At 62.6% G+C, this 110,862-nt stretch carries 117 protein-coding genes, 3 tRNA genes and 2 pseudogenes (2 of these 122 cut by a window edge); 66 read left to right on the top strand and 56 right to left on the bottom strand.

The annotated features are described in order from the left end of the window. The 4 genes and pseudogenes from HCN58_RS12825 to pyk form a co-directional block, all read left to right on the top strand. Positions 1–420 carry the 3' portion of a class I SAM-dependent methyltransferase gene (locus HCN58_RS12825; RefSeq protein WP_171579738.1) on the top strand. It extends 174 nt beyond the left edge of the window, so 420 of the gene's 594 nt are visible here — the last part of the coding sequence; its start codon lies beyond the left edge, outside the window; it ends in the stop codon at positions 418–420. 182 nt (positions 421–602) lie between these two features. Next, positions 603–2,012, top strand: coding sequence for an outer membrane protein (locus tag HCN58_RS12820; protein WP_171579737.1), 1,410 nt, complete (start codon positions 603–605; stop codon positions 2,010–2,012). Between the two features lie 139 nt (positions 2,013–2,151). Then, positions 2,152–2,331, top strand: a pseudogene (locus HCN58_RS35745) (MOFRL family protein); the annotation flags it as partial. 15 nt (positions 2,332–2,346) lie between these two features. Then, the gene (gene pyk / locus HCN58_RS12810) at positions 2,347–3,762 is read left to right on the top strand and encodes a pyruvate kinase (RefSeq protein ID WP_171579736.1); all 1,416 of its coding nucleotides are present in this window, start codon (positions 2,347–2,349) and stop codon (positions 3,760–3,762) included. A 267-nt stretch (positions 3,763–4,029) separates the two neighbouring features. Here the strand turns inward: pyk and HCN58_RS12805 are convergent, their stop codons facing one another. The 3 genes from HCN58_RS12805 to HCN58_RS12795 form a co-directional block, all read right to left on the bottom strand. Then, the gene (locus HCN58_RS12805; RefSeq protein ID WP_171580356.1) at positions 4,030–4,428 is read right to left on the bottom strand and encodes an MAPEG family protein; all 399 of its coding nucleotides are present in this window, start codon (positions 4,426–4,428) and stop codon (positions 4,030–4,032) included. Positions 4,429–4,510: 82 nt separating this feature from the next. Beyond that, positions 4,511–6,316 carry a PHA/PHB synthase family protein gene (locus HCN58_RS12800; protein WP_171580355.1) on the bottom strand — a complete coding sequence of 602 codons (1,806 nt, stop codon included), beginning with the start codon at positions 6,314–6,316 and terminating at the stop codon, positions 4,511–4,513. A gap of 10 nt (positions 6,317–6,326) precedes the next feature. After that, positions 6,327–6,716, bottom strand: a complete 390-nt coding sequence (locus HCN58_RS12795) for a hypothetical protein (RefSeq protein WP_171579583.1) — start codon at positions 6,714–6,716, stop codon at positions 6,327–6,329. On the opposite strand from HCN58_RS12795, the gene HCN58_RS12790 reads away from it, so the two are divergent. From HCN58_RS12790 to HCN58_RS12770, 5 genes are all read left to right on the top strand, one after another. Continuing rightward, positions 6,622–6,915, top strand: coding sequence for a hypothetical protein (locus tag HCN58_RS12790; RefSeq protein ID WP_171579735.1), 294 nt, complete (start codon positions 6,622–6,624; stop codon positions 6,913–6,915). The genes HCN58_RS12795 and HCN58_RS12790 overlap by 95 nt on opposite strands. A gap of 202 nt (positions 6,916–7,117) precedes the next feature. Next, positions 7,118–8,338: an LL-diaminopimelate aminotransferase gene (locus HCN58_RS12785; RefSeq protein WP_171579734.1), complete on the top strand. Its 1,221-nt coding sequence runs from the start codon at positions 7,118–7,120 to the stop codon at positions 8,336–8,338. A gap of 26 nt (positions 8,339–8,364) precedes the next feature. Beyond that, positions 8,365–9,684: a homoserine dehydrogenase gene (locus HCN58_RS12780; protein WP_171579733.1), complete on the top strand. Its 1,320-nt coding sequence runs from the start codon at positions 8,365–8,367 to the stop codon at positions 9,682–9,684. Positions 9,685–9,760: 76 nt separating this feature from the next. Next, complete coding sequence (gene glpX, locus HCN58_RS12775) at positions 9,761–10,759, top strand: class II fructose-bisphosphatase (protein ID WP_171579732.1); 999 nt, start codon at positions 9,761–9,763, stop codon at positions 10,757–10,759. 119 nt (positions 10,760–10,878) lie between these two features. Beyond that, the gene (locus HCN58_RS12770; protein ID WP_171579731.1) at positions 10,879–11,598 is read left to right on the top strand and encodes a haloacid dehalogenase type II; all 720 of its coding nucleotides are present in this window, start codon (positions 10,879–10,881) and stop codon (positions 11,596–11,598) included. 4 nt (positions 11,599–11,602) lie between these two features. On the opposite strand, the gene HCN58_RS12765 is transcribed toward HCN58_RS12770, so the two are convergent. Further along, a complete protein-coding gene (locus tag HCN58_RS12765) occupies positions 11,603–12,697 on the bottom strand; it encodes a methyl-accepting chemotaxis protein (protein ID WP_171580354.1) in 1,095 nt (364 codons plus the stop codon). A 312-nt stretch (positions 12,698–13,009) separates the two neighbouring features. On the opposite strand from HCN58_RS12765, the gene recJ reads away from it, so the two are divergent. Both recJ and HCN58_RS12755 read left to right on the top strand, forming a co-directional pair. Continuing rightward, entirely contained in the window at positions 13,010–14,851 is a 1,842-nt protein-coding gene (recJ, locus tag HCN58_RS12760) for a single-stranded-DNA-specific exonuclease RecJ (RefSeq protein ID WP_171579730.1), read from the top strand. Between the two features lie 32 nt (positions 14,852–14,883). Continuing rightward, positions 14,884–15,693, top strand: a complete 810-nt coding sequence (locus tag HCN58_RS12755; protein WP_171579729.1) for an SDR family NAD(P)-dependent oxidoreductase — start codon at positions 14,884–14,886, stop codon at positions 15,691–15,693. A 39-nt stretch (positions 15,694–15,732) separates the two neighbouring features. Here the strand turns inward: HCN58_RS12755 and HCN58_RS12750 are convergent, their stop codons facing one another. After that, the gene (locus tag HCN58_RS12750; protein ID WP_171580353.1) at positions 15,733–16,629 is read right to left on the bottom strand and encodes a LysR substrate-binding domain-containing protein; all 897 of its coding nucleotides are present in this window, start codon (positions 16,627–16,629) and stop codon (positions 15,733–15,735) included. Between the two features lie 109 nt (positions 16,630–16,738). Here HCN58_RS12750 and HCN58_RS12745 point away from each other — a divergent pair, with 109 nt between their 5' ends. After that, entirely contained in the window at positions 16,739–17,428 is a 690-nt protein-coding gene (locus HCN58_RS12745) for an FMN-dependent NADH-azoreductase (protein WP_171579728.1), read from the top strand. A 55-nt stretch (positions 17,429–17,483) separates the two neighbouring features. Here the strand turns inward: HCN58_RS12745 and HCN58_RS12740 are convergent, their stop codons facing one another. Together HCN58_RS12740 and HCN58_RS12735 are read right to left on the bottom strand one after the other, a co-directional pair. Beyond that, complete coding sequence (locus tag HCN58_RS12740; protein ID WP_171579727.1) at positions 17,484–18,716, bottom strand: lytic murein transglycosylase; 1,233 nt, start codon at positions 18,714–18,716, stop codon at positions 17,484–17,486. A gap of 68 nt (positions 18,717–18,784) precedes the next feature. Continuing rightward, positions 18,785–19,234, bottom strand: coding sequence for a MarR family winged helix-turn-helix transcriptional regulator (locus HCN58_RS12735; RefSeq protein WP_235983594.1), 450 nt, complete (start codon positions 19,232–19,234; stop codon positions 18,785–18,787). 191 nt (positions 19,235–19,425) lie between these two features. Between HCN58_RS12735 and HCN58_RS12730 the strand changes: the two genes are divergently transcribed. The 5 genes from HCN58_RS12730 to HCN58_RS12710 all read left to right on the top strand — a co-directional run bounded on the left by HCN58_RS12730 (position 19,426) and on the right by HCN58_RS12710 (position 23,053). Continuing rightward, entirely contained in the window at positions 19,426–19,905 is a 480-nt protein-coding gene (locus tag HCN58_RS12730; protein ID WP_171579725.1) for a carboxymuconolactone decarboxylase family protein, read from the top strand. Positions 19,906–19,994: 89 nt separating this feature from the next. After that, entirely contained in the window at positions 19,995–20,180 is a 186-nt protein-coding gene (locus HCN58_RS35740; RefSeq protein ID WP_235983593.1) for a VOC family protein, read from the top strand. Beyond that, positions 20,134–20,361, top strand: coding sequence for a VOC family protein (locus tag HCN58_RS37065; RefSeq protein WP_311966821.1), 228 nt, complete (start codon positions 20,134–20,136; stop codon positions 20,359–20,361). Before HCN58_RS35740 ends, HCN58_RS37065 begins: the two co-directional genes overlap by 47 nt. A 106-nt stretch (positions 20,362–20,467) precedes the next feature. Next, positions 20,468–21,193, top strand: a complete 726-nt coding sequence (locus tag HCN58_RS12720) for a cupin domain-containing protein (RefSeq protein WP_171579724.1) — start codon at positions 20,468–20,470, stop codon at positions 21,191–21,193. A 546-nt stretch (positions 21,194–21,739) separates the two neighbouring features. Beyond that, positions 21,740–23,053, top strand: coding sequence for an adenylate/guanylate cyclase domain-containing protein (locus tag HCN58_RS12710; protein WP_171579723.1), 1,314 nt, complete (start codon positions 21,740–21,742; stop codon positions 23,051–23,053). 193 nt (positions 23,054–23,246) lie between these two features. On the opposite strand, the gene HCN58_RS12705 is transcribed toward HCN58_RS12710, so the two are convergent. Beyond that, on the bottom strand, positions 23,247–24,464 hold the full coding sequence (locus HCN58_RS12705; RefSeq protein WP_235983592.1) for an alpha/beta hydrolase: 1,218 nt from the start codon (positions 24,462–24,464) through the stop codon (positions 23,247–23,249). A 136-nt stretch (positions 24,465–24,600) separates the two neighbouring features. Here HCN58_RS12705 and HCN58_RS12700 point away from each other — a divergent pair, with 136 nt between their 5' ends. Continuing rightward, complete coding sequence (locus HCN58_RS12700) at positions 24,601–25,644, top strand: methyltransferase (RefSeq protein WP_171579722.1); 1,044 nt, start codon at positions 24,601–24,603, stop codon at positions 25,642–25,644. A gap of 111 nt (positions 25,645–25,755) precedes the next feature. Here the strand turns inward: HCN58_RS12700 and HCN58_RS12695 are convergent, their stop codons facing one another. Continuing rightward, positions 25,756–27,372: a M23 family metallopeptidase gene (locus HCN58_RS12695; RefSeq protein WP_171579721.1), complete on the bottom strand. Its 1,617-nt coding sequence runs from the start codon at positions 27,370–27,372 to the stop codon at positions 25,756–25,758. A gap of 42 nt (positions 27,373–27,414) precedes the next feature. Beyond that, positions 27,415–27,981: an elongation factor P gene (efp, locus tag HCN58_RS12690; RefSeq protein ID WP_057845040.1), complete on the bottom strand. Its 567-nt coding sequence runs from the start codon at positions 27,979–27,981 to the stop codon at positions 27,415–27,417. Between the two features lie 473 nt (positions 27,982–28,454). Between efp and epmA the strand changes: the two genes are divergently transcribed. Genes epmA through HCN58_RS12670 form a run of 4 tightly spaced genes read left to right on the top strand, consistent with a single transcriptional unit; the run spans position 28,455 to position 31,096 of the window. Next, the gene (epmA, locus tag HCN58_RS12685; protein ID WP_171580351.1) at positions 28,455–29,507 is read left to right on the top strand and encodes an EF-P lysine aminoacylase EpmA; all 1,053 of its coding nucleotides are present in this window, start codon (positions 28,455–28,457) and stop codon (positions 29,505–29,507) included. Then, entirely contained in the window at positions 29,504–30,595 is a 1,092-nt protein-coding gene (locus HCN58_RS12680) for a lysine-2,3-aminomutase-like protein (protein ID WP_171579720.1), read from the top strand. Before epmA ends, HCN58_RS12680 begins: the two co-directional genes overlap by 4 nt. Positions 30,596–30,601: 6 nt before the next feature. Further along, positions 30,602–30,814, top strand: coding sequence for a hypothetical protein (locus HCN58_RS12675; RefSeq protein WP_171579719.1), 213 nt, complete (start codon positions 30,602–30,604; stop codon positions 30,812–30,814). Positions 30,815–30,841: 27 nt separating this feature from the next. Next, complete coding sequence (locus HCN58_RS12670) at positions 30,842–31,096, top strand: hypothetical protein (protein ID WP_171579718.1); 255 nt, start codon at positions 30,842–30,844, stop codon at positions 31,094–31,096. A 119-nt stretch (positions 31,097–31,215) separates the two neighbouring features. Here HCN58_RS12670 and HCN58_RS12665 read toward each other — a convergent pair whose 3' ends face one another. Both HCN58_RS12665 and HCN58_RS12660 read right to left on the bottom strand, forming a co-directional pair. Beyond that, positions 31,216–32,433 carry an MFS transporter gene (locus HCN58_RS12665; RefSeq protein ID WP_311966806.1) on the bottom strand — a complete coding sequence of 406 codons (1,218 nt, stop codon included), beginning with the start codon at positions 32,431–32,433 and terminating at the stop codon, positions 31,216–31,218. A 124-nt stretch (positions 32,434–32,557) separates the two neighbouring features. Continuing rightward, on the bottom strand, positions 32,558–33,460 hold the full coding sequence (locus HCN58_RS12660; RefSeq protein ID WP_171579717.1) for an SDR family oxidoreductase: 903 nt from the start codon (positions 33,458–33,460) through the stop codon (positions 32,558–32,560). Positions 33,461–33,557: 97 nt separating this feature from the next. Here HCN58_RS12660 and HCN58_RS12655 point away from each other — a divergent pair. Beyond that, a pseudogene (locus tag HCN58_RS12655) lies at positions 33,558–34,387 on the top strand (helix-turn-helix transcriptional regulator). Positions 34,388–34,410: 23 nt separating this feature from the next. Here the strand turns inward: HCN58_RS12655 and HCN58_RS12650 are convergent. The 8 genes from HCN58_RS12650 to HCN58_RS12615 all read right to left on the bottom strand — a co-directional run bounded on the left by HCN58_RS12650 (position 34,411) and on the right by HCN58_RS12615 (position 41,902). Continuing rightward, on the bottom strand, positions 34,411–34,743 hold the full coding sequence (locus HCN58_RS12650) for a hypothetical protein (RefSeq protein WP_171579716.1): 333 nt from the start codon (positions 34,741–34,743) through the stop codon (positions 34,411–34,413). A 44-nt stretch (positions 34,744–34,787) separates the two neighbouring features. After that, on the bottom strand, positions 34,788–35,039 hold the full coding sequence (locus tag HCN58_RS12645) for a hypothetical protein (RefSeq protein WP_171579715.1): 252 nt from the start codon (positions 35,037–35,039) through the stop codon (positions 34,788–34,790). 216 nt (positions 35,040–35,255) lie between these two features. After that, entirely contained in the window at positions 35,256–36,344 is a 1,089-nt protein-coding gene (locus HCN58_RS12640) for a 3-deoxy-7-phosphoheptulonate synthase (protein ID WP_171579714.1), read from the bottom strand. A 218-nt stretch (positions 36,345–36,562) separates the two neighbouring features. Next, positions 36,563–37,141 carry an HdeD family acid-resistance protein gene (locus HCN58_RS12635; protein ID WP_235983591.1) on the bottom strand — a complete coding sequence of 193 codons (579 nt, stop codon included), beginning with the start codon at positions 37,139–37,141 and terminating at the stop codon, positions 36,563–36,565. A gap of 112 nt (positions 37,142–37,253) precedes the next feature. Further along, on the bottom strand, positions 37,254–38,291 hold the full coding sequence (locus HCN58_RS12630) for a PrsW family glutamic-type intramembrane protease (protein WP_171579713.1): 1,038 nt from the start codon (positions 38,289–38,291) through the stop codon (positions 37,254–37,256). Positions 38,292–38,401: 110 nt separating this feature from the next. Then, entirely contained in the window at positions 38,402–39,616 is a 1,215-nt protein-coding gene (locus tag HCN58_RS12625) for an MFS transporter (protein ID WP_171579712.1), read from the bottom strand. An 18-nt stretch (positions 39,617–39,634) separates the two neighbouring features. Beyond that, positions 39,635–40,867 carry a Zn-dependent hydrolase gene (locus tag HCN58_RS12620; protein WP_171579711.1) on the bottom strand — a complete coding sequence of 411 codons (1,233 nt, stop codon included), beginning with the start codon at positions 40,865–40,867 and terminating at the stop codon, positions 39,635–39,637. 960 nt (positions 40,868–41,827) lie between these two features. Then, a tRNA-Glu gene (locus HCN58_RS12615) sits at positions 41,828–41,902 on the bottom strand. Positions 41,903–42,144: 242 nt separating this feature from the next. Here HCN58_RS12615 and HCN58_RS12610 point away from each other — a divergent pair. Next, positions 42,145–42,405: a PilZ domain-containing protein gene (locus HCN58_RS12610; protein ID WP_171579710.1), complete on the top strand. Its 261-nt coding sequence runs from the start codon at positions 42,145–42,147 to the stop codon at positions 42,403–42,405. Positions 42,406–42,550: 145 nt separating this feature from the next. Further along, the gene (locus tag HCN58_RS12605) at positions 42,551–42,787 is read left to right on the top strand and encodes a porin (RefSeq protein ID WP_171579709.1); all 237 of its coding nucleotides are present in this window, start codon (positions 42,551–42,553) and stop codon (positions 42,785–42,787) included. A 60-nt stretch (positions 42,788–42,847) separates the two neighbouring features. Here the strand turns inward: HCN58_RS12605 and HCN58_RS12600 are convergent, their stop codons facing one another. Continuing rightward, positions 42,848–43,495, bottom strand: a complete 648-nt coding sequence (locus HCN58_RS12600) for a glutathione S-transferase family protein (protein WP_171579708.1) — start codon at positions 43,493–43,495, stop codon at positions 42,848–42,850. Positions 43,496–43,996: 501 nt separating this feature from the next. Further along, the gene (locus tag HCN58_RS12595) at positions 43,997–44,449 is read right to left on the bottom strand and encodes a VOC family protein (protein ID WP_171579707.1); all 453 of its coding nucleotides are present in this window, start codon (positions 44,447–44,449) and stop codon (positions 43,997–43,999) included. 572 nt (positions 44,450–45,021) lie between these two features. Between HCN58_RS12595 and HCN58_RS36735 the strand changes: the two genes are divergently transcribed. After that, positions 45,022–45,156 carry a hypothetical protein gene (locus HCN58_RS36735; RefSeq protein WP_283814567.1) on the top strand — a complete coding sequence of 45 codons (135 nt, stop codon included), beginning with the start codon at positions 45,022–45,024 and terminating at the stop codon, positions 45,154–45,156. Between the two features lie 218 nt (positions 45,157–45,374). Here the strand turns inward: HCN58_RS36735 and HCN58_RS12585 are convergent, their stop codons facing one another. Continuing rightward, the gene (locus tag HCN58_RS12585; RefSeq protein WP_171579705.1) at positions 45,375–45,533 is read right to left on the bottom strand and encodes a Flp family type IVb pilin; all 159 of its coding nucleotides are present in this window, start codon (positions 45,531–45,533) and stop codon (positions 45,375–45,377) included. A 263-nt stretch (positions 45,534–45,796) separates the two neighbouring features. Between HCN58_RS12585 and HCN58_RS12580 the strand changes: the two genes are divergently transcribed. Further along, positions 45,797–45,952: a hypothetical protein gene (locus tag HCN58_RS12580; RefSeq protein WP_171579704.1), complete on the top strand. Its 156-nt coding sequence runs from the start codon at positions 45,797–45,799 to the stop codon at positions 45,950–45,952. 80 nt (positions 45,953–46,032) lie between these two features. Beyond that, positions 46,033–46,329 carry a putative quinol monooxygenase gene (locus tag HCN58_RS12575; RefSeq protein WP_171579703.1) on the top strand — a complete coding sequence of 99 codons (297 nt, stop codon included), beginning with the start codon at positions 46,033–46,035 and terminating at the stop codon, positions 46,327–46,329. 40 nt (positions 46,330–46,369) lie between these two features. Here HCN58_RS12575 and HCN58_RS12570 read toward each other — a convergent pair whose 3' ends face one another. Further along, positions 46,370–46,600, bottom strand: coding sequence for a hypothetical protein (locus HCN58_RS12570; protein ID WP_171579702.1), 231 nt, complete (start codon positions 46,598–46,600; stop codon positions 46,370–46,372). A 108-nt stretch (positions 46,601–46,708) separates the two neighbouring features. Here HCN58_RS12570 and HCN58_RS12565 point away from each other — a divergent pair, with 108 nt between their 5' ends. Next, the gene (locus HCN58_RS12565; RefSeq protein WP_171579701.1) at positions 46,709–46,894 is read left to right on the top strand and encodes a hypothetical protein; all 186 of its coding nucleotides are present in this window, start codon (positions 46,709–46,711) and stop codon (positions 46,892–46,894) included. 48 nt (positions 46,895–46,942) lie between these two features. Here the strand turns inward: HCN58_RS12565 and HCN58_RS12560 are convergent, their stop codons facing one another. Together HCN58_RS12560 and HCN58_RS12555 are read right to left on the bottom strand one after the other, a co-directional pair. Further along, a complete protein-coding gene (locus tag HCN58_RS12560; protein ID WP_171579700.1) occupies positions 46,943–47,137 on the bottom strand; it encodes a hypothetical protein in 195 nt (64 codons plus the stop codon). 139 nt (positions 47,138–47,276) lie between these two features. Further along, on the bottom strand, positions 47,277–47,423 hold the full coding sequence (locus HCN58_RS12555) for a hypothetical protein (RefSeq protein WP_171579699.1): 147 nt from the start codon (positions 47,421–47,423) through the stop codon (positions 47,277–47,279). A 474-nt stretch (positions 47,424–47,897) separates the two neighbouring features. Here HCN58_RS12555 and HCN58_RS12550 point away from each other — a divergent pair, with 474 nt between their 5' ends. After that, entirely contained in the window at positions 47,898–48,083 is a 186-nt protein-coding gene (locus tag HCN58_RS12550; protein ID WP_171579582.1) for a hypothetical protein, read from the top strand. A gap of 432 nt (positions 48,084–48,515) precedes the next feature. On the opposite strand, the gene HCN58_RS12545 is transcribed toward HCN58_RS12550, so the two are convergent. Then, positions 48,516–48,815, bottom strand: a complete 300-nt coding sequence (locus tag HCN58_RS12545; protein ID WP_171579581.1) for a hypothetical protein — start codon at positions 48,813–48,815, stop codon at positions 48,516–48,518. 38 nt (positions 48,816–48,853) lie between these two features. Here HCN58_RS12545 and HCN58_RS12540 point away from each other — a divergent pair, with 38 nt between their 5' ends. The 7 genes from HCN58_RS12540 to HCN58_RS12510 all read left to right on the top strand — a co-directional run bounded on the left by HCN58_RS12540 (position 48,854) and on the right by HCN58_RS12510 (position 52,724). After that, entirely contained in the window at positions 48,854–49,093 is a 240-nt protein-coding gene (locus HCN58_RS12540) for a hypothetical protein (RefSeq protein ID WP_171579698.1), read from the top strand. Between the two features lie 155 nt (positions 49,094–49,248). Next, the gene (locus HCN58_RS12535) at positions 49,249–50,010 is read left to right on the top strand and encodes an SIR2 family NAD-dependent protein deacylase (RefSeq protein ID WP_171579697.1); all 762 of its coding nucleotides are present in this window, start codon (positions 49,249–49,251) and stop codon (positions 50,008–50,010) included. 197 nt (positions 50,011–50,207) lie between these two features. Further along, a complete protein-coding gene (locus HCN58_RS12530) occupies positions 50,208–50,873 on the top strand; it encodes a cold-shock protein (protein WP_171579696.1) in 666 nt (221 codons plus the stop codon). A gap of 130 nt (positions 50,874–51,003) precedes the next feature. Then, positions 51,004–51,501, top strand: coding sequence for a DUF192 domain-containing protein (locus HCN58_RS12525; protein WP_376701172.1), 498 nt, complete (start codon positions 51,004–51,006; stop codon positions 51,499–51,501). 63 nt (positions 51,502–51,564) lie between these two features. Then, a tRNA-Pro gene (locus HCN58_RS12520) sits at positions 51,565–51,641 on the top strand. Between the two features lie 116 nt (positions 51,642–51,757). Continuing rightward, entirely contained in the window at positions 51,758–52,303 is a 546-nt protein-coding gene (locus HCN58_RS12515; RefSeq protein ID WP_171580347.1) for a CAP domain-containing protein, read from the top strand. Positions 52,304–52,499: 196 nt separating this feature from the next. Then, on the top strand, positions 52,500–52,724 hold the full coding sequence (locus HCN58_RS12510) for a hypothetical protein (protein ID WP_171579580.1): 225 nt from the start codon (positions 52,500–52,502) through the stop codon (positions 52,722–52,724). A 341-nt stretch (positions 52,725–53,065) separates the two neighbouring features. Here HCN58_RS12510 and HCN58_RS12505 read toward each other — a convergent pair whose 3' ends face one another. Genes HCN58_RS12505 through HCN58_RS12485 form a run of 5 tightly spaced genes read right to left on the bottom strand, consistent with a single transcriptional unit; the run spans position 53,066 to position 57,031 of the window. Then, a complete protein-coding gene (locus HCN58_RS12505) occupies positions 53,066–53,833 on the bottom strand; it encodes an ABC transporter permease (protein WP_171579695.1) in 768 nt (255 codons plus the stop codon). After that, positions 53,830–54,594, bottom strand: coding sequence for an ABC transporter permease (locus HCN58_RS12500; RefSeq protein ID WP_171579694.1), 765 nt, complete (start codon positions 54,592–54,594; stop codon positions 53,830–53,832). Before HCN58_RS12500 ends, HCN58_RS12505 begins: the two co-directional genes overlap by 4 nt. Further along, a complete protein-coding gene (locus HCN58_RS12495) occupies positions 54,591–55,394 on the bottom strand; it encodes an ABC transporter ATP-binding protein (RefSeq protein ID WP_171579693.1) in 804 nt (267 codons plus the stop codon). The genes HCN58_RS12500 and HCN58_RS12495 overlap by 4 nt, the downstream gene beginning before the upstream one ends. 3 nt (positions 55,395–55,397) lie before the next feature. Next, complete coding sequence (locus tag HCN58_RS12490; RefSeq protein ID WP_171579692.1) at positions 55,398–56,096, bottom strand: GntR family transcriptional regulator; 699 nt, start codon at positions 56,094–56,096, stop codon at positions 55,398–55,400. Between the two features lie 11 nt (positions 56,097–56,107). Further along, entirely contained in the window at positions 56,108–57,031 is a 924-nt protein-coding gene (locus HCN58_RS12485) for an ABC transporter substrate-binding protein (protein WP_171579691.1), read from the bottom strand. Between the two features lie 88 nt (positions 57,032–57,119). Here HCN58_RS12485 and HCN58_RS12480 point away from each other — a divergent pair, with 88 nt between their 5' ends. The 3 genes from HCN58_RS12480 to HCN58_RS12470 all read left to right on the top strand — a co-directional run bounded on the left by HCN58_RS12480 (position 57,120) and on the right by HCN58_RS12470 (position 60,058). Further along, positions 57,120–58,103, top strand: a complete 984-nt coding sequence (locus HCN58_RS12480) for a fumarylacetoacetate hydrolase family protein (RefSeq protein WP_171579690.1) — start codon at positions 57,120–57,122, stop codon at positions 58,101–58,103. Positions 58,104–58,150: 47 nt separating this feature from the next. Further along, positions 58,151–58,927, top strand: coding sequence for a cyclase family protein (locus tag HCN58_RS12475; RefSeq protein WP_171579689.1), 777 nt, complete (start codon positions 58,151–58,153; stop codon positions 58,925–58,927). Between the two features lie 123 nt (positions 58,928–59,050). Further along, positions 59,051–60,058: an amidohydrolase family protein gene (locus HCN58_RS12470; protein ID WP_210265981.1), complete on the top strand. Its 1,008-nt coding sequence runs from the start codon at positions 59,051–59,053 to the stop codon at positions 60,056–60,058. Between the two features lie 128 nt (positions 60,059–60,186). On the opposite strand, the gene HCN58_RS12465 is transcribed toward HCN58_RS12470, so the two are convergent. Beyond that, positions 60,187–60,468 (bottom strand): hypothetical protein, encoded by a 282-nt coding sequence (locus tag HCN58_RS12465; protein ID WP_171579687.1) that lies wholly within the window; start codon positions 60,466–60,468, stop codon positions 60,187–60,189. Positions 60,469–60,804: 336 nt separating this feature from the next. Here HCN58_RS12465 and HCN58_RS12460 point away from each other — a divergent pair, with 336 nt between their 5' ends. Next, complete coding sequence (locus HCN58_RS12460; protein WP_171579686.1) at positions 60,805–62,622, top strand: carbamoyltransferase family protein; 1,818 nt, start codon at positions 60,805–60,807, stop codon at positions 62,620–62,622. Between the two features lie 25 nt (positions 62,623–62,647). On the opposite strand, the gene HCN58_RS12455 is transcribed toward HCN58_RS12460, so the two are convergent. Further along, the gene (locus HCN58_RS12455) at positions 62,648–63,796 is read right to left on the bottom strand and encodes an OpgC domain-containing protein (protein WP_171579685.1); all 1,149 of its coding nucleotides are present in this window, start codon (positions 63,794–63,796) and stop codon (positions 62,648–62,650) included. Between the two features lie 229 nt (positions 63,797–64,025). Here HCN58_RS12455 and HCN58_RS12450 point away from each other — a divergent pair, with 229 nt between their 5' ends. Continuing rightward, positions 64,026–64,331, top strand: coding sequence for an ETC complex I subunit (locus HCN58_RS12450; protein ID WP_065729490.1), 306 nt, complete (start codon positions 64,026–64,028; stop codon positions 64,329–64,331). 49 nt (positions 64,332–64,380) lie between these two features. On the opposite strand, the gene HCN58_RS12445 is transcribed toward HCN58_RS12450, so the two are convergent. After that, positions 64,381–64,878, bottom strand: a complete 498-nt coding sequence (locus tag HCN58_RS12445; RefSeq protein ID WP_171579684.1) for an Lrp/AsnC family transcriptional regulator — start codon at positions 64,876–64,878, stop codon at positions 64,381–64,383. A gap of 7 nt (positions 64,879–64,885) precedes the next feature. Continuing rightward, the gene (locus HCN58_RS12440) at positions 64,886–65,554 is read right to left on the bottom strand and encodes a TetR/AcrR family transcriptional regulator (RefSeq protein ID WP_171579683.1); all 669 of its coding nucleotides are present in this window, start codon (positions 65,552–65,554) and stop codon (positions 64,886–64,888) included. A gap of 181 nt (positions 65,555–65,735) precedes the next feature. Here HCN58_RS12440 and HCN58_RS12435 point away from each other — a divergent pair, with 181 nt between their 5' ends. From HCN58_RS12435 to HCN58_RS12420, 4 genes are all read left to right on the top strand, one after another. After that, on the top strand, positions 65,736–66,908 hold the full coding sequence (locus tag HCN58_RS12435; RefSeq protein ID WP_171579682.1) for an isovaleryl-CoA dehydrogenase: 1,173 nt from the start codon (positions 65,736–65,738) through the stop codon (positions 66,906–66,908). Positions 66,909–67,010: 102 nt separating this feature from the next. Continuing rightward, positions 67,011–68,615: a carboxyl transferase domain-containing protein gene (locus HCN58_RS12430; protein WP_171579681.1), complete on the top strand. Its 1,605-nt coding sequence runs from the start codon at positions 67,011–67,013 to the stop codon at positions 68,613–68,615. 2 nt (positions 68,616–68,617) lie between these two features. Continuing rightward, entirely contained in the window at positions 68,618–70,627 is a 2,010-nt protein-coding gene (locus HCN58_RS12425) for an acetyl/propionyl/methylcrotonyl-CoA carboxylase subunit alpha (RefSeq protein ID WP_171579680.1), read from the top strand. Then, on the top strand, positions 70,624–71,532 hold the full coding sequence (locus tag HCN58_RS12420) for a hydroxymethylglutaryl-CoA lyase (RefSeq protein ID WP_171579679.1): 909 nt from the start codon (positions 70,624–70,626) through the stop codon (positions 71,530–71,532). Before HCN58_RS12425 ends, HCN58_RS12420 begins: the two co-directional genes overlap by 4 nt. Positions 71,533–71,536: 4 nt before the next feature. Here HCN58_RS12420 and HCN58_RS12415 read toward each other — a convergent pair whose 3' ends face one another. The 4 genes from HCN58_RS12415 to HCN58_RS12400 form a co-directional block, all read right to left on the bottom strand. Then, positions 71,537–72,463 carry a dihydrodipicolinate synthase family protein gene (locus tag HCN58_RS12415; RefSeq protein WP_171579678.1) on the bottom strand — a complete coding sequence of 309 codons (927 nt, stop codon included), beginning with the start codon at positions 72,461–72,463 and terminating at the stop codon, positions 71,537–71,539. Positions 72,464–72,538: 75 nt separating this feature from the next. Continuing rightward, positions 72,539–73,522: a TRAP transporter substrate-binding protein gene (locus HCN58_RS12410; RefSeq protein WP_171579677.1), complete on the bottom strand. Its 984-nt coding sequence runs from the start codon at positions 73,520–73,522 to the stop codon at positions 72,539–72,541. A 26-nt stretch (positions 73,523–73,548) separates the two neighbouring features. Beyond that, positions 73,549–74,814, bottom strand: coding sequence for a TRAP transporter large permease (locus HCN58_RS12405; protein WP_171579676.1), 1,266 nt, complete (start codon positions 74,812–74,814; stop codon positions 73,549–73,551). After that, positions 74,814–75,437, bottom strand: coding sequence for a TRAP transporter small permease (locus HCN58_RS12400; protein ID WP_376701171.1), 624 nt, complete (start codon positions 75,435–75,437; stop codon positions 74,814–74,816). Before HCN58_RS12400 ends, HCN58_RS12405 begins: the two co-directional genes overlap by 1 nt. A 168-nt stretch (positions 75,438–75,605) precedes the next feature. Between HCN58_RS12400 and HCN58_RS12395 the strand changes: the two genes are divergently transcribed. Next, complete coding sequence (locus HCN58_RS12395; RefSeq protein ID WP_171580345.1) at positions 75,606–76,280, top strand: GntR family transcriptional regulator; 675 nt, start codon at positions 75,606–75,608, stop codon at positions 76,278–76,280. A 153-nt stretch (positions 76,281–76,433) separates the two neighbouring features. On the opposite strand, the gene HCN58_RS12390 is transcribed toward HCN58_RS12395, so the two are convergent. Genes HCN58_RS12390 through HCN58_RS12380 form a run of 3 tightly spaced genes read right to left on the bottom strand, consistent with a single transcriptional unit; the run spans position 76,434 to position 79,362 of the window. Beyond that, complete coding sequence (locus HCN58_RS12390) at positions 76,434–77,792, bottom strand: TRAP transporter large permease (protein WP_171579675.1); 1,359 nt, start codon at positions 77,790–77,792, stop codon at positions 76,434–76,436. Then, the gene (locus HCN58_RS12385) at positions 77,789–78,343 is read right to left on the bottom strand and encodes a TRAP transporter small permease (RefSeq protein ID WP_171579674.1); all 555 of its coding nucleotides are present in this window, start codon (positions 78,341–78,343) and stop codon (positions 77,789–77,791) included. The genes HCN58_RS12390 and HCN58_RS12385 overlap by 4 nt, the downstream gene beginning before the upstream one ends. After that, positions 78,340–79,362: a TRAP transporter substrate-binding protein gene (locus tag HCN58_RS12380; RefSeq protein WP_171579673.1), complete on the bottom strand. Its 1,023-nt coding sequence runs from the start codon at positions 79,360–79,362 to the stop codon at positions 78,340–78,342. Before HCN58_RS12380 ends, HCN58_RS12385 begins: the two co-directional genes overlap by 4 nt. Before the next feature lie 400 nt (positions 79,363–79,762). Here HCN58_RS12380 and HCN58_RS12375 point away from each other — a divergent pair, with 400 nt between their 5' ends. Continuing rightward, positions 79,763–80,005: a pentapeptide MXKDX repeat protein gene (locus HCN58_RS12375; RefSeq protein ID WP_171579672.1), complete on the top strand. Its 243-nt coding sequence runs from the start codon at positions 79,763–79,765 to the stop codon at positions 80,003–80,005. A 158-nt stretch (positions 80,006–80,163) separates the two neighbouring features. Here HCN58_RS12375 and HCN58_RS12370 read toward each other — a convergent pair whose 3' ends face one another. Further along, a complete protein-coding gene (locus HCN58_RS12370) occupies positions 80,164–80,517 on the bottom strand; it encodes a DUF6481 family protein (RefSeq protein ID WP_171579671.1) in 354 nt (117 codons plus the stop codon). A gap of 127 nt (positions 80,518–80,644) precedes the next feature. Between HCN58_RS12370 and HCN58_RS12365 the strand changes: the two genes are divergently transcribed. After that, complete coding sequence (locus tag HCN58_RS12365; RefSeq protein WP_171579670.1) at positions 80,645–80,809, top strand: hypothetical protein; 165 nt, start codon at positions 80,645–80,647, stop codon at positions 80,807–80,809. 29 nt (positions 80,810–80,838) lie between these two features. On the opposite strand, the gene HCN58_RS12360 is transcribed toward HCN58_RS12365, so the two are convergent. Beyond that, a complete protein-coding gene (locus tag HCN58_RS12360; RefSeq protein WP_171579669.1) occupies positions 80,839–81,054 on the bottom strand; it encodes a hypothetical protein in 216 nt (71 codons plus the stop codon). Between the two features lie 208 nt (positions 81,055–81,262). Between HCN58_RS12360 and HCN58_RS12355 the strand changes: the two genes are divergently transcribed. The 3 genes from HCN58_RS12355 to HCN58_RS12345 all read left to right on the top strand — a co-directional run bounded on the left by HCN58_RS12355 (position 81,263) and on the right by HCN58_RS12345 (position 83,596). Further along, a complete protein-coding gene (locus HCN58_RS12355) occupies positions 81,263–81,508 on the top strand; it encodes a hypothetical protein (RefSeq protein ID WP_171579668.1) in 246 nt (81 codons plus the stop codon). 44 nt (positions 81,509–81,552) lie between these two features. Continuing rightward, a complete protein-coding gene (locus tag HCN58_RS12350; protein WP_171579667.1) occupies positions 81,553–81,861 on the top strand; it encodes a hypothetical protein in 309 nt (102 codons plus the stop codon). Between the two features lie 1,411 nt (positions 81,862–83,272). Beyond that, positions 83,273–83,596, top strand: coding sequence for an H-NS histone family protein (locus HCN58_RS12345; RefSeq protein WP_311966804.1), 324 nt, complete (start codon positions 83,273–83,275; stop codon positions 83,594–83,596). Positions 83,597–83,788: 192 nt separating this feature from the next. Here the strand turns inward: HCN58_RS12345 and HCN58_RS12340 are convergent, their stop codons facing one another. Both HCN58_RS12340 and HCN58_RS12335 read right to left on the bottom strand, forming a co-directional pair. Further along, on the bottom strand, positions 83,789–84,088 hold the full coding sequence (locus HCN58_RS12340) for a hypothetical protein (protein ID WP_171579666.1): 300 nt from the start codon (positions 84,086–84,088) through the stop codon (positions 83,789–83,791). A 233-nt stretch (positions 84,089–84,321) separates the two neighbouring features. Then, positions 84,322–84,573: a PilZ domain-containing protein gene (locus HCN58_RS12335; RefSeq protein WP_171579665.1), complete on the bottom strand. Its 252-nt coding sequence runs from the start codon at positions 84,571–84,573 to the stop codon at positions 84,322–84,324. Between the two features lie 261 nt (positions 84,574–84,834). Here HCN58_RS12335 and HCN58_RS12330 point away from each other — a divergent pair, with 261 nt between their 5' ends. After that, complete coding sequence (locus tag HCN58_RS12330; RefSeq protein WP_171579664.1) at positions 84,835–85,110, top strand: hypothetical protein; 276 nt, start codon at positions 84,835–84,837, stop codon at positions 85,108–85,110. Between the two features lie 65 nt (positions 85,111–85,175). Here the strand turns inward: HCN58_RS12330 and HCN58_RS12325 are convergent, their stop codons facing one another. The 3 genes from HCN58_RS12325 to HCN58_RS12315 all read right to left on the bottom strand — a co-directional run bounded on the left by HCN58_RS12325 (position 85,176) and on the right by HCN58_RS12315 (position 86,097). Further along, positions 85,176–85,460, bottom strand: coding sequence for a DUF3551 domain-containing protein (locus tag HCN58_RS12325; RefSeq protein WP_171579663.1), 285 nt, complete (start codon positions 85,458–85,460; stop codon positions 85,176–85,178). A 189-nt stretch (positions 85,461–85,649) separates the two neighbouring features. Next, positions 85,650–85,907 (bottom strand): hypothetical protein, encoded by a 258-nt coding sequence (locus HCN58_RS12320; protein ID WP_171579662.1) that lies wholly within the window; start codon positions 85,905–85,907, stop codon positions 85,650–85,652. A gap of 113 nt (positions 85,908–86,020) precedes the next feature. Further along, positions 86,021–86,097 (bottom strand) — tRNA-Arg (locus tag HCN58_RS12315). 308 nt (positions 86,098–86,405) lie between these two features. On the opposite strand from HCN58_RS12315, the gene HCN58_RS12310 reads away from it, so the two are divergent. The 6 genes from HCN58_RS12310 (at position 86,406) to HCN58_RS12285 (ending at position 97,667) form a co-directional block, all read left to right on the top strand. Further along, positions 86,406–91,619, top strand: a complete 5,214-nt coding sequence (locus HCN58_RS12310) for an alpha-2-macroglobulin family protein (RefSeq protein ID WP_171579661.1) — start codon at positions 86,406–86,408, stop codon at positions 91,617–91,619. A 113-nt stretch (positions 91,620–91,732) separates the two neighbouring features. Continuing rightward, positions 91,733–93,847: a penicillin-binding protein 1C gene (pbpC, locus tag HCN58_RS12305; RefSeq protein ID WP_512698831.1), complete on the top strand. Its 2,115-nt coding sequence runs from the start codon at positions 91,733–91,735 to the stop codon at positions 93,845–93,847. Between the two features lie 78 nt (positions 93,848–93,925). Beyond that, positions 93,926–95,668: an ArnT family glycosyltransferase gene (locus tag HCN58_RS12300; RefSeq protein WP_171579659.1), complete on the top strand. Its 1,743-nt coding sequence runs from the start codon at positions 93,926–93,928 to the stop codon at positions 95,666–95,668. Position 95,669: 1 nt separating this feature from the next. Beyond that, positions 95,670–96,515, top strand: a complete 846-nt coding sequence (locus HCN58_RS12295; RefSeq protein WP_171579658.1) for a phosphatase PAP2 family protein — start codon at positions 95,670–95,672, stop codon at positions 96,513–96,515. Between the two features lie 25 nt (positions 96,516–96,540). Further along, complete coding sequence (locus HCN58_RS12290; RefSeq protein WP_171579657.1) at positions 96,541–97,329, top strand: glycosyltransferase family 2 protein; 789 nt, start codon at positions 96,541–96,543, stop codon at positions 97,327–97,329. Further along, complete coding sequence (locus HCN58_RS12285; protein WP_171579656.1) at positions 97,329–97,667, top strand: lipid-A-disaccharide synthase N-terminal domain-containing protein; 339 nt, start codon at positions 97,329–97,331, stop codon at positions 97,665–97,667. The genes HCN58_RS12290 and HCN58_RS12285 overlap by 1 nt, the downstream gene beginning before the upstream one ends. A 3-nt stretch (positions 97,668–97,670) precedes the next feature. Here HCN58_RS12285 and HCN58_RS12280 read toward each other — a convergent pair whose 3' ends face one another. Continuing rightward, on the bottom strand, positions 97,671–99,356 hold the full coding sequence (locus HCN58_RS12280; protein ID WP_171579655.1) for a Na/Pi cotransporter family protein: 1,686 nt from the start codon (positions 99,354–99,356) through the stop codon (positions 97,671–97,673). Positions 99,357–99,624: 268 nt separating this feature from the next. Between HCN58_RS12280 and HCN58_RS37060 the strand changes: the two genes are divergently transcribed. Beyond that, the gene (locus HCN58_RS37060) at positions 99,625–99,873 is read left to right on the top strand and encodes a PilZ domain-containing protein (RefSeq protein WP_171579654.1); all 249 of its coding nucleotides are present in this window, start codon (positions 99,625–99,627) and stop codon (positions 99,871–99,873) included. 169 nt (positions 99,874–100,042) lie between these two features. Further along, complete coding sequence (locus HCN58_RS12270; RefSeq protein ID WP_171579653.1) at positions 100,043–100,870, top strand: tetratricopeptide repeat protein; 828 nt, start codon at positions 100,043–100,045, stop codon at positions 100,868–100,870. A gap of 38 nt (positions 100,871–100,908) precedes the next feature. On the opposite strand, the gene HCN58_RS12265 is transcribed toward HCN58_RS12270, so the two are convergent. The 5 genes from HCN58_RS12265 to HCN58_RS12245 all read right to left on the bottom strand — a co-directional run bounded on the left by HCN58_RS12265 (position 100,909) and on the right by HCN58_RS12245 (position 106,188). Further along, positions 100,909–102,189, bottom strand: coding sequence for a CpaE/TadZ family protein (locus HCN58_RS12265; protein ID WP_171579652.1), 1,281 nt, complete (start codon positions 102,187–102,189; stop codon positions 100,909–100,911). Next, entirely contained in the window at positions 102,186–102,926 is a 741-nt protein-coding gene (locus HCN58_RS12260; RefSeq protein WP_171579651.1) for a CpaD family pilus assembly protein, read from the bottom strand. The genes HCN58_RS12265 and HCN58_RS12260 overlap by 4 nt, the downstream gene beginning before the upstream one ends. Before the next feature lie 40 nt (positions 102,927–102,966). Then, a complete protein-coding gene (locus tag HCN58_RS12255) occupies positions 102,967–104,436 on the bottom strand; it encodes a type II and III secretion system protein family protein (RefSeq protein ID WP_171579650.1) in 1,470 nt (489 codons plus the stop codon). Positions 104,437–104,453: 17 nt separating this feature from the next. Then, positions 104,454–105,251 carry a Flp pilus assembly protein CpaB gene (gene cpaB / locus HCN58_RS12250; RefSeq protein WP_171579649.1) on the bottom strand — a complete coding sequence of 266 codons (798 nt, stop codon included), beginning with the start codon at positions 105,249–105,251 and terminating at the stop codon, positions 104,454–104,456. A gap of 268 nt (positions 105,252–105,519) precedes the next feature. After that, complete coding sequence (locus HCN58_RS12245) at positions 105,520–106,188, bottom strand: GntR family transcriptional regulator (RefSeq protein WP_171579648.1); 669 nt, start codon at positions 106,186–106,188, stop codon at positions 105,520–105,522. A 122-nt stretch (positions 106,189–106,310) separates the two neighbouring features. Between HCN58_RS12245 and HCN58_RS12240 the strand changes: the two genes are divergently transcribed. The 5 genes in view from HCN58_RS12240 to HCN58_RS12220 are tightly spaced (at most 52 nt apart) and all read left to right on the top strand, a layout consistent with a single transcriptional unit that may run on beyond the window. Continuing rightward, positions 106,311–107,111, top strand: a complete 801-nt coding sequence (locus HCN58_RS12240; protein ID WP_171579647.1) for an enoyl-CoA hydratase/isomerase family protein — start codon at positions 106,311–106,313, stop codon at positions 107,109–107,111. An 8-nt stretch (positions 107,112–107,119) separates the two neighbouring features. After that, positions 107,120–108,373, top strand: a complete 1,254-nt coding sequence (locus tag HCN58_RS12235) for a CaiB/BaiF CoA transferase family protein (protein WP_171579646.1) — start codon at positions 107,120–107,122, stop codon at positions 108,371–108,373. A gap of 52 nt (positions 108,374–108,425) precedes the next feature. Next, positions 108,426–109,418, top strand: a complete 993-nt coding sequence (locus tag HCN58_RS12230; RefSeq protein ID WP_171579645.1) for a tripartite tricarboxylate transporter substrate binding protein — start codon at positions 108,426–108,428, stop codon at positions 109,416–109,418. A gap of 11 nt (positions 109,419–109,429) precedes the next feature. Further along, the gene (locus HCN58_RS12225; RefSeq protein ID WP_171579644.1) at positions 109,430–109,912 is read left to right on the top strand and encodes a tripartite tricarboxylate transporter TctB family protein; all 483 of its coding nucleotides are present in this window, start codon (positions 109,430–109,432) and stop codon (positions 109,910–109,912) included. 11 nt (positions 109,913–109,923) lie between these two features. Next, positions 109,924–110,862, top strand: partial view of a tripartite tricarboxylate transporter permease gene (locus tag HCN58_RS12220; RefSeq protein ID WP_171579643.1) — the 5' portion only. Its footprint extends 588 nt past the window's final position; 939 of the gene's 1,527 nt are visible here — the first part of the coding sequence; the start codon lies at positions 109,924–109,926; its stop codon lies off the right edge, out of view.

Here is a 110,862-nt window from a genome sequence, read left to right as displayed (position 1 = left end):
GGGTTCGATGTTCGCGCAACCGACGGGTCGCCGGAAATGGCCGAGGTGGCATCAAAGCGTCTCGGCCGTCCGGTTGAAACGCTGCTGTTCCACGAGCTTGACGAGGTCGACGCGTATGACGCGGTTTGGGCCAATGCCTGTCTGCTGCATGTGCCACGCGAGCAACTTGCGACCGTTCTCTCGCTAATCCGGTGCGCGCTGAGACCGGGCGGCGTGTTCTTTGCGAGTTACAAGGAAGGCGATGCAGCCGGACGCGACGCGCTCGATCGCTACTACAACTATCCCTCGCAGGAGTGGCTGCGGACGACCTATGCCGAGGCGGGGAGCTGGAGCTCGCTGTCGATGGAGCGCGGCGAAGTCAGGGGATTCGACGACAAGATGGCGTCGATGCTGTTTGCCGTCGCTCAAAAAGGCCGCTGAAGATCGTCTGCCATGATATTGGCTGAATGAATATTGCCGCGCTCTCTCCCGAGAGCGAAGCGCCCGGAAGATGTGGCTGCCGGGCTACAGCATTAAGACGCGAATCCAGTAGAAACATTGCCCAAGTGCCGGCAGCTCTCGCGTCTGAAGTTCTGGGAATGCCGGACTGGGAATGCCGTAAAATGAAAAAGTACTTGCTGGCCACCGCGCTCGTTGGCCTGGGATCAGCCCCGACGATCGCCGCAGACCTCGCCGCCCGCCCCTACACCAAAGCTCCAGCGCTGGCAGCCGTCTACGACTGGACCGGCTTTTACATCGGCGTCAATGCCGGCGTCGGTCTGGGGCGCGATCGTCTTCAGCACGACTGGCTCAACACCGGATCGCCTTACTCGTTCTACACGTCGCCGCAGGGAGCATTCGGCGGCGCCCAGATCGGCTACAACTGGCAGACAGCTTCCGTACTCGGCCCGATCGTTCTTGGTGTCGAGGCAGATATTCAGGGCGGCGGCCTGAGCGATGATCGCGCCAATTTTTCACTGTTCGGCATCAACGCCAGCTATCGCCAGAAGCCTGACTGGTTCGGCACCGCGCGCGGGCGCATCGGCATCGCCAATGGTCCGGTGCTGAGCTACGTGACCGCCGGCTACGCGTTTGGAAACGTCAAGACCAACGCGACCGAGACGGTAGCCGGCATCACTACGAGCTTCGCGACCGATCGTACGCAGAGCGGGTGGGTGGTCGGCAGCGGCGTCGAAGCCGCGCTGGGCGGAAACTGGACCGGAAAGATCGAATACCTCTACCTCAATCTCGGCAACAAGACGGACATCTCGACGCTGTTGTTCGCAACCCCGATCAACACCGAAATTCGTGAAAACATCTTTCGTGTCGGTTTGAACTACCGCATCGGCGGCAACACGGCCTATGCGCCGGTCGTGGCGGCCAACTGGGCCGGGTTCTATCTCGGCGGCAATTTCGGGTCCGGCACCGGCCGCGATCGCAGCTCCCTGAGCGTACCGGCGGCGCCAGTTCTTGAGACCTTCAATCTGGCGCCCGACGGGATCAATGGCGGCGTCCAGGCCGGCTACAACTGGCAGGCGGCCAACTGGGTGTTCGGTCTGGAGGCCGATATTCAGGGCAGCACCCAGAAGGACAACAAGACGTGCATTCTCACCTGCACGCCCGGGCTGATGGCGGCGTACGATGCCACGTTGCCCTGGTTCGGCACGGCGCGCGGCCGGCTCGGATATTCGGTCGGATCGACCTTGTTCTATGCGACGGGCGGTCTCGCATACGGCAGCATCAAGACCAAGATCAACACGGCCTCATTCGCTGGGCTGGTGACGCAATCGTTTGAGCACACCAAGACCGGCTGGACCGCCGGCGCGGGCATCGAAACGCCGTTTACGCTGCTGGGCTTGCTGGGCCCGAACTGGACGACCAAAACCGAGTATCTCTACGCGGACCTTGGTTCGACCTCGGACAACTTCATCATCGGTGCTACCCCGGTGACGTCCACCCGCTCAGTAACCGAGCACATCTTCCGCACCGGCATCAACTACCACTTCAATTCGCCGGTTGTTGCGAAGTACTGAGCGCTGTTTCAGAGGCGCCAATGAAAAACCCCGGGAGCCGACCTCCGGGGTTCTTTGCTTTGGATTTGGTTTGCGGAGAGAGCCTTACGCCACCTTGACGATCGCCAGCACGGCTTGCGCCAGGAAGCCGACGGTAAGGGCCAGTGTGCAGCCGGATACGCTTGAGCGCGCCCGGGCCGGGAACCTTGAACCCCGGGCTTTCGTTGCCGCTCATGACAGCTATAGTTTCTGCGCCGCGATCGGCGATCCCGTTCGTACCGGTCCGACTGACACCAACGTCAACGATATCAGGACGATTCTAATCACCAAGGGCGGCTGAGAGGCCGAATAGACCATGCGACGCAATCGCAGAGCGAAAATTGTTGCCACCGTCGGTCCGGCGAGCGGATCACCAGAAATGCTGGAAGCGCTCTTCCTTGCGGGCGTCGACACATTTCGGTTGAACTTCAGTCATGGTACGCACGACGATCATGCCAAGGTTCACGCGGCCATACGCGCGCTGGAACTTAAGGTCGGCCGGCCGATCGGCATCCTGCAGGATTTGCAGGGGCCGAAAATCCGGGTCGGAACCATCAGCGATGGAAAGATCGCCGTCGCCAGCGGAGAGCACGTCCGTTTTGTTCTGTCCGGCTCTGACGGTGACAGGATGTCGATCCCGCTGCCCCATCCCGAGATTTTCGACGCAGTCGCCCCGGGCGATGATCTGCTGATTGACGATGGACGGGTTCGTGTTCGCGTGACGGGGCTGACTGCCGATTCAATTGATGCGAAAATCATCATTGGCGGCGTCATCTCTAACCGCAAAGGAGTGAACGTCCCCACCGCCGTTTTGAGCCTGTCCCCGCTAACCGAGAAAGATCGCGCCGATCTCGAATTCGGCCTCGAACTAGGCGTTGATTGGGTGGCCCTTTCGTTTGTTCAGAAACCCGGGGATGTCATCGAGGCTCGCGGGCTCATAGGTAATCGTGCCGGGATCATGACGAAGGTCGAAAAGCCCGCAGCCCTCGAACACATCGATGACATCGTCCGCCTCTCCGACGCGGTCATGGTTGCCCGCGGCGATCTGGGCGTGGAGATTCCGCACGAAGATGTGCCCGGTCGCCAAAAGGAGTTGATCAGGTCCTGCCGTCTGATCGGAAAGCCGGTGATCGTCGCAACCCAGATGCTCGACTCGATGGTTGCGGCACCCACGCCAACGCGAGCCGAAGCCTCTGATGTCGCTACGGCGATCTATGATGGCGCCGACGCGGTAATGCTTTCTGCGGAATCCGCGACCGGTCAATATCCCTGCGAGGCGGTCGCCATGATGAGCCGCATTATCGAGAGCACCGAGCGGCACAAGATGTATCATTCGATCATCAACGCCTCGCAGCCGGGCGAGGAAGAGACCGCGCCTCACGCCGTTGCCGCCGCTGCCGCCGATCTCGCCGAGGCCATTGATGCCGCAGCCATCGTCGCCTTCACCTCGAGCGGGACGACGGCGGCCCGCATTGCCCGCAAACGACCGAAGGTTTCGATTCTCGCCGTGACCCCGGACCAAAGAGTGTCGCGGCAGCTTTGCCTCTTGTGGGGTGCTCATAGCGTCCTGTCCAAGGACGTCAATACATACGAGGAAATGGTTGATCGCGCGACACAGAGGGCGCTCAGCGAAGACTTTGCGCAGCAGGCAGATTCCATCGTGGTGGTAGCCGGCGTTCCGTTTGGCGAAGCAGGCACCACAAACAATCTTCGCGTAGTTCAGATTAGCTAGGCGACGCTGACTTCCGAGTTTGGCACTTGGCGGACGAGCTCTGAGGCATGGTGCGATCGTCCCAAGCTTTCGCCAGCGACTGAGCGCGATCGACGAGGGACAAGATTATTTCTTCCGGCAATCCGTGGAACTCAAGAAAGTCCTTGTTGGATTACATATTTCTCGCCCTAGGGACGCCCATAGCCAAATCCGGAATCTCAAGATTGCGGAGTCGACCATTAGCGCCCGGATGACGCTCCAAGCAGATAGATGCTCGGGGGAGTTGCCTCAGACCACCCTGAAGATCGCGAGCGCCAGCACGGCTTGCGCCAGGAAGCCGACGGTGAAGGCGAGCGAGCGGAACACCGGGAGGCCGAGTGTGTAGACGATCAGGTGGGCGATGCGGGCCCAGAAATAGACGGCGCAGGCCAGCACGGTCCATCTGTCGGAATAATCGATGGCGTTCAGGATCAGTACCAGCGGCGCGAAGACGATCAAATTTTCGACCGCGTTGTCATGGGCGAACATCAGCCGGTTGGCCCAATCCGCCTGCGGCTTGTCGTTGCGCGAGGGATTGGCCATGGCACCGGAGAAGCCGCGCACCTGACAACGGTTGACGATGTAGGGGATCCACATCAGCCCGGTCAAAATCACGGTCAGAGTCAGCCAGAACAATTCACGCGTGATTGGTTGCGTCATCGGTTTCCCCTCAAACGATTTCGATTCCCGGCACGGGATATCAGGTTATACCCAACCGCCCGCGGCCGCGCTACGCGCGGACCTTGACGTAACTGCCGGGTGCGTCCTCGATCGGCGGCATCTCTTCGGAACCGACGGCGCGCGCTGGCACGCGTTCGGGATCGATGCCCTCCAGCCATTGCAGCCAGTCGGGCCACCACGAACCCTTGTGCTCGGTGGCGTTCTTCATCCAGTCGGCGAGCGTGACGTCCTTGACGTTGTCGTTGGTCCAGTACTGGTACTTGCCCGCCGCCGGCGGGTTGACCACGCCGGCGATATGGCCGGAGCCGGACAGCACATACCTGACCGGCCCGCCGAAGAATTGCGAACCGTAGAGCACCGAATCCGCCGGCGCGATATGGTCCTCCCGCGTCGCAAGATTGTAGACGGGCACCTTGACCTTCGACAGGTCGAGCAGGGTGTTATCGAGCACCATGCTGCCCGAGGACAGCCGGTTCTCCAGATAGCAGTTGCGCAAGTAATAGGAATGGTTGGCCGCCGGCATCCGCGTGGCGTCGGAATTCCAATGCAGGAGGTCGAACGAGGAGGGCTGCTGTCCCTTCAGGTAGTTGCTGACGACATACGACCAGATCAAATCGTTGGAGCGCAACATGTTGAAGGCCATCGCCATCTTGCTGCCTTCGAGAACGCCCCTTTCTTCCATCTCGCGCTCCAGTGTCGAGATCTGGTCTTCGTCGACGAAAACGAGCAAATCGCCGGCATGGGTGAAGTCGACCTGCGCCGCAAAGAACGTCGCCGAGGTGACGCGCTGGCGCCGCTTCTCGGCAAGCCAGGCCAGCGTCGACGCCAGCAGGGTGCCGCCGACGCAGTAGCCGGCGGTGTGGACTTTCATCTCGCCCGACACCTTTTCGATGACGTCCATCGCGGTCAGCGGGCCTTCTTTCATGTAGTCGTCGAAGGTCTTCTTGCCGAGTTCCTTGTCCGGATTGACCCAGGAGATCACGAACACGGTGATGCCCTGATCGACGCACCATTTGATGTAGGATTTCTCCGGCTTGAGATCGAGAATGTAGAACTTGTTGATCCAGGGCGGCACGATCAGGAGCGGCGTGCGCAACACCGTCTCCGTGGTCGGGGTATACTGGATGAGCTGCATCAGCTCGTTCTGGAAGATCACCTTGCCCGGAGTCGTCGCCATGTTGACGCCGACGACGAGATTGGACGGGTCGGACTGACGAATGCGCAGCGTGCCGCGTCCGGCCTCGATGTCTTCCGCCAGCATCTTCATGCCGCGAACGAGGTTGTCGCCGTTCGACGCCAGCGTCTCGCGCAGCACTTCCGGATTGGTGAGCACGAAATTCGACGGCGAGATTGCGTTGGTGATCTGCTGGACGTAGAACTCGGCCTTCTTGCGCGTGTGCGGATCGACGCCTTCGGCGTTCTTCACCAGTTCTTGCGCCCATTGCGCGGTGAGCAGATAGAGCTGCAGCACGAAATCGAAGAACTGATTCGATTTCCACTCCGGATCCTTAAAGCGCTTGTCGCGCGGCGACGGCTCGATCGCAGGCTTGGCCTGTTCGCCGGCCATGCGGCGCATCGCGCAGCCCCAGAGATCGAGATAGGCCATCGCCATCTTCGTCTGCAGCTGCTCGGCGCGTTCCCTGTCCGTCAGCCAGTATTCCGCCACCTTGGTGAAGGTCTTGACCATCTCGCCGATTTCGCTGGGCGGCTTGTCCATCACCTCGCCGGTCTCGCGCGGCTTGAGATAGGCCGCGAGCGCCTGGCCGCTCGTTTCCATCGCCCTGGCGATGTTCATGGCAAAGGCTTCGGCGTTGAACGTTTTCGAAGCCTGGGTTTCGGTGTTGACGTCACTCATATCAAGCACACTATAACTTCATTTCGGGTTCGTCATCGCGCGGATCGTCGGCGACGGGTTTGGAGTTAACCCCTGCTGCACTGCGATAAAGTTTCTGTGTTTCGACACATTGAAGCCGCATCCGACACATTGAGGCCGCACCTGTCGAATTTGCTCTTTGGGCTTTAATCGTTTCGGGCGACAATGGTTTGAACGGTTCTAGCGAAATCAACGCCGCGGGACGATTTGGCGTTGCAAGGCTCGTACCAGCGCATCGATGTCGTCGCGATGCGCGTGCGGTGCGGTAGTTGGGGATTTCCGGACGGATGCCGGTCAATCGGACGATAAGGCGGTGGTCGATTGCCGCGCTGTTAGCGTCGGCATTAGCGCTCGGCGGCTGCTCGACCCAGATCGCGGACATGCCAAGCCTCGGCCTGCCGGCGGACGCGCCCGAGCGTCCGAAGGAAGCCGGCGGCTATCTCCCGGTTCACGACCTGCCACCGGACCGCACCGAGGAGGCGATGAAGCCGGCCGAGCTGGCCAAAATTCAGGCAGAGCTGACGGCCGCGCGAGACCGGCAGGCGACCGCCGCTACCCCGCCAAAACCGGCCAAGAAGTGACCTAATAACTGGCGCTGCCGGGCTCCCGTGGTAAAAGAACTCAATTCAACCGCATTGCGGGTCAGGAAGCCTAGAGACCTCGCGCCTGAATTCGCCCCAAATCCTTGATTGGGCACGATTTTTGGAACGAAGCCGATCGGGTTTCGTAGCGCGCGCAGGTTCCGTCCGATTCTGTCCTGCCGGTTGTCGGAGCAAGGGTCCCATGGAAGATTTCTATCGCATTCGCCGCCTGCCGCCTTACGTGTTCGAGAAGGTCAATCAGGCCAAGGCGGCCGCGCGCAATGCCGGGGCCGACATCATCGACATGGGCATGGGCAATCCGGACTTGCCGACGCCGCCCCATGTGCTCGAGAAGCTGAAGGAGACGCTGGGCAAGCCGCGGACCGATCGCTACTCGGCCTCGCGCGGCATCAACGGCCTGCGCAAGGCGCAAGCCGCCTATTACGGACGGCGGTTCGGCGTAAAGCTCAATCCGGATACCCAGATCGTCGCGACGCTGGGTTCGAAGGAGGGCTTTGCCAATGTGGCGCAGGCGATTACCGCGCCCGGCGACGTCGTGCTGTGCCCCAATCCGAGCTATCCGATCCATGCCTTCGGGTTCCTGATGGCGGGCGGCGTGATCCGGTCGGTGCCTTCGGAGCCGACGCCGCAGTTTTTCGAGGCGGTGGAGCGCGCGATCATTCATTCGATCCCGAAGCCGATCGCGCTGATCGTCTGCTATCCCTCGAACCCGACCGCCTATGTCGCCGAGCTCGATTTCTACAAGGATCTGGTCGCGTTCGCGAAGAAGCACGAGATCTTCATCCTTTCGGATCTGGCTTACGCCGAGGTCTATTTCGACGACAGCAATCCGCCGCCCTCGGTGCTGCAGGTGCCGGGCGCAATCGACGTCACCGTCGAATTCACCTCGATGTCGAAGACGTTCTCGATGGCGGGCTGGCGCATGGGCTTTGCGGTCGGCAACGAGCGGATCATTGCCGCGCTGGCGCGGGTGAAATCCTACCTCGACTACGGCGCGTTCACGCCCATTCAAGTCGCCGCCACCGCCGCGCTGAACGGGCCTGACGATTGCATCAAGGAGATGCGCGACACCTACCGCAGGCGCCGCGACGCACTGGTCGAATCGTTCGGCCGGGCGGGCTGGGAGATTCCGCCGCCGCAGGCCTCGATGTTCGCCTGGGCGCCGCTGCCGAAGGCGTTCGAGGGCGTCGGCAGCATGCAGTTCGCGACCCTGATGGTGGAGAAATCCGGTGTGGTGGTTTCGCCCGGCGTCGCCTTCGGCGAGCATGGCGAGGGCTTTGTTCGCATCGCCATGGTGGAAAACGAGCAACGTATCCGCCAGGCGGCGCGCGGGGTACGCCGCTTCCTTGAAAGCGGCATTGAAACGTTGCACAACGTGGTTCCTCTCGCCAATCGGCGCTAATTCCTTTTTTGCAGGTTCTCTCATTCATGGTCGCACCCCTGAGAGTGGGTATCGCGGGGCTCGGCACTGTTGGTGCTGAAGTCGTCCGCCTCATCGAAGAGCAGTCGCGGGCGCTTGCTGAGCGCAGCGGGCGCGGCGTGCGCGTCGTTGCCGTTACCGCGCGCTCAAAAACAAAAAAGCGTTCGCTCGACCTGCGCGGTATCGACTGGGCCAAAAGCCCGCTGGCGCTGGCCACCGATCCCAGCGTCGATTGCTTCGTCGAACTGATGGGCGGCTCCGGCGAGCCGGCGCTGTCGGCGATCGAGGCTGCGCTGAAGGCCGGCAAGTCGGTGGTAACCGCCAACAAGGCGCTGATCGCCAAGCACGGGTTGCGCTTGGCCAAGGCCGCGGAGAAGCACGGCGGCGCGTTCAACTACGAGGCGGCCGTCGGCGCTGCCATTCCTGTCATCAAGACCCTGCGCGAAGGACTTGCCGGCACCGGCGTCAACCGCGTCTACGGCATCCTCAACGGCACCTGCAATTACATCCTGACTCGAATGGAGCAGGAAGGCCTGTCGTTTGCCGAATGCCTGAAGGATGCGCAGCGGCTCGGCTATGCCGAAGCCAATCCGTCCTTCGACATCGACGGCCATGACACGGCCCAGAAGCTTGCGATCCTGGCGAGTCTTGCCTTCGGCACCAAGGTGGCACAGAGCGCGGTGTATGTCGAAGGCATCTCCTCGATCGCGCCGGAAGATCTGCGCGCGGCTGAAGAACTGGGCTACCGCGTCAAACTGCTGGGCGTCGCGGTGCGCACCAGCAAGGGCATCGAGCAGCGCGTGCATCCGACCATGGTGCCAAAATCGTCCTCGATCGCGCAGGTGATGGGCGTCACTAATGCCGTGACTGTCGATGGCGAGGGCATTCCCCCGATCACGCTGGTGGGACCCGGCGCTGGCGGGGCTGCGACGGCGTCCGCGGTAGTTGCCGACATCGCCGACGTGGCGCGCGGCATTCGCGCCAAGCCGTTCGGGCGCCCGGTGGAGCGGCTGCGCGACACCACCAAGGCGCCGATGGAGCGGCATGAGGGCGGCTACTACATCCGCCTGATGGCTCGCGACCTCGCCGGCACCGCCGCCACCATCGCCACCCGCCTCGCCGAACAGAAGATTTCGCTGGAATCGATCGTGCAGCGACATCCCGAAGGTGTCGACGCGAACGGCGCGGCTAAAAAAGCCGCACCGGTTCCAGTCATCCTGATCACCTACGCAACGTCCGAGGACGCGGTCTATCGCGCGCTGGAGGCGGTGCAGCGCGACAAGGTGATCAGCGGCCGGCCACAGGTGATACGAATCGAGAAAAACTAGCGCGCGATTTGCATGGGTTGCGCGTGATACGATTGATTACGGGCCGGGGGCCCGTGCAGGTTTAAGGAGTAAGCCGATGTCGACCCATATTTCCGTTCCGCCGCAATTATTGCTCGAGCGCATCCTCACTCTCGAGATCGTGCGGGTGACGGAACGTGCAGCCGTTTCGGCCGCGCGGCTGCGCGGCCACGGCCAGGAGAAAGCAGCGGACCAGGCCGCTGTGGACGCGATGCGGCGCGAACTCAACAAGCTGCCGATCGAAGGCACGATCGTGATCGGCGAGGGCGAACGCGACGAGGCGCCGATGCTGTTCATCGGCGAGAAGGTCGGGCTGAATGCCGGTCCCCAGGTCGATATCGCCGTTGACCCGCTGGAAGGCACCACGCTCTGCGCCAAGAACATGCCAGGCGCGATCGCGACCATGGCGATGGCTGACGGCGGCACGCTGCTGCATGCGCCCGACGTCTATATGCAAAAGCTCGCGGTCGGCCCCGGCTTCGCCAAGGGCGTGGTCGAGCTCGACGCGTCGCCTGCCGACAATGTCCGCCGGCTCGCGAAAGCCAAGGGCGTCGAGGCTGCCGCAATCACGGTGCTGGTGCTCGACCGCCCGCGCCACGCCGATATCATCGCCGGCGTCCGCTCGACCGGCGCCGCGGTGCGGCTGATCACCGACGGCGACGTAGCCGGCGTCATTCATTGCGCCGATCCCGATAACACCGGCGTCGACATGTATATCGGCACCGGCGGCGCGCCGGAGGGCGTGCTGGCGGCGGCAGCGCTGCGCTGCATCGGCGGCCAGATGCAGTGCCGGCTGATCCTCGACAGCGAGGAGAAGCGCGAGCGCGCGCACAAGATGGGCGTGACCGATCCGAAGATGATCTACGGCATCGAGGACATGGTGCGGGGCGACTGCCTGTTTGCGGCCACCGGCGTCACCACGGGTTCGCTGCTTACGGGCGTCAAATTCCGCAAGGACGTCATCGAGACCGAAACCGTAGTGATGCGCTCGGTGACCGGCACGGTGCGCACCATCAAGGCCGAGCACCGGCAGCTGGATAAGTTTCATCTGGATTGAGCTGTCATTCCGGGGTGCGAAGCGAACCCGGAATCTCGAGATTCTCAGGTGCGCAATTGCGCACCATAGTTCGATGCTGTGCATCGCCCCGGAATGACGGATAAAGGGAGGGCGTGACGATGTCCGACGTTTCCGCAGTGAAAGCGCTGGTGTTCGACGTGTTCGGCACCGTAGTCGACTGGCGCACCAGCCTCATCAATGATTTCACCGAATGGTCGAAAACCTCCGGCATCAGGGCCGACTGGACCGCTTTGGTCGACGGCTGGCGCGCGGTCTACATGGCCTCGATGGACGAGGTGCGCAAACATCCCGAGCGCGGCTATCAGATTCTGGACACGCTGCACCGGCGCTCGCTGGAAAAGCTGGTCGCGCAATTCGCGATCAAAGGCCTGCGGGACGCCGATCTGCATTACCTGACGATGGGCTGGCATCGCCTGCATCCGTGGCCCGACAGCGTCCCCGGGCTGACGCGGCTGAAGACGAAATACATCATCTCGCCGCTCTCCAACGGCAACGTCGCGCTGTTGACCAACATGGCAAAGTTCGCCGGCCTGCCGTGGGACCTCATCATGTCGGCGGAATTGTTCGAGCACTACAAGCCCGATCCCGAAACCTATCTCGGCGCTGCCAAATTGCTCTGCCTGCCGCCGGAGCAGGTGATGATGGTCGCCGCCCACAACAACGATCTGAAAGCCGCGCAGAAGAATGGTCTCAAGACTGCCTTCGTCGCACGTCCGACCGAATACGGGCCGCACCAGAAATATGATTTCGAGGCCAAGGGTGATTGGGACATCGTGGCCAAGGATTTTGCCGGCATCGCCGATCGGCTGGGGTGCTAAGGGGCTATCCGGCACCGGCCTGGATCACACCGAACCAGCCAAGACCCCTGTAGGTCTCGTACCCCGGTGTGGCGTGGAATGCGACCATCGTTCCGGAGCGGTCCTGATGGAAGCCGGAGCGTCGCCCTTCCAAAGGAAGCGAGACGCGTTCGGTGAGCAGGCCCTGGCCGTCAGACGCGGCGATCACCCGGAAATTCGAATCGACCAGCAGCACGCGCGCCTTGTCGGCCGCGCCGACGCGGACGCCCTGGACGATGGCCCGGGCTTGCGGTTCCCAGTCGAAATGGATCGCCAGCACGCCGGTCGGTTTGCCGAGTGCCTTGCCACCTTCGCGGACGCTGGCGCAATACGTCACGACCTGGGCGTTGCCGAGCAAGGGCTGGCATTCGACGTCGCCGACGGCGTAGTCGTCGCCGGAGCGCAAGGCTCGCGCTGCGCGGAACCACTTGGTCTGCGCTACATTCTGGCCCACGACGCCAAAGCGATCGGCGCGGCCGTTGGCCAGCACATTGCCGTCGACATCGCAGAGCCAGAGATCGAGATAGACGGTATAGGCGCCGAGGATCACCGCCATCCGTTCCGACACATGGTTGACGGCCGCAGCCTGCGGCGCGGCTGCGCAATCGACGACGGCGGAATCGGTCGCCCACCAGCGTACGTCGCAAGTGCGCTCATAGAGATTGCGGTCGATCAGCTCGATGGCACTGAGCGACAGGTCGACCATGCGCTCGCCGCGCGAGCGGTCGGCCATCTGCGCGATCGAATTCATCAGATTGCCGGTCCGGTTGGTGAGCTGGCTTTCGAGCTCGCGGGCAATGGTCTCGACTTGCTGGCCGACATTGCGGACTTCCTGCGCCACCACGGCAAAGCCCGCTCCTTGCGCGCCGGCGCGCGAGCTCTCGATCAGCGCGTTCAGCGCCAGCATCTTCATCTGGTTGGTGATCTTCTGGATCGACTTGGTCTTCTCGCAGGCGACCTGGTTGACCTCGGCGGTTAATCTCGCGATCAGCGCGGAAACGTCGGATTCGTCCTCGGCGCGCGCTGAATTGGCCGGCTGTTTTGCGATCGTTGCGGTTTGGGAGCGAAGCGCGGCGGACATTGGCGGGAATTCCTCAGTCTTTGTGCGGATGTCGATCTTCTGCGGATCGGCGAGACTCAACGAGAGCATGTTCGACTCATTTGTCGGGGATCATGGCTAATGATTGGTTTAAGTTCCGCAGCGTTGCGGGTAGTTTTACCGGGACAAGTTGCACGTTCTTTGTGCAAGTCGCTTTTGTCGGCATAGCCGGGGCCGCGTCTCCGGAGGCTGTGCCGGCGTTGCCGCACCTGATTCGTTTGCTGTGACAACCCCGCCGCCGCCCCCGTTTGCGTTTGCCGACAGCCCGCTTTGCCCCTATCTCTCGAAGGCATCATGGTCCTCCCCGCATCCGCGCTTCCCGTTGAACTGCCGCCGGCGTTTCTCGGCGTGGCGCGTTCGGCGACCGGCAAATTGTGGCGTGACCGGCTCGATGCGCGAGGGGCGGCGCGGGCGCTGGCGATCACGCAGCGGTACCAGTTGCCAGAGATGCTGGCGCGCGTGCTGGCGGGCCGCGATGTCGGGATCGATGAGGTCGAGGACTTCCTAGATCCGACCATCCGCAAACTGATGCCCGATCCACACACCGTGACGGCGATGGAGACGGCGGCCAAACGCATCGCGGAAGCGGCGATGCGCGGGGAAAAGGTCGCGATCTTCGGCGACTACGACGTCGATGGCGCGACGTCGGCGGCGCTGCTGGCCTGGCATCTGCGCCATTGCGGGCTCGACCCGCTGATCCACATTCCGGACCGTATCTTTGAAGGCTATGGCCCCAATGTTGAGGCGGTGCGCGCGCTGGCAGCCAGAGGCGCAACGCTGCTGGTCACGGTCGATTGCGGTACCACCAGCATCGAGCCGCTGGCGGAAGCGCGAAAGCTCGGCATGTCCGTCGTCGTGATCGATCATCACCAGACCGGCGAGGAGTTGCCCGAGGTTGACGCGCTGGTGAACCCGAATCGGCCGGACGATCTCTCCGGGCTTGGCCATCTGGCTGCGGTCGGTCTGGTTCTCATCACGCTCGTCGCGGTGAACCGCGAATTGCGCGGCCGCGGCTTCTGGAGCGCCGAACGGCCGGAGCCGGACCTTTTGGGCATGCTGCATCACGTGGCGCTCGGCACAGTGGCTGACGTCGCGCCGCTGATGGGGCTCAACCGCGCCTTCGTCGCCAAGGGCCTGATCGCGATGCGCCGCCGCGACCATATCGGGCATACCGCGCTGATGGACGTGGCGCGGCTGAACGGCCCGCCGGAAGCCTGGCACCTCGGCTTCATGCTGGGGCCGCGCATCAATGCGGGCGGGCGGATCGGGCGGGCGGATCTTGGCGTGCGGCTGTTGCTGGAGGGTGACGTTTCGGAAGCCGCGCGGATCGCGGCCGAGCTCGACCGGCTGAACAGCGAGCGGCGCGTCATCGAGCAGGCGGCAGAGGCGCAGGCCGAGGCCGAGGCGCTGGCCTCGCTCGGGCTTGAGGACAAGGGCGCTGTCATCGTGACCGCTGCCGAAGGCTGGCATCCCGGCATCGTCGGCCTGGTCGCCTCGCGGCTGAAGGAGAAGTTTGCGCGTCCAGCCTTTGCCATTGCGCTGGAGCCCGGCGGCATCGGCACTGGCTCGGGCCGCTCGATTTCAGGCGTCGACCTCGGCAAGGCGGTGCGGCGGGCGGTGAAGGAGCGGCTTTTGATGAAGGGCGGCGGCCATGCCATGGCTGCCGGCGTGACGCTGCGCAAAGAGAAGCTCGCGGAGTTTCGCGCCTTCATGGAAAGTGCGCTGGCCGAGGACGTCGCCAATTCCCGTCACGAGAACGAGTTGTTCATCGATGGCGCCGTCAGCGCGCGCAGCGTGACCGTCGAGTTCGCCAATACGCTGAACCGCGCCGGTCCGTTCGGCGCAGCCAATCCGGAGCCGGTCATCGCGCTGCCGGCGCATCAGCTCGTCTATGCCGACGAAGTCGGCCAGGCGCATCTGCGCGTGCGCTTCAAGTCCGGCGACGGCGCCATCGTCAACGGCATCGCATTCCGCGCGGTCGGACAGAAGCTAGGAGACGCGCTGACGCAGAACCGCGGCCAGCTTTTGCACGTCGCTGCAACACTCGCGGTCGACCGCTTCCAGGGTTCGGAACGGGTGCAGTTGCGCGTGCTCGATGTCGCGGTGCCGGATCCGGGACCGGCCGTGATCAGGTGATCAATACAATCAACAAAGAAACGGGAGAAGAAATGGCAGGGCAGGTTCAGGGCAAGGTCGCATTGGTGACGGGCGGCGCATCCGGCATTGGCGAAGCGGTTTGTGAATTGTTGGCGCGCGAGGGCGCCTCCGTCGCCGTGACCGATGTCGACGACCACAAGGGCCCCGAGGTCGTCGTGCGGATCAAGAAGGCGGGCGGGGAGGCGAGTTTTTGGCATCACGACGTCACCAGCGAGGAGCGCTGGATCGAAGTCGTGGCCGAAATCATGAAGCGCTACGGCCAGCTCGACGTGCTGGTCTCGAACGCCGGCATCGGCATTTCAGTGCCGTCGATCACCGAGATGACGCTAGCCGACTGGCGGCGGCAGACCGCGATCAATCTCGACGGAGTGTTTCTTTCGGTAAAGCATTGCCTGCCGCTGATGCGCAAGACCGGCGGCGGCTCCATCGTCATGATGTCGTCGCTGGCAGGCCTGCGCGGTGCTGCCGGTCTTTCTGGCTATTGCGCGACCAAGGGCGGCGTGCGGCTGTTCGCCAAGGCGATCGCGATGGAGTGCGCGACGTTCGGCGATGGCATCCGCGTCAACTCCGTGCATCCCGGCATTATCGACACGCCGATCTGGGGCAAGATCCCGGCGGGAGCCACAGGCAGCGGACAGAACGCGCCGATCGATCCCGAGGAGCGCGCCAAAATGGCAACGCCGCTCGGCCGCGCCGGGCACGCCGAAGAGATCGCGCAGGGCGTGTTGTATCTGGCGTCCGATGCCTCGCGCTACGTGACCGGGACCGAGCTCGTCATCGACGGGGGCATGAATGCGGGTGGGGTTGCGCGACCCGCATAAAACGCGGGCAGCAGTGATTGACTGCGCCACGCGAGTTCATCAGCGGGGAGATGAGCTTTGGGCGAATTGCGCGCGCAACCAGGCTTGCGTTGCTTCGATCGGTTCAGTCAGAGGTCTCCGGGAGCCGCGCACAAGATGCAGGGTGAAGCCTTCGATTTCCGGGCCGAATGGCACGACCAGCGTTTTAGTCGCCAGTTCCGCCGACACCAGCAGCAGACTGTGCAACGCGACCCCGGTGCCGGCGACGGCGGCCTGGATCGCATGGGTCTCATCGCTGAAGCGGAGCCCGGCCCGTGAATCGATACCGTCCATGCCGGCGATCTTCAGCCAGCGCCGCCAGGTCGGATTGCCGCTATCGCTGCGGCGCCAGTCAAAATGCAGCAAGGTCGCAGAGTGCAGATCGGCCGGCTTCTTCAGACCAAGACGCGGACTTGCCACTGGCGCAAAACGATCGATGGCCAACGGTTCGGCGCTCAGACCGGGATACGGGCCAGGGCCATAGCGCAACGCGAGGTCCGCGACACCCGAATTAAGGTCCACGACCTCCAGGGTCGCCAGCAGCGTGAGATCGATGTCAGGTCTTGCGTTGTGAAAGCCCGCGATGCGCGGCACCAGCCACTTGGCGGTGAACGCGGGAGTGGCCGAAAGTGTCACCGTCGCACGGCGCTGCCTGCGGCTCAATCCTTCGATGACACGTGCGAAGGAGTCGAATCCGTCGCGCAGAACCGGCAGCAAGACTTGCCCTTCCGCGGTCAGCAGGACCTGACGCGTCCGCCGCTCGAACAGCGTCACGCCGATCACCTCTTCCAACTGCCGCACCTGATGGCTGATGGCGGTCGGCGTCACGTGCAGCTCCTGGGCCGCACGTTTGAAACTCAGATGCCGCGCGGCGGCTTCGAACGCCCGCAGTCCGGACAGCGGTGGAAGACGTCTCATCGGCGAGCCTAATAGATGAACGTAGTTCATCCATGTGATGAGCAATTTGTGTTTGTCAATGCAGTTGGCCCGCTCCATCTAATCGAACAAAGGTGAAAGGAGATATGCCATGAACTTGCTACGGATCGACGCCAGTGCGCGACCTGACCGATCGGACCGGGTCCCTCGCGGGTCGCACACGCGCCGCCTCACCCAACGCTTCGTGCAGCGTTGGCTGCAATACCGGCCGAATGACCTTGTGAGCGATCGGGACGTCGGCCAATCACCACCGCACCCCGTCACCGAAAAATGGATCGGTGCGGCCTTCACCAAACCTGAGCTGCGCGAGCCGTGGATGAATGATGTGCTGGCGGAAAGCGACGCATTGGTCGATGAACTCATCGCTGCAGATTTGATCGTGGCTGGCGTGCCGATGTACAACTTTGGAATGCCGGCGCAGTTCAAGGCGTATGTCGACAATGTCGTGCGGGTCGGTCGCACTTTCGGCTTTGACCGTGCCCGGCCAGACGATCCTTATTCGCAGCTACTGGCTGGCAACGGTAAACGTCTCATCATGCTCAGTTCGCGGGGTGATTACGGCTACGATCCGGGCGGCCGGATCTCGCACATCAACCATGTCGAAGGGTCGGTGCGCGACGTGTTTGGCTTCCTCGGCGTCACCGACTTCCACAGCATCGCCATTGAATATGACGAGTTCGGGGATGAACGCTTGAAGGCGTCGATCGCTGCCGCCGAACGCGCAGTGGATGATCTTGTGGATCGGTTAGCGAAGGAAGCCGAACCGCTGGAGGCAGCTTGACTGCAGATTCGATGGAGAGGACGCGGCCGAACCGCGCAAGGTTGAGGCTGCGTCGCTATCCGCCCTGCCTCAACCGCGCCAGCACCTTCAGTCCGCCGTAGCCGTCGGCGGGCAGTAGCCCCATCTTGGTCTGATAATCCTTCACCGCCTTCATGGTGTCGTTGCCGACGCGGCCGTCGGTGCCGCCCGTATCGAAGCCGGCTTTCGTCAGCCGTATCTGCAACTCCTGCACTTCGGCGAGCGTCAGCGCGCGCTCCGAGCCGGGGAAGGGCTGGATGAAGGGCGGCGCGCCCAGGATGCGGTCGCCGAGATGGCAGATCGCGAGCGCGTAGTTCATCGACGGGTTATAGCTCTTCACCGAATAGAAGTTGGGGCCCAACAGGAACGCCGGTCCGCCGGCGACCGGCACCCACATCTGCGCCGATGCGCCTGGCTGCGGGAATGGTTTGCCGTCGGCGCGCGTGACGCCGGCGCTGGCCCATGCCGCATAGGTCCGGCTGCCGCTCGCAGATCCTCCTGAGCTGCGGACCTCATAGCCCCAATGCTCGCCGCGGTGATACTTGCCGCGGTTGAGCAGAAAGCGCGCGCTGGAGCCGAGCGCATCGTCGGGCTTGCCGAACGGCGAGACGCGGCCGTCCTTGTCGTAGTCCATGCCGACATTGAGCCAGACTTCCGGCATCCACTGCGTGTGCCCCATCGCGCCGGCCCAGGATCCCCGCATTTCCTCCGGCGTGCCCCAGCCGCGATCGACGATCTTGAGCGCGTTGATCAGTTCGGTTTCCCAATAGGCCCGGCGGCGCGGCTCGTTCCAGGCAAGCGCAGCTAGCGCCGGAAAGATCGGGCGCATATGGTTCTGCTGCACCAGCGGATCGCCATAGGCGGACTCGACGCCCCACAGCGCCAGCAGCGTGCCGCGCTCAACGCCAAAATCCTGCTCGATCCGCGCGAACAGCGCCTCATGCTTCTTCAAGGCTTCGCGACCGTTGATGATGCGCCAGTCCGAGACGCGGCGGTTGATGTATTGCCAGATCTGCTCGTGGAATTCCGGCTGCTTCTGCATCTGCCGGAACACGGTCATGTCGGGCTCGATGCGGCCCATCACCCGCGTCCAGGTCGCGTCCGAAATGCCTTTTGCCAGTGCGCGCCCGCGGAAATTGTCGCGCCATTGGTCGAAGCCGGGCGGCGCCGCCAACGTGGGAAGTCTCGTCGCGAGCAGAGCGCCGGCACTGAGGCCGCCTTGCAGCACGGCGCGGCGGGTTGGGGCTTTCCGGGAATCAGGCTGTTTCATGCCCTACAGTCTAGCGGCGCGGCGGACCTGAGCCAAAAGCCATGACGCCGCGGGAACCGGCGTTTCCTTCACAAATCCGCGGCGATTCTGGCCAGCCAGCGGCGGATCAGGCGCTCGGCGCCGGCGGAGAGCCCGGCCGCCAGCCGCCGCTCGATCACTTGTGCGTGCCGACGGCATTTGTCGAGCAGGGCCGCGCCGCGCCGCGTCACTGTCCACTGCAGCACCCGGCCATGGATCGGGTGCGGGGTCTTCCTGATGGCGCCCTCGCGTTCCAGATTGCGTATGATGACGCCTGTGGTCTGTGGCGTCAGCATCGCTACCCGCGCAAGCTCCGCGCCGGATAGGCCGGGATAGGCCCGCAGCATAGTCAGGACGACGAATTGCGGCGAGGTGACACCGAGTTCGGCCAGCGACCGCTCCATCGCCAGCCGCGTCGCGGCCTGGGCCTGGCGCAAGAGATAGGCGAGGTAGCCCCGTTCACCGCGCTTGCCCTCGCCGGGAGGCGGCGGCCGCAGCATCAATGGCGCGGGATTATCCGCAGATTTTTGCCGCGACCGTCCGCGAGTTTTTCCGGCGGCCGGCTTTTGCCTTGCCTGTAGATTGTTCGTCGACGCCTTTCGCAATCGCGCTGCCGTGCTGTCTGGTGTCTTGCGCGACATATCAGTGCTCTTATAATAAATCAGAACACTGATAACATGAGGCACGAAAGATGTCACACGCCCGCAAAGAGTACAGAGATTTCATGTCGCTGACGCCGGACGCCTACGAGGCCGTGCTGGCGCTCGGCCGGATCGCGGGTAAGGCGGGCATGGACAAGCAGTTGCTCGAGCTGATCAAGCTGCGCGCATCCCAGATCAACGGCTGCGCGTTCTGCGTGCAGTATCATATCCTGGAGGGCGAGAAGCTCGGCGTGCCCACCGACAAGCTCAATCTGGTGGTGGTCTGGCGCGAGGCGCCGCAGTTTTCCGCGCGCGAGCGTGCGGCGCTGGCATGGACGGAAGCGCTGACCTTGCTCGCAGACGGCGTCAGCGACGAGGTCTATGCGCAGGCGAGTGCGGAATTCTCCGAGAAGGAGCTCGCCTATCTCACTTCGGCTGTGGCGTCCATCAATGCCTGGAACAGGTTCGGCGCCGCGTTTCGCTGGACGCCGCCGGCGCGGAAGCAGGCGGTCGGCGCGGCCGCTTCGTAGGACGAGGGTGCGAACTCATAAAACAGGACGGCGCGGAGGGCGCTTCGATGTCCGCCATACCCTCAACAGCAGCGCGAAAGCAGACATCCATGATCGAGGGGATCAGCGTGGTCACACTGGGCACCCTCGAAATGCGACGAACTGTCCGGTTCTACCGCGCGCTAGGGTTCGAGGTCCTGCATGGCGGCGAGGAGTCGTCATTCACAAGCTTTCGAGCCGGGATGAGCTATCTCAACCTCATCGCCCAACCTGCCGAGCGGCGCTGGTCCTGGTGAGGGCGGAATCTTCTATGTAAGCGATGTCGATGAATTCTATGCAAAAGCCCTGACGACGGGCCTCAAGCCTTCGACCGCGCCCGGCGATGCCGAATGGGGCGAACGCTTCTTTCATCTCACTGATCCGGATGGTCATGAATTGAGTTTCGCGCGGCCTTTGCTTCCGGCTAGAGTCCAATAGCGGTTCGAAGCGGCCGGCCATTCCCTGAGGCGCCGGGAGGGCGTATGGTACTCCGATTGTCCGCTGACCCTGGGAAGCAATCATGCAGTTCAGAACAATCGGACTGTTGCTGCTCGGCGCGGTGGCGCTTCCCGCCTCCGGGACAGCACAAACCACGCCCGCTCCAACGGCAATTATCCGAACAGTCGTCGCGGCAACCAAACTGGCGAGCGTAACGGACGTGCCGCTCTATTTCAAAGCGCTGAGCGTCACTCTTCAACCCGACGCGATGAGCGCCATCTCGGCGGCCGACGGCATCCTCTACCAGATGTCAGGTACGACCCAGGTCGCACTCGATGGTGGAGCCAAAAGGCTCAACGCCGGTGAGGGGCTGTTTGTCGCCCGCGGAAAGATCGCGGTGCTTAGGGCAGGCGCCAATGGGCCATCTACTTTCCTCCACTTCTTGCTCGCTCCCGCCGCAGAGCTGGATCGGCCTGCCGAAGCGGCACCTGCGGCCGTGACAGAATTATATCGCTCAGCGAATCCAATCCCCGATCTGAAGCCAGGTGGTTATGATCTCAATCTCACGCGGGTCACATTTCCGGCAGCGATGCCCTCCAACCCGCCGCACCATCGGTCAGGCGCGGCTCTATACTTCATCATCTCGGGCACCGGGGCCAACACGGTCGACGGTAAGACAGAGGCCAAGGGACCTGGTTCCTTGATCTACGAACCATATGCCCTCGTGCACCAATGGGGAAACCCAGGCAACGAGCCCTTGATATTCCTGGCCTTCAACATCAATCCGGAAGGTGTCGCAGCCGTACTTCCGGGCGCACCAGCAAAGAATTAATAGCGACTTTGTTCAGGAAGTTGGGGGCTTTCTGAGACAGAAAGGCCATCACCCTACATCAGCTTCGGCTGGGGCTATGCTACGGTCTCTCTGAGGACCGAGAAAATTCAAAGGATGACAACGAACGGTCGCACCGTCACCGTGTTCGGCGGAACCGGCTTTCTCGGCCGCCGCATGCGCTTGCCGGCGTCTACGGCGTTGTAAATGCGGTTAGCCTTGAGCACGGACAGGAGACTTTTCATTCCGTTTACGTCGATTCTGTCCAACGGGCAGCGGCTCAAGCGCACCGTACCGGAGTCGATCGGCTAATTGAAGATGCCCGGATTCGGTGAACTTGGGATTTCGCCGCACTCGGTCGAGACCAAACTCCAGGAGATGCTGTCAAATTGCGGATGAGGAGGCTCCGCCGTCGTGACATGATTCTCGAAATTGCCCGTTCTTGACCGATGCCCGCTCCGAGCAAAGAAAAAAGCTTGTCTCCCGACGTTTTTTGCTAAGGTTCTGCTGGAACTCTTGTCGCAACGTAATCGCAATCCGCGGACTACCATGCAGCCCGTGACGCAATACGCCAAAAGCGGCGACATCCACATCGCGTACCAGGCGTTCGGCGAAGGTCCGATCAATGTCGTCATGGTTCCCGGGTTCGTATCGAACCTGGAGAATTATTGGGACGAGCCCGACTTCGCCCGCTTCCTAACTCACCTGGCAAGCTACGCCCGCGTTGCGATCTTTGATAAGCGCGGGACGGGCATGTCGGATCGGGCAACTGAGCTTCCCGGCCTCGACCAGCGCATGGACGATCTTCGGGCCGTCATGGATGCCGCCGGGATGGAAAACGCGGCGCTCCTCGGGATTTCGGAAGGCGCACCGCTATCCGTCATGTTCGCTGCAACCTACCCCGAACGGTGCCGCGCTCTGGTACTCTACGGCAGCTTTTCGCGGTTTTCCTATTGGTTTCCCACCGAGGAGGCCCTGGAAGCTTTCTTCAGCTACGTAAGTCAGGCATGGGGCACGGGCAGCAGCTTGCAGAAATTCGCGCCGTCGCGTGCGAATGATGCGGCTTTTCGAAACTGGTGGGCACGAACCGAGCGGCTGGGAGCCAGCCCCGCCGCCGTAGTCGCCTTGATGCGCATGAACAGCCAGATCGAAATCAGCGGCATTCTTCCGGCCGTGCGCGTGCCGACGCTGGTGATTCACCGGACCGGAGATAAGGTGGTCAACGTGGAGGGCGGACGCGAAGTCGCGGCCCGAATTCCTGGCGCTCGCTTCGTTGAGATTCCCGGCGAAGACCACTTTTTCTATGTGGGTGAGAACGCCGGTCAGATCTCCAGTGCAATCGAGGAGTTCTTGACGGGTTCGCAGGCACCCGTTGCAATCGATCGCGTGCTTGCAACAGTGCTCTTCACCGACATCGTCGGCTCAACCGAGAAAGCTGCTGAGATCGGCGATCAACGATGGCGCGATTTGCTCGACAAACATCATGCTACGGTCAGACGAAACCTCGCACGATTTCGAGGCCACGAGGTCAAAACGACTGGCGACGGCTTTCTTGCCACCTTCGATGGTCCCGCTCGTGCGGTACGCTGCGCACACGCATTAACCGAAGAAATGAAGCCACTCGGGATCGAGATTCGTGCCGGCCTACATACGGGCGAATGCGAAATGATTGGCGATGATGTAGGCGGTATCGCCGTTCACATCGGCGCGCGAGTTGCTGCGCTTGCTGATTCAAGCGAAGTCTTGGTTTCGACCACCGTCAAGGATCTTGTCGCTGGCTCCGGGTTACGTTTCAGCGACCGAGGTGTTAAATCGCTCAAGGGTGTTCCCGGCGAATGGCGCATATTCAAAGCCGAGCCTTGATGAAACCTAACCAACACTTGCCAATTCCGCTGTGGGTCAGCAAGCGACGATCCGACCGCTCAGCTCGTCGGGTCCGGTTCTCCTCCGAGAGCGGCCTTGCGGCGGCTCATAGGAAGTTCGGCTGAGGGCCCAACAGCGGACGTCGCTCGCGCGGGCATCTACGTCAGGCGCAAGGGAGCCAGTCACGCTATGGTCATACGTGCTGCTTTACGAAATTCTTGAGTTCGCTGGAAAACCTAGGCGTTCCGGCGTCCTGTTCAAGCAGGAAGTGGTTTCTGCCCGGCAAAGCGACGAAGCGCGAATTCGGGATTCCAGCGGCGATTTCGCGTCCCAAGGCAATTGGAACGCGGACGTCGCCGCGGACATGCATTACCAAAGTCGGGGCCTTGACCAAAGGCAGCAGACGCCGGACGTCAAACTCGGCTACGCTATCCAGATAGCGCACGGCGCAATCTGAAGAAGCACTCAACCGCTGCAGTTCATTGAATGCATCAGCCTGCTCGCGCGTTGCGGTCGGCATCATCTGGGACGTAAACATCTGACGGAACGTTGGATCATCCGAGCCCCAGCCCAATTTCATCAGAGTTCTCGTCGCCGCCAGACGTTCGCGATCCGCAGCCGTGTTGTTGGGTCTCTTGTTGAGGCCGACGGCGTATCCGCCATAAAGGATCAAACATGAAACCCGATCCGGATTTCTTGCCGCATAGGCGATCGAGACGGAGACGCTTTGCGAAATTCCGAGCACCGGAAAGCGATCAAGACGAGCGGCATCGACGACGGTCTCCATATCGCTGACCCATGCGTCGAAGGACATCTCGCTGGCATCCCAGTCCGATAGCCCATTGCCACGCGCGTCATAACGAACCAGCGAGTAGTCTTTTGCGAGATCGAGAAGTCGATGGCGGTTAATCGGCAGTTCCCAGTCGTACTCGAGATGGCTCATCCAATGCGCCGATTGCAGGATTGGCGGTCCCGAACCGACCGTTGCGTAGGCAAGGCGGACGCCGTCCCGCGCTCTGCAATAGCGAACCTGCTGATTGAGATTGGCGTCCGCCAGGAAGTCATGCTGCCGAAATGACGGCGTCGTATCGGCGGACCGTTCCTCTGGCTCGACGTCCCCAACAAACCGTACGCCTTTCCGCAACACGGTGCGAATCAGCCGTTGTTGATCGCCGTCATCGCCAATGGCGCGGCGTGCCGCATTGATCCGACTGATCAAAGTGGATTCGGAAACGATCCGGCCATTCCAGACGGCGTTGAGTAGGTCGTCCTTACTCACCACGCGATCGCGGTTCTCGATCAGGTAGACAAGAAGATCGAATACCTGTGGCTGCACGGCGACGGCTTCGCTACCGCGGTGGAGCTCGCGGCGTTCGATATCCAACACACATTGTTCGAAATGGAGGCGCATGCTGCCGCCGATTGCTCAATCCCTCCAACTTTGGCGATATATCAATGGAAAGTACATAGAAAATCAATGCGGCGTACATGCCGCACTTGCAGATCACGACTAGGCTTGCGCCCATTCCGTCACCTGGAGATGCGTCATGAACCAGCCGATTCAGTCGAACGCCCGCACGCCGAATGACACCGTAACACCTGACGCCATCCTGCAGCTCGGCTTTGCGTTTTGGGGATCGAAGACGCTTCTGAGCGCGGTCGAGCTTGGGCTGTTCACACTCCTCGCCGATGGACCGCTAACCGTGGAAGCGGTGACCGCCCGATTGTCGTTGCATCCGCGCAGCGTGCGCGACTTCCTCGATGCGCTGGTCGCGCTGGGTCAGCTCGAACGCAAGGAAAATCTGTACGCAAACACAGCTGCCGCCGCGGTATTCCTCGACCGGCGCAAGCCGACCTATGTCGGTGGCATCCTGGAAATGGCGAACGCCCGGCTCTATCCGTTCTGGGGCGCGCTGACCGAAGGCTTGCGTAGCGGCGCCCCTCAAAACGAGACCAAGGAAGGCCGCGACCTGTTCGACGAGATCTATCGTGACCCAGCGATTCTAAGCGAGTTTCTCAAGGCGATGAGCGGCCTAAGCCTTGGTGCCGCGAACGCGATTGCCGGGAGATTTCCCTGGGCTGACTACAAGAGCTTTGCCGACATCGGTACCGCGCAGGGCGCACTTCCTGTCACGCTTTCACGCGCGCACCCGCATCTTGGCGGAATCGGCTTCGACCTGCCGGTGGTGCGAGCGCACTTCGAGGCCTATGTGGCTCAATATGGACTAGCGGAGCGGCTTTCGTTCCGCGCAGGCGACTTCTTTGCCGACCCGCTGCCGGCCGCCGACGTGCTAATCATGGGCCGCATCCTGCATGACTGGGGCCTGGACAAGAAGCGGATGCTGATCCGCAAGGCCTACGAGGCGCTGCCCTTTGGTGGGGCGTTGATCATCTATGACAGCGTCATCGACGACGAGCGCCGACGGAACGTGTTCGGCCTGTTGATGAGCCTGAACATGCTGATCGAGACGCGCGAGGGATTCGATTTCACCGGCGCAGATTGCATGGCCTGGTTTAAGGAAGCGGGCTTTGTCGAAACCCGCGTCGAACCGCTGGTGGGTCCGGATTCGATGGTCATCGGTATCAAGTAAGGCGTAATGCGGAACGGCTGCTCCGGGTCAAAACCGGCGATGCTCTGATCGGACAGAAGGTGTCTGCTTAGTCCCCAAAGGCCGACATCTGCCTCATTATGAGTGCACGCCCTAATTTTCGCTGCCTTCCCGCGCACTGTGACGCAGCGCATCCTCCGGCAGCGCGTGCGCTACGGCGGCGGCAGTGGGCGGATCGGTGCCGATCTCGCGGCCGCGGCTGCGGATCAGCCGTTCGTAGGACGCGATGAGCGTGGTGTAGGGGTTGACCCAGATCCAGCCGTCGCGCGTGAACACCTGTACGTCGAAGTGGAGGTGGTACGACGTGCCGTTGGGGAAATCGAGATAGTTGGAGACCACGCCGATTTTCTCGCCCTCGGCGACCCGGCGCCCGTTGAGGATGCTGTCCGTATCCATGGCTGACGGATTCATGTGCATGTAGCGGAAGCGGATGTGCTCCTTGCTGGTGTTGATCTGCAGCGTTGCCGCCTGTTGCTTTAAGGAACGGATGACGACGCCGTCGCGGACGGCGACGACGGCCTGTTTCCTCGGCTGGCAGGCGTTGTCGGCGCCGCTGTTCGGCGGGCAGGGCGCGGGGCGGATGTCCTGCCCCTGGTGACCGAAGCCGGCCGAGCATTGCCAGACCTGGAAACTGCGGGCTTCGCAAAAATTGTCCCGCCACGGATAGCCGTCTTGAGAGGTGCCCTGATAGCCGCCTTGGCGTTCGCCGGATTTGCGCGTGCCGTACTGCTGCGAACTGACGAGGGCCGGGGCTTTCTCCAGCGGAAAGCGGATCTGCGAATAGACCGCGAGGTCGGCATGACCGCCGCGCTTGCGCGCGCCGCTACGGGCGATGATGTCGCCGCTCGGGCGATAGGTGAAATCTGGAGAGGCCGCCGTCGGCCGTTCGACAACCTCGAAGGAAATGTCGAATGATGGCCGCGCCGGCTGGCCTCCGGCGATGCGCAGCGCGTTCAGGAAGCGCTCTGCAATCGGGTAAGCCTCGCGGCAGGCCAGCCGCCGCGCCCGCGGCGCCGAATCGAGGCACTGGATCGACACCACATAGGGAACGCCGAAACGGGTGAAGGCGTAGCGCACATAGCCTTCGCGAATGAAGCGGCGCATGTCCGGAAATTGCGCCGCCAGCGCCTTGACCGGCTCGCCCTTGCCGCCGAGGGGATCGGCGAGATCGTAGACGAGGATCGAGCCCGTGATCTGCACCTCGACAGGCCGGGCGAAGGTTCGCGACGGCAGGCCATCACCGGCGCCGGGATCCAGCGAAAACACCGCGTCGTAGCCGGAGGGTCCGGCATGGAACAGATCGACCGGGCGGAAATCGGCCTGATGGCGCGATAGCGGCGGATGGCGCGTGCCGCTGGCCTCGGCTTCGAGATAGGCCGCGGTATCGAACGGCAACAGCACCGGCACCGGACTGCGGCCGATTCCGGCGAACATCGCCGAATTGATCGCGTTCAACTGCACCAGCGCGGGCGTCGCGCGCGGATCCCATGCCGGCACCCGCCGCTGGCCTGCGAAGGTGAAGCGCGGCGCGATCGCCGGCCGGGAATTGATCTCGCTGCGAAGCTGATCCAGAACGGCGCGCCATTCGACGCGAGCGGCCGAAACCGATGGCGTTCTAAACTCATTGGCGGAAACGCCTGAAATCCCGGCGGGGAGCAAACAAAAGGCTGCCAGCCCACGCGAAAGCAAGCTGACAGCCTTGGTACCCAATGCATCGCCCCCCGGCGTATGCCCGTAGCCTATGGCGCGGCCTTAATCCTTTGCGCGCTCGACGTAGGAGCCGTCCTCGGTCATCACCACGATCCGTGTTCCCGTTCCGATATGCGGCGGCACCGAGGTACGCACGCCGTTGGAGAGGATAGCAGGCTTGTAGGAGGAAGACGCGGTCTGCCCCTTGGTGACCGGCTCGGTCTCCACAACTTCCAGCGTTGCGCGCTGCGGCAACTGGATGGCGACCGGATTCAGGTCGTGCATCGAGAGCTTCACCGTCATGTTTTCCTGCAAGTAGGGCGCGGACGAGCCCACGATCTCCTTCGAGACCTGGACCTGGTCATAGGTCTCGGCGTTCATGAAGTGAAAGCCGTCGGCATCCTCGTAGAGGTAGTTGAAATTGCGATCCTCGACGGTCGCCTTCTCGACCTGGTCAGTCGTCTTGTAGCGCTCCGACACCTTCACGCCGTCGCCAATGCGGCGCATTTCGATCTGGCTGACCGGAGTTCCCTTGCCGGGATGGATGTTTTCGGCTGACAGCACGACATAGAGCTTGCCGTCCTGCTCGATGACGTTGCCCTTGCGAATAGAACTGGCGATGACTTTCAAAGCGGTTTTCCCGAATTTCTGGCCTCTAGCCCCTCCGGACATGGTGTCCGCAGGGCCAATCAGGCGGTTTCGGGCTGCAACATACTGATTTTGCCCGTCGATGCCAGCGTTTTACGGCCGTTCTGGTGGGCTGCTTGAAGCCGTAAGGAGCCGGATTTCGCCGTGTGATCTGGCGCCTCTAGCAACTAATTTCACGATGTGGCCGATCGATGCTGTTGGCTTTGAAAGCAATGTCTTAAGCGGTTCGCGGACGCCCGTAGCTCCAGCGGGGCTGCATCGACGTCGATCGGGCGAATGGACAAGAAGAGCGTCTTTCGACATGAAATGACTGAGCTAGGGCCGGACCTTGCCGCTTCCTCTGGCTCGTCTTGCCGGCCGGAAAGAAAGTCGAACAATATCAATGGTATTTGCCGATTCCCTGAACGCCTTGATTGGCTCCGCGGAGATGCTCGGTGTATTCGGAACCGCCTGTGATGGTTGACAACGGCCAGCCCTCGCCATGGTGGTCGGCCACGCGGCACGCCGATCGAAAGCCGTTCCTGATGGCGCGAAGCGCGATCACGAGGGCAGTCCGAACCTGGTTCGACGAGCAGGGTTTTACCGAAGTGGAAACAGGTATCCTGCAGGTCTCGCCGGGCAATGAGACGCATCTGCATGCCCCACGTACTGAAATCATCGGCCACGATGGCACGCGCGCGACGCGCTATTTGCGGACGTCGCCGGAGTTCGCCGCCAAGAAACTGCTTGCCGCCGGTGAAGCCAAAATATTCGAATTCGCGCGTGTGTTCCGCGACCGCGAGCGCGGCGATCTGCATCTGCCCGAATTCACAATGCTGGAATGGTACCGCGCTGGTGCAAGCTATGACGCTGTTATGGCCGACACCGTTGTCGTGATCGCCCATGCGGCGCAGGCGACCGGAATCGGCCAATTTTCGTTCCGGGGCAGAACGGCCGACCCCTTTGCCGAACCGGAACTGTTGACCGTAGCGACAGCGTTCGGGCGCTTTGCGGGAATCGATCTCCTGGCCACGATCAGCAATGGCGAAGGTGATCGCGCGGCGCTTGCGGCGGTGGCAAGACCGCGGGTGCGGATCACGGATGACGACACCTGGTCGGACATTTTCAGCAAGGTGCTGGTCGAGCATGTCGAACCTCAACTGGGGCAGGAGCGTTTGACTGTGTTGTTCGAATATCCGGCGCCGGAGGCCGCCCTGGCGCGCGCGAAGGCGGCCGATCCGCGCGTGGCCGAACGTTTTGAGGTCTATGCGTGCGGCGTCGAACTCGCCAACGGCTTTGGTGAATTGACCGATGCCGCCGAACAGCGCCGCCGTTTCGCCGCTGATATGGACGAGAAGGAGCGGCGCTACGGCGAGCGCTATCCGCTGGATGAGGATTTTCTCGCAGCGGTAGCCGCGATGCCGCCATCGAGCGGCGTCGCGCTCGGTTTCGACCGGCTGGTGATGCTGGCAAGCGGCGCGCTGCGGGTGGATCAGGTGGTGTGGACGCCACCGGCAGGAGAGACATGAACAGGATTGATTCGAAATTTTTGGCAACGCTGCGGCAGCCCGCCGAGCTCATCGAGCGCGGGTTCGCGAAGAAGGCCGATCTCGCCGACCTCGACCGGGTCGCCGCGCGGTATGCCATTGCCGTGACGCCTGACATTGCCAGCCTGATCGACACGGAAAATCCGGACGATCCGATCGCGCGGCAATTCATCCCGAGCGTGCTCGAACTGGTGAACGCGCCGGGTGAAAATCCCGATCCGATCGGCGACGATGCGCATTCGCCTGTTGCCGGCATCGTCCACCGCTATCCCGATCGCGTGCTGTTCAAGCTGGTGCATGTCTGCGCCGTGTATTGCCGCTTCTGCTTCCGCCGCGAGATGGTCGGCCCGGGCAAGGCAACGGCGCTATCAGAGGCCGCCTATTGCGACGCGTTGAATTATATCCGAGAGCACAACGAAATCTGGGAAGTCATCCTGACCGGCGGCGACCCGCTGATGCTGTCGCCGCGGCGGCTGTCCGAGATCATGGCGGACCTCGCCGCCATCGATCACGTCAGGATCGTTCGCATCCACACCCGCGTGCCGGTGGCGGCGCCAGCGCGACTCGATGGCGACATGGTCAGGGCGTTGAAAGTTGAGGGCGCAACGACCTGGATCGCCATTCACGCTAATCATCCGCGCGAATTCTCGGGCGAGGCCCGCGCCGCCTGCGCGCGGCTGGCCGACGCCGGCATTCCGCTGGTGAGCCAGACGGTGCTGCTCCGCGGCGTCAACGACGATGCCGCCACGCTGCAAGCGCTGATGCGGGCCTTTGTCGAAAATCGGATCAAGCCCTATTACCTGCATCACGGCGATCTTGCGCCAGGGACCGCGCATCTGCGCACCACCATTGCAGAGGGACGGGAACTGATGCGCAACTTGCGCGGCCGAGTCTCCGGCCTGTGCCAGCCGGAATATGTGCTCGATATTCCCGGTGGTCATGGAAAGGCGCCGATTGGGCCGAATTATTTGTCGCATGCAAATTCGCAGGGATATGAACTATCCTCGGACGCGCGGTATCGTATCGTTGACTATTGCGGCGACGTTCACCTCTATCCGCCAGAGGCGTGACCTGCGATGGCGGAGGATGGCGAGGAGAAACGGGAGCCGCCGGAAGATGAGGGCCATCGCGGAATCGAGAACGCCGTGCTGCTCGGCTTCTTCGTGGTGCTGGTAGCCGTCGGAATCTGGTTGCTTGCCACCATGGCCGATGTACGAAAGGCGCAGGACTGCGCCGCCCAGGGACGCCGCAATTGCGCAACGATCGACGTGCCGGAACGGACACGATAAATGAATCTAAAAGGCGGGAGAATCAGGATGCAAAAAACAATCTTATCAGTCGCGCTGATGGTCCTGATCGGCATGCCTGCTGCGTTCGCGCAGGGCGGGACGTCGACAACGCCAAAGAATAGCCCGAGTGCCGGAGGGATTCCGGAGGCGCCGGTCGGACACCGTCAGCCCCGCCGCGGCGAAGTGCCCAGCGAAAAGAACCTGAGCGATCCGAACGATCCGCTGAGCAAGGAAAACGCAGCGCTCGACCGCAAGATCAAGAGCATCTGCCGCGGCTGCTAGAACTCAATTTGATCCGTCACCTCAGGAATATGCGCACTTGCGCATGTTCCGCAGAAGCGCGCTCTTGCGCGCGTCTCGAAGGGCGACGGCCACCAGCGGGACAGTGCGGGTCCGGCGTCTCAGCCATGCTTCGCCGCGCGGCGATGCAGGACCAATAGAAAAGCTAACAGCGCGACGGCCGACAGGCCGAGCGACCAGTGAATGCCGATTGCTGCACCGAGGAGGCCCACGGTGATGCCGCTGAAGGCCCGCATGCCGAGCCCGGCCATGTTGAACAGGCCGACGACCCGGCCGCGGATGTCGGTCGGGGCATTTATCTGGACCAGAGTCTGCGCCATCGTGTTGAACGACAGCTCGAAAAACCCGGCGGCAAACAGCAATACGATCGCAAGCGTGTAAATCCCAGCGGAAGCGAACGCGAGCAGGGACAGACTCCATAGAATGGCAAGGACGATGGCTGTGCGCGGCGTTACCTTGAGCCGTCCCCACGCTTCCAGCGCGATGCCCGCCAGCAGCGCGCCGGCGGCGTCAGCGGCCAGCAGCACGCTGTAGGCGACGCCAGGGTCGCCGTGCCCGAGGTCGCCCGCGAACCCCGGCATCTGGGCGTGGTATGCGTTTCCGATCATGAAGGAGGTCAGCGCGGCGAGCAGCGTCATCGAAGTCAGGACGCGCCGCGTCGCGATGTCGCGGATGGTCTGCACGATATCGGCAAGCCCGCGGACGGGGATGCGCCGGGGGGCTGCGTCCTTGCTCCTGGTCGGCGCCCAAAACAGCCAGAGCAGCATCGGCAGATAGAACACCGTGTTGAGAATGATGCCATGGGATGAACCGAGCGCGAGCATGATGACGCCGCCCACGGCCGGACCGACGAGAATGCCCAGATAGCGCGCCGTCGCGTTCATCCGCACCGCGCTCGGCAGATCGGCAGGACCGACGATGTCGTAGAGCAGCAATTGGTTCGGCGTCTGCCACAGTACGCCGGCGCAGCCGTGGATGACCAGAAGCAGCATCGCGTGCCACATCTCAAGCGTGTCGGTAATGAAGAAAACGCCCCATCCCGCTGACGCCACGATGAAGAGCAGCATCCCGCATTGAATGATGCGGCGCGGATCGAACCGGTCGGCCAGTCCGCCCACGGCGACGGAAAAAAACAGGAAGGGAAGCCAGTGCGACAGCACCGCAAAACCTGCGAGCGCCGGCGAATGGAATTTCTGGAACACCACCCAATAGCTGATCACATGCTCGATATTGTCGGCCATCATTGCCAGCACGTAGGCAATGAACTGCGCGCGATAGGGCCGAGACTTCATGGCTGCGAACGAGCTGGATGCAGCCACGGGTTTCGTCAAAGGTTCTGAACTCAATGGATCACCTGGGTAAGACTGGGCGGGGTCCGCGAGGCCGATGCCGGCGCCGCGGCATCCGGAGTCTGCTCGCGGATATACGCTTGTTGTCGGGCGCTCAAGACGCCGGGGCAGCATTGGCTCCGAAATAGCTGGCCTGATCGAAATCCGCGAGCAGTCCCGGCTGCTCCGGTTTCCATCCCAGCGCCGATCTCGTCCGCACGCTCGAGCTCGGGACGTCCATACTCGCAAACCTGACGAACCAGCCGAAATGCCCGGTTGCCTCTTCAGGAGATTTGGAGACGACCGGCACGCCGAGCCTGCGGCCGATCACCTCGGCGATCGCCTTGAACGCGACGCCCTCCTCGGCGACGGCGTGATAGGGGCCGCTCTCGACGCCCTGTTCGAGCGCAAGCCGATAGAGGCGGGCGGCATCGAGCCGATGCACCGCGGGCCAGCGGTTTTGTCCATCACCGACATACGCCGCGACGCCTTTCTCTCGTGCGAGGCCGATCAGATGCGGGACGAAGCCGTGATCGCCGGTGCCGTGGGTCGACGGCGCAAGACGCACCGCTGATACCCGCACGCCGCGCGCCGCAACGGCAGCGGCCGCCGCCTCGGAGGCGCGCGGGGAATTCGGATCGGGCCGATCGGCCTCGGTCGCGATCCGGCCCGGCGCGAGTGACCCAAATCCCGAGGTGACGAGCATCGGCCGCGCGGATCCCTCGAGGACGGCGCCCATCGCCTCGACCGCACGTCTGTCTTCCGCGCTATGCTCCGCGAATCTCGTGAAGTCATGGTTGAACGCCGTATGGATGACGGAGTCCGCCTGGCGTGCGCCGTCGCGAAGGCTTTCCAGATCCTCCAGCGAGCCGCGATGCACCTCGGCGCCGACAGCCGCGAGCGTCTCCGCTGCGGTACCGGAGCGGGCGAGGCCCAGCACCTCATGGCCCGAATTGATCAGTTCGCTGACGATGGCCGAGCCGACGAAGCCGGTCGCGCCAGTGACGAATATGCGCATGCGAGTCTCCAATGTTTGTTCGGAGACCGGTATCGGCTAAGCTTTCATCCTGTTAAAGTAGTGACGTTATCATGGTATAACGACCAACAGGATCGGCATGTCTGTCGAGATCGACAATTTGCTCGGGACTTACCTGAAGGATCGCCGCACCCGGCTCGATCCGGCCGCCTTCGGTTTTGCGGCGGGGCGCAGACGGACGCCGGGGCTGCGCCGGGAGGAGGTCGCCCACCGCGCCAATATCAGCCCGACCTGGTACACGTGGCTGGAGCAGGGGCGGGGCGGCGCTCCCTCGGCGGACGTGTTGAACCGGATCGCCGGTGCGCTGATGCTGACCGACATCGAGCGCGAACATCTGTTTTTTTCGGGCTCGGCCGTCCGCCCGAGGTCCGCTACAAGGCCGCCGAGGGCGTCACGCCGCGTTTGCAACGTCTGCTTGATGCGTTCGAGACCAGTCCCGCCCTGATCAAGACCGCCACGTGGGAAGTCGTCGCCTGGAATCGCGCCGCCGCTGCGGTTCTGACCGACTATGGCGCGCTCCCTCCGGGCCAGCGCAACATCCTTCGCCTGATATTCTGCGACCCGCGCGTCCGGGCCGCGCAATATGATTGGGAAAGCATCGCCCGTTTCGTGGTCGGCGCGTTCAGGGTGGATGCAGCGCGCGCCGACGCCGTCTCCGAAGTCGGCCAGCTCGTGGACGAGCTCTGCAGGCTTAGCCCCGAGTTCGAAGCGCTATGGCGCGACAATGACGTTCACGTTCACGGCGGCGGCGTCAAGCGCCTGCGGCATCCGATCCTGGGAGCCATCATGCTGGAATATTCTGCGTTTGCCGTCGATGGCCGACCCGATCTCGGCATGATCGTCTACAATCCGGTCCTGCGTTCAGATGCCGACCGGATCCGGTCACTGCTGGCATCGCAGCAAGTATGAGCATGCATCGTCAGCCGCAGGTGTCAGTAATCGAGATCCGACAGGAACGTGGTGTTCACGATTTCAAACTCGGACTCCGACCAATCCTTCATCAATCGCGCACGCGCCAGACGATGCGCTTCAGCGTCTGAAGTGGTGCATTTCACCGCGTGATGATCGATGCCCGAAATCTCGAGCAGCGTGTCGAAGCTTGCCTGCCGATCCTCGCGATTCTCGATTTCGGCAAAGTAGATCGTATGGTCGAAGTTTCCCATTGCCCAGCAAAATTGAACGGGAGTTTGCGCAACGTCGGCAATTGCCAAATTCGGAGCAATCAGCACTGCAATCAAGATCAATCGAATGATCGGTTTAATCATCACACTATTCCAAAAATGTCATTTGAGTTGCTGGTCCGAGGCCGCTACGGCTTGGTAACAGGCTTGGCCGCTGCCGCAGCGTCGATCGATGCTGGTGAGCCTTTCAAGCGTGCCATCTGAACTTCATTCGATGCTCTGAGATCGCGCACGGGGCCATTTGCAAGAATGAGGCCAACCGCGACGATGATCGCGGCCAAATAGGATAAGCATAAGCCACCAGTCCACCGACGGTAGGTACGCAGGTCGTTCGCACTCAGCTTGCTCGGAAATTGCTGGTAGCCAGGAAATTGCTTCATCGAAACCTCGTTCGAAATAGAAGCCCCGGCAAAGCAATATTCCCAAGTGCGATTTCGTACGTGTGAAGTACGCCACAGGCCCGTCGATTTTTTGCCAAGCGCAGCTTTGACTGCGTTGCACGAGTGTGCACGCGTCGAATCGCATTGCAGCTTCAATAAAGAGTTGGGGCAGGGCGCGCCGACCGGCGCCCTGCCTGCCATCTTCGGACCCGAGCGCTAGGCCGAGCGCTCCTCCCGGAAACCGCAGGATTGCACGTTCCGGCGCGTCGCCACGGCATCAGCCAGCATGTTCAGCGCCGACACTGTCGTCTCCCAGTCGATGCAGCCATCGGTGATGCTCTGCCCATAGATCAGCGGCTTGCCCGGGACCACGTCCTGGCGGCCGGCGACCAGGTTACTCTCGATCATAACGCCGGTGATGCGCTGCTCGCCATCCGAGATCTGGCGTGCGATGTCGGCGACCACCAGCGGCTGGTTCTCCGGTTTCTTGTTGCTGTTGGCGTGGCTGGTGTCGATCATGATCCGCGCGGCCACACCGGCACGGGCAAGTTCGACGCAAGCGGCATCGACGCTTTCCCGGTCGTAGTTCGGCTTGTTGCCCCCGCGCAGGATGACGTGGCAGTCCTCGTTGCCGGTGGTTGCCGCAATCGCCGAGCGCCCGCCCTTGGTGACGGCCATGAAATGGTGCGGATGCGAGGCCGACTTCACGGCATCCGCTGCGATGCGGACATTGCCGTCGGTGCCGTTCTTGAAGCCGACCGGGCAGGAGAGACCGGAAGCGAGCTCGCGATGGATCTGGCTCTCGGTCGTCCGCGCGCCGATCGCCGCCCATGCCATCAGGTCGGCAATGTATTGCGGCGTCGTCATGTCGAGGAATTCGGTCCCGGCCGGCAGGCCGAGATTGTTCACCGCCGACAGCACGTTGCGGGCGAGCCTCAGGCCCCTGTTGATGTCGAACGAGCCGTCGAGATTGGGGTCGTTGATCAGCCCCTTCCATCCAACCGTGGTGCGCGGCTTTTCGAAATAGACACGCATCACGATTTCGAGGCGGTCGGCGAGTTTTTCGCGCAGAGCGGCGAGCCGCTCGGCGTACGTCACGGCGGCGACGGGGTCGTGCACCGAGCAGGGGCCGACAACGACCAGCAGGCGGTCGTCGGTGCCGTGCAGGATGGCGTGGATGGCATTGCGTGCCGCCATCACCACGCGTGTCGCGGTCAAGGTGCGCGGTATCTCGCCCATCACCTCCTGCGGCGTACTCAGCTCTTTCAGTTCGCTAATTCGAAGGTCGTCAGTGGTGCTCAACACGGCTGTGGCTCCTGTTTAGGAAACCTGCCGGCCAACAAAAAAGCCGCCAGGTTTGGCGGCTGTTCGGACTTCTTGCTTCAATTCGTCAGATTGAGCGCGATCCTCCCACCGCCAGCGAGCTGTCGTAGCTAAAATACCAAAAGTTGCTGGCGGCGATCATGATCATGGCGGGCTCTATAGCGCACCTGCCGGGCCTTGTCATCCCATAATCGGCGGCGTCAGGATTTGCGCGCGGCGAGCGCCACGCCGACCAGCGAGGCGCCGCCGAGCACGAGGTTGATTCCGACCAGGAGGCCGATCGCCCATTCCGCCGAACCCGGCAGGCCGGCGATGATGATGAACGCGATCAGGAGGTCCATCACGCCCGAGATCAGCAGCCAGGACCAGCGCTCCGACAATTCGCGGCGGTGCTCCAGCGCGTACATGATGGTGACGACGCCCTCGGCCAGAAAATAAGCGCCGACCACGATGGTGAGTGTGAGGATGCCCTGCACCGGCCGCGCCAGCAAAATCGCGCCGGCGAGGACGGCCAGCGCCGCCGAAAACAGCGACCACCAGAAGCCCGGCATCTGCCGCGCCCAATAGGTGACGAACAGCCCGGCGATGCCGCTGATCAGGAACATCCAGCCGAGGAAGATCGTGACGGCGAGGCTGGCCAGCGGCGGCACGATCATGGCTGCCAGGCCGAGCAGGGCGAGCACGATGCCTTCGAACAGGAAGGCCTTCCAGTGCGCCTTCACCGCGGCATTCATTTCGGACTGCAGTTTGCCGATGTCCGGAGGAATATCTTGGGTCATTGGAAACTCCCGATGCCTGCCGCGCCGAAGGAGAGCCCAATATAGCCCGCGCGCCGCTTGCGGGTGAAATTTGTTTTGCAGCCTTTTGAGATCAACGACGGGAGAGTGACGTTCAGCCCGGCTCGGGCGCGGAAGAAAATCCCTCCGAGGAAGTTCTGATGCGGTTGCGGCCGAACACATAGACCGCCGACGTCGCCAGCAGCAACGCCAAGCCTACCAGAATGGAGGTCATGCCGAGCGGAATGAGAAGCAGCGACGCGTTGCGCTCGGGATTGACGAACCAGTGATGGAGCGAGGTCAGCACGAAAGCCGCGCCGGCGAAGCCAGCACCACTTCCTACGAGCAACAGGGCCCACATCTGCCGCAATTGGCTCAACCGCTCACGCGCGATCTCGGTGCGCGGCGCATGGTGGCGGCCGACGCGCCGCACCAGCCGTATGGCAAATCCGATCGAACTGAAGCCGATCAGGAGGCTGGCTGCCCCCAGCAGCATTCTCGTGGTGGACCCTAGATCGGGATGTTTCTGCAATGTCAGCAGCGGAAAATCGAATGCCGCATGCAACGCAACCGGCGCGAACAGCGCCAGACACCAGCTTGAGATCCGTGCCCAGTCGCGATGATGGCGATGTGCACCCAGCGCCGTACCCGCGCGCGCGATTGCAATATAACCGCCCGCAATGATGCCGAGCGCGCCGTGAAACGGCACCGTCAGCACGCTGCGCAAGGCCGCCAGCGATCGCCACATATCGGCGTGCTGCACGAGATAAGCGAGATTTTCGTACGCCGCGAAGCCGAGGCCGGCGGCCGCGCCGTAGACCACGGTATCCATCGGGTCTGCAAATGTCCGCCGCCGCACCGACACCGTAATGATCACCAGGACCTTCACGATCTCTTCCGGCGCGGCGACCCCGAAGATCGAACGCAGTCCCTGCGTCATCCAAGGGTTTCCTGGCACCGCGAGAATCGCAGCAAACGGAGCGCGCGCAATTCCCAACAGCGAAATGCTGGCGGCTCCGAGGACGAAAGCGAGCCATACCCGCGTAGGCGGGCCGGGACGCTCGTCCGCGGCAATGACGAGCCAGAGCACCAGCAACGCCGGCGCGATCGCGGCAACGCCGATCGATGTAGGGAGAGCCTGAAGCAACAGCATCGCGGGAGATTACCTCATGCCAGCGTAAATGGCCGCAAACTCAACCGTTTGCAAGAAAGTTAGACGCGACTCCTTGTCACCAAGGGAACCGGCTACATCCGGCGCGGGAGTCAGGCAGCGCTCCGTTCGCCGATCTTGCCCGATACCATCAGCAATCCCGCCAGCGCGACCAGCGCGAAGCCGGCGCCGGCCAGGAACGTCCCCTGCGGCCCCGTGATATCCCAGAGCGCGCCGGCAACGATGCTGGCCGCGAGCATCGCGACGCCGCCGAGCAGGTTGAAAAATCCGTAAGCCGTGCCGCGCAACTCGGCCGGTGCGGTATCCGCAACGAGCGCGGCCAGCAACCCCTGCGTCAGTCCCATGTGCAGGCCCCAGAGAACGACGCCCAGCGCAACACCGCCCACCGACGGCAGCAATGCCAACACGATATCAGCCGCGACCAGCAACAGAATGCCGCCTGCCAGCACGGCCGTGCGGTTCATGCGATCCGAGATGACGCCGGCGGGGTAGGCCGCGAGGGCATAGACGATATTCATGGCCACCAGCACGGCGGGCACGAGCGCGATCGGCACCCCGACATTCTGGGCGCGCAGAATGAGGAAGGCCTCGCTGAAGCGCGCCAGCGTGAACACGCTCGCGACCGCCACCACCCACCAATAGGCGACTCCGAGGTTTTTGATCTCGGCCAGGCTGATCGGATTGCGCACGGTGCGCAGCGCCTTTGGCCGCTCCGGCTCACGTACGGCGAAAACGATCAGCGCCAGCGCCAGGAAGGCGGGAACTACCGCAAACCAGAACACCGCCTTGAAACTGTCCGATGTCCACCACATCAGCGCGATAGCGAGCAGGGGGCCGACGAATGCGCCGACCGTATCGAGCGATTGGCGCAGCCCGAAGCTTGCGCCGCGCAGATCGGCCGGCGAGAGATCTGCCACCAGCGCATCACGCGGGGCGCCGCGAATGCCCTTGCCGATCCGGTCGACGAACCGCGCGGCCACCAGCCAGCCGACGGTTGGCGCCAGCGGAAACACCGGCTTGGTCAAGGCTGCGAGACCGTAGCCGGCGGCAGCCAACCATTTGCGTTTGCCGAGCCAGTCCGAGAGCGCGCCGGAGAATATTTTTGTGATGGAGGCGGTTGCCTCGGCGATGCCTTCGATGACGCCGACCGTCACCATCGATGCACCGAGCACGGAGACCAAATAGATCGGCAGCAGGGCGTGGATCATCTCAGACGAGATGTCCATCAGCATCGAGACGAAGCCCAGCACCCATACGCTGGCCGGAATATCCCTGATCGAATAGGCCGGCTTGGTTTCAGCAACCATGTCGCATCTCATGCCGCCTCATCGCGCCAACAGCCGCCGGCACGCTTCGACAAAGACTTCGGCGCCCGCCACGATATCCGCGTCGGCGGTGTTCTCCGTCCAGTGATGCGAGATGCCGCCGATCGAGGGCACGAACAGCATGCCGGCCGGCATGACGGTTGAGAGAATCTGGGCGTCGTGACCGGCGCCGCTCGGCATCCGGAGTGATTTGCCGTCGGCAAACGCTGCGCTGGCAGCCTCGATGGCACGCTGGAACGCGGCATCCATCCGCGCGGGCGTTCCGGTGCGGATGCGCTCCACCGCGACGGCGCAGCGGCCGTTGGCTTCGGCCTCTGCGGCCATGCTGTGGAGGAGCTCCTCCAGCCGCGCAATCACGGCAGGATCATCGTCGCGAATCTGGAACAGCATTTCCGCAACTCCGGGAATGATGCTGGGTGCACCGGGATCGAGCGTGATGCGGCCGGTGGTCCACACCGTGCGCGGGCCGCAGGCGGCGGGAAAACGATCGTCGATATCGACGCAAAATCTGGCGAGCGCGAGGCCTGCGTCCCGGCGAACGGCCATTCGCGTGGTGCCGGCGTGGTTTTGTTCCCCGGTGAAGGTGATGCGGTATTGCCAGATTCCGACGATGGACGTGACGATCCCAATTTTGAGGCCGCTGCTTTCGAGCGTCTCGCCCTGTTCGATATGGGCTTCCAGATATCCGATATGCCGCCCTTGCTCGCACCTCGCGCGGGCACGGCCGGACAGGCCGGCATCACGCAACGCGTCACGCATGCTCCTGTCATTGTTGCGGTCACGCGCCGCGTCGATATCGGCTTCGGTGACGCCGCCGACGTAGGACCGGCTGCCAAGGAAGTGTCCGAAATGGCCTTCCTCGTCGCACCACGCCGCGACTTCGACGGCGCCGTTTACATTCGAGTCGGGATTGATGACGCGGGCGGCTTCGAGCGCATAGACCACGCCGAGCGGACCATCGAGCCAGCCTGCGTGGTTCTGGCTTTCGAGATGCGACCCCGCCAGCAGCTTCGGCCCGTCTTTCGCGCTGGTGCCGAGAACATTGCCGATGCCGTCGATCTCGCCCGCGAGGCCGGCCTCGGGAAGCCGCTGCACGAGCCACGCCAGGGAGCGCAGATGCGGTTCTGAGAAAGTCGGCTTGTGAACGCCGGTCTTGTAGGCGCCGATGGCGCGCAGTGCGTTGAGATCGGCGAGGACGCGGTCGCCATCGATGCTCGAGTGATTGTCAGCCATGGATTTACGTGTCGCCGTTCCGTAGTTCTCCGGAGGAGAACAAAGTTCCTGATGTTGCCTGAGTAGAACAAAGTTCCGGGAACGTTGCCAGCCGCCTTCTATCCCGCGGCCAGCACTGCAAATCCGATGACAGCAAGCCATGCCACGATGACGAGTGCCGCCACTGCACCGGCCGTTATCTTTGCCTTCTCCTTTAACGTGTAATCGCGCATTCTGTCCGCAGAAGCTGTGAGAGCATCGAGACGTCTTTTTCCGAGAGCCGCCGACTACGATATCATGGCTGCGGCAATCGTCGCGCTGGCCGTTTCGACTGTCCGGCCGGGGCGCTTCCTGCAAATCCGGCGCGCCCATCAATTTGACTGGTCGTATTTAATGCAGTCCCGGATAAAGCATTTTGCTGATCTGCGCGCGCGGCTTACTTGCCGCGCGGCCATGCGACGTGCGGCCGTTTGCGTATCGCGGACCGGCTCGCCGAGTGAACACTTGCACCCCGTTCAAAGGGTGTCGGGCAAATCCAGATTTGAGTTGCATGAAAGTAAGCTTGCGGTGAAGCGCAACGCCGATTGGGCTTTGGCGCCCAACCGGTCATGCGCGCAAGGGTCACCCAGGTCTTTTTTACTAGAGCCAAACTCGCGCATTGATACAGAACATCGATTGGCCACTGATCGCGCCGTTTCGCGTTTTCGGATTTCCCTGCGCAGGATGATCCGCAAAGCTCGGGAAGAGCTCCGTCAGGTATCTGGCGGAAAGTAGCACCGCAACGTAAAGCGGAGCGCGAGATAAAGTGCGACACAAGTTGTGATTGCAATAGCGGCCGTATCCATTTCCCTGTTCCTCAATTACTTGACGCGCCACAGTCCGTTTGCGGGAACCTGCGGACGATGGAACCTGAGCGGTGAAAATGGTTGCCTTAAGCCTTGAACGTGGTCGGCTTGGGCCTTGAATTTGTTGCCAACGTGATGGCGCTCCCTAGCGGAATCGAACCGCTCTCTCCACCGTGAAAGGGTGGCGTCCTAACCGATAGACGAAGGGAGCAAAACAACCGGAAAATCAACGCGTTATGCGCTTGATGGGCCTGTTGGCCGCCGGCCGGCCATGTTTGGTGGAGGCGACGACGGGCGAACGTATAGTGGCGTTTGGGCGGGTGGGCAAGCCGCTCGAAAAAGCGTTCTGCGACCGCTTTTGGTCAGCGCCTCGGCCGAACGATGAGACATACCATGCCGAGCAACGGATTTTAAAGCCGCACGATGTAGGGCTGTCTCGGGGGAATTTTCGACATGGCATTACTATCAAGCAAGAAGCGCGACACGCGCAAATCACTGAGTCAGCCCGGGTGGATTACGCTCGAAGGCGGTTTTGCCGCGCGCCGATGCGTGGTGCAGGATATGTCCACAACGGGTGCGAAGGTCACGATCGACGATCCCAACACGCTGCCGGCGAAATTGCGGCTGGCGTTTTCGCGCGACGCCAGGACCGGGCGCCGTTGCGAGGTGGTCTGGCGCCGCGGCAAATCGGTCGGCATCAAGTTCGTCCGCTAACGCGTTTTCTCGCCAAGTGGAGGCCCGTTCGCGGCAAGAAAACGCGTGAATCAGAATCTGGAGCCTGTTCCGATTCGATCGGAACGGGCTCTAGTCTGGCACTGACGGCTGAAGGACGATAAAAGGCGGGATGCGAAAATCCCTCATGGCGATGATTGTTGTCGTGCTGTCTGCGGTTGCCGCGCTCGCGGAGCAACCCCGTCCCAAGAAGTCCGACCAGGTCGCAGCACCGGGCACGTTGCTTCCGCTGAAGCGCGGAAGCTCGGCCAATGGATGCGCGGAGTACGGCGCCGGCTTCGTCAAGATCGAAGGCACCCATACCTGCATGAAAATCGGCGGGGCGGTAAGCTTGGGCGCCGGCGTGTCCTCCGGCTCGCGCTGACCAGGATTGCACTTCCGTCGTGTGGCGGGCTAGCCCGGGCATGACGAGATCCTAAAGCAACTATGTCATCGGCGGCGCGATGAACTGCACGAAGCCGGGGCGGGCGGCGAACTCCGAAAACCAGCGTTCGAGGTTCGGCAGTTTCGGTTTTGTCACGCCTTCAACGCCGAACCAGCGCCGGGCAAAGGCGCCGAGCGCGATGTCGGCGATCGTGAACTGATCGCCTTCGATGAAGCGCCGCGTCGCCAGTTGCGCCTCAACGATCCGCCACACTGCGGCTTCCGCGTCGACGTCGTTCTGGATCGCGACCATGTCGCGCTTTTCGGCGGGCGTGCGCACCAGCGCCCAGAACACCGGCCGGTCGACCGGCTGCAGAGTCGAGAGCGTCCAGTCTAGCCAGCGATCGACGCCGGCGCGCGCTTTCGGCGGCGAGGGGTAGATCGGCGAGCGCTCACCATAGGCCATGCAGAGGTAACGCATCACGGAATTGGATTCCCACAGCACGTAGTCGCCATCGACCAGTGTGGGGACGCGGCCATTTGGATTCATCACCAGATAGGCTGCCTCGTTATTCTTGCCGAACTGCATGCCGGCATCGATGCGCTCATAGGCGAGATCGAGTTCGGTAAGGCACCACAGCACTTTTTGCACGTTGACCGAATTGGCCCGGCCCCAGATGGTGAGTTGTTGTTTGTTGTTGTCGGCCACGCGCGTTGCTCCCGCTGATTTTCCGATTGGCCGTTAATAGCCGAAGATCGGCGAAAAAGCGCGCTTCTGCGCGGGCTCGAGCCCAATAAAGAACAGGCTCCGCCGCAGTGCGACAGAGCCGGATTCTCGCGTCATGCGGCGCGTCGGCCGATCAGTGGCCGAGAAACAACCACAGCAGAATGATCACCGGAATAGGCACGCCAAGCAACCACAGCAGAATTCCTCGTCCCATCGTCTCCTCCTCGAAATGCATTGGAGGAGAAAACGCGCCGTTCGGGAGCTTGTTCCTGCGCAGAAAACAACCCGATCGCGGGAACGTTTTGTGATTTCGGAATTTTCGGGAGCGACAACCCTCGCGCACTTCGGCGTTGAGATCGTCGGAATGGCGGCTGTGCGTCAGCCGCCATTCGCTTTCACTTGTCCGGTCAGGAAATCGCGCGTCCGCTCTGTCACGAGGCGATAGCTCGGATGACGGACGTGCACGACAAAATTGTACCAGGCCTACCAGTGGCCGGTGTTCGGCATCGAGGCCCACGGCTCGGCGGGCGGCTTCGGTTCGCCCTTCTGCAACAGCTCGATCGAATGCAAATCGGGCGAGCGCACGAAAGCCATGTTGCCGTCGCGCGGCGGGCGGTTGATGGTGATGCCGGCCTTCATCAGGCGGTCGCAGGTCGCGTAGATGTCGTCGACCTCGTAGGCGAGGTGGCCGAAATAGCGGTCCTCGCCGTATTTCTCCTCGTCCCAATTATATGTGAGCTCGACCAGCGGCGCTCCGCGGTTCTGGGGAGCGGCCTTGAATAGACCCTCATCCTCGGGCGCGCACAGGAACACCAGCGTGAACCGGCCCTTATCGTTGTCGACCCGGCGGACTTCCTTCAGCCCCAGCGCGTCCCGGTAAAACTTCATCGCGGTATCGAGATTGCGCACGCGCAGCATGGTGTGGAGATAGCGCATTTTTTGTCCTCCTGAGAACGTTCAGAAATTTTGTTGGGTCTGGGCGGTTCGGGCGGAAAATAGCAGCAAAGTGGATCAGAGGTCACCGAGAACATGCGGATAAAGAAGGGTTCGTTCTGCAGCCGTTCGCATTTTCCGCCGTTTGCGATCCCGATGGCCAGCGCGTGCCTCAGAAGGCGATCGTACAGATGGATTCCCTTTCCATCGCGGAACTCGCTGACCGGACACCGCATGAATGCTCTTCTCACCGAAAGGGTCACAGCCCGTTAGAGACGTTCAGGCGAATCCAAAAGATTGCGAGTGCTCGTTGCTCAGCCGAGTAAGAAAAGCGAACCGCAAGCCGGCGCAAAGCGTCGAGCGAAGTACCGCGACGGCACCAACGAATGGTCAGGCTGCGGGACGATGCCCGCTTGGACGAAGCTCAAGGGCGATGCACTGGAGAGCTTCCAGCTCGCCTAACCAAACGTGCTCGTGAACTCATTCCCTCTCTCTTCCTTCTCGTCGACCAGTTGCGAATCTGGGTTCCGAGGAACGAAACCGCTACGCCGGTCTTGAATCAGGAGAGGTGTTGCATGAAAAAAGAACTAGCTGATGAGAATGCGGCGCGGGAAGGTTTGCCTACAACATCCGAACGAAAGCTCGGGACGGTGACCGCTGGCGTCATTGCTCTCGTTATCGTTGGAACAGCAATTTATTGGATGGCGTAGCCATGGTGCGCGAAGGTCCCGCTCAACCGGCTCCCTACCCAGCCGAAAAGGCGCGGGGAGGCAAGATTGTCCTGAACACTCCCGCTCGGCGGGCGATATTCTTGGCGGGTTTTTTCGGCGCTGCCGCGTTGGTCCTTGTTCTGGCTTTCGTTCGCTGACGCGTTTCATCTGGCCGTCCAGGCGGTTGCGACCCCAAGCGCCTGAACAATCCTGCGGTCCTAGCGGGTCAACGCGGGAATAAGACTCTCAAATAGCGCCCCGAGCCTTTCTCCGGTCATTCCGACGGCGGCAATGATGGCCAGGGCGATAAACCCAGCGATGAGGCTGTACTCGATTGCGGTGGCGCCGCCCTCGTCGCGCAAAAACTTGCCAAACATTCTTTCTCTCTCGAACTTTGATCAAAGGATGGCGTGGCACGCTCAAGTTGCTATCAAGAAAACCAAAAGCGTAAAATTGCGAGCTTGTTGAAGCGGCGGCGCCGGGCGGACGGAGTGACTTCATCGCGTTAGTCGCGGCTCGTGTCGTCGCGGCTTTGTTGTCGGCTCTCCCTGGCGACCCGGAACGCCGCATCAGCAGCGTGATGCCCTACACATACGTGATTGGCTCCTCCGTCCATCGTGGCACCAACGGAGGATCGACCATGTACCTGCTCTATAGCGTGCTCATTCTTGCGATGATTTTCTTTTTCGTACTCCCGATCACGGACGCCAGGACGGCTCGGATGAAATTGTCGGTGGTGAGCAGCCTCGGCGTATTGCTGGCGGTATCGGTTGTCGTGCCGCGCCTGATGCATTAACGAAGGATACGCCTGCCTCGCCGCGCAACGGCCGGCGTCCTGAAGGGCGGCCGGTTGGCTGACACGAACAGGGGGCCAGCATGATTATTGTAACTGGCAGTATTTTGGCGCGCGAGGATTCTTTCGAAGACGTGCTCCGTTCGTGCCTGGAGCATGTCGAGCGCTCGCGCAAGGAGCCGGGCTGCATTTCGCATGGCGTGCATGTCGACTGCCGGAACCCGATGCGGCTGTTCTTCTTCGAGCAATGGGCCGATGAGGCGGCGCTGCGCACCCATTTTGCCGTCGAAGGCTCGAAGGCATTCGTAAAATCGCTCAAGTGCCGGATTGGCGAAACCCCCGGAATGAAGCTCTATCGCGCCGAGGCGATACTGCGATAAGGCGCCGCCGCCCTACCCGGAAGGCCGTCGCGACGAATGCCTAGAGCAGGGGATTGTGCAACCAGTCGCCGGGCAAGAGCCGGTTGCCAAGCCATCCGAGAGCGGCCGCTGCGGCAAAGAAGACGAGTACCGTCGGGATCAGTTGGTCGACGGCAAAGGCCGTTGCAAGCAGCGGGCCGGCCAGATGCGCCGTCGGTCCCGCAATGCCAATCGCGATGCAGAACAGCAGGGCTTGAACGGTCCAGATCATCATGTCGCGAAACAGCGTCATGGAGAAGCGGTAGCGCAGCCTCCGCGATGCGGATGTGACCGCTCGCACAGTTCGTTCAGCGACGATCGCTAGCCTTTGCGCATCCGCGTTCTTCCTGGGAGGCTTAAGGTGCTGGCATGGGTCTTACTGGTCGCAAATATGCCGACCATCGTGTGTACGATTTGCTCTGCCTTCCTCGCTTACACGGAACGGCCGCAGTGGGTCTGGTTCGCAGGCTTGGCCGTGCTCGCCGGCATCGGCAGCCTGCTGACGCTCGGCGTCGTGCACGCACAACAGCTCGCATGGCGAGCGTGAGGGAGTGCCGGACGCAGTCCAGCCCTCGCGCGCAAGATTCCCCTCAGGTCAGGCCTTGACGTCTACCAGCGACGGTTCTTCGGTCTGTAAATCGGCCAGGGCCGCTTCGATGGCGAGTGCCTTGGCATGATCGACGGCCCTTAGATCCTGATTGATCGTATGCGGCGGCGCCTTGGCGCCCTGATCGACGACGAGCTGAATTCTGGCTTGTGTCACTTCAACCGGAATGGGGTAAATGACCATGGGTACAACCCTCCTGACCAGAACTTGTCAGGTCCATGTTTACGTCTTGTAAAGAGGTTCGGTTAACGGCGGGGCGCTACAGCGCAAAGAGGTAAACAGAAGCTTAAAACCTCTATCCCGCGCGCCCCGCGCGATTACGCTAGTACGTTTGTTCCAGCCGCTCGGCGTAGAGGCGGAATTCCTCGGCCATCTCGATCAGTTTCTTCGAAGCTTCCGGATCCTTGGCGGCTTCGGCGAGCCGTCGCGCTTTGTCGGATTGTTCTCGATAGTGGTCGGCCTGGGTCATCGCAGCACCATTTTAGATAGGTACGGGCTGCGCCAAAAAGGTTCGACGCCGATAGGCGAGGTAACAGTATCTTAAGAAGGCGATCGTGCCGGAAACGCACCCCCTGTTCGTTCCTGGGGAACAAAAGGAGTCTTGCTCCATTACGGCGCGATCGATGCCCGATTGCTCCCGCTTCATCTCGGCAGTGCCCGGCCGTTCGGCCAGATCGCGCCAACGCGGACGGGCTGCGTGCCGTTTGCGGATACTGGGCATCGCTGTGCAGCGCGACCGGAGAAGACGCCTGAATGCGTGCGTGCCTACGACTGCGAGGATTAACTTCGCCGATCCGGACGGGCCGAAGTGCAAGCGCCCGCGCGGCCGCCCGCTCAAGGATTCTTTCGAAAGCGCGGATAACCCTATTCAGTTAGGTTAAAACCCAAATCGCGTTGTGTGTATCCAGCATTGCGATAGGGAAAGGCCTCAGGAAAACAGGCCATGGTCCCTTCGTTTCACAACGCGGACGAACCGACCCACCGACGCGTCATGGTGGTGGGCCTGCTGTTTTGCCTCGCCTTTGTCGTCGTCAGCTTTTCATTGCGACCGCAGAGTGAGAGCGGGCATGCGCTGGTCAAGGCCGATCGGCTCGTTCGCACTGCGGGTGAACCACACAAGGCGAACTAGCGCCTGGCCAGAAGGCACTCAACGGTCCGGCAATTTTTCGCCCGGCGATTTGTGATAGGTCGCGATGGCGATAAAGCCGGCATAGCCGATCAAATTGATCAGAATTTCCATCCACACGGGCATGAGACACCTTCCCGGTAGTGAAACACCGAACGGATCGTATTCGTTCCGCGCAATTCGATGGTCAGGTCAGCCGCATCGCATAGTTCGCAATGCGTGCGTGCAGACAAGCCGGCAAACGAAACCCCGCCTACATCTGAAGATCTAGACGGGGTCTTTCGTGCTTTCACCTCTCGCAAGGTTGCTGCACTTCATAGAAAAAACGTCGGCGCACTGGCTTCGTTCCTGCCGCTGTGGATTTCTCGTGGGTTCCGCGCTGTATTCCGTCGGCGATAGCGAAAAGTTCGGGGCCGTTCTTTTGCCGGTTCCACTTCAACGCCAGAGCGTGGGTCGGCTGGATCCATTCAGCGCGTTGGCTAGAGTCGTCTCGTAATATTCTTCGCGCTCGCGTTCGAACTTCTGCTGGGTTTCCCTGAAGCTCGCGACGCGTGCTGCGATTTCGGCACGATCACGCGCGAGTCTTTGTTCCTTCTCCGTCATCGCCCGTCCGTTTGTTGATTCGCGCCCGCCATATTGGCGCGCGCGAATGGGGCGTGAATGGGGACGCGTTGTGATCGCGTGCCGCTTGAAGCGAAGGCGGTGGATAAGGTGTGGCGCATTCTTGTCGCTCATGCGGGTTCCCGTTAGCGAAAGACAAACTGGAGGTTCCAATGGCAAAGATCGATCTGGATTCATTAAGCATCGAAGAACTCGCAGGCCTGCGCGATCACGCCACCGACAAGTTGTTTGAGAAAGTCGCTGCGCGCCGCGCCGAACTCGAAGCGGAACTGGAAAAGTTGGCCCAATACGGCAAGCCACCGATGAAGAAAACGGAAAGCGCACCAGCGCCGAAGGCGAAGAAGTCAGAGGAAGCCAAGGAGCCGAAAGAAACGGTGGCCAAGGCAGCATGACGCGGCGGCGTGACAAGGCGGCGCGGTTTAAGCCGGCTTGATGAGGCCGCGTTGACGAACGTGCGTGCGGCGCCGCCGGCCAGGGCGCATCGATCTGGCAATCTGAACGGCCGTGCTATAATCCGCGCGGCCCAACCATTCGGAAATTATCAGCGGTGATCGCCAAGGATTTGCGCAGCGGCGTCGAGCAGCTCGGCAACATGATCGCCGAAGCCGCATGCATCGTTCCCTTTACAGGAGCCGGCATTTCCACCGAATGCGGCATTCCGGATTTCCGCTCGCCGGGCGGCTTGTGGACGCGCAACCGCCCGATCGCATTCGACGAGTTCGTTGCAAGCGCCGACGCACGGGCCGAGGCCTGGCGGCGACGCTTTGCAATGGAGGCAACCTTTGCAGCGGCCAAGCCTGGCCGCGGGCATCGCGCGCTGGCCTCGCTCTATAAGGCCGGCAAGACGCCGGCGATCATTACCCAGAACATCGACAATTTGCATCAGGCGTCAGGCTTCAGGGCCGACGACGTGGTTGAACTGCACGGCAACACGACTTACGCCCGCTGCATCGGCTGCGGGCATGCCTATGATCTTCCTTGGGTAAAGGCTCGCTTCGAGGAAGCCGGCAGCGCCCCCGACTGCACCATCTGCGACGAACCGGTAAAGACAGCCACGATCTCGTTCGGACAGGCGATGCCGGAAGACGCGATGCGCCGCGCCACCGAGCTGGCTCAGCATTGCGACCTGTTCCTGGCAATCGGATCGTCGCTAGTTGTCTGGCCCGCCGCAGGTTTTCCGCTGATGGCCAAGAACTCCGGCGCCAAACTCGTCATCATCAATAACGAGCCCACGGAACAGGATGACGTGGCTGATCTTGTCATCCGTCACGACATCGGAGAAGCGCTCGGACCGTTTGTAGGCAATTGATGTCCAATTGATTCGCGGCTGTGCAAGCCTGTTCATAGTTGCAGGCTGATTTGTTTTTTTAGCTATGCGCCACAATCGGGAGTGTTATCTTTGATTCGAGAGATTCGCGCTGCGTTATCATGATGGTCATGGTAGGGCGCGTGTTCCGGTCCGCTACGGCGACAGTGGACCGCATTTGAAGTGTGAGGTCCGGGGTCATGGGGTCGGACGAATTTGGGTCCAAGAAGCTCGGGGGGCCGCCGACAGGCGGGACAGGGCAGAACAGGCTTGGACCAGGTGAATACACAACCGGCGCGCAGCGCGATCCGGCGATGGATGCGCTGTCGGGGCTCGGCGATGCCGCGGCCAACCTTGTCGAAATATCGGGCATCATCAAATGGTTCGATGCTTCGAAGGGTTACGGTTTCATCGTGCCGGACAATGGCTGGCCCGATGTACTGCTGCACGTTACCGTGCTCAGGCGCGACGGTTACCAGACCGCCTATGAAGGCGCCCGGCTGGTGGTTGAATGCGTGCAGCGCGCCAAGGGCTATCAGGCATTCCGGATCGTCTCGATGGACGAGTCCACCGCGATCCATCCGGCGCAGATGCTGCCGCCTCGGACCCATGTCAGCGTCACGCCGACCAGCGGTCTGGAGCGGGCCCAGGTCAAATGGTTCAACCGGCTGCGCGGTTTCGGCTTCCTGACCTGCGGCGAGGGCACGCCGGACATTTTCGTCCACATGGAAACGCTGCGCCGCTTCGGCATGACCGAACTGCGGCCGGGCCAGTACGTGCTGGTGCGCTTCGGGCCCGGATCCAAGGGCATGATGGCGGCCGAAATCCATCCCGAAACCGGCCCATCGGCGCTGTCGTCGCATTGATCCTGCCGTACCACTGACGCAAATTTGAGCCGGCCGCCGCGCCTCAGCGCGGCGGCCTCTGGCATTTGCCGCAATCCTCAGGTTAGGGTTCCCGGCAATTTCTACTGAGATATCCGGCGTGAGTGCTTTGATGAATTTCGCTTTGATGGTTGCGCGGCTTCGCATCCCGGGCCGCCTGGTGGCGCCGCTCGCCGCTGCGTCTGCTGTGCTCCTGATCCTCTGCGCCAATCCTGCCGCGCGGGCCGCGAGCGTTCAGCCGCTCGAGATCGCGACCAAGTCAGGCGTACGCGTGTTCCTGGTCGAGATGGCGACCACGGAGGAGGAGAAGACCCAAGGGCTGATGTACCGGAAAGAACTCCCCGACGGCAAAGGCATGCTGTTCGATTTCTCGCCGGAGCAGCAGATCTCGATGTGGATGAAGAACACCTACATCTCGCTCGACATGATCTTTATCCGCGCCGACGGCCGCATCCTGCGTATTGCGGAGAATACCGAGCCGCTTTCCACGAAGATCATCTCTTCGGGCGGGCTCGCCAAGGGTGTGCTGGAAGTGATTGCCGGCACGGCGCAAAAATATGGCATTCAGCCGGGCGACCGGGTGGCGCACCCGCTCTTCAACAAGCGCTGACCCGGTTTCCATCGCCTTGATGGCTACGGTTTTAGCGTGTATCGAGCATCTCCAGCGTCAGATCGGGGTATAGCGCAGCCTGGTAGCGCGGCAGTTTTGGGTACTGCAGGTCGTTGGTTCGAATCCAGCTGCCCCGACCAATAAAATCAATGGCTTGCTGCAGCCTTTTCGATTGAATCCTCCCAGCACAGGCGGGAAGGGCAGGGAACTATTTGTGGTTGGCAGGAAGACAGTCATTCCGGCGCGGCAGGCCCTTCTGCTGGGACTGGTAATTTGTTTTGCCGCCACAGCCGCGAGCCGGACGGCCGCGGCCAATCCCGCGCAGCTGATTTCGGACTTTCGGCTAAAACACGGGGAGAAGCGCGTAACACTGGATGGGACGCTCACGCGCATTGCACATGATCAAGCCCAGGCGATGGCGGCAAAGGACAAACTGGATCACGATGTCCTTGGCCGTTTCAATACGCGTGTCAGCCCGGCGGGCGCAGGCCGCGCAGCAGAGAACATTGCGTACGGCTACGACAGTTTTCCCAAAACCCTCGACCAGTGGATCAATTCGTCAGGGCACCGGAAAAACCTCCTGTTGCCCGGCGCGACGCGCGTAGGTGTTGCCAGCGTGAAAAGCGCGACGACCGGTCGTACGTACTGGGCCATGGTAATCGCAGGCGACTATGAGCGTCCCAAGCCGCCGAAGAGTTCGCCAAAGAGTTCGCCGAAGGATTCAAAGCAGGCCAACGCTGCGAAGCCCAAATCGCGCGCAGCCGAGGCCTGCCGACTGAAAATTCTCAGCCTCTGCTTCTAGGAACTAAACTGGTCGCCTTCCGTCGCGCGCTCAATGATGGTTGGTCAGAGGCGTGAGGGATTGCCATCAATAACACCAGGCGCGCGAGCAACCAGTTCGATGTTGCGTTTCGAGTGATGTGAGACTCCGCAGCCATTTTGCGACTTGCAATTTCGTTCTCCTTATGTTCTCTTCGGTCGTTGTTCGGAGGTGACCAATGGATGTCGAGAAGCAAAGGGAAATTATCCGGCTCTGGAATCGCATGCGTCGGGTCGAAGGCCCGCTCGCGGAGGAAATCCGCATTCAGATCCTTGAGTGCTTTGCGCAGCCGGACTTGCCGAGCGATCGCATGAACGAGCGGCGCGCGGTGCTGGGTCGCATGCCGGTTCGGACCGCGCAACTGCACCGCATTGGCGAACGCAGCAACAACGCAACGCTCTGACGGCTTTCGCATTCCGACGAGGTTGATTCGGCGACCGTCAAGATTGACGAAATCGATCCGCGGTGCATGCTGCGTGCATGTTGTCGCGTGTGCGCAATCATTTTCGAGATGCGAAGTTCGCCCGCATGAGTAGCGGGACGTATTGCATCATTCGCGATCTCGGGCTGGTCAAGGGCGGCAAGGGGATGCGGCACCATGAGGTGCTCGTCACCTTCAGTCTCCGAGCGTTGTGGCGCTCAATCGGTCGGGGTTGGCGGCGCCTTATGACGGCGTCAAAGAAGCCGGAGGTTTCGGTTCGGCCTGTCGCAGATACGTAGCCGCAACTGTTCGGCTGCCGGCGATCACCGTTGCGCCGCTTGCCACGCCAATAGCCGATGCTCCGCCAGCGACATCGCCACCGAGGTCACGTAACCGGTGACGCCAAGCAGGATGACACCGGCGAACAGGTCGGCCGAGCGGAACGCGCGAGCGGACAGCAGAACCCAATGGCCAAGCCCGTCGAGGCCGGCCAGGATTTCGCACACGACCGACAGGATCAGCGCCACGGTCAGGCTGAGGCGCATGCCGGCGAGGATGTCGGGGCTGGCGGAGGGCAGCGCAATCTTGAAGATCACAGCGAGGCGTGACATCTGCAGCGACCGCGCGACCTCGTAGAGCCGCGGCTCGACCGCCGCAAAACCGTGGATGGTCGCCAGCATGATTGGCCAGATCGCACCGAAGGCGATCACGAACAGCGCCATCGCCTGCGTCAGCCCAAGCATGGCGATGGCCACCGGAATGATTGCCGAGACCGGCAGCGGCCGCAAAAACTCCAGCGACGGCGCGACATAGGTCCGCATCATCCGCGATGATCCAATGATCGCGCCGATCGCGATGCCGGCAATGGAGGCGGCGAGCCAGCCATAGGCCATGTGTTCGAGCGTGCCGGCGAGCTTGCTCCAGAGATCGCCGGAGGAAAACCCGCGCACCAGCGCAGTCCAGGCCCGGTCCGGTCCCGGCAGGAACACCGGCGAGACCAGGTTCAAATTGGCGATCAGTTGCCATAGCGCGACGAAGCCAGCCGCAATCGCAAAGCTCGCCATGCGCCAGAGGAGAGCCGCGCGGTTCATGTGCCGTCTCCGCTCACGGCGGCGCGGCCGAACAGGCGGTTCTGGGCGACGACCATGAGGACGTTCAGCGCATAACCGATGGCGCCGATCCAGACCAGATAGGCCAGCATCAGGTCGGGGCGCAGCGCCTGCTGCGCCAGCATGATGCCGGCGCCGAGGCCGAGCGGGTTGATCGCGATTTCGACCGTCACGGCGACGATCAGCGCGATGCCCGCCGACAGGCGGAAGGCGACGAAGATCCGCGGCAGCGCCGCCGGGATGATGATCTTCCAGACACGCTGTGCCGGCGGCAGCCGCAGCGCACGCGCTACCTCCAACAGCCGCGGCTCGATGCTACGCACGGCCGCGCGGGAGAGGATCAGGACCGGCCAGACGCAGGCGAACGCCACGATCACGATTTCCATGCGGTAGCCGAAGCCGAGCGCGATCAGCGCGATCGGCAACAGCGCGATCGAGGGGATCGGCCGGATCGCCTCGACGGTCACTTCCATCAGGCGATCGAGCGTATCCGAAATCCCGAACGCAATGCCGAGGGCAAGGCCGATGATGGTGCCGATCGTAAGCCCCGCGACAGCTGAAAACAGCGTATCGCGCGTGGCCGCCAGGATCGAGCGATCGGCGAAGGCGCCGAACAGCGCCATCACGATCTCGCTCGGCGGCGCGAGGCTGTCACTCTGCAGATGGATTGCGCGTGCCCAGACTTCGAACGCCACTAGTACGGCGAGCGGCAGCACGAGCGCCTTGGCGGAACTGGCCCTCACTGCTCGGTGGCCTTGATGAAATCGAACAATTGCCGCCGCAGCCGTAGGAATTCCGGATGCTCCCGGGTCGACAATTGATCGCGCGGCCGCGGCAGGTTGACCGCCAATTCGATGCCGATCCGTCCGGGATGCGGCAACAGGCCGATTACGCGATCACCGAGATAGATGGCTTCCTCGAGGTCGTGAGTCACGAAGATCACAGTGGCGCCGCTCGCCGCCACCAGCGACAACACCTCGTCCTGCAAACCCTGCCGCGTCATGGCGTCCAGCGCGCCGAACGGCTCGTCCATTAGCAGCGTCTTCGGTTCTTGCGCCAGGCAACGGGCGATCTGCAGGCGTTGCTGCATGCCACCGGACATTTCGGACGGGTACTTGCCGGCATGGCCGGGCAGGCCGACGGTACGCAACAGTTCCTCGATGCGGGCAAGGCGCTCGGCCGACGGCATGCCGCCCGCTTCCAGCGCCAGCGAGACGTTGCCCGCCGCCGTGCGCCACGGCAGCAGCGCCTTGCCGTAGTCCTGGAACACGATCGCAATCTCGCGGCGCGGCTCGCGCATCCGCTGGCCGTCGAAATTCACCTTGCCGCTGGTCGGCTGGTAGAGACCGGCCGCCAGACGCAGCGCTGTGGTCTTGCCGCAGCCGGAGGCGCCGATGATGCAGAGGAATTCGCCGGGACGCACGCCAAGGCTCAGATTCTCGATGATGGTTTTGCCGCCGAGTTGCAGCGTGACCGCCTCAAAGCTGACTTGCGGTGCGGGTGTGCCAGGGACGACGTCGAGGCGTTTTGCGGCGCTTGCCATGGTTCAGCTCTCGCTGCCGGGAGGATAGACGAAATTGAGCGTCGAGCGCAGATGCGCTTCCAGCATGGCCTGGGAGCCGGGAATATCGCGTGCGATCACCCGATCGGCGAGCAACTGGTGCGCGCGGACGAACTTCTTGCCGCTGTCGAAGGAGCGCATCATTACGCGGCGGTAGCGATAGGCCTGGTCGTAGAGATCGGAATGGGCTGCGAGCAGGCGTTTTGAGCTGCACGCCGCCAATAGCGCGGTATGAAAGCCCTTGTGCAGGCGGTCGAAATCCTCCGCACCTTCGCGGAATTCATCGCCGGTACGCTCGATGTGCCGGCGCATCTGGTGCAGCGCGCTGACGATGCCGGCCTCCCACACGTCGTCGCCATGGATGATGGCGAGCCTGATGGCTTCGACCTCGACCGCCGTGCGCATGCAGGTGATATCGAGCAGATCCTCGCGGCTGATGTCAGCGACGCGAAAGCCGCGCTGCCCAATGCCGACGATCAGCCCGCGTGACATCAGCCGTGACAGGCCCTCGCGCAGCGGCGTCGCGCCGATCTCGTAGCGCTGCACGAGGTCGACGATGCCGAGCCGCGATCCCGGCGCCAGATGGCCAGCCAGGATGTCCTGCTCGACCAGCATGGCCGCGCGCTCGCTCAAGGTGGCGGCCTCGGTCACCGGTCGGTTCAGTTGGTGTTCGGAAGCAGGCATCGCGCTAATAGTTATTTCAGGACCAGCTTCGATGTGTCGAGTTTGGATTGCAGCATCTTCTGCGACGACATCACCTCGATCCACCAGGAGAGCTGCTCGGGCTTCAACGCCGGTTCGGAACGGTTCGGCGGCGTCGCCTTGACCAGTTCGATCGGCTGCTTGGTGAACTTGGCAATCGAATTCGAGGCTTTTTCGCGGTCGTTGTTGACGATGACGGCAGATTCAGCGAGCGCTTCGCGGAATTTCTTGACTGCCGCGGCGTTCTTTTCCGCCCATTCGCGCGAAGCGGCATAAAAGATGATTGGATCGGTGCGCGCCAGTTCGACCGCATAGCGCGCGCCGACCGAACCAAGGCCGGCATTGGTCATCCGAGTCACCAGCGGCTCAGCGGTCAGCACGGCGTCGACGCCGCCGGACTTAATGATATCAGCCATCGTCGGAAAGGTAACTTCGACGAAATTAACGCTCTTGGGATCGACGCCTTTTTCCACCAGCCATTTCACGAACAGCACGTGCAGGAAGGCGTTCAGCCCGGGCGCGCCGACTTTCTTTCCGACAAAGTCCTTCGGCTCCTTGATGGTGATGCCGTTGCGAACGAAGGCGGTGATGTTGCCGTTCGACACCGGGCTCATGACGGTCGCGCCGGCGATGGCGACGAGATCGAGCCCACCGTCGACGGCCTGTAAAAACACCGTCGAGGTCGGCCCGCCGATCTGGATCGAGTTCGACAGGATCGCCGCCGGGATGTTCGAGTTGATGCCGATCGGCGTCATCTCGACCTCGAGCCCGTGCTTTTTGAAAATGCCCTCGTCGATCGCGATCATTGCCGAGGCGCAGTCCGAAGTCGCCGTGCAGCCGACCTGGATTTTGGCTTGCGCAAAGGCGGTGCCGGTCAGCGCCACGCTGACCGCAAGGGCGGCAACGACCTTTTTCACGGTGTTCTCCCCACTCACATTTTTCTCTCTTGTTTATCGATATTTTTTTTGATCATATATTTCAGCAGAAGACAAGGGGGTGCATCCAGTGAAACTCGCGACATTCAAATCCCGCGGTCAGGAAAAGATCGGAATCGTGCATGGGGGCGATACGCTTCTGTTCGATCTCGCAGCCGCTGCTAACGGCAGCGGGGGCGCCAATCCGGCCTTCGCATCGATGCTGGCATTGATCGACGCCGGCGACGCCGCCCTCGAACAGGCGGCGAGGGTGTTCGACAAGCACGGCAAGGACGAAAGCTTGTCCGTCAAGACCGAGATGGCCGAGGTACTTGCGCCGATCCCGGAGCCGCGGCAGATGCGGGACGGCATGTCGTTCCCGCTGCATATCCTGCAGGCCCCGCGCGGGCAGCTCAAGCTCGCCGCGCGCGCCAAAGGCGACATGGCCGAGCTGGCGCGGATCGAGGCCGAGCCGCTCGGCGAACTGCCGGAGGTCTATCGCAAGCAGCCGATCTACTACATCACCAACCGCTTCAGCGTCCGCGGCACCAACACCACGGTGAAATGGCCGCGCTACAGCCAGGTAATGGATTACGAGCTGGAATTCGGCATCATCACAAAGAACAAGGGCGCCAACATCTCCGCCGCCAAAGCCAAAGACCACATCTTCGGCTATACGATCTTCAACGACTTTTCGGCGCGCGATGCCCAGCGCATTGAAATGGAAGGGCGGCTAGGGCCGGCGAAAGGCAAGAGCTTTGACGGCGGCAACGTGATGGGTCCGTGGATCGTCACCCCGGACGAAATCGGCGATCCCTACAAATTGAAGATGGAAGTGCGCGTCAATGGCAGGATGCGCTCGCAAGGGGTGACCGACGGAATGCTGTTTTCGTTCGAGGAGATCATCGCCCATGTCACCAAGGACGAGACCCTGATGCCCGGTGAGTTCATCGGATCCGGCACTGTCGGTAACGGCTGCGGACTCGAACTCGGCTGGTATCTCGAACACGGCGATACCATCGAGCTCGAAGTCGAAAAGATCGGCATTTTGAAGAACCGGGTCGAGCGGCAGTAGCCTCGCGCGACCACGTCAACAAGAAGAACATCAAGTGAGGAAACGCCATGGCGCGCAGATTGATCGACATTTCCGTCCCCCTGCAAAACGACGTGCCGGCCGATCCGCCCGGCAACCACCCGACCATCCAGTATATCGATCACCAGCAGGGCCTGCCGCGCATGCTGCAGTTCTTTGAGGGCTTGAAGGCGGAAGATCTGCCCGATGGCCAGGGCTGGGCGGTGGAGCAGGTATCGCTCTCGACCCACAACGGCACGCATCTGGATGCGCCCTGGCATTTCCATCCCACCATGAATCGCGGCGAGCGTTCCTGGACCATCGATGAGGTGCCGCTGGAATGGTGTTTTCAGCCGGGCGTGAAACTCGACTTCCGGCATTTGCCGGACGGCTATGTCGCCACCGCCAAAGATGTTGAGGCGGAGCTCAAGCGTATCGGGCACACACTGTCGCCGCTGGAGATCGTGGTGGTGAATACCAGCGCGGGCGAAAAATACGGGCGGCAGGACTACGTCACCTCCGGCTGCGGCATGGGCTACGAGGCGACGATGTATCTGTTGGAGCGCGGCGTGCGGCTGACCGGCATCGACGGCTGGAGCTGGGATGCGCCGTTCGTCTACACGGCGAAGAAGTATGCCGAGACCAAGGACGCCAGTTTAATCTGGGAAGGCCACAAGGCCGGCCGTCACATCGGCTATTGCCACCTCGAGAAATTGCACAATCTGGAGCAACTGCCGTCGACGGGCTTCATGGTATCGTGCTTCCCGGTGAAGATTGAGCGCGCATCCGCAGGCTGGACCCGCGCGGTCGCCATTCTCGACGGCTGAAGCACGCGACAACAAAAAAGACGGAGAGAATGAATGGCGGATTTGCGGACGGCCCCGCTGCGGGGATGTTTCTGCTGTGGTCAATCGAGTTCGTCGTTCGCCGCGCCAACCCGGCGCAGTTTCATGCTCGGTGCCGGCGCGCTGGCGCTCACAACCGCGGTCGGTGGCGGCCGGGCAGGGGCACAAACCGCCGACGCAAAGCCATTCCGGATCGACGTTCACCATCATCTGTCGCCGCCGACCTACGTGACCGCGTCGAACGACAGCGGCTTCGGCGATCCCTTGATGAAGAGTTGGAGCATCGAAAAATCGCTCGCAGATATGGACAAGGCCGGTATCGCTACCGCGATGCTGTCGGTCACGACGCCCGCGGTCAATTTCACCAAGGGTGATACGGCACGAAGGCTCTGCCGCGAGTCGAACGAATATGCCGCAAAGCTGATCGCGGATCATCCGGGGCGGTTCGGCAATTTCGCGATGCTGCCGCTCACCGACACGGAAGTCAGCCTGCGTGAGCTCGCCTATGCGCTCGACACGCTCAAGGCCGACGGCATCGCGTTGATGACGAGCTACGGCGACAAGTGGCTCGGCGATCCGCTGTTCTTGCCGGTCATGGAGGAGCTCAATCGCCGCAAGGCGCTGGTCTACACCCATCCCACCGCGGCCAATTGCTGCGTGAACCTAGCGCCGACGCAGCCGCCCGTCATGATCGAATTCGGCACCGACACGACGCGCACGATCGCTGACATCGTGTTCTCCGGCAACGCGCGGCGCTTTCCCGACATCCGATGGATCTTCTCGCATGCCGGCGGGACCATGCCATTCTTGATCGAGCGCTTCGTCCGCCATCCGCTGCTGGTGCCGAAGGTCAAGGATACCGTGCCTGACGGCACGCTCACGGAGCTGAAACGTTTCTTCTACGATACTGCCCAGACGTCCAATCGAAGCGCGATGTCGGCGCTGGCGGCGATCATCCCGCCCTCGCAGATCGTGTTCGGCACGGATTTCCCCTACCGGACCGGTATCGATCATGTCAGGGGATTGCGCGAGGCGGGCGTGTTCACCGACGAGCAGATAGCGGCGATCGACCGCGGCAATGCGCTCAAGCTGATCCCAAGACTGGCTAGCTAGATCGGAAGCAGGCGAGGCAGTTCGTCGTGGGACGTACCGACTCGCCAAAAGAAAAAGGCGCGCCGGTTTTCCGGCACGCCCAAACATCGTCCTCGATCGTGTCTCTTGTGACGGCGATCGAGCCTAGATCACCACCTGCAGACGCGAACGCCGTAGGGGTTCCACCAGCAGCGCGGGCCCGGCCGAACGACAACGGGACCGCCATAGAAACCATAGCCGCGACCGCGGCCCCAGCCTCTGCCATAGCCTCGCCCACCATAGAAGCCGCGGCCATAACCTCTGCCGCCGCGGTACGCCTGCGCCGGCGATGTCGTCGCGCCTACCAGAACAGCAGACGTGCTGACGAAGTAGACGAAGAACAAAGCCAAGGCTGCGAGGCAGCGGGTCAGGACATTGTAGCGTTTAGCCATTCGAGGATCTCCCGGTCACTTCCGAACATCTGAACTTCGGCGCTATCTCACTTAGACGCTTGAGCAAGCCATCGGTTCAGATGCGCTAAGACAATATTTTCACTAAGGTTCTTTCGGGCTGTGAGGACTTTATTGAGAAGGGAAGGTAAGGTCAAGTTACAGTCAAGTCTGCTGAGGATTTCTGCGTTGTGCCGTTCATCTTCCTGAATGCTTCATGAATACTGATGATTGTGCACCGCAGAATTCGAAAGAAGCTGCGGCAAGCCACGCCAGCAACTTGATGTCGACACGATCTCCATTTCTCAGCGCAAGATGATCCTCTCCTGACGAGTACCCATGTCCAAAAAACACACTTATGTCCTCGGCCTGAACACCTATGACCATGATGTCAGCGCCTGCCTGTTGCGCGACGGCGCCATCGCGTTTGCGATTGCCAAGGAGCGGATCACGCGGGCCAAGCACGCCTCGGGCTTCTACAAGGAAGTGATCGATTATTGTCTCGAAGCCGAAGGCATTACGCTCGATGACGTCGATCTGGTGGTGCGTAATTGCTACATCCTGCCGGTCCCGGAAATGGAAGAGCGGCTGGTCTATTTCGACGCGCCAGGCTTCCTGCCGGAATTCGAGCGCGACGCGGCAGCCAAGCATCCGCTTTATCTGAGGCATTCGGACAAGGTGGTCACGATCTCCCATCACCTCGCGCACGCCTACAGCGCGTTCGCGGTGTCGCCGTTTGAGGACGGCGTCGTGATGATCGTCGATGGTGTCGGCAGCTACCGGTCCGACGTCATGGAATCCTTCCCCGCGGGCGACACGGCAACGCCGCTCGCACGCGAATCGGAGAGTTACTACAAGTTCAGCGGCACGACGCTGGAATGCCTAAAAAAGGTCTGGATGGAGCCGGACCGCGGCTTCCTCAGCGACGAATTCTACACCATGCCCGGGCTCGGCGCGCTCTACAGCCGCGCCTCGACTTATATCTTCGGCGACTGGAACAAATGCGGCGAGCTGATGGGATTGGCGCCCTATGGCCGCCGCGATCAATTCAAGCATCTGCTCGAACTGACCGACGACGGCAAGCTGCAGGTGCCGCACTGGAACGCTGCCGACTTCAAGCAACCTTACGTCTTCGACGTCGCCGGCAATTGGGAAAAGCACCCCGCGATGCGGCATTGGGAAGACCTGGCCTGGCGCACGCAGGACGACACCGAAAATGTGCTGCTCGCCCGCGCCCGCTGGTTGCGCGAAACCACCGGCGCGACGAATCTGTGCATGGCCGGCGGCGTTGCACTGAATTGCGTGGCCAATGGGCGCCTCGCCCGCGAGGCCGGCTTCGAGAACGTCTGGATCCAGCCCGCGGCCGGCGATGACGGCATTGCAATCGGCTGCGCCTATTACGGCTGGCTCGAAATCCTGAAGCAACGCCGCGCCTTCGTCATGGACCACGCCTATGTCGGCAGGCGTTACAGCGACCAGGATGCGGCCAAGGAGTTGCGGAAATTTCTGGTGCGGATCCAGGTCGATACCATCAGAAGCGACAATGTCTGCCGCGACACCGCCAAACTGCTCGCCGACCAGAAGGTGATCGGCTGGTTTCAGGACCGCTCGGAATTCGGGCCGCGCGCGCTCGGCAACCGCAGCCTGCTGGCCGATCCACGCAAGCCCGGGATGAAGGACATCTTGAACAGCCGGGTCAAACACAGGCAGGCGTTCCGGCCATTCGCGCCGATCGTGCTGGCCGAGCGCATGAAGGAAATTTTTGAAGGTGAGGAGGACTCGCCCTTCATGCTGATCGCCAAGCCGGTTCGTCCCGAATGGCGGGACAGGATTCCGGCGATCGTGCATGTCGACGGCACGGCTCGTGTCCAGACTGTGCGCGAAGAAACCAACCCGATGCTTTATCGCTTGCTGAAGGAATTCGAGGCGCTGACCGGCGTTCCCGTGCTGATCAACACCTCATTCAACATCAAGGGCGAACCAATCGTTGAAACGCCGCAGGATGCCGTGAACTGCTTTTTGACCACCGGCGTCGATCACCTGGTCATCCACGACACGATCGTGTCGAAGAACGCGATGCACAAGGTGGTCGCGCCGCTGGTCAATATCTACACCGACGTGCGGACGCTGGTGGCTTCGACTGCGCAACCGGCCTGATCGTTTGTTTCGGACCGAAAGCCGCTCAGGCGGCTTTCGGCGCCGGCGGCGTCTTCAGCGGCTTGTCCTGCCGCTTCGACCAGGAAATGTAATAGGCCACGATGGTCATGATCGCGATGCCGGTCACGCTGACGAAGATCTGCGCGAACAGCGAGCCTGAGCTCATCGACAGTTCGAAATGGCCGACGAACGACAGGAACACGCCGACGCAGAACACGGCGAGCGACTGCTGGCCGCAGACCACCAGCGGATCGAAGATCCTCCACTCCAGCCCCGGCCATTCCTTCGGCACGAAACGGATCACCAGGATCACGATCGCCACGAAATGCAGGAAGCGGTAGGGCGCGAGGTTGGTCTTGTCGTTCGGGTTGAACATCGAATACAGCCAATGCGGGAACATCTCGCCGAAGGTCGGAAACCGGCCGGCCATAGTCATGACCAGCGCCAGGATCAGGTAGCCGATGCACAGATACAGCGTGACCGGCGCGTTGATGATGGCGAGGTTCTTGCGGGCACCGCCGAGCGCGCACCACGCGCCGAACACGAACAGCACCTGCCAGCAGAACGGGTTGAAGTACCAGGTGCCCTGCGGGTAGGCCGGCAGGTTCCAGCCGGTTTGACGGGACACCAACCACAGCACGATCGCGGCCAGCATGGTCCAGTTGGGCTGGCGCAGCATGATCCACAACACCGGCGGGAACAGGCCCATCAGCACGATGTAGAGCGGCAGCACGTCCAGATTGACCGGCTTGAACTTCAGGAACAGTCCCTGCCGCAGCGTTTCGGTTGCGTTATCGATCAGGCCGACGACGTTGAAGTCATTGACCAGCTCCGAGTCGCCAAAGCGCAATGCAAGATAACTGATCGAGGCGATATAGATCACGAACAGGATGATATGGGCGACATAGAGCTGCCAGACGCGCTTGGTCAGCCGCGTGGCGCCGACGATGAAACCGCGCTCCAGCATCATCCGGGCGTAGACGAAGGAGGCGGTATAGCCGGAAATGAAAACGAACAGGTCAGCGGCGTCGGAAAACCCGTAATTGCGGGTGGTGATCCAGTTCACGATATTGTCGGGGATATGGTCCAGATAGATCGCCCAATTCGCGACCCCGCGAAACAGGTCGAGCCGGAGGTCGCGTCCTTTGTCTGGCAGGGTGGCGTTGATTTTCATGGGCGCCGCTTCGTGATGCTTTCGGGGAGATCGCGCCGCAGGACAGGGTCCCGGGCGCTGGATAGCCCTAGATTGTCACAGTACGGCATAATGACTATACCGGTACGAAAATGGTACATCCGGGTTTCTGGAATCACCGATCAAATTCCTGAAAGGTGTCTCTATACTATCCCGACCGTTTCCACCAAACGCTTCCATGTCGCATACCGCTTGAGGACCCGACCATCCAATGACCGCCCGCATTTTCAAGCCTGCCAAAAACGCGATGCAATCGGGAAGGGCCAAGACCCAGGAATGGCAGCTCGATTACGAGCCCGAGCAGCCCCGGGCGATCGAGCCCCTGATGGGCTGGACCTCGTCCTCCGACATGAAGCAGCAGCTCACCTTACGGTTCGACACCAAGGAAGACGCGATCGCCTATTGCGAGCGCAAGGGCATTGCCTATCAGGTGATTGAGCCCAAGGATTCGGCGCGCCGGCCGGCCGCTTACGCCGATAATTTCGCCTTCAAGCGCGTCGAGCCCTGGACTCATTAGGAGCCTGGCAGGCCCGCTTTGCAGCCGCGCGAGGCGTTGCGGGCGAGGGCTATTGTGCCGGGTCAGATGCCGAGGGATCGCCGGGTAGCGGCAGCGGCTCATCCTTGGCGACGCCAAGCACCGGGAAGGTCCTGATGTTGCGGACCTCGGGCATCGCTGAAAATTGCAGAAGCTGCTGGTGCATGCCCTCGACGTTTCGCGCCACGCATTTGAGCAGATAGTCGGCGTCGCCCGAAATGCGCCAGCTCTGCTGGACCAGCGGTATTGCCGCGATCGATTTTTCGAACGCCTGCAACGTCGCCTGAGCCTGGCTCTGCAACTGAATCAATACATAGGAAATAACCTCGTAACCCAGCAGCTTTTCGTCGAGCGTGGCTCTGATAGCGCTGACATAGCCGCGCTCGCGCAACGACCGAACGCGCCGCCGGCACGGAGGCTCCGAGAGGCCAACCCTGTCAGCCAGTTCATTGTTGCGGATGCGGCCATCCCTCTGCAACTCGGACAGGATTTTCAGGTCGAATTCATCAAGGGATTGACGTTCCGTCATCGGCACCTCATCCGCCCTCCGGCTTGTCGCGAGCCGTGACGTCAGGGGAGGGCGCACGCCTGGTTCGCGCCCGCTCAGGCGTCGCGCCCGGGGCGACGCCCGATAGCACCAGCTTCTCATGGGCGGCGACGATCGCCTCCTTGGTGAGCCTCCCGCCGGGCCGATACCAGGCCGTGAGGCCGGTCAGGAGCGACAGGATCGCAAAGGTCGCCACCTGGATGTCCACGACTTCGAATTCGCCTTCGGCCACGCCCTGGCTGAGAATTTCCGCCAGCCGCCGCTCATAGGCGCCGCGCAGCGCCACGATCGCCTCGTAGTTCTTCGGCTCCAGGCTTCGCAGCTCGGAATTGGCGATGAAGACCTCGCGCTTCCTGGTCATGTGGTAGCTGACGTGAAACGCGACGAAGGCACGGAGCTTGTCGGCCGGCTGTTGCTTCCCCTGCAGGGCACGATCGAGCTGGCGCAACAGCTCGTTGATGTGGTCCCGTACCAGCACGAACAGCAATTCCTGCTTGGTCGAGATGTGGTTGTAGAGCGAGCCCGACTGTATCCCGACTTCAGCCGCAAGCTGGCGCAGGCTCATCGCCGCGTAACCGTGCTCGAAGATCAGGCGCAGCCCGGCCTTGCGGATCGCCTCCATCGTGCTGGGGCCGTGTGAGCCGATCGTTCGCGCCATTGAGCCTCATGGATGTGGGGCGTTCATCGCCGCGGAAACGAGCAAGCGATCGTATAATTGTGACACGAAAAGATAGTAATTTCAATCGCGTGCTGCACTCATTTGCGCCGTAACAGGTTCCGCTTGCGATGCTGTTAAAAAAACGTATGATCGTTTAATTCCAAAGACATCGGGGGAAATGATGGCCTCAAACAGGGCGCTGCTTCTCAACTTCGATCTTGGCGAAACCGCGGACGCAATTCGCGAGACGGTACACTCATTCTCGCAAAACGAGATCGCGCCGCGCGCGGCCGAAATCGATCGCAGCAATCAGTTTCCGCGCGACCTCTGGCCGAAGATCGGCGCGCTCGGCCTGCACGGCATCACGGTGGAAGAGGAATATGGCGGCGCCGGGCTCGGCTATCTCGAGCACTGCATCGCACTGGAAGAAATCTCGCGGGCGTCAGCCTCCGTCGGCCTGTCCTATGGCGCGCATTCCAACCTCTGCGTCAACCAGATCCGCCGTAACGGCAATGAGGCGCAGAAACGGAAGTATTTGCCCAAGCTGATCTCGGGCGAGCATGTCGGCTCGCTGGCGATGTCGGAGCCGGGCGCCGGCAGCGACGTGGTCTCAATGAAAACCCGCGCTGACAAAAAGGGCGACCGCTTTGTGCTGAACGGCAACAAGATGTGGATCACCAACGGCCCCGTGGCCGACACGCTGGTGGTCTACGCCAGGACCGACGCCAATGCTGGCCCGCGCGGCATCACCGCCTTCCTCATCGAAAAGGGCATGAAGGGATTTTCCACCGCGCAGAAACTCGACAAGCTCGGCATGCGCGGCTCCGATACCTGCGAACTGCTGTTCGAGGATTGCGAAGTTCCCGAAGAGAATGTGCTGAGCGAGGTCGGCCGCGGCGTCAACGTGCTCATGAGCGGCCTCGACTATGAGCGCGCGGTGCTGGCGGCCGGCCCGATCGGCATCATGCAGGCCTGCATGGACGTGGTGTTGCCCTACGTACACGAGCGCAAGCAGTTCGGCGAGCCGATCGGCTCCTTTCAACTGGTGCAGGGCAAGATCGCCGACATGTACACCACGATGAACGCGTCACGGGCCTATGTCTACGCGGTTGCAAAAGCCTGCGATCGCGGGGAGACCACGCGGGAGGATGCGGCCGGTGCGATTCTCTATGCCGCCGAGAAGGCGACGCAGTGCGCGCTCGACGCGATCCAGTTGCTCGGCGGCAACGGCTATATCAACGACTACCCGACCGGGCGTCTCTTGCGCGACGCCAAACTCTATGAAATCGGCGCCGGCACCAGCGAAATCCGCCGGATGCTGATCGGACGGGAGCTGTTCGAAAAGACCGCCTGAACTTCACATTCGGCCGAAGATGGTACAGGCTGTCGCGTCCCCTTCGAAGGCGCAGTTCCGACCATCTCAACGGCTCCTGAGCACCCAAAGAAAACGCCGATCATGCCGCTTCATTCCACCATCGATCCCGCATCCCAAGAGTTCGCCCGCAATGCCGACGTGATGGGTAGTCTCGTGGCCGAACTGCGCGAGAAGCTGAAGGTGGTCTCCGGCGGCGGCGGCGAGGCGTCGCGCAAGCGGCATACCTCGCGCGGCAAGATGCTGGCGCGCGAACGCGTCGATCTGCTGGTCGATCCCGGCACCGCCTTTCTCGAATTGTCACCGCTCGCCGCCAACGGCCTCTACGGCGGCGATGTCCATTCCGCCAGCGTCATTACCGGGGTGGGACGCATTTCGGGCCGCGAATGCGTCATCGTCGCCAACGACGCAACCATTAAGGGCGGCACGTATTACCCAATGACCGTGAAGAAGCATCTGCGCGCGCAAGACATCGCGCGGCAGAACAATCTGCCCTGCGTCTATATGGTCGATTCCGGCGGTGCTTTCCTGCCGATGCAGGACGAGATCTTTCCGGACGAGCGGCATTTCGGCCGCATCTTCTACAACCAGGCGCAGATGTCTTCCCAGGGCATTCCGCAGATCGCAATCGTAATGGGCTCGTGCACCGCAGGCGGGGCCTATGTGCCGGCGATGTCGGACGAGAGCATCATCGTGCGCAACCAGGGCACCATCTTCCTCGGCGGACCGCCGCTGGTGAAGGCGGCGACAGGCGAGGTGGTTTCCGCCGAGGAGCTGGGCGGCGCCGACGTGCACTCCCGCCACTCCGGCGTCACCGACCACTATGCACAGAATGATGCCCATGCGATCGGGATCGCCCGGCGCATCGTCGCCACGCTGAAGCAGCCGACGCGCGCGGTGCTGAACATGCGCGAGCCGCGGGAGCCGCTGTTTCCCGCCGAGGACATTTACGGCGTCGTCTCCGCCGACGGCAGAAAACCGTTCGACGTGCACGATATCATCGCGCGGATCGTCGACGGCTCGGAGTTTGACGAATTCAAGAAGCTCTACGGCACGACGCTGATTTGCGGTTTTGCGCACATCTGGGGCTATCCGGTCGGGATCATCGCCAACAATGGCATCCTGTTCAGCGAGAGCTCGCTTAAAGGTGCGCACTTCATCGAGCTGTGCTGCCAGCGCAACATCCCGCTGGTGTTCCTGCAGAACATCACCGGCTTCATGGTCGGCAAGAAATACGAGGCCGGCGGTATCGCGCGCGATGGCGCCAAGCTGGTGACGGCGGTCGCCACCGCTGGCGTGCCGAAATTCACGGTGGTGATCGGCGGCTCCTATGGCGCGGGCAATTACGGCATGTGCGGGCGCTCGTACTCTCCGCGTTTTCTCTGGCTGTGGCCAAATGCCCGCATCTCGGTGATGGGGGGCGAGCAGGCTTCGATGGTGCTGAGCCAGGTCCGTCGCGACAATATCGAGGCCAAGGGCGAGACCTGGTCGGCGGAAGAGGAAGAGAAATTCCGCGCGCCGATCCGTGCTCAGTATGAAAGCCAGGGCAATCCGTATTATGCCACCGCGCGGCTGTGGGACGACGGCGTCATCGATCCTGCCGACACGCGGCTGGTGCTCGGCCTTGGCTTGTCGGCGGCGGCCAATGCGCCAATCGAACCCACGAAGTTTGGCCTGTTCAGGATGTGACGATGGACCGCTCGAAACTTTACCGGCGCTTTCGCACCCTCCTGATCGCCAACCGCGGCGAGATCGCCTGCCGTGTGATCCGCTCCGCGCGTGCCATGGGGCTGCGCACCGTCGCCGTCTATTCCGAGGCCGACCGCGACGCCATGCATGTCGCCATGGCCGATGAGGCCGTGCTGCTCGGACCGGCGCGGGCGCGCGACAGCTATCTCAATATCGACCGCGTGATCGAATCCGCGCGCCAGACCGGCGCCGAGGCCGTGCATCCCGGCTACGGTTTTCTGTCTGAAAATGCCGAATTCGCGCAGGCCTGTCTGAATGCCGGGCTGGTGTTCGTCGGGCCTACCGCCGAGATGATGACGGCGATGGGCTCAAAGTCCGGCTCGAAAGCGCTGATGGAAAAGGCTGGCGTGCCGCTGGTATCAGGCTATCACGGCGAGTCCCAGGACGAGGCGATACTTGCAAAAGCCGCTGATGCGATCGGTTTTCCCGTGCTGGTGAAAGCGTCCGCCGGCGGCGGCGGGCGCGGCATGCGCGTGGTCAATTCGGCCGGCGAGCTTGCGGCGGCGATCGTCAGCGCCAAGCGCGAGGCCAAGGCGGCGTTCGGCGACGATCGCATGCTAATCGAAAAATTCGTGCAAAACCCCCGACACATCGAGGTGCAGATCGTCGGCGACAGCCATGGCAATCTGCTCTCGCTCTGGGAGCGCGAATGCACGCTGCAGCGGCGGCACCAGAAGGTGATCGAGGAGGCGCCGTCACCGACGCTCGACGCCAAGCAACGCGAAGCAGTCTGCGCCGCCGCGCGCAAGGCAGCGGCCGCCGTGAACTATGTCGGCGCCGGCACCATCGAATTCGTTTCCGACGGCAAAGAAGTGTTCTTCATCGAAATGAACACCCGCCTGCAGGTCGAACATCCCGTGACCGAGCTCATTACCGGCGTCGATCTCGTCGAATGGCAGTTACGGGTCGCGTTCGGGGAAAAGCTGCCGCTGGCGCAGGATGAAATCAAGCTGAACGGCCACGCCATCGAGGCGCGGGTTTATGCCGAAAATCCGCAGAAGAATTTTATGCCCTCGGTCGGCCGGATCAGGACCTGGCGTACGCCCCACGCCGTCGACGGCCTGCGCATCGACGCCGGTTATCGCGACGGCGATGCGGTGTCGCCTTACTACGATGCCATGCTAGCAAAAGTGATCGCTTGGGCGCCGACCCGGCAGGCGGCGATCGAGCGGCTCAACCGCGGGCTGGAAGAGACTGACATCCGAGGCATCGTCACCAACATACCGTTCCTGTCGGCGCTGGTGACACATCCGAGCGTTCGCGCCAACACCATCGACACCGGCTTCATCGAGCGCGAGTTGAAGAAGCTGACGGAATCCGCCGGGCCAGCAGGGGATCTCGAGCTTTGCGCCGCGGTAGCGGCGATCGTTGTCGATGAGCAGAACGTCGCGCGCAAGGAAGCGCATTCGCCCTGGCAGACGTTCGGCTGGATGCCGGTTGGCGAGCGGAAGCGGGTGTTCTCGTTCCGTCAGGGGCAGGGCGGCGAACACAAGGTGACGCTGCACTATGGCGACGGTCCGTCGAAACTGACCATCGGCAAGCATGAGTTCGTTTTTACGACCTCGCCCATTGATGTCGGTAGCTTTGACCTGACGATCGACGGCGTAAAATCGCGCGTCACGGCCGTGATCGAAGGCCATGAGCTTTATTTGCGCACCCGGAACGGCCGCTTTGACCTGCATTGGGTCGATCCGTTCGGCGGCGAGACCGAGGAGCTGGTTGGCGAGGACAAGATCGTAGCGCCGCTGCCGGGGACCGTGGTGGCGCTGCTGGCCGAGGAAGGCGCGACGCTGGAGAAGGGCGCGGCGATCCTGACGCTGGAAGTCATGAAGATGGAGCAGACCCTGCGCGCGCCCTTTGCGGGCGTGTTGACGAAAATCAGGTGCAAGGTCGGCGATATCGTCGGCGAAGGCGTCGAGCTCGCCGAAATCGAACCGGCGGCGGCATCATGAGCGACCGCGTCCACATTGTCGAGGTCGGCCCGCGCGACGGGCTGCAGAACGAGAAAACCCCGATCAGCGTCGCCGACCGGATCGCCTTCATCGAGGCGTTGATCGGCGCCGGGCTCAAGGCGGTGGAAGTCGGCGCGTTCGTCTCGCCCAAGGCGATTCCGCAGATGGTGGGCTCGGCCGAAGTGCTGCAAAGTGTCAGCCACCATATGGATTGCGAACTGCCGGTGCTGGTACCCAACGAGAAGGGATACGAGGCTTCGCAGGCAGCGGGCGCCAGGCTGATTGCCGTGTTCGCCGCCGCGTCGGAAAGCTTTTCGCGCGCCAATATCAATTGCTCCATCGCGGAATCGATCGAGCGATTCAAGCCGGTGCTGGCCCGCGCCAAGGCGGATGGCGTCCGGGTGCGCGGCTACATCTCCACCGTGCTCGGCTGCCCCTATGAGGGCGAGATCAAGCCGCAGGCGGTCGTCGACGTCGCAAAAATGCTGTGGGATCTCGGCTGCTACGAAATCTCGCTCGGCGACACTATCGGCGTCGGCACGCCGCTGAAAGCGCGGCAGCTTCTGCGCGCAGTTGCCGGCCACGTCCCGAGGGCCAATCTGGCCATGCATTTCCACGACACCTATGGGCAGGCGCTCGCCAATCTCTATGCCGGGATGGAGGAAGGCTGCCGCGTGATCGATTCCGCCGCCGGCGGCCTCGGCGGCTGTCCCTACGCCCCCGGCGCGACGGGTAACGTCGCGACAGAGGATGTGGTCTACATGCTCGAGGGCATGGGGATCGCAACCGGCGTCGACATATCCAAGCTGGTCGCGGCGACAAATGTCGTCAGTGGGCTGATCGGGCGTCCGCCGGTCAGCCGCGTGGCGGCAGCGTTGAACGCGAAGGCGCGGGCAGGGAAGTAGCCGCTTACGCGGCTTTCAGTCCGACATTCGGGAGCACCGGCCGGTTATTCAACGCTTTCGCCATCATGGTCTCGATCTCTGCCTTCTCATGCGGCAGCAGCGCCAACCGCGGCGGACGCGTCAACGCGGTACCGCGGCCCATGATGTGCTCGCAAAGCTTGATGCACTGGACGAGGTCCGGGCGCGCATCGAGGTGCAACAGCGGCATGAACCATTCGTAGAGCGGCATCGCCTCGGCATAGCGTCCCGCCTTGGCAAGGCGGAACAAGGTCTCGCCCTCACGCGGGAAGGCATTCGACATGCCCGACACCCAGCCGACTGCGCCCATCGCGACGCTCTCGACGATGACATCGTCAAGGCCGGCGAACAGCACGAAGCGATCGCCGACCATGTTGCGGGTGTCGATGAAGCGCCGCGTGTCGCCGGAGGAATCCTTGAAGCAGACGACGGTTTCGACATCGGCGAGGCTCGCGAGAATGTGCGGCGTCACGTCGTTCTTGTAGATCGGCGGATTGTTGTAGAGCATCACCGGCAGATCGGTCGCGCTGGCGACGGCGCGGAAATGTGCGGCGGTCTCGTGCGGCTTGGAGGAATAGACCAGCGCGGGCATCACCATGACGCCATCGATGCCGACGCGCGCCGCTTCCTTGGCGGTCTCGACGGCAAAGTCGGTGGTGAACTCGGCGATGCCGCACAGCACGGGCACGCGACCCGCTGCAACGGATTTCGCGGCTTCCATGATCGCGACCTTTTCCTTGCGCTCCAGCGAGGTGTTCTCGCCGACCGACCCGCAAACGATCAATCCGGAAACGCCGTCGCGGATCAGGCCGTCCATGACTTTTGCGGTCGCATCGATATTGAGCGACAGATCGTCATTGAACTGCGTGGTGACGGCCGGGAAGACGCCTTCCCAGGAAATGCGTGGGCTCATTGTTTGGCTCCAATTGGAATTGTTCCGGCGGATTGGCGCATCCGCGGGCTTTGCATGAAGGCGATAGGCGTGGGATCAGAGCGTCGCGCCGACTTTTCGCAGCTCGGCAAGAACAGGGGCCTTGGGCAGCCAGATCTTGTCGAATTCGGCGATGACCGCTTCGGTATCCCCGGCCGGGACCTGGCGAATCGGGATCGGCGCGCTCTTGAAGTTCTCGATCAGCTTGGGCTCATTGCCGGCCAGTTCGTCGATCTGCGCATCGAGCGTGGATCTAACGGTCTTGGTGATCAGCTCCCGGTCGGCCGCCGGCAGCGACTGCCAGACGCGGCCGGAGACGACGGCTGCCATCGGCATGAAGACGGCATTCATCTGCAGGATGACTTTTGACACTTTGTCAAAGCGCTGGTTCCAGGAGAATTCCAGGTCCGCCTCAAGGCCGTCGACCTGGCCGTTCGCCATCGCATCAAACACCTGGGGCGTCGGGATCGGCGTCGGTGCCGCGCCGAGCGACGAATAGAAATCGCGGTAAACCGGCGTCGGGTTGATGCGCAGCTTCATGCCCTTGATATCGGCGAGCGACGTCAGGTCCTTCGACGAGAAGATGGCGCGCATGCCGGTGATGCCCCAGCCGAGGCCGATCGTTCCGGTTTCCTGCGGCAGTACGTCGAACAGCTTGATCGCGGCGGGATGGCGGACGAATTTGGCGACCGACGGCGTCGAACGCACGATGTAGGGCGCATTGATCGCCGCGATATGCGGCACGCGCGAGCCGAGCTCGGCGGCCTGGATGAAGCCCATGTCGAGCGCGCCGGACTGCAATTGCTGCATCATCGCCGGCTCGTTGCCGAGCTGGCCGGAGTGAAACACCGTCATGGTCAGGCGGCCGTTGGTGGCGGCCTTGAGATCGTCGCCGAGTTTTAGCGCTGCCTTGTTCCAGGAATGACCATTGGGCGTGATCAGGCCGAGGCGGAATTCCTTGGCTTGCGCCAGCGCCAGCGACGGCGCGAACAGCGGCACGGTGGCGCTGGCGGCAAGGAAGCGGCGACGTGAAAGTGACATGGCGAGGCTCCTTTAAGGGTTTGGATCTACTTGATGAGGACGAGCGAGAGGAAGGGATAGAGCGAGAGCAGCACCAGCAGGATGCAGGAGACGCCGAACAGCGGCAGCGTCACCATGAACATCTTGCCTGGCTTGGCGCCGGTGACGGCTGCGGCAACGAAGAAGCAAAGACCGACCGGAGGTGAGAGCAATCCGAGCACCAGGTTGATCACCAGGACCACGCCGAACTGGCGCGGGTCGATATGATAGATCTCGGTCGCGACCGGCAGCAGGATCGGCACCGTCATGATCAGGCCGGGAATGCCGTCGATCACCGTGCCGATCACCAGCAGGATCACGTTACAAAGCAGCATGAAGCTGACGGGATCCTTGGCGACGGACTGGATCCAGCCTGCGGTCTCCTGCGGCACCTTGCCGAAGATCAGCACCCAGGAGAACACGGCCGCCGCGGCGACCAGGAACAACACGATGGCCGAATAGATTCCAGCGCGCAGCATCATCTGCGGGAGCTGCGAAAACCTGAACTCCTTGGTCCAGAATTTTCCGACCAGCGCCGCGGCTACCGCGCCGACGGCCGCGGATTCCGTCGCGTTGGCGAGCCCGCCCAAAATGCTGCCGACGATCACGATTGGAATCAGCAGGGTCGGCGATGTCCGCAGGATCGTCGCCACCCGCTGCCGCGGCGTCTGATAATCGGCCTTGGGATAATTGTAGACATATCCCATCAGCGCGATGACGACGCAGAACATCACCGTCAGAATGACACCCGGCACGATGCCGGCAATCAGCATGTCGCTGACCGAGACCTGCGCCAATACGCTGTAGACGACGAACATTACCGAGGGCGGGATGATCGGCCCGAGCATGCCGCCATAGGCAGTCAGTCCGGCCGCAAAGGTCTTGTCGTAGCCCTTCTTCTCCATCTCGGGCACCATGATCTGGGCCATGATGGCGACCTGGGCGGTCGCAGATCCCAGGATAGAGGAGATGAACATGTTGGCGAGGATGTTGACGTAGGCGAGCCCACCCTTCAGCGAACCGACAAAGGCCATTGCCATATCGACGATGCGCCGGGTGATGCCGCCGCCATTCATGATCTCGCCGATCAGGATGAACAGCGGGATGGCAATCAGGCCATAGCTGTCGACACCGCCGAAGAGTTGCAGCGGGTAGGACTGGAACAGCACCGGATTTCCCGATGCGATGATGTAGACGAACCCGGCAAGGCAGAGGCAAAGACCGATCGGCACGCCGACCAGCATGATCGCGATGAAGGCAGCTGACGTGATCACTAGTTGACCCCGTCGAGTTCGGAGAGCTGAAAACCTTTCGGCGGCGTCCGCCGCACCAGTTCGAGATCTTCGAGCAGGTTTGCCAAACCATGGACGGTCATGGAGACCGCGAAGATCGGCAGCGTCAGATAGAGCACCCAGGTCGGCCAGTTCAGCGTCTGAGTGCGTTCGGTGTAGAGGAAATTGAATGTTTCGGCAGCGAGCTTACGCGCATCGAAGCCGGCGCGGGCGAGCCCGATCGGATCCATCCAGAGAAAGCAGGTGATGATCAGGGCGACGCCGAACACGACGACCATGCCCGTGGCAATGATCTTCGCGAACTTCTGATGTCGCGCCGAGAGACGCTCGGTCAGCATCGCGACAGCAAAATCGAGCCGCAGCCGCGTCATCGCGGAGGCGCCGATGAAGGTCAGCCAGACCACGCAATAGACGGCGGATTCATCGATCCAGTAGATCGGGAAATGCGAATAGCGGGTGACGACGTTCACCAGGATGAGCGCCGTTAGCAGATACATCAGCCCCATCAAGGCGATGCGCTCGAAAGCGAGCAGGAGGCTCGAAGCCCTAATAACGATCCGCCGGGCGCTGAACGCCGGCATGTCCGCAATCGCCTGCTCGATCATAAAGAGCCCCGCTGCCCGTCAAGATTTCTCGTGCCATTCGAAATTGTATAATTTATACAATCTTGTCAAATGGAGATTGTGGTCGCTCAGCTTTTGCTGGGGCAGGACCATGTCAACGTGCGAAACAGGGCCGCCCGATGGGAAAGGCTGGCCATGACGGAAGATCAAATGAAAGTCCCGCTGAAGCACCGAACGCTGTCGGCTGCGATCGTCGATCAGCTCAGGCAGTCGATTCTCGACGGGACTTATCCGGCCGGCTCCCAACTGCGGCAGGATGCGCTGGGCGAGGCATACGGCGTCAGCCGGATTCCCGTGCGCGAAGCGCTGTTTCAGCTCGAGGCGGAGGGGCTGGTGCGTATCGTCCCGCAAAAGGGCGCGATCGTCTCCGAGCTGTCGCTAGACGAAATCAACGACGTATTCGATCTCCGAGGGATCATGGAGCCGCGACTGTTGGCGCAGTCGGCGCCGCATTTTTCGCAAAAGGATTTTGCCGGGCTGGACGACATTCAGAAGCGCTTTGAAAAGGCGATCAAGGCGCGCAACGTCAGCGAATGGGGGCAGCTCAATGCCGACTTCCATATGGCGCTCTACGTTCACGCCCGACAGCCGCGTACCAAGGCGATCGTCGTGGCGCTCTTGCAGACCAGCGACCGCTACACGCGCCTGCAGCTCTCGAATACCAAAGCGATGGGCACAGCCGAAAAGGAACACGCCCATTTGATCGCGTTGTGCCGGGCGAAAGAGATCGAGAAGGCCTGCCGTTTTCTGGAGCAGCATATCGAGGCAGTGCGGACGGATTTATTGCAGGTGGTGGGCGCAGGGACGATTGCGGGCGGGCGGTGAAGCGAGTAGCGGACCCACCACGTCATTGCGAGCCAACGGGTCGCGCGAATGCGCGCCCGATGATAGGGTCCACGAAGCAATCCATCCCTCCACACGCGAGGAGAGATGGATTGCTTCGTCGCTTGTGCTCCTCGCAATGACGGGTGAGAGAGCCTACCGCCCCCCGTCCGGGCCCATCACCAGATCCGGCAGCCAGGTCGAAATCCCCGGGAAGAAGCACAGCAGCAGCACCGCCAGCATCATCAGCAGCACGAAGGGCAGCGTGCCCCAGATCACCTCGCTCAGGGGAACGTCGGGCGCGACGTTGCGGATGACGAAGATGTTCAATCCGACCGGCGGGTGGATCAGGCCCATCTCCATCACGATGGTCATGACCACGCCGAACCAGATGATGTCGAAATTGGCGGCGCGCAGCGGCGGCAGGATGATCGGCGCGGTCATCAGGATGATCGACACCGGCGGCAGGAAGAAGCCGAGCACCACCACCATCAAGAGGATCGCGGCCAGCAATTCCCAGCGCGGCAGATGCATGGCGACGATGGATTCCGCTGCCGATTGCGAGATGTGCAAATAGCTCATCACATATGAATAGAGCAGCGACATGCCGATGATCATCATCAGCATGGTGGATTCGCGGATGGTGGATTTCAGGATCGGCGACAGGTCGCTCGGCCGCCATACGCTGTAGATCACCGCGATCAGTACCAGCGCCAACAGGCCGCCGAGGCCGGCAGTTTCCGAGGGTGTCGCGTAGCCGCCATACAGCGCGATCATCACGCCGGTGAGCAGCAGCACGAACGGGATCACCCGCGGCAGCATGGTGAAACGCTCGGCCATGGTGAATTCGTCCCGGTGCAGGATCGCGGATTCCGTTCCGGTCTTCTCGTAGAGCGCCTGCGCCGCAGCGAATTCCTTGCGGAAGCGCAGCACCGCATAGATGCCGAACAGGGTCACCAGCAGCAGTCCCGGCCCGATGCCGGCGAGGAACAGCCGTCCCAGCGATTTCTCCGCGGCGACCGCGAACAGGATCATGGTGATCGAGGGCGGCAGCAGAATGCCGAGCGTGCCGCCGGCGGCGATGATGCCTGCGGCAAAGCCGCCGGAATAGCCGCGCTTGCGCATCTCGGGAATGCCGGCCGAACCGATCGCCGAGCAGGTCGCCGGCGAGGAGCCAGCCATCGCCGCAAACAGCGCGCAGGCGAACACGTTGGCGACGCCGAGCCCGCCCGGCACGCGATGCAGCCAGGCATGCAGCGCCGAATAGAGGTCCTGACCGGCGCGGGATTTGCCGATCGCGGCTCCCTTGAGGATGAACAGCGGAATCGACAACAGCGTGATCGAGGCCATTTCCTCGTAGACGTTCTGCGTCACGGTATCGAGGGAGGCCGTCGGCATGTAGATCGCCATGAAGACGACGGCGACGGCGCCCAGCGCAAAGGCAATGGGCATGCCGGAAAACATCGCGAATAAGGTCGCCAAACCGTAACTGATACCAATTCCGAGAACGCTCATCGACGTGAAGCACCAGCAAAGGGAATAATGATCTGCAACAGGATCTGCAGGCACAACAGCGTCATGCCGAGCGCCATCAGCACGTAGGGGATCGCCAGCGGGGGCGACCACATCGAGTTCGACACCTGCCCGTCGACGTAAGCCTCATGCGCCAGCGTCCAGGATTTCCAGGCAAAGAAGGCGCAGAACAACAGGCTTGCGACATCGACCAGCCACAGCCGGATGCGATTGGCGAATGGCGACATCAGTCCGACAAAGGCTTCGATGCCGATATGGCCGCGCTGGCCCTGCACATAGGCCGCGGTCATGAAGGTGGCACCGACGAGCAGAAATACCGCGGCCTCGTCCTGCCAATAGTTGGGGCTGTGGAACAGGGCGCGGCCGAGCACGCTGTAACTGAGGATCACGCAGGCCGCGATCAGCGCGAGCGCGGCAAAGACCACAATGACGCTGTTGCACAGCGCCACTACCTGGCCGAGCGCCGCCACGAGCGGGTTGCCCGTGGCGGCCTTGGAATGGTCCTGTTGATCCGGAAGCGGACCATGCATCATGCGGCAACGTCGCTGGCAAGCTTCAGCAGATTGGCCGACATTGCCGTCTTGGCGCTGTAGTCCTTCCAGGCGGTGTCGCGCGCAATGTCACGCCACTTGCCGACGGTTGCGACATCGAGCTTGCTGACCTTGGCGCCAGCCTTCTCATAGACCTTGGCGACCTCGACATCGTCGTCCTGCGCGCCCTTGCGGCCGAATGCTTCCAGCTCGCTGCCGACGGAGAGGATGATGTCCTGCTGTTTCTTCGGCAATTTGTCGAAGATCGCCTTCGACATCATCAAGGGCTCCAGCATGAACCAGTAGGAAGCGCCGGCGCCCGAGGTTAGCGATTTTGCGACCTCCTCGAGGCGGAACGAGATCAGGCTGGTAGAGGAGGTGATGCCGGCGTCGCAGGCGCCGGTCTGCATCGCGGCGTAGATTTCGTTGGATGGCACCGACAGCACGGCGGCGCCCGCGGTCTGCAGCACCATGTCCATTTCGCGCGAGCCGCCGCGCACCTTCAACCCCTTGGCGTCTTCCGGGGCGACGATCGGCTTGGAACGGCTGGCGACGCCGCCGGCCTGCCAGATCCAGGTCAGCAGGATGATGCCCTTGTCGGCGAGGAAATCGGTCAGCGCCTTGCCGACCGGTTCCTTCTTCCAACGCAATCCTTGGTCGTAGGTCGCAACCAGGCCGGGCATCAGGCCGATATTGGTCTCGGGCAATTCGCCGCCGGCATAGGGCATCGGATAGAGGCTGATATCGAGCGCGCCCTTGCGCATCGCCGAGAACTGCGCATTGGTCTTGATCAACGAGGAGTTCGGATAGATTTCGGCGGCGATCTCGCCGCCGCTGCGCTTGGCGACTTCAGCGGCGAACATGCGGCACAGCCGGTCCCGGAAGTCACCCTTCTCGATGGTGCCGCCCGGGAACTGGTGCGAGATCTTCAACGTGGTGGCGGCATGGGCGGTACCGGTGCCGAAACGAAGCACGGCGGGCGCGGCAAGCGCGGATGCGATGACATGGCGGCGTGTGAGCATGGTTTCTCCCCTGCAAACGGTTCTTGGATCGGCGATCCGGACCGGCTTGAGCCCATATTAGCCGGTCTTCATCCGAAGTTGCTCTAGTCTGATAGTTCGAGGCTGTGTGATAGGTCTAGGCGATGCGCGACGGCAAGCACTGATTTCAGCCCTCAGACCAAAGCCTGATACCGCTGGCAGCGCCCGCCCGGGAGCAGCCGTTCGCAGAAGACTCCGTCAATAATACGTCCAACTTTGGCACTCGCGGAGCGTTAGCTGCCTTGAATTTGCCCGCTTCAACTAACCGTGAGAATTGCAGAACTTTGGGGCGTGGCCGGTAACAAACCCGGTCGCGCCCTCGTCGTTGGGGAAGCGGCAAACGTCGCGTTCGAGAAGCCAACCCAAACCAAGGACCCATCCCATGGCTACCACCACGACCCGTATCGGCCTCGGCCTTTCTGCCGCTCTTGTTTCGCTTGGCCTCGCGTTCGCGCCGGCCGCCCTCGCTCAGGACAAAATGGGCAAGGACGACAGCATGAAGAAGGAATCCATGTCCAAGGACGCCATGAAGAAAGAGGACGGGATGATGAAGAAGGACGGCATGAAGCATGACGGTATGATGAAAGACGGCATGAAAAAAGACGACGCCATGAAGAAGAACTGAGCCAGCCGCACCGTCATTCCGGGATGGTCAAGGACCAGACCTCAGGGGGCGCAATTGCGCACCGGGAATCTCGGGATTCCGGGTCTGGTGCTGACGCACCAGCCCGGGATGACGGGGGCTGCGCTATCGGCAGCAAGAAACGGCGATGCGCGTCGTGCCTACTTCTTCTTGCCCTTGGTCTTGCGCGCGGCGTAACGGGCGTCGCGCTTGGCCTTTTGCTCAGCCTCCACCGCCGCCAGCCTGGCTTCCTCTTCTTCCTTCTCGCGGGCGATTCTGGCCGCCTCCGCCGCGGCGGCCTCGGCCTCGCGACGTTTCTGTTCGGCTTTTTCGGCTTCCTTGGCCTCTCTCGCCTTGGCGCGGGCGGCGGCGATGGCCTCGCGCTCGGCCTGACGGCGCTTCACCTCGGGATCGTCGGGTCCCGGCTGCGCGCGAAACTTGTTCAGGCTGTTCTGCCGCGCCTGCATCGCGGCCTTCTGGCGGTCCGCGAAGTTCGGCTCCTTGAATCCACTCATAAAATAGGCCTTGTCGCTTTCATTCTTGGGGTTGGGCGCGCCACGCGCGCGGAATGGCGCCTAGGTAAGTGAAGCCGGGGCAAATTGCCAGCGTCGAAAGGGGGGCGGCAGAGCAGGGGAGACTTGCGTGAACAGCAAATGGCCCAAACTGACGCCGATGAGCGGGATTACATCAGGCTGGCTGCTCTACGAGATGGCAACGGCGACCGCAGCCCCTGGCCGGGCGCTCGCGATCTTGCAATATGGCCTGCTTGCCCCTGCGCGCTTATCGGTCTGGTCGGCTCGCTGGTGATGCTCGCTTCGCAAAGTGAACGCACGACCCTAGAAGTTATCGCGGCGCCCACCAGGTCCGAGAACGCGTGCGACCGTCATCGCCGTCATCGCGACCCGGTCTGCGATTAGCTGCGCGTCAAGTTTTTCGCGGGCTTTCTCTCTGATGATGATCTCGATCAGTTCGAGCCGCTTGGTCTCGTCAACTGCTTCCGCCAGCAATTGCTTGTACCTGTTGTAGTCGTAGCCCGCTTCCTGCTTGTCCATCGCACGTCCCGCACACGCGCTCACCCCGAACGGGCAATGTCGATCAAGGATTGCGCGCACGCAACGGGTTTGCGCGAGTTATACCCATTCCTGACGCCGACCTGGCGCTGATCGGGGCCCCATTAAAAACCTTTATACTGTGAAGCCGTTCACACGAACGGGGGCGGGGCGATCCTATCTTCCGGGCTTCCCAACAGGAGCGACCGCCATGCCCCAGAATTGTTGGACCCGCAAAAACCTCGCCCTCGCCGCCGCCGTCGCCGCGCTGGCCTTCATAGGCTTCGTCGTGATCGGCGTGTCTTATCCCGAGCCGGCCGCCAGCGCCGCCCTCGGTCCGGACTGGCAGTGCAGTCGACTGGCATTCCTCTTCACGACCTGCAGCCGGGTCAAGCATAGCCAGTCCACGCCCGTCCTCCTCGCCAAAATCCCGGTGTGCGGACGGCTGCGGACGTAATAGGATCAGGCTGGAAACGGAGCAGGCCAGAACTGGGGTTTGCCATGCAAAAGCTGTCTCGTCTTGTGCTGGCCGCGTCGGCGGCTGCTCTCGTGCTCCTGCCGCTGCCGCCCGTCGCGCTCGCGCAGGACGCGCCGGGTGGCGGCACCGCCACCACGGCGACGTCGCCTACCGCCGCGCCGGAAACCGCCGCGGCTGAAAAGGAGAAGGCGGCGCCGAAGAAAAGGAAACCGGCCAAGATGACCCGGCAGCAGGAGATCGACCGATCGATAGACCGCGGCACGGTGCCGGCGCGTTACCGAAGCTCGGTGCCGAAGGAGTATCATCAGTATATTCCGTTCGATAAGCGGTAGCGGCGGACGCGGCGGCTGAACGGAGGCGTGGCGGCTCGCGCGGCAAGTTGCCTGCTTGGCGCTTCAAGATGCGCTTTCTTGATCTCGCGGCGATGTGCGCGCAGCAACGCGCCAGCATGAGCGTTTCATCTCCACCGTACTCGTACGGATTGGCCGAGTATGTAACGGCGATCTATAACGCCGTCGCTTGCAGCGGGGGCAGGGCGTTCGTTCATCACGACGGCGCTACCACTGGAGGCCACGAGGCCCGGACTCCTAGGCACTCCGGGCCTCGTCTACTCCTGACCGCAAACACTCGAGCCGTTGATGGCTGTCGCCGGCGGCCTTGCAGTGTTCCTAGGCCTCTTCCTGAACGTGGATTTGCCGTTTCTAGCCGTCTCGGAAGATTGACCTTCTGGTCGTTCACCCACCAATCTGTCCGGAGCGCTTAACCCAGCAAGCGGTAGATAATGGTGGTCGATGCGCCGGCCAGGCAGAACGCCAGCGCCATACAAACCAGCGCTTCGTCGCGATCGAATTCGGGTGGTGGCGGACTCAAGGGTCCCTCGCGCTCGGCCGTTTCAAATTCATAGACAGGGGAAACGCGTCGAAGGCGTTACATTTCCTCACGTGAGGTTATCTGGTCTTGGCCCCGTTTTGCGTCGTTTCGTTCCTGGGAGCTCAAACGCTGATGCGCGCAATCTGCGCTTTCGGCAAAATCGTTATAAGTCAAGGGCTTTTTAAAGTTCCCTTAAGCCATAAATGAGTTCCTATTCAGGCCGCACCGCCGCGCGGCCCGAATAGCCGGGTGCCGCTCCTATCACCTACCCCAGGGAGACGAGCGCTCGGCTATTATGGGGCGCCCAATCGGGTGCAACAAAAGTCACAGATAATCCCCGCTGGCGCTCCGAGAATTGCGGCATTTCCGTCCTCGATATCGGCACCGATCGTGGATCCAACGCGCACGAAGCCGCTGCTCGCGGAAGTGGTCCGCAAGGACTTGCTATTCTACCCGCCGACGCAGACGCGGCGTGGCCCGGGTTAAGCGGGATCGCGCCGAGCTGAAACCCGAATGCTGTCGCCGCGAGATTTCCAGGTTTGCGCTTTGCTTCACTGCTGCAACGAGCGTGCAACAGACTTGCGCGGACCAAACGCGCAAAAGCGCCCGTCGAAGCAGTTGCGATTAGGGGAACCGTCAACGAGAGACCATTTGTTTCACATCACCGCGGGCTCTGCGCCTGAATCGATCAGAAGTTGCGAAATTGCGAAAGAAAACTCGGTGCAACCTAAGGTAGATTCCGTTACGGTTGTATTGTGTAATGATACCAACCGCGGGGAACTTTTCGGTCTGAAGGAGGGTCTGAATCGGCCTTATTCTGCTCATGTTTTGCTTCCAACGATGACAACCATCTAATCATGATTGGGGACGGTCGTGAACCGGAATGACTTCAAATCAATGTCCACGGATGAGCTGTGGGCACTCCATGAAGAAGTAGCCGCCAGGCTTGCAACGACTCTGCTTGCGCAGAAACGCCTTCTTGAAGATCGCCTGAAGCAGCTCAAGGGCGTCGTCGAAGCTGAGCGCACGAAATCATCGACAGGGCGGCGCCCATATCCAACGGTCGTTCCGAAATTCCGGAATCCCGATCGGCCGTCCGAGACGTGGGCAGGACGAGGGAAGACGCCTCGCTGGCTCGCTGCAAAACTGAAGTCCGGCAAGCGGATCGATGATTTCCGAATCAGACGGGTAGCGTAGGCTGCCTTGCAGCCATTCGGCGGCGGCGTGCCTTGCATTTCGGCCAATCCACCGTTGGTTTCCTAATCGACTGCGGAAGTCGCTCCGATCCGCTGCGTGCGCGTATTGTTATTGTTCGATTGGGAGCTGCCGAGCTTGAAGCGCCTCTCCGGCACCCTCTGCGGGATGCCCATCTCGGCTCAGATGCTGGCGTCACGGTCTCCCTTCAGCTTTACTTTCTCTCAGCTTGCCTTGGCGCGGACCCTGGGCCGCCGCATCGAGCGTCGTTTCGATACTCGTCTCCAAGGCTCTGACAATTCCCATGCGCGCGAACAGCATGGGTCCACGATCTTCGGCGGCATCAATAAGCATCTGTATGGCAAGCCGCCATTCCTGACGGTCACGTTCGGGCTGAGGAAGGGTCCTGATGTAGTCGGCGGCGTCCCGCAGCGTTTGCGCTGGCGGTCCTTTCGGGAGCGGCACAGGCTGAGCGAACGGACGATCCCAGGACATGTTCGAACTCCGTCACAGATGCGAAGGCGGACGCACCCGGCGTTCGACTTACGTTCCGGCGGAACTGAAGCAGGGATTCGACGCGGAACCTCGTTGTTAGTTCCATTCTCCAAGACTGTTTTGCTCGCTGCGAAAGCCCGCTTCACCGGCCCGCTCGGGGGCTATGCAGGATGTGCCTTGTCCACGCGTATCCGCTGGAACCGCTCCGGGATGGGCGCCGGGTCGCAAATCGATCAGTTTTGAAACGCAACACCGACGAAATCGCCTTGCCGCCAGATCACGCGGCATTCGCGAACATTATGAAAATTGTCGAAAGTCAATTCGAAATTCAGGGGCAGTAGATTGAGGTCGTGGAGTTCAATTCCGGCCCCGGAATTCGTGACATCCTGAACGCGGCAGGTGAATACACCGCGCTGCGCGTCAAAGAACAGGAGCGCGTTTTTCGAAATCGTCGTCCTTCCGACAGATCGGCGTTCGAATTCCATCTGAGCCACCAACGGTTCACGCAGCCCCGGCAACAGAGGCTACCGCATTGTCCCGGGGCGGCAATCAAGTTCGGTCTTTTTCGTAAACAATCAATTTTAATGATCGCGCAAAGTCGCGTTCTGCGGGCGGAATTGTCGTCCGTCAGGACTATTGCAGTTGCTACTTCAACACAGTGCCGGCTGTTCCTCTTGCGGAACTCGCCATCGGACTTGATGCCTCGGCAAAAGCCATGCCCTCTCTCATGTGCAGAGGGGAATCACATGAGCTTACGTTGGATATGCGTGCTGGCACTGTGTCTCGGAATACCAAGCGCCGGATTTGCGGGTGAACAATCCGGTGTTTTGCGTCGAATTTCATGCCCTGTGGTGCGCTACTACGTAGCGCAATACAGTGCGTCCGCGGCAGAGCAGTGGGCGCGCAGCAAGGGCGCGAGCGACGCCGAGATTGCGGCCGCGCGGCGCTGCCTGCACCCCGACGTGACGCGGACCGCCAAAACTCCATCGAGGCCGCTCGCGCTCGGCAGCTACGGCTGGTGAATAGCGGGGCGGGCCGATTGAGGTGAGGGGCACGCCGAGGCCGTGCCGTCGAGGCGAACCAATTCTCAATAGGGCTGGTACCGCTTCTGGCGCTTGCCGCGCCCGGCATTCGGCCCGCCATAGTATGGATTAACGACGCATTGCGCGGAGCGGCCCGATGCCGACGCCTGACACTGCGCCATCGTTCGATAGTGGCACTCGAAATAGTAGTCCACGAAGCCTTGGTAGACCTGCAGACAAACGGGGTAGCTCGGATCGTAGGTCTGGGCTCGGCCGGACGCGGGCAGGGCGATCGTCGCGGCCCAAATCGTCAGCGCTGTTGCCGTGGCAGATGCTTGCGGCAGCTTCATTCCGTTGTCCTCCCAGACTTCCTCGCAAAATTTCCGCTATCGGGCGGTTGTCGCGGTCCTCGCCGTAACGACAGAACACCAGCGCGCGGAGCTTATTCCAAGGTAGCAAATAGCCCGCATGTGCCAACGGGTCGCGCATTCGCGATCCGTTGATTCATCCGGCGACCCTTGCCACGAGCCCCCCGCCGTTCAGACTTCCCAGTCTTCGAATCCATACTCGCGATAGATGACGGCGCGATCGGCGTGGGGGTTCAGCCGGCACTTGGCCTGGGCGAGATGCAGGTTGATGGTCCCGGGCTGACAATTGGCCGCCAGGAGTTTCCGGATATCATCCATCTGCTGGCGCGACTGCTGCGTCGGCTCGAGCTGCTCGAGTGCGACCAGCGCCGTCGCCAGCGCTTCCGTGACGACCCATTCGTCGTGGCCGGTGATTCCCTTTTTTGGCATGACGTCCGCATCCTTTGTCAGGGCAACGGAAGCGATTGTTGGCCGGCATCATAGGCTCAAGTCTCAGCCGAAACGAGAATGAAGTCGAAATTGCGGAAAGCGCGCAGTGGCAGTGGCGATCCCAGCAGGATTCGAACCTGCAACCCACGGAGTAGAAATCCGTTACTCTATCCAGTTGAGCTATGGGACCGTCCGGGCGGTATCCGCCTTAAGCCTTTCTAGCACTGCCAATATGAAAAATCCGCCTTCCCGCCAAGACGGTCGAACCGATTTCCTCAAGTTCGCGACAAAGCCAGACGGCGGGCTATCTCATATGGTCCGCCCTGACACACATGCCCGCCCCCTTTGGCCGTCCGCTACGGGACGGCCGGGACCGTTTGGACTGCTAGCGCCATGCATGCGACCGTTTCGCAAGCCTTTGCCACCGCCATCAGTCCGTCACCTTTTCGCGCCTTTTTTGGTCGTTACGCGGCATCTGTCCGCGGCAAGGAGCCCATCATGATCGGTTTGGTTCGCGCCACAGTGATTTGCGCCACGCTGGCGCTTGGCCTGACGGCGGCAGGGGCCGCCGACAAGGCCTTCAAGCGCGACGAGCTGGCCGATTCGGCCGTCAAACTCGAGGCCCAGATCAAGAGCGAGGCGGGGCCGGTCGCGAAATCCTCCGCGACGCTGCGCAACGACGCCGACGCCGCCTTCAAGCGCGCCGACTTCCGGGTGGGCCTGCAGATCCTCGGCCAGATCGCTGCCACCACGCCGGAAGACAGCGCCAACTGGCTGCGGCTCGCCAAAACTATCTTCCAGATCCGCGCCGCCAGCTCCAGCGAGCAGACCTTCCTGTACGAGCGCGCCTCGACCGCGGCCTACATCGCCTATCAGCGCGCCGGCAACCAGGCCGAGGAGGCCGATGCGCTGGCCGTGCTTGGCCGTGCCATGTCCGAGCGCAAGCTGTGGCGTCCGGCGCTGGATAGCTTGCGGCTGTCGCTTGACATGCGCGAGGTTGCCGAGGTTCGCGGACAGTATGAGAAGATGCGGGATCAGCACGGCTTCCGGCTGCTCGATTATACCGTCGATTCCGATGGCGCCTCGCCGCGAGCCTGTTTCCAGTTCTCCGAAGACTTGGCCAAGCGGATCGATTTCGCGCCGTTCGTGGCGCTGGCCGGCACCGATAAGCCGGCGCTGACCAGCGAAGGCAAGCAGCTCTGCGTCGACGGGCTGAAGCACGGCGAGCGTTACAACATCAATCTGCGCGCCGGCCTGCCGTCCACGGTGAAGGAGAGCCTGCCGAAATCGGCCGAGTTCAATATCTATGTCCGCGATCGCAAGCCATTCGTGCGCTTCACCGGCCGCGCCTACGTGCTGCCGCGTACCGGCCAGCGCGGCATTCCGCTGGTCAGCGTCAATACGCCGTCGGTGAACGTCAACGTGTTCCGGATCGGCGATCGTAACTTGATCAACACGGTGGTCGACAGCGATTTTCAGAAGACGCTGTCCAGTTACCAGCTCTCGGATTTGGGCAACGAGCGCGGCGTAAAAGTCTGGTCCGGCGAACTTACCACCGCCTCCACGCTAAACCAGGACGTCGTGACGGCTTTCCCGGTCGACCAGGCGCTCGGCGACCTGCAGCCTGGAGTCTATGTGATGACGGCGGCGGCCAAGGGGCCCGGCAGCGGCGGCGACGATGACGGCTCGCTGGCGACGCAGTGGTTCATCGTCTCCGACATGGGGCTGACGGCGTTTTCCGGCAATGACGGCATCCACGTCTTCGTCAACTCGTTGGCTTCGACCGAAGCCGTATCGAAGGCCGAGGTGCGGCTGGTCGCGCGCAACAACGAGATCCTTGCCACGCGCAAGACCGACGATGCCGGCCACGTGCTGTTCGAGGCGGGGCTCGCGCGCGGCGAGGGCGGGCTTTCGCCGGCACTGCTGACGGTGACGAGCGAAAAGGCGGACTACGCCTTCCTCAGCCTGAAGACCAACGCCTTCGACCTCACCGACCGCGGCGTGTCGGGGCGGGTGGTGCCTCCTGGTGCCGACGCCTTCGTTTATGCCGAGCGCGGCGTCTACCGGTCGAACGAGACGGTCTATCTGACCGCGCTGCTCCGCGACGGGCAGGGGAATGCCATGCCCGGCGGGCCGCTGACGCTGGTGATCGAGCGGCCGGACGGCGTCGAATTCCGCCGAGCCCAGCTCCCCGACCAGGGCGCGGGCGGGCGATCGATGGCTGTGCCGTTGAATTCGGCGGTCCCGACCGGCACCTGGCGGGTGCGGGCGTTTACCGATCCCAAGGGCTCGTCGGTGGGCGAGACCACTTTCATGGTCGAAGATTACGTCCCCGAGCGGATCGAATTCGACGTCTCGGCCAAGGAGAAGTTCATAAAAGCTGAGTCTCCAGTTGAACTTAAGGTCGCCGGCAAATTCCTCTACGGCGCGCCGGCCTCGGGCCTGCAGCTCGAAGGCGACATACTGGTCGCCCCCGCTGCCTCCGGGCGGCCCGGCTATCCCGGCTACCAGTTCGGCGTGGCGGATGAGGAAACCGCCTCCAACGAACGGACCCCGATCGAGAACCTGCCCGAGGCCGACGCCAATGGTGTGGCGACCTTCCCGGTGTCGCTCGCCAAGGCGCCGACCTCGACGCGGCCGCAGGAGGCGCAGATCTTCATCCGCATGGTGGAGACCGGCGGCCGCGCGGTCGAGCGCAAACTGGTGCTCCCCGTCGCGCCGCAAGCGGCGCTGATCGGCATCAAGCCGCTGTTCGGCGACAAGAGCGTCGCCGAGGGTGACAAGGCCGAGTTCGACGTCGTGTTCGTCAGCCCGGACGGCAAGCAGCTTTCGCGAGACGGCCTGCGCTACGAACTCCTGAAGATGGAGACGCGATATCAGTGGTACCGGCAGAACTCCTCCTGGGAATATGAGCCGGTCAAGTCGACCAAGCGCGTCGCCGATGGCGACCTGACACTCACCGCCGACAAGGCGGCGCGGGTATCGGTCTCGCCGGAGCCCGGCCGCTACCGCCTCGACGTCAAGTCGACCGAGGCGGATGGCCCGGTCACCTCGGTGCAGTTCGACGTCGGCTGGTATTCCGACGGCAGCGCCGATGCGCCGGACCTTCTGGAAACCTCGATCGACAAGCCGGAATACGCTTCCGGCGATACCATGGTGGTGTCGGTTAACGCCCGCACGGCGGGCAACCTGACCGTCAACGTACTCGGCGATCGCCTGCTGACGACGCAAACCGTCGAGGTCAAGCAAGGCACCCAGCAAGTCAAACTGACCGTCGGCAAGGACTGGGGCACCGGCGCCTATGTGCTGGCGACGCTGCGCCGTCCGCTGGATGCCGCGGCGCTGCGGATGCCCGGACGGGCGATCGGCCTGAAGTGGTTTGGCATCGACAAGAAGACGCGCACGCTTGCCGTCAATCTGTCGCCGCCGCCGCTGGTTCGGCCCGGCACCAGCTTAAAGATCCCGGTCAAACTCGGCGGGCTCAATCCCGGCGAGGACGCCAAGATCGTCGTCGCGGCGGTCGATGTAGGCATTCTTAACCTGACCAACTACAAGCCGCCGGCACCCGACGACTATTATCTCGGCCAACGCCGCCTGACGGCTGAAATCCGCGACCTCTACGGCCAGTTGATCGACGGCATGCAGGGTTCGCGGGGCCAGATCAGGACCGGCGGCGATTCCGCCGGCGCCGAACTGCAGGGCTCGCCGCCCACGCAGAAGCCGCTCGCGCTTTATTCCGGCATCGTCACGGTCGGGCCGGACGGCACCGCCGAAATCAGTTTTGACATTCCGGAATTCGCCGGGACCGCGCGGGTGATGGCGGTGGCGTGGACTGCGACCAAGCTCGGCCGCGCCGCCACCGACGTCACCGTCCGCGATCCCGTGGTGCTGACGGCGACGCTGCCGCGCTTCCTGCTCAATGGCGACAAGGGCACGATGAGTTTCGACCTCGACAATGTCGAGGGCGCGCCCGGCGACTACAGCATCAGCGTCAAGACGTCGGGCCCGGTAAAGGTGACGGGTAATCCGACGACCACCGTGAAACTCGCGGCGAAGCAGCGGACCTCGATGTCGCTGGCACTCGATGCCGGCGGCGCCGGAACCGCCAATCTCGACGTCGACATCAAGGGGCCGAATGGCCTGACGCTGGCGCGGCACTATGCGCTCGACGTCAAGGCGGCGACGCAGGTGTTGGCGCGGCGCTCGATCCGGACGCTGGCGAAAGGCGAGAGCCTGACGCTGACCTCGGACATGTTCTCCGACCTGGTGTCGGGCACCGGAAGCGTGTCGCTGTCGGTCAGCCTGTCGACCGCGCTCGATGCTGCGACCATTTTAAAGGCGCTGGATCGCTATCCGCATGGTTGTTCCGAACAGATCACGAGCCGCGCAATGCCGCTACTCTATGTCAACGACCTCGCGGCCGGCGCGCACCTGGCGATGGATACCGCGGTCGACCAGCGCATCAAAGACGCGATCGAAAGGCTCCTGGCCCGCCAGGGCTCTAACGGCTCGTTCGGCCTGTGGTCGGCCGGTGGCGACGACGCCTGGCTCGACGCCTACGTGACCGACTTCCTGACGCGAGCCCGCGAAAAGGGTTTTGCGGTGCCGGACGTGCTGTTCAAGAACGCGCTCGAGCGCATCCGTAACTCCGTGGTCAATGCCAACGAGCCGGAAAAGGACGGCGGCCGCGATCTGGCCTACGGCCTCTACGTGCTCGCGCGCAATGGCGCAGCCCCTATCGGCGACCTGCGCTATCTCGCCGACACCAAGCTGAACCATCTCGCGACGTCGATGGCGAAATCACAGCTCGCGGCGGCACTGGCCCTGGTCGGCGACAAGGTGCGGGCAGAGCGGGTCTATGGCGCGGCGCTCGATGCGCTGGCGCCAAAGCCCGTGATCGAGTTCGGCCGCGTCGATTACGGCTCGGCGTTGCGCGATGCGGCGGCGCTGGTCTCGCTTGCGAGCGAAGGCAACGCGCCGCGGGCGACGCTGACGCAGGCTGTCGCACGAGTCGAAGCGGCGCGGGGGCTTACGCCCTACACCTCGACGCAGGAGAATGCGTGGATGGTGCTGGCCGCGCGTGCGCTGTCAAAGGAAACGCTGGCGCTCGATATCGATGGATCGCCGGTCACGGCCGCCGTCTATCGCAGCTACAAGGCGGAGGCGATGGCCGGCAAGCCGGTCAAGATCACCAACACCGGCGATGCGCCGGTGCAGGCGGTGGTCTCGGTCTCGGGCTCGCCGGTTACGCCGGAGCCTGCGGCTTCCAACGGCTTCAAGATCGAGCGCAATTATTTCACGCTCGACGGCAAGCCCGCCGACGTCACCAAGGCCAAGCAGAACGATCGTTTTGCGGTGGTGCTGAAGATCACCGAAGCCAAGCCGGAACACGGGCACATCATGGTGGCCGATTATCTCCCCGCAGGCCTCGAGATCGATAACCCCCGCCTGGTGTCGTCGGGTGACAGCGGCACGCTGGACTGGATCGAGGACGGCGAGGAGCCGGAGCACACCGAGTTCCGCGATGACCGTTTCACCGCGGCGATCGACCGTGCCAGCGACGACCAGTCGGTGTTCACGGTGGCCTACATCGTGCGCGCGGTCTCGCCCGGCAAATACGTGCTGCCGCAGGCCTATGTCGAGGACATGTACAATCCCTCGCGCTACGGCCGCACCGGCACCGGCTCGGTGGAGGTGCGTCCGGCGAAATGAGTGAGGAGCCGCGCCAGCAACAGTCTTCGTCATGGCCGGGCAGAAGGCGCGAAGCGCCGTCTTCGCGCCAGATGTCCCGGCCATCCACCTCCTTTGCATCGGCACAGGAAGACGTGGCTGCCCGGGATAAGCCCGGGCATGACGGTAGTATCGGCCGCCGCCGCTTTTTCCGGATCGCGGTGGCTCTGGCCTTCGTGCTCATCGTACTCACTACCGCGTTCTCAGCCTGGGTCGTCTCGCTCGGGCCGTTGCCGCTGGAAGAGGCACGAAGGATCTCGACCACCATCGTCGACCGCAACGGCAAGCTGTTGCGCGCCTACGCGATGGCCGATGGACGCTGGCGGCTGCCGGTGGATGCGAAGACGGCGGTCGATCCCGGCTATCTGAAGGTGCTACTCGCGTATGAAGATCGCCGGTTCTGGTCGCATGGTGGCGTCGATCCGCTGGCGCTGGGGCGGGCGGCGCTGCAGCTCGCCACGCGCGGCCACATCGTCTCGGGCGGCTCGACGATTACAATGCAACTCGCGCGGCTGATAGAGCCGCGGCGCGAGCGCTCGGTGTCTGCAAAACTGCGCCAGATGGTGCGCGCAGTCCAGCTCGAGCGGCAATTGAGCAAGGACGAAATCCTCGATCTGTATTTGGCGCTGGCGCCGTTCGGCGGCAATCTCGAAGGCATCCGCGCAGCAACCATCGCCTATTTCGGCAAGGAGCCGAAGCGGCTCTCGCTCGCGGAAGCAGCCCTTCTGGTCGCCCTGCCGCAATCGCCGGAACGCCGCCGGCTCGACCGTTATCCGCAAGCTGCCCACGCCGCGCGCGACCGCGTGCTGGCGCGGATGGTCGAGGATGGCGTCGTGTCGAAGGAGGACGCGGCGCAGGCCAAAGCGGTGGCGGTGCCGCGGCTCCGCAAGCCGATGCCGATCCTGGCGCCGCATTCCTCCGACGCGGCAATGGCGACGGGGAAGGATACGCCGCTGATCAAGCTCACGCTGGATTCTGGGTTGCAGAAAACGCTGGAGGCCTTGGCACGCGACCGCGCCGTGGCGCAGGGGCCGAACATTTCAGTCGCCATCATCGCGGTCGATAATGAAACCGGCGACGTGCTGGCCCGCGTCGGCTCGCCGGATTACTTCGACGAGCGGCGCGCCGGACAGATCGACATGACCCGCGCCGTGCGCTCGCCGGGATCGACGCTGAAACCGTTCATCTACGGCCTCGCCTTCGAGGACGGCTTTGTGCACCCCGAGAGCCTGATCGACGACCGTCCGATCCGCTTCGGCTCCTATGCGCCGGAAAATTTCGACATGACGTTCCAGGGCACCGTGCCGGTGCGCAAGGCGTTGCAACTCTCCCTGAACGTGCCGGCGATCGCGCTGCTCGACCGCGTCGGCTCGAGCCGGCTGTCGTCACGGCTGAAGCAGGCCGGCGGCAATCTCGTGCTGCCGAAGGACGAGGCGCCTGGTCTTGCGATGGGCCTTGGCGGGGTCGGCGTCACCTTGCAGGACCTGGCGCAGCTCTATGCCGGGCTGGCGCGGCTGGGCGCGGCGCGGCCGTTGCGCGAGATCATGCTTGCCACGGACGAGCGCGAGCCGCTGCGGCTGATGGACCAGGCCGCCGCCTGGCAGGTCGGGAACGTGCTGCTCGGCACGCCACCGCCGGAAAACGGCGTGCACAACAAAATCGCGTTCAAGACCGGCACCAGCTACGGCTATCGCGACGCGTGGTCGGTAGGCTTCGATGGCCGCATCACCATTGGCGTGTGGGTTGGACGTCCCGACGGCGCGCCGGTGCCGGGCCTGGTCGGCCGCACCGCCGCCGCGCCGATCCTGTTCGATGCGTTTGCGCGCACCGGAAAGATCCCGGCGGCGTTGCCGAAGGCGCCGAAGGGGGCGCTGATCGCCAGCAACGCCAAGCTGCCGTTGCCGTTGCGGCGCTTCCGTCCCGTCGGCGAACTGATCCGGACCGGCAGCGATTCTGCGCCGCGCATCCAGTTTCCCCTGAACGGCTCGCGCATCGACGTCGATCGTTCAAGCAATGGGCAGGCCGCCGCGATGCCGGTCAAGGTTGCCGGCGGCGTGCTGCCGATGACCGTCATGCTGAACGGCGCTTCGGTCGGCGAGATCGACAGCCGGCGCCAGCGTCTGGTCGACCCGCCCGGACCGGGCTTTGCCCGGCTGACGGTGATCGACGCGACCGGCGCAGCCGATACTGTCGTAATCCGGGTACAGTGACGAAAAGCAGCCTATTGACCACGGCTTAGGGGGCTTTGCGGTGTTGTTTGCAGTGCGGTTTCATCGTATGCGAACAGCATGGTGGAAACCTTGCACCCCCCACGTTTTGGAGCGGGCCAACAGCCTGTAAAACCTGCGCATTCCGGCCGCAGGGTGGCCGCTGCGTTCGACTTCGCCACGGCGAGCCATTTTCGCACCATCGTGTTCCTGGTGCTGTGCGGCATCGTGCTTTTCCTGCCCGGATTCTTCAACATTCCGGCGATCGACCGCGATGAAGCGCGGTTCGCGCAGGCGACCAAGCAGATGGTCGAGAGCGGCGATTTCGTCGACATCCGCTTCCAGGACGAGGTCCGCTACAAGAAGCCGGTCGGCATCTATTGGTTGCAGGCCGCCGTGGTCGAAACCGCCTCATCGCTAGGTCTGCCGCGGGCGCAGTTGCGCATCTGGCTCTACCGGATTCCCTCCCTGATCGGCGCGATCGGCGCGGTTCTCCTGACCTACTGGGCGGCGCTCGCCTTTGTCACGCGGCGCGGGGCCGCGCTGGCGGCGCTGATGATGTGCAGTTCCGTGCTGCTAGGCGCCGAAGCGCGGCTGGCCAAGACGGATGCGATGCTGCTGCTGACGGTAGTCGCCGCCATGGGGGCGATGGCGCGGGTGTATCTCGCTTGGCAACGTGGCGAGGATCCGGTGCGGCCGCCCTGGGCCGCACCCGCGATCTTCTGGACGGCGCTGGCCGGCGGCATCCTGCTCAAGGGGCCGCTGATCTTGATGTTCGTCGGACTGACCATCCTGGCGCTCGCGATCCTGGACCGCTCGGCGGCATGGCTTTGGCGGCTGCGCCCGGTTTGGGGGCTGATGTGGACGCTGGTGCTGGTGCTGCCATGGTTCGTCGCGATCTTCTGGCGCGCGGGCGAGGCGTTCTTCTCCAACTCGCTCGGCGGTGACATGCTGAGCAAGCTTGGCGCGCAGGAATCCCACGGTGCGCCGCCCGGCCTCTATCTGCTGCTGTTCTGGGTCACGTTCTGGCCGGGCGCGGCGCTGGCGGGAATGGCGGCGCCGGCGGTATGGCGCGCGCAGCGCGAGCCCGGCGCGCAATATCTTCTGGCGTGGCTGGTTCCGTCATGGATCGTGTTTGAGCTGGTGCTGACCAAGCTGCCGCATTACGTGCTGCCGCTTTATCCGGCGATTGCGATCCTCACCGCCGGCGCGCTGGAGCGCCGCGTGCTGTCGCGGTCCTGGCTGATGCGCGGTGCGGCATGGTGGTTCGCGATCCCGGCGGGGGCATCCGTGATCGCCGTCGTCGGCGCTATCAAGCTGACGCATTACCCCGCATTTCCGGCCTGGCCCTTCCTGGCGGCGGCGATGATCTTCGGCCTGATCGCGTGGTGGATGTTCGAGGACAGCCGCGCCGAACGCTCGCTGTTGAACGCCGTGGTCGCCGCGATGTTTCTGGCGGTCGGAATCTACGGCATCCTAATGCCGTCGCTGACGACGTTGTTTCCAAGCGCCGAGATCGCGCGTGCGCTTCGCAACGTGGTCTGCGTCGGGCCCAAGGCCGCAGCCGCCGGTTTTCACGAGCCGAGCCTCGTCTTCATGACCGGCACCGGCACGCTGCTCACCGACGGATCGGGCGCGGCCGATTTCCTGGGGCAGGGCAGTTGCCGTTTTGCGCTGGTGGAATCGCGCACCGAGCGCGCCTTCGTCCAGCGCGCCGAAGCGATCGGGCTGCGCTACAACGTGGCGAAGCGGATCGAGGGCCATAACATCTCGCAGGGCAAGGCGATCTCGATCGCCATCTTCCGCTCGGAAGGTACGGAGTAAGATGGCTTCGAGCCCTGCTGTCGTCGATTCCAAAAACTATCTTTCGCGCTTCGCCACGCTGGCGTGGCTGTCATTGGCGCACCTCGTGCAGTCGCCATCGCATTCGCGGCGGGCCGAAGCCGCTCGCCGCGCGGCGCGGTATGTGCTGTGGCTGTCGGCCGGTCTTGGCGCCGCGATCATCGTACTGATGTACGCGATTGATGCATGGGAAATCGCCCAGATGCCGAAGCGCGGCACGCCCTCGCTGTGGTGGATCCGCATTCTCACCGATTTCGGCAAGGATGAATATGTGCTGGCGGTGCTCGGAGGATTGCTGATCGCGGTCGCAATCGTTGCACCGGCCCTGCATGGCGTCAGGCGCTCATTGCTCCTCAGTCTCGGAACGCGGCTGCAGTTCATATTCTGCGCCGTCGCCGTCTCCAATCTGGTCACCGAAATACTGAAATACAGCATCGGCCGCGGCCGGCCATTTGTCGGCGGCGAGGCCAACGCGTTCCACTTCTCGCACTTTGCGGGCAACCCGGCCTACTACAGCTTTCCTTCTGGCCATGCCACGACCGCCTTTGCGCTCGCTTTCGCCGTGTCGGTCATCTGGCCGAGGATTCGCGCTGCGATGGCCGTCTATGCCCTCATCATTGCGGTGACCCGTCTGGTGCTGGTCGCCCATCATCCAAGTGACGTGGTGGCCGGCGCGCTGATCGGCATCGTCGGTGCGATGTTCGCGCGATACTGGTTTGCGGCCCGGCGGCTCGGATTTGCGATCCAGCGCGACGGCAGCATCGTGTCCCTTGTCGGGCCCTCGTCCGGGCGCCTCAAAAGGGTTGCCCGGGGCGCTTTCGCCCCATAAAAGCGGTCGCCGCCCGACGGCCGATATGCCCGGTTCCGGGTTCTTCCAAACCAACCAGACGAGTACCGATTTGATACCTGCCGACAGAGATGCGGTCGCCGTTTCAATCGTTGTGCCGGTGCGCAACGAGGCTGACAACGTCGCGCCGCTGATTGCGGAAATCGTCGGCGCGCTCGGCAGCCGCTGGGCCTATGAGATCATCTATGTCAACGACGGCTCGACGGACGCGACCGCCGAGCGGCTGGCTGATCTAATGAAGCAGTACGGTCAGCTCCGGCAGTTGAAGCACGCCAATTCATCCGGGCAATCGGCAGCGGTGCGCAGCGGCGTGCGGGCCGCGCGCGGCGCCATCGTGGCGACGCTCGACGGCGACGGGCAAAACAATCCGGCCTTCCTGCCGGACCTGATCGCGGCGGTCGAAAAAGGCGGTGGCCGCGTCGGCCTCGCGGCCGGCCAGCGGGTGGGGCGCAAGGACACCGGTTTCAAGAAATTGCAGTCGCGGATCGCCAACGGCGTGCGCAAGGCCATTTTGAACGACGGCACCCGCGACACCGGCTGCGGGCTGAAGGCGTTCCCTCGCGAGGTGTTCCTCTCGATGCCCTATTTCGACGGGCTGCATCGGTTCCTGCCGGCGCTGGTGCGCCGCGAAGGTTTTGATATCGCCTACGTCGACGTGATCGACCGCCCGCGCCATTCCGGCGTGTCCAATTACGGCTTCTTTGACCGGCTATGGATCGGGATCATGGATCTCGCCGGCGTGTGGTGGTTGATCCGCCGCAAGAAGTCCACGCCCGTTGTGACCGAGGTTTTCTGATGTTCATCCAGTTCGGGCAGGCGCTCGGCAACTATCTCTACGACGTCTTCATCGCCAAGTTCGACTTCTGGCTGGCTTTTGGATTGGTGGCTCAATTGCTCTTCACCGCACGTTTCCTGGTGCAGTGGATCTCGAGCGAGCGCGCCGGACGAAGCGTGATACCGATTGCGTTCTGGTTCTTTTCGATGGGGGGCGGGCTGATGACGCTGATCTATGGCATTGCCAAGCGCGAGCCCGTGATCATCGTCGGCCAGTCGATGGCCACGATCATCTACATCAGAAACATCATGCTGATCGTCAAGCATCGCGGCAAAGCATCGAAGACGCTGGATCGCTGACGGTCAGCGGCTCGGCGCCGGCGCGGGTAGCGTGGGCAACTCGCTTTCGGCGCTGCGATGGGCGGCGAGTTCGCCGGCGGCATCCAGTACGGGATAGGCGACCGAGCAGATGTGCGAGTGAATGCGCCGAAGGTCGCGCAAGACGTCGAGATGAAGCGACGTGGTCTCGATGGTTTCCGGCCGGCCTTCGCGCAAACGGTCGAGGTGCCGCTCGGTGGCGGCGAGCTCGGCATTGCGCAGCGCGGACTTTTCGGCCAGCAATTTTCGCGCTTCGTTGATGTCGCCCGACATGAATACCCCGAACGCGATCCGAAGCGAATCCATCGTGCGCTTGTGGAAAGCCGAAAGTTCCTCGGCGCCCTCGGCCGAGAACTGGAAGCGGCGCTTGATCTTCTTGGTTGCCAGCTCGCTCAGATTCTTGTCGATGATGTCGCCAATATGCTCGAGGTTGATGGCGAAGGAGACAATCTCCATCGCCCGCTGTCCCTCGCGCTCGTCGAGACTGCCGCGAGTGAGTTTGGTGACATAGAGCTTGATCGCCTCGTCGAGGCTGTCGACGCTGTTGTCCATCCGCGAGACCTCGTCGACCAGCGCCCGGTCGTTCGTCATCATCGCCGCCATCACCTTGCGCAGCATGATTTCGACGTGGTCGCCCATATGCAGGGTCTCGCGGGCGGCATCCGCCAGGGCGAGCGAAGGCGTCTCGAGCGCGCTCTCGTCGAGGTAGCGCGGGCCTGACGGATCGGTCGCCTTGACGCGCTCGGGCAGCAACCTCTTCAACAGCCGCGCCATGCCGTCGAGCAGGCCAATGAAGAGAAGCGCGGTCGCAACATTGAAGGCGATGTGGAACAGGGCGGTTGCCTTGGCTACATCCGGTTGCCAGGCCATCAGAAGGTCCGCGGTCGGCTGCAGGAACGGCGCTACCAGCAGGATGCCGATAACCCGGTTGATGAGGTTGCCGAGCGGAAGCCGATAGCTCGCGGGATTGTCGCGGCGCGCGCCTTCGACGATCGGATTGATGGCGCTGCCGAGATTGGCGCCGAGCACGAGCGCCAGCGCCGCATAGGGGGTGATGAAATGCGCATAGGCCAGCGACATCACCAGCAGCACGCTGGCGACAGAGGAATGCACGAGCCAGGTCACGATCGCAGCGAACAGGATGCAGAGCACGGGATCGCCGGTGATGGCGTTCATGAACACGCGCACGCCCGGCGCGTTCTCCGCCGGCGCCAGCGTATTGAGCAGGATATGCAGCGCCAGCAGCATCAGGCCGAGGCCGATAAAGACTCGGCCGATATCCTTGATGCGCGAGCGCGGCCCGGTGCGGAAGGCGACCAGACCAATGATGAACAGCACCGGCGCGAGGGCAGCGATGTTGAACGACAGGATCTGCACGATCAGCGTGGTGCCGACATTGGCGCCAAGCATGATGGCGAGCGCAGGCACCAGGCTGACGAGCCCGTCCGACGTAAACGAACTCGTGATAAGCGCCGTCGCGGTGCTGCTCTGGAGCAGCGCGGTCAGGCCGAGGCCGGCGGCGAAGGCGGAGAAGCGGTTGCTCAGGGCTTTTGCCAGCAACAGACGCAGGTTCGGCCCGAATGCGCGCAGGATCCCGCTGTGGACCATGTGCAGGCCCCACAGCAGCAGCGCAACGCCGCCCATCAGGTCGAGAAGGACGAGGCTTCCCATGTGCGTCAGTTTCCGCCAAATCGAGTCGAGAGGTCAGGCTATCGCCTAACGAGGGGGGATCAACCCTTTAATTTGCCGAAAATTGCGACGCGGGGCGCTGACGCGGGCGCGGCTTTCCGGCGTTCGGAGGTCGAGGCGCCGGGTTCGGTAAACGGAGTTCGAATCCAACCATTACATTGCGAGCCGTCGCGCTAGGTCAATTCCAACGATTCTTCGGTAAAGCTGATCCACCTAAGAGTGAATCCATCAAGCAGGGTCAGGGACCGACATGTTGGCAGCGAATCGCCGCAGAAGCGAACGACGTGCGTGCAGAAACTTTGCGAAAATACAGTTTGCGACCGGCGGATTGCCGCGCGACTGCATGATTACGGACATGTCGGATGGCGGCGTGAAGATCATCGCCGAGTATCCCGAAATTCCTCCCGAATTCACGGTGATCTTTTCGGAGGGAAGGCCGCGTCAGTGCAAGCTGGCCTGGCGGATCGGTTGCGAACTCGGCGCGCAATTCCTCGACTAGGCGGCTCGGCGGCCCCGCTGGTGCGATCGGCCCGGAACGGGCCGGCAAGCGCGTGCCGGCGCGAGGCGCCTGCGAGGGTCGCCAATTGCGGCAAAAACGGGCCGGCTTAACCTGAACTTAGGGTTAAGCTGTGAGCGTATCTGGACAGTTCCGCCGTGAGTCCAGGTGCATGTTTCAGAAGTTGTCTCATCCGTCCCGCGTCGCGCGACTTCTTGCGTGCACATCCACTCTGATCATGGCGCTGGGGCTTGGCGGCTGCCAGACTTCGGGGCTAAGCGACATCACCGGTTCGATCGGCGAGAAGGCCGACACCAGCCGCGCCGCCGATCCGCGCCGCGAGGTCGAACTCTACCAGGAGCGCTACCGCGCCAATCCCAGGGATGCCGACGCGGCACTGAAATACGGCACGGCGCTCCGCGCGACGGGGCAGCGGTCGCAGGCGGTTGCGGTGCTCGAACAAGCTTCCATCGTCCATCCAGGCGATAAGCTGCTGCTCGCCGCCTACGGCCGCGCGCTGGCGGATAATGGCAATTTCCAGCAGGCCTTCGACGTGCTCGGCCGCGCCCACAGTCCCGACGATCCCGATTGGCGGCTGCTCTCGGCGCAGGGAGCAACACTGGATCAACTCGGCCGATACGAGGAGGCGCGGCAATACTATGCGAGCGCGCTGAAAATCGTGCCCGACCATCCGTCCGTGCTGTCCAATCTCGGACTGTCCTACGTGCTTTCGAAAGATCTGCCCAGGGCCGAGGAGACGCTGCGCCGCGCCCACAGCCTGGCCGGGACCGATCCGCGCGTGCGCGCCAATCTTGCGCTGGCGGTCGGCCTGCAGGGCCGTGTCGCCGATGCCGAAAAGATCGTGAAAGCCGACCTGCCGCCCGCCGAGGCCGCGGCCAACGTCGCGCAGTTGAAACAGATCCTGGCGCGGAAAGACAGGGAGAACGCGCGGGCCGAGGTCGGGAAGATGCCGATCGCCGCGGCGTCGCGATCCGAGTAGGCGTCAGCGGCCAAGCCGCTGCCGCCGTCGTTCTTTGCTCAAGCCCTGCGCGCCGTCTTGCCCTGCAACTTCTTGATGATCGGCGTCAGGAACGAGGTGCGGGACCGCTTGGTCACGGCATGGCCGGTCAGGCGCTGCGCCATCTGAAGGAACATCGTGGTGGTGCGATGTTTGGCGGCGATCTGCGCGATCATCTGGCCGTTATTAGCGGCAGTGCCGAACATTTTCGAATCGAACGGAATAGCCGCGATGGGCTGGCCCTCAATCGCCTTGGCGAATTCGCGCACGGAGATTTCGGGGCGCTTGTGCATGCCGACCTGGTTGAGGCAGTAGAGCGGCGGCCGGTCGTTGGGCCGCGCCGCCTTCAGCACGTTCAGCATGTTCTTGGTGTTGCGCATATTGGCGAGGTCGGGCTCGGCGACGATCAGAATGTCGTCTGCGCCGACCAGCGTGCGCTTGGTCCATGCCGACCATTGGTGGGGAACGTCGAGCACGATGCAGGGGGTCGTCATACGCATCGTATCGAAGATCGCATCGAACGCATCGGCGCCGAAATCATAGACCTGGTCCAATGTTGCCGGCGCTGCCAATAGATCGAGGCGGTCGGTGCATTTCGCCAGCAGGCGCTCCATGAAGGCGGAGTCCGGCCGTTCCTGCTGGAAGACGGCATTGGCGATACCTTGAACCGGATCCTGGTTATAATCCAGGCCGGCGGTGCCGAAGGCGAGGTCGAGATCGATCACGACGGAATCGAGCGCAAGATCGCGCGCGATCGCCCAGGCCACGTTGTGCGCGACGGTGGAGGCACCGACGCCGCCCTTGGCGCCGACGACGGCGATGATGCGGCCGACGGCCACGGCCTCGGAGGCCGCGTATAGGCCGCATATTGCGCGCACGACGTCGATAGGTTGGATCGGTCCGGTAACGTAGTCGCTGATACCGCGCCGCACCAGTTCGCGATAGGGCGTGACGTCGTTGGCGCTGCCGATCACGACGACGCGCGTTCCTGCGTCGCAGACAGTCGCGAGTTCATCGAGCCCCTCGAGGATGTCGCTGCCGGGCTCGGTCTCCAGCAAGATCACGTTCGGCGTCGGCGCCGTGTGGTAGGCCTCGATGGCGGCGGCAATGCCGCCCATGTGAACCGAAAGGTGGACCTTGCCGAGACGGCGGTCTTCGCTCGCCGCGCGCACCGCGGTCGCAATCGCGACGCTGGCGCAAAAGGCCTGTACTGATACGCGTGGCGCCGGCGAGATGTATTCTTCGGGCGCCGGCGTGTCGTCCAGTTGATCGTCGGAGTTTTGAAAGACGCGGCTGATCATTTGCCTGTATCGCTGAGTTTGGCCTTGTCGGCTTCGGGGTAGGTGGTCGCGGTCGAAGCGCCCTTGCGATATTTTTCAAAGGCGATGTCGCGCCGCGGCGTATAGGCGGCGCTCTCGGGACGCGGCTGCTCGAGATCGGCGGGATTGTCGATCATCGCCGCAAGGTTGCGCTGGGTGGAGCAACCGAAGTTGTGGTAGGGCCGGTTTTGGTTGTAGGTGACATTGTCGATATTCGGTCCGAGGTCTTGCGGCCACAGGCCGCAAGGTCCTGCCACGGCCGTGATCTTCGGATAGCTGAGCCTGATCGTCGGCAGCGTGCGGCGATCGTCGGGCCGGTAGTGACGCATCGTGATGGCGCGCGAGGGCACGCCACCCGCCATCAGCACCGATTGAATTTCCCGAAACGACGCCGCAGCCGCGCGCGCGTTTGGCGTATCGACCGGGACATCGGCGATGATCGCCCCGGTGCCTTCCCGGACCCAGCTCTGTGCCAGGCCCATGACGTCGATGCGTTGCGAGCCGGAGAGGCCGCCACGGGCATGTCCGACGAACACCACGATCGAGCGGTTGGCTTCAGTCACGGCGATCGGATGGCGCTGGCGGTAATCATCGGACACGCTGGCGGTCAAGACTTCCGCGGTCTGCGGCGTGCAGGCGCCGAGCGCCGCCGAAAGGCCCAGCACGGCGCCAAGCATGCGCGAGGCTTTGACGCGATGGTGCGGTGTTCTCGTTGTCATCGTTCTGTCCTCGTCCCCACTCGGTGAACAGTTCTGCGTCTCAATCGATGATGAAGCCGAAATTGCCCTGGATTCCGCCGACGGGATCGAGGCGGGCGGCAAGCCCGTAAACCCGGTTGATGCGCCCGAGCAACGCGGACTGGGAGTCGGACGCCGGCGCGAAGCCGTCATCGGGCCGCGACAGTTCTTTCTGCGCGACGGCCCGAACGACGTAGGGCGTCACGATGACCATCAGTTCGGTCTCGTGGTTGATGTAGTCCTGGCTCCTGAAAAGCTGTCCAAAAATCGGTATCTGGTCCACGCCGGGCAATCCGTTGATGGCCTGCTTGGTTTGTTCCTGGATCAGTCCCGCCATCGCGATTGAGCCGCCGGACGGAATTTCCAGCGTGGTTTCCGCGCGACGCGTCTTGATCGAGGGAATCGTTGTTCCGCCGGCACCGCCCTGCAAAGCGTTTTCGGTCGAGACTTCCGACACTTCGGTCATCACCCTCAGGCTGATCCGTCCCTCGGTCAGCACCACCGGCGTGAAGTTGAGCGAGATGCCAAATTTCTTGAAACTGACGGTCTGGACGCACCCGCCAATGACACCAGTCGTTGATGTTTGGCAGCTTACGCCGGTCGGAATGGGAAATTCGCCGCCGGAGATAAATGTCGCGGACTCGCCGGAGATCGCTGTCAGATTTGGCTCCGCCAGCGTCCGCACCACGCCCGCGCTCTCCATCGCGCGCAGGGTAGCGGTGACCGTTGGCAGACCAGCTTTGTTCAAGGCCGCCCCAGTCAAGCCGTTGTCGGCGACGAGCGGTGCACTGTTGGCGGTGAACGGATTGCTATTTTTGAAAACGACCGCCGCGGTGCCGTAATTCATGCTGGCACTGAGATCGACACCCAATTGCTTGATGATGTCCCGCCGCACTTCCGCGACAGTGACCTTGAGCATCACCTGGTCGCGGCCGCGAACGACGATCGAGTTGACGACCTTGTCAGGGCCGCCGACCAGCCGCGCGGCGATCTCGCCGGCCTGTTGCGCTTCGACCGGGCTCGATACCGAACCGGTCAGCAGCACGCTGTCGCCGACGCCCTCGATCTGGATGCCAGGCATCGACTGCCGCAGCGCGGCGCGCACGCCATTGAGGTCACGCTTGACCGCGATGTCGTAGGAAGCAATCTGCTGGCCGTCGCCGTCGAAGAACACCACGTTGGTCTGTCCGACGGCTCCGCCGATGATGTAGGCCCGTTGCGGGGAGCGAATGACGGCATTGGCGATCTTCGGATCGGCGACCAGCACATCCTTCACATCGCGCGGCAGGTCGACAATCACCGACTTGCCGACACCGAGCGACAGGAAGCGCATCTTGACCGGGCCGATAGCGGATGTCGTTACCGGATCCTTCTCGGACTCGGCTGCGACGACGGGCAGCAGCGGACTGAGCGTCAGCGCGGCGACAGCCGACAATAGCAGGGCGCGCGCCGCCACGGTTCGCATCGCTGACTGATTTTCCCCAAACTTCATATCGGGAGTCCTTTCGGTCACTTCTGTGCCGTCGTTTGATTGGCGACTCCGTAGCGAACCACGTTGACGCTCTCGTTTCGTTTTTGAACCTGTTCGTCGGACCGGCCCTCGGGCGCGTTAACATCGGTGATGCTGCGCAGCGCGAGCGCCAGCGTGCCGCTCTGGCGCGCCCGCGCCAGCGTCTCGGCCTGCTCAGGCTTCAGTTCAAGCGTGGCGGTGCGACCGACGAGGGAGTTGCTGCCCTCTTTTTCCTTCGGCGCCTGATCGATCGCCAGCACGCGGATGTTGGAGAGAATGATTTCAGACTGGACGACATCGGGTCCCTTGCTGTCCGGATTCTTTTCGCGTTTGGAGAGGATGACGTCGACGCGGTCGTTGGGCAGGATGAACCCGCCGGCGCCGGTCTCTGGCGAGATCTCGGTCGAGAGTGCCCGCATGCCGGTCGGCAGGATGGCTGCCATGAATCCGGAGCCATTGGCCTTGACCAATTTCTGTTCGCGGATCGGTTCGCCAGCGAAGAACGGGCTGCGCGCGATCGAGCCGGCGATTTCCTTGATAGCCTCGGCTCGGCTGCCGCGGTTGATTAGATTACTGCCGGCGGTCGCGGCCGGCCAGCTCTGCCATTGCAAGTCCTCGGGCTTGACGGGCTGGCCGAGCCCGATCTCGGACTTCGCGACCAGAATCTCCACCGTCGGCAACTGTACGACTGGTTCGGCTGCTGGGCGGGATTTTTCTTCCGTGCCACGGGCGAGATAGGCGGCGACGCCGCCGGCGCTCAATGCGATGCTCAGAACGACGACACGTGCGATGTTCATACGCTTTACAACTTACTCTTACGCCGGGCCCCCGAACTGCACGGCAGTACGGCCCCCCTCAAGGTCATGACTAGGCATCAAAGGTATAAGGGAACTTGAGGGATGAACTATTTGGTTGATCAGGCGGGCGGGTTTCGCCGTCATGGTGAACGGGTGGTTAGCGTTCGACGCAGGCCGGCCCGCAAAAAGCCGGGGGCCGCTCGGTTGGGGAGCGTCAGCGGTCGAATTCGCAAATGAGATCGGCGCACGCTTCCGATGCTGGTCGGCTTCAGGCCTGCCGCTGCCATGGTGCGGGAGCCTCATCTTGCTCCGCGAAGCCGGCCTGCAAGACCTCCTCGCGCTTGTGGCGCAGATGCGCGCGCAGGATATGCGACAACCCTACGCCGTCGCGGCGTTGCAGCGCATTAAGGATCGCTTCGTGCTCCTGCACCGCGAGCGCCCAGCGTCGCGGCGTCATCGGCGTGACGTAGCGCGCGCGGCGAATGCGGGCGGTGACAGATTCATAGAGGCCTGACAGCACCGGGTTGCCGGCCGCGGCGATGATCGCCTCGTGGATGGTGCGGTTGCAGCGGTAGTACTGCAGAAGATCGCGATCGCCGTAGTGCCGCACCATGGCGGTATGAGCGGCGGCGACGTCGGCAATCTCGGCTTCCGTGATGCGCTCGCAGGCGAGCTCGCCGGCCAGCGCTTCAAGCCCCTGGCACACCTCGAACAGGTCGCGCATGTCCTTGTCGGTCAGCCTGGCCGCGCGCGAGCCACGGTTCGGCAGCAACTGGACCAGGCCCTCCGCCGCAAGCACCTTGAGAGCTTCGCGCAGTGGCGTGCGCGAGATCTGCAGCTTTTCACAGAGGTCGCGCTCGGGAATCCGCGCCCCCGGCGGAATCTCGCCGTCGAGCAACATGGCGCGGACGCGGCTTACGACCTCCTCATGAAGCATCGCCTTAAAATCCAATTTGAATGCAAAAGCGGTTATATCACCGGATTTTTGTCGGTTCCAGCTTGATATGTCGCCATTTTGCATTCAGAATTGGTGAAAATCATTAAGAAAGGCTGGCCGGGATGGATCAGGACGTAACGGTACGGGAGGATGACGTGCTATTTGCCGTCGATGATGGCATCGGCCGGGTCACCTTCAACCGGCCGCAGGCGCGCAACGCCTTTACCTTCGAGATGTACGAGCGGCTGGCCGAGATCTGCGAACTGGCGAACCGCGACCATGCCATCAAGGTGCTGCTGCTGCGAGGAGCCGGCGACAAGGCGTTTGCCGCGGGCACCGACATCAACCAGTTCCGTGCCTTCAACACGCCGCAGGACGCGCTCGACTACGAGAACCGCATCGATCGCGTGCTCGGCATTCTCGAAACCTGCCGGGTGCCGACCATTGCCGCCATCAACGGCGCCTGCACCGGCGGCGGCGCGGGCATCGCCGCCTGCTGCGATCTGCGCATCGGCACCAGAAGCACGCGGATTGGGTTTCCGATCGCGCGCACGCTCGGCAACTGCCTGTCGATGTCGAATGTCAGCCGCATCACAGCGTTGATCGGCCCGGCGCGCGTCAAGGATCTGATCTTTACTGCACGGCTCGTCGAAGCCGAAGAGGCGGCCTCGGTGGGCCTGCTTAACGAAGTCGTCGATGATCTGGCCGCGCTCGACAAGCGCGCCGACGAGATCGCAAGGCTCGTTGCCGGCAACGCGCCGCTGACGCTGAGCGCGACCAAGCAGGCGGTCGCCCGGCTGCAGCAACGGCTGACGCGCGAGGAGGGCGAGGACCTCATCCTGATGTGCTACACCAGCCAGGATTTCCGTGAAGGGCTCGATGCGTTTCTCACCAAGCGCGCGCCGCAATGGCGCGGCCAATAGGAGCCCGCATGCCCCTTCAAAATGACACGACACCGCGTTCGGGGCCGCTCGCCGGCCTCAAAGTCATCGATCTCACCCATGTGATGGCGGGGCCGACCTGCACCCTGATGCTCGCCGACATGGGCGCCGATGTCATCAAGATCGAGAAATGGCCGAATGGCGACGACACGCGGCACTCGGTGCCGCCGAAGATCGGCGACGAGGCGGCCTCCTTCCTGATGATGAACCGCAACAAGCGGGGCATCGTGCTCGACCTGAAGACCGCAGGCGGCAAGGAGGTGCTGCGGCGGCTGATATCAGGCGCCGACGTGCTGGTCGAGAATTTTGCGCCGGGCGCGATGGAGCGGCTCGGCTTCGGCTATGAGGAGCTGCATAGGAATTTTCCGGCGCTGATCTATTGCTCGCTGTCCGGTTTCGGCCGCACCGGCCCGTACAGGCATCGCCGCGGCTTCGATCTGGTCGCCCAGGCGATGAGCGGCATCATGAGTTTCACGGGCGAACGGCCGGACGGTCCGCCCGTGAAATGTGGCCCGCCGCTGTCCGATATCACGGCCGGACTCTTGGCCAGCATGGGCATCCTTGCCGCCTATTCGCACCGGCTCAAGACCGGTGAAGGGCAATGGGTGGAGACCTCGCTCTACGAGGCGGCGCTGGTTCAGACCTATTGGCAGTCGACGATTGCGCTCGCCAGCAATGTGGCGCCGCGCGCCATGGGCTCGGCGCATCCGCTCAACGCGCCGTACCAGGCGTTCGAGGCATCCGACGGCTGGCTTGTGGTCGGCGGCGCCAACAAGAAGCACTGGCTGTTGATGCTGGAAGCGCTTGGCGCGCTCGAACTGGCGTCCGACCCGCGCTTCGTCAATGGCTCCGACCGCATGGCGAATCTGAAGGAACTCGAAGCCGAACTGAGCGCGCGCTTCCGCAAACAGACGCGGGCGCATTGGCTGGCGGCACTCGACGAGAAGGGCGTGCCCTGCGGCCCCGTGCACGACATGCTGGAAGCGCTGAGCGATCCGCAGACGCTGGCGCGCGACATGGTGGTCGAGGTCGAACATTCGACGCTCGGGCCGGTGAAGACGATTGGACTGCCGGTCAAATTCTCCGCGACGCCCGGCAAGGTGCGTTCGGGAGCGCCTGTTTATGGCGAGCATACGCGCGAAGTGCTGCGCGAACATGGTTTTGATCAGGCGCAGATCGACGCGTTCGAGCGGGAGGGCGCGATCGTTGCCGCATCGGCCGGCCTCAAGGAGCATGTCGCCTGACGAGAAGACGAAAATACCAACGAAAATAAAAAATGCCTACGCGGAGGAAACTATGAAGCTCACGTCAAAACTCGTGCTGTCCACGGCAACGTTCATGCTCGCGGCCGCGCTTCCGGCCGCCGCGGCCTGGCAGCCGCAGAAGCCAATCGAGTTCGTCGCAACCGCAGGGCCGGGCGGCGGCACCGATAATCTCGCGCGCGCGGTCCAGAGCATCATCACCAAATATAAGCTGACCGACCAGCCGGTCGTAGTCGTCAACAAGGGCGGCGGCAGCGGCGCGGAAGGCTATGTCTACGGTAAGGCGTCCGCCGGCGATCCTTACAAGGTGATCTTCGGCACCTCGAACGCGTGGCAGCAGCCGCTCGTCTCCAAGGTCGCCTTCAACTACACCGATCTCACCCCGATCGCGGCCATGGCGCAGGACGAGTTCCTGCTGTGGGTGAAACAGGACGCGCCGTACAGGACCGCGGGTGATTTCCTGAAGGCCGCGGCCGCGACCGAGTTCAAGATGGGCGGCGCGCAGTCCAAGGACACCGATGAGGTGCTGACGCGGATGATCGAGAAGGCGGCGCGCGTCAAATTCACCTACATCCCCTTCAAGAGCGGCGCCGAGGCTGCCGTGCAGCTGGCCGGCGGACATATCGATGCGCACGTCAACAATCCCTCCGAGAGCCTTGGGCAATGGCGCGGCAGTACCCAGCGCCCGCTCTGCGCCTTCAGCCCGAAGCGATTGCCGCAGGGGCCGAAGGTCACGGCCACCGAAGGCTGGAGCGATGTGCCGACGTGCATGGAGCAGGGGCTTGCGATCTCGCAATATGAGCAGCCGCGCACGGTTTGGCTGCCCGGCAAGGTCAGCCCGGAGCAAGCGGCGTTCTACGTCGATCTCATGAAGAAGGTACAGGCAACGCCCGAATGGAAGGATTATATCGAGAAGACCTCGCAGGTTGACACGTTCCTGACCGGAGCTGCGTTCGACGATTTCATCAAGCAGGACCTCGAACACGTGAAGCAGGTCGCGGGCGAACAGGGCTGGCTGGTGAAGTAGGACCGAAAGCGATGATATCACGACGTGCGCTCGAGATTGCCGCCGGGGCGCTGACCGGAATCTTCGGTGTTGTGGTCGTCGTGTCCAGCATCGACAACGGCATCGGCTGGTCGAGTGCCGGCGTCGACGCCGGTACGTTTCCGTTCCTGACCGGAATCATCATCGTGCTCGGCAGTCTTTACAATTTGGGGCAGGGCGCGCTCGGACGCGGCACCCTCGCAATGGTCAGGGTAGCCGTCACGCCGTCCGAGTTGCGCCGCCTCGCGGGGCTGTTCGTTCCGGCCGCGATTTTCGTGGCCGTCATTCCCATGGTTGGAATGTATCTCGCCGCGGCGGGCTATGTTTTTGCGGTCCTGGCCTTGCCGAAACGGCAACCGGTCTTGCGCGCGCTCGTCATCGCCGCGGTTACGCCGCTTGCGCTCTACGTGGTGTTCGAGCGCATGTTCCAGGTGACGCTACCGCACGGCGCGCTCGCCGCCGCGTTCGGTTTTTGAAGGGGCAGGCGATGGAAAACCTTCAATCGCTGCTGCACGGCTTCACCATCGCGGTCACCGTTCCGCATCTGACGCTGATGGTGGTCGGCGTCCTGCTCGGCATCCTCGTCGGCGTTCTGCCGGGCCTGGGTGCGCCAAACGGGGTGTCGCTGTTGCTGCCGCTGACCTTCGGCATGCAGCCGGTGTCGGCGATCATCCTGCTTTCTAGCATGTATTGGGGCGCGCTGTTTGGCGGCTCGGTCACGTCGATCCTGTTCAACATCCCGGGCGAGCCTTCGTCGGTCGCCACGACGTTCGACGGCTATCCGATGGCGCGTGACGGCCGGCCGACGACGGCGCTGGCCACCGCCTTCGGCTCGGCGGCGTTCGGCGCGCTGGTTGGCGTGATCCTGATTACGTTTCTGGCGTCCTGGGTGGCGCAGGTGGCGCTCGCCTTCGGACCGCCCGAATACTTCGCAGTCTATTTCCTGGCCTTCGCCAGTTTCGTCGGCATGGGCGGCGCGGCGCCGATCAAGACGGTGGTGGCACTCGCGATCGGTTTTGCCATCGCCGCGATCGGGATCGATACGGTCTCGGGCAGCGTGCGGCTCACCATGGGTGTCGACGAACTGGTGAAGGGCGTCAGCTTCGTCGTTGCCGTCATGGGGCTGTTTGGCATCGGCGAGTTGCTGATCGCTGTGGAGGAGGAGTTTCAGGCCCGCGCGGTATCGTCGAGAGTGGACTGGAAGGAAGTCTTCCGGGCGCTGGGCCGTCTGCCGCACCATGGCATTGCGTTGCTGCGCAGCGCCGCCATCGGCTGCTGGATGGGTATCACCCCGGGTGGTCCGACCGCGGCTTCCTTCATGAGCTATGGCATCGCCAAGCGCTTCTCGCGCAATGGCGCGCGTTTCGGCACCGGCGAGGCCGAGGGCATCATTGCGCCGGAGACTGCCGACCATGCCGCCGGTACC

It is taken from the genome of Bradyrhizobium australiense, from assembly GCF_013114825.1.
Lineage (GTDB): Bacteria > Pseudomonadota > Alphaproteobacteria > Rhizobiales > Xanthobacteraceae > Bradyrhizobium > Bradyrhizobium australiense.
This window is presented reverse-complemented; position numbering and strand designations above follow the sequence as displayed.

Coding starts and splice junctions, on each gene's coding strand:
- HCN58_RS12440 (WP_171579683.1), bottom strand. CDS start 65,554: ATGGCGCGAACGATCGGCTCACACGGCCCCAGCACGATGGAGGCGATC.
- HCN58_RS12260 (WP_171579651.1), bottom strand. CDS start 102,926: ATGACAACGAGAACACCGCACCATCGCGTCAAAGCCTCGCGCATGCTT.
- HCN58_RS12540 (WP_171579698.1), top strand. CDS start 48,854: ATGGCAAAGATCGATCTGGATTCATTAAGCATCGAAGAACTCGCAGGC.
- HCN58_RS12765 (WP_171580354.1), bottom strand. CDS start 12,697: ATGTCCGCCGCGCTTCGCTCCCAAACCGCAACGATCGCAAAACAGCCG.
- HCN58_RS12585 (WP_171579705.1), bottom strand. CDS start 45,533: ATGTTTGGCAAGTTTTTGCGCGACGAGGGCGGCGCCACCGCAATCGAG.
- HCN58_RS12475 (WP_171579689.1), top strand. CDS start 58,151: ATGGCGCGCAGATTGATCGACATTTCCGTCCCCCTGCAAAACGACGTG.
- HCN58_RS12630 (WP_171579713.1), bottom strand. CDS start 38,291: ATGCTGTTGCTTCAGGCTCTCCCTACATCGATCGGCGTTGCCGCGATC.
- HCN58_RS12610 (WP_171579710.1), top strand. CDS start 42,145: ATGGCATTACTATCAAGCAAGAAGCGCGACACGCGCAAATCACTGAGT.
- HCN58_RS12455 (WP_171579685.1), bottom strand. CDS start 63,796: ATGAAAATCAACGCCACCCTGCCAGACAAAGGACGCGACCTCCGGCTC.
- HCN58_RS12235 (WP_171579646.1), top strand. CDS start 107,120: ATGCCCCTTCAAAATGACACGACACCGCGTTCGGGGCCGCTCGCCGGC.
- HCN58_RS12545 (WP_171579581.1), bottom strand. CDS start 48,815: ATGAGCGACAAGAATGCGCCACACCTTATCCACCGCCTTCGCTTCAAG.
- HCN58_RS12625 (WP_171579712.1), bottom strand. CDS start 39,616: ATGGTTGCTGAAACCAAGCCGGCCTATTCGATCAGGGATATTCCGGCC.
- HCN58_RS12635 (WP_235983591.1), bottom strand. CDS start 37,141: ATGACCCAAGATATTCCTCCGGACATCGGCAAACTGCAGTCCGAAATG.
- HCN58_RS12430 (WP_171579681.1), top strand. CDS start 67,011: ATGCCGCTTCATTCCACCATCGATCCCGCATCCCAAGAGTTCGCCCGC.
- HCN58_RS12380 (WP_171579673.1), bottom strand. CDS start 79,362: ATGCTCACACGCCGCCATGTCATCGCATCCGCGCTTGCCGCGCCCGCC.
- HCN58_RS12710 (WP_171579723.1), top strand. CDS start 21,740: ATGCAGCCCGTGACGCAATACGCCAAAAGCGGCGACATCCACATCGCG.
- HCN58_RS12410 (WP_171579677.1), bottom strand. CDS start 73,522: ATGTCACTTTCACGTCGCCGCTTCCTTGCCGCCAGCGCCACCGTGCCG.
- HCN58_RS12355 (WP_171579668.1), top strand. CDS start 81,263: ATGCCCCAGAATTGTTGGACCCGCAAAAACCTCGCCCTCGCCGCCGCC.
- HCN58_RS12310 (WP_171579661.1), top strand. CDS start 86,406: ATGATCGGTTTGGTTCGCGCCACAGTGATTTGCGCCACGCTGGCGCTT.
- HCN58_RS12330 (WP_171579664.1), top strand. CDS start 84,835: ATGAGCTTACGTTGGATATGCGTGCTGGCACTGTGTCTCGGAATACCA.
- epmA (WP_171580351.1), top strand. CDS start 28,455: ATGGTTGACAACGGCCAGCCCTCGCCATGGTGGTCGGCCACGCGGCAC.
- HCN58_RS12415 (WP_171579678.1), bottom strand. CDS start 72,463: ATGAGCCCACGCATTTCCTGGGAAGGCGTCTTCCCGGCCGTCACCACG.
- HCN58_RS12335 (WP_171579665.1), bottom strand. CDS start 84,573: ATGGAATTCGAACGCCGATCTGTCGGAAGGACGACGATTTCGAAAAAC.
- HCN58_RS12470 (WP_210265981.1), top strand. CDS start 59,051: ATGCTCGGTGCCGGCGCGCTGGCGCTCACAACCGCGGTCGGTGGCGGC.
- HCN58_RS12435 (WP_171579682.1), top strand. CDS start 65,736: ATGGCCTCAAACAGGGCGCTGCTTCTCAACTTCGATCTTGGCGAAACC.
- HCN58_RS12340 (WP_171579666.1), bottom strand. CDS start 84,088: ATGTCCTGGGATCGTCCGTTCGCTCAGCCTGTGCCGCTCCCGAAAGGA.
- HCN58_RS12650 (WP_171579716.1), bottom strand. CDS start 34,743: ATGATTAAACCGATCATTCGATTGATCTTGATTGCAGTGCTGATTGCT.
- HCN58_RS12385 (WP_171579674.1), bottom strand. CDS start 78,343: ATGATGCATGGTCCGCTTCCGGATCAACAGGACCATTCCAAGGCCGCC.
- HCN58_RS12230 (WP_171579645.1), top strand. CDS start 108,426: ATGAAGCTCACGTCAAAACTCGTGCTGTCCACGGCAACGTTCATGCTC.
- HCN58_RS12270 (WP_171579653.1), top strand. CDS start 100,043: ATGTTTCAGAAGTTGTCTCATCCGTCCCGCGTCGCGCGACTTCTTGCG.
- HCN58_RS12300 (WP_171579659.1), top strand. CDS start 93,926: ATGGTGGAAACCTTGCACCCCCCACGTTTTGGAGCGGGCCAACAGCCT.
- HCN58_RS12740 (WP_171579727.1), bottom strand. CDS start 18,716: ATGAAACAGCCTGATTCCCGGAAAGCCCCAACCCGCCGCGCCGTGCTG.
- HCN58_RS12605 (WP_171579709.1), top strand. CDS start 42,551: ATGGCGATGATTGTTGTCGTGCTGTCTGCGGTTGCCGCGCTCGCGGAG.
- HCN58_RS12670 (WP_171579718.1), top strand. CDS start 30,842: ATGCAAAAAACAATCTTATCAGTCGCGCTGATGGTCCTGATCGGCATG.
- HCN58_RS12800 (WP_171580355.1), bottom strand. CDS start 6,316: ATGAGTGACGTCAACACCGAAACCCAGGCTTCGAAAACGTTCAACGCC.
- HCN58_RS12575 (WP_171579703.1), top strand. CDS start 46,033: ATGATTATTGTAACTGGCAGTATTTTGGCGCGCGAGGATTCTTTCGAA.
- HCN58_RS12465 (WP_171579687.1), bottom strand. CDS start 60,468: ATGGCTAAACGCTACAATGTCCTGACCCGCTGCCTCGCAGCCTTGGCT.
- HCN58_RS12785 (WP_171579734.1), top strand. CDS start 7,118: ATGGAAGATTTCTATCGCATTCGCCGCCTGCCGCCTTACGTGTTCGAG.
- HCN58_RS12290 (WP_171579657.1), top strand. CDS start 96,541: ATGCCCGGTTCCGGGTTCTTCCAAACCAACCAGACGAGTACCGATTTG.
- HCN58_RS12580 (WP_171579704.1), top strand. CDS start 45,797: ATGTACCTGCTCTATAGCGTGCTCATTCTTGCGATGATTTTCTTTTTC.
- HCN58_RS12555 (WP_171579699.1), bottom strand. CDS start 47,423: ATGACCCAGGCCGACCACTATCGAGAACAATCCGACAAAGCGCGACGG.
- HCN58_RS36735 (WP_283814567.1), top strand. CDS start 45,022: ATGAAAAAAGAACTAGCTGATGAGAATGCGGCGCGGGAAGGTTTGCCT.
- HCN58_RS12750 (WP_171580353.1), bottom strand. CDS start 16,629: ATGAGACGTCTTCCACCGCTGTCCGGACTGCGGGCGTTCGAAGCCGCC.
- HCN58_RS12705 (WP_235983592.1), bottom strand. CDS start 24,464: ATGCGCCTCCATTTCGAACAATGTGTGTTGGATATCGAACGCCGCGAG.
- HCN58_RS12490 (WP_171579692.1), bottom strand. CDS start 56,096: ATGCCTGCTTCCGAACACCAACTGAACCGACCGGTGACCGAGGCCGCC.
- HCN58_RS12595 (WP_171579707.1), bottom strand. CDS start 44,449: ATGCGCTATCTCCACACCATGCTGCGCGTGCGCAATCTCGATACCGCG.
- HCN58_RS12560 (WP_171579700.1), bottom strand. CDS start 47,137: ATGGTCATTTACCCCATTCCGGTTGAAGTGACACAAGCCAGAATTCAG.
- HCN58_RS12400 (WP_376701171.1), bottom strand. CDS start 75,437: ATGATCGAGCAGGCGATTGCGGACATGCCGGCGTTCAGCGCCCGGCGG.
- HCN58_RS12530 (WP_171579696.1), top strand. CDS start 50,208: ATGGGGTCGGACGAATTTGGGTCCAAGAAGCTCGGGGGGCCGCCGACA.
- HCN58_RS12660 (WP_171579717.1), bottom strand. CDS start 33,460: ATGCGCATATTCGTCACTGGCGCGACCGGCTTCGTCGGCTCGGCCATC.
- HCN58_RS12680 (WP_171579720.1), top strand. CDS start 29,504: ATGAACAGGATTGATTCGAAATTTTTGGCAACGCTGCGGCAGCCCGCC.
- HCN58_RS12620 (WP_171579711.1), bottom strand. CDS start 40,867: ATGGCTGACAATCACTCGAGCATCGATGGCGACCGCGTCCTCGCCGAT.
- HCN58_RS12525 (WP_376701172.1), top strand. CDS start 51,004: ATGAATTTCGCTTTGATGGTTGCGCGGCTTCGCATCCCGGGCCGCCTG.
- HCN58_RS12795 (WP_171579583.1), bottom strand. CDS start 6,716: ATGTCCGCGATCTGGGTCGAGCAGCCGCCGAGCGCTAATGCCGACGCT.
- HCN58_RS12790 (WP_171579735.1), top strand. CDS start 6,622: ATGCCGGTCAATCGGACGATAAGGCGGTGGTCGATTGCCGCGCTGTTA.
- HCN58_RS12730 (WP_171579725.1), top strand. CDS start 19,426: ATGTCACACGCCCGCAAAGAGTACAGAGATTTCATGTCGCTGACGCCG.
- HCN58_RS12325 (WP_171579663.1), bottom strand. CDS start 85,460: ATGAAGCTGCCGCAAGCATCTGCCACGGCAACAGCGCTGACGATTTGG.
- HCN58_RS12360 (WP_171579669.1), bottom strand. CDS start 81,054: ATGGACAAGCAGGAAGCGGGCTACGACTACAACAGGTACAAGCAATTG.
- HCN58_RS12375 (WP_171579672.1), top strand. CDS start 79,763: ATGGCTACCACCACGACCCGTATCGGCCTCGGCCTTTCTGCCGCTCTT.
- HCN58_RS12770 (WP_171579731.1), top strand. CDS start 10,879: ATGTCCGACGTTTCCGCAGTGAAAGCGCTGGTGTTCGACGTGTTCGGC.
- HCN58_RS12245 (WP_171579648.1), bottom strand. CDS start 106,188: ATGCTTCATGAGGAGGTCGTAAGCCGCGTCCGCGCCATGTTGCTCGAC.
- HCN58_RS12350 (WP_171579667.1), top strand. CDS start 81,553: ATGCAAAAGCTGTCTCGTCTTGTGCTGGCCGCGTCGGCGGCTGCTCTC.
- HCN58_RS12745 (WP_171579728.1), top strand. CDS start 16,739: ATGAACTTGCTACGGATCGACGCCAGTGCGCGACCTGACCGATCGGAC.
- HCN58_RS12510 (WP_171579580.1), top strand. CDS start 52,500: ATGGATGTCGAGAAGCAAAGGGAAATTATCCGGCTCTGGAATCGCATG.
- HCN58_RS12820 (WP_171579737.1), top strand. CDS start 603: ATGAAAAAGTACTTGCTGGCCACCGCGCTCGTTGGCCTGGGATCAGCC.
- HCN58_RS12285 (WP_171579656.1), top strand. CDS start 97,329: ATGTTCATCCAGTTCGGGCAGGCGCTCGGCAACTATCTCTACGACGTC.
- HCN58_RS12445 (WP_171579684.1), bottom strand. CDS start 64,878: ATGACGGAACGTCAATCCCTTGATGAATTCGACCTGAAAATCCTGTCC.
- HCN58_RS12265 (WP_171579652.1), bottom strand. CDS start 102,189: ATGATCAGCCGCGTCTTTCAAAACTCCGACGATCAACTGGACGACACG.
- HCN58_RS12370 (WP_171579671.1), bottom strand. CDS start 80,517: ATGAGTGGATTCAAGGAGCCGAACTTCGCGGACCGCCAGAAGGCCGCG.
- HCN58_RS12255 (WP_171579650.1), bottom strand. CDS start 104,436: ATGAAGTTTGGGGAAAATCAGTCAGCGATGCGAACCGTGGCGGCGCGC.
- HCN58_RS12320 (WP_171579662.1), bottom strand. CDS start 85,907: ATGCCAAAAAAGGGAATCACCGGCCACGACGAATGGGTCGTCACGGAA.
- HCN58_RS12240 (WP_171579647.1), top strand. CDS start 106,311: ATGGATCAGGACGTAACGGTACGGGAGGATGACGTGCTATTTGCCGTC.
- HCN58_RS35740 (WP_235983593.1), top strand. CDS start 19,995: ATGATCGAGGGGATCAGCGTGGTCACACTGGGCACCCTCGAAATGCGA.
- HCN58_RS12780 (WP_171579733.1), top strand. CDS start 8,365: ATGGTCGCACCCCTGAGAGTGGGTATCGCGGGGCTCGGCACTGTTGGT.
- HCN58_RS12390 (WP_171579675.1), bottom strand. CDS start 77,792: ATGAGCGTTCTCGGAATTGGTATCAGTTACGGTTTGGCGACCTTATTC.
- HCN58_RS12460 (WP_171579686.1), top strand. CDS start 60,805: ATGTCCAAAAAACACACTTATGTCCTCGGCCTGAACACCTATGACCAT.
- HCN58_RS12425 (WP_171579680.1), top strand. CDS start 68,618: ATGGACCGCTCGAAACTTTACCGGCGCTTTCGCACCCTCCTGATCGCC.
- HCN58_RS12450 (WP_065729490.1), top strand. CDS start 64,026: ATGACCGCCCGCATTTTCAAGCCTGCCAAAAACGCGATGCAATCGGGA.
- HCN58_RS12550 (WP_171579582.1), top strand. CDS start 47,898: ATGGTCCCTTCGTTTCACAACGCGGACGAACCGACCCACCGACGCGTC.
- HCN58_RS12295 (WP_171579658.1), top strand. CDS start 95,670: ATGGCTTCGAGCCCTGCTGTCGTCGATTCCAAAAACTATCTTTCGCGC.
- HCN58_RS12735 (WP_235983594.1), bottom strand. CDS start 19,234: ATGCTGCGGCCGCCGCCTCCCGGCGAGGGCAAGCGCGGTGAACGGGGC.
- cpaB (WP_171579649.1), bottom strand. CDS start 105,251: ATGAACATCGCACGTGTCGTCGTTCTGAGCATCGCATTGAGCGCCGGC.
- HCN58_RS12675 (WP_171579719.1), top strand. CDS start 30,602: ATGGCGGAGGATGGCGAGGAGAAACGGGAGCCGCCGGAAGATGAGGGC.
- pyk (WP_171579736.1), top strand. CDS start 2,347: ATGCGACGCAATCGCAGAGCGAAAATTGTTGCCACCGTCGGTCCGGCG.
- HCN58_RS12755 (WP_171579729.1), top strand. CDS start 14,884: ATGGCAGGGCAGGTTCAGGGCAAGGTCGCATTGGTGACGGGCGGCGCA.
- HCN58_RS12570 (WP_171579702.1), bottom strand. CDS start 46,600: ATGACGCTGTTTCGCGACATGATGATCTGGACCGTTCAAGCCCTGCTG.
- HCN58_RS12420 (WP_171579679.1), top strand. CDS start 70,624: ATGAGCGACCGCGTCCACATTGTCGAGGTCGGCCCGCGCGACGGGCTG.
- HCN58_RS12280 (WP_171579655.1), bottom strand. CDS start 99,356: ATGGGAAGCCTCGTCCTTCTCGACCTGATGGGCGGCGTTGCGCTGCTG.
- HCN58_RS12700 (WP_171579722.1), top strand. CDS start 24,601: ATGAACCAGCCGATTCAGTCGAACGCCCGCACGCCGAATGACACCGTA.
- HCN58_RS12505 (WP_171579695.1), bottom strand. CDS start 53,833: ATGAACCGCGCGGCTCTCCTCTGGCGCATGGCGAGCTTTGCGATTGCG.
- HCN58_RS12495 (WP_171579693.1), bottom strand. CDS start 55,394: ATGGCAAGCGCCGCAAAACGCCTCGACGTCGTCCCTGGCACACCCGCA.
- HCN58_RS12645 (WP_171579715.1), bottom strand. CDS start 35,039: ATGAAGCAATTTCCTGGCTACCAGCAATTTCCGAGCAAGCTGAGTGCG.
- glpX (WP_171579732.1), top strand. CDS start 9,761: ATGTCGACCCATATTTCCGTTCCGCCGCAATTATTGCTCGAGCGCATC.
- HCN58_RS12395 (WP_171580345.1), top strand. CDS start 75,606: ATGAAAGTCCCGCTGAAGCACCGAACGCTGTCGGCTGCGATCGTCGAT.
- HCN58_RS37060 (WP_171579654.1), top strand. CDS start 99,625: ATGTTGGCAGCGAATCGCCGCAGAAGCGAACGACGTGCGTGCAGAAAC.
- recJ (WP_171579730.1), top strand. CDS start 13,010: ATGGTCCTCCCCGCATCCGCGCTTCCCGTTGAACTGCCGCCGGCGTTT.
- HCN58_RS12225 (WP_171579644.1), top strand. CDS start 109,430: ATGATATCACGACGTGCGCTCGAGATTGCCGCCGGGGCGCTGACCGGA.